The following is a 112639-nucleotide window of genomic DNA, read 5'->3' as shown; positions in this document are numbered from 1 at the left end:
TACGTCAAGCATCGCCTGGCCGCGCATTCTTATCCGCGCGAAATCGAATTTTTAACAGAACTGCCAAAAACTCCTAGCGGCAAACTGCAGCGCTTCATCTTGCGTAATCAAGAAGTCGCCAAAGCTAAGTAGTGTCGCATAATTATTTCGATAGGGCCGTCATCCCCGCGAACGCGGGCACCAAGGTGGAGAATCCATTTTGCGTTGAACATGGATTCCCGCGTTCGCGGGAATGACGGCGATTTTAAAATGACTTACGCGTTCTTATTTGAAAAAATCTAAAAGAAGAGAAAACCATGCAAATTGAAAATAATGTATTCCTGATCAGCGGCGGCGGTTCCGGCCTGGGTGCGGCAACCGCCGCCTTGCTGGTGCAGGGCGGCGCCAAGGTCGTGATCGCCGATATCAATCAGGAAGCCGGCGCCGCGTTGGCGACGCAGCTGGGCGCCAACGCCCGCTTTGTGGCGACCGATGTCTGCAGCGAAGCCAGCGCGACGGCAGCGGTTAATACCGCTCTCTCCGTGTTTGGCGGTTTGCATGGGTTGATCAGCTGCGCTGGCGTGGCGCCGGCCAAACGTATCGTCGGCAAGGAAGGGCCGCATGCGCTGGAAGACTTCAGCCGCGTGGTCCAGATCAATCTGATCGGCACTTTCAACATGATGCGCCTGGCCGCCGATGCGATGAGCAAGGGCGAGCCGAATGCCGATGGTGAGCGCGGTGTGATCATCAACACCGCTTCGGTTGCTGCATTTGATGGCCAGATCGGCCAGGCGGCCTACGCCTCGTCCAAGGGCGGGGTAGTGGCCTTGACCTTGCCGGCAGCGCGCGAACTGGCGCGCCACGGCATCCGTGTGATGACGATTGCGCCTGGCATCATGGAAACGCCGATGCTGCTGGGCATGCCGGAAGAGGTCCAGGACGCGCTCGGGAAAATGGTGCCGTTTCCGCCGCGCCTGGGTAAGCCAGCTGAATTCGCGGCATTGGTGAAAACCATCGTCGAGACGGTTTACCTGAACGGCGAAGTGATTCGCCTCGACGGCGGGATCCGGCTGGCGCCTAAGTAATTAATAATTAATGGCGGATAGCGCAGTAGTTGTTGAGTAGTTGCTGAGTAGTTGTTGAAATTGAAATTCGGGGCGGCTGAACGCAGGTTTAGCCGCCTTGTCGTTTCACGATCTGTTTATTGAAGAAGTCATAGATGCCGTTCTCGCCCATGCGGCGGGCATCCGCCAGCTCACCGGCTTTGGTCGAGTACAGGATCTGGTTGTCCGGGCTGAGCAGTACAGCGGCAGGAATACCCTTTTTGATCGGGTTGCCGTAAGACTGGGCGACATCGAGATTCTTGTCGAAATTGCCGACGTCGATCTTCACAAGGATGAACTTGCCGTCGATCAGCGCCGCGCTTTTGCCATGTATCGCCTTGTCCAGTTCGCGGCAATCGGTGCACCAGTTGGCGCCGAATACCAATATCACCTGCTTGTGGCTGCTTTGGGCCTGGCTTAATGCCTGGCTCAGGTCGGCTTTGGCGTCGGCCTTTTCATCATAGGGAAGCGGGGCAGCGGCTACCGCTTGCGCCAATAACAGTCCCAGGCATAGGGCGAGAAATTTCTTCATCATGCAATCCTGTTCGGGTTGGGTAGTCATCCGGCATCTTTCCGATGCCGGACGTATTACGAATTCAGTCGTGTGCCGAATAGTATATTTCGTTTTGGCAATCGGTGGGCATCCTGGCTGACAGCGCGATTACGCAGTTTTTGGACCGTTTTGATATTGAACGATAGTGCCGGGTTTCGATCAGAGTAAGCGCATTCAGTTGCAAAGCTCCGTAAGTTCGCCAAATTATGGCAAACTGCGGGCTGATTTCGGGAGCCTCGTGTTGAGCATCTTAAAAAATTTACCGTTTGAGTGGCTGGTCGGCATTCGCTATACCCGTGCGGGTAAGCGCAGTGGCCGTAACAGCTTTATTTCCTTCATTTCGCTGATATCGATGGCCGGCATCGCCCTGGGTGTGGCGGCGTTGATCGTGGTGCTGTCTGTGATGAACGGCTTCCAGAAAGACGTGCGTGACCGCATGTTGTCGGTGCTGGCGCATATCGAGGTGTTCGACGCCTCCGGCTCCATGCCTAACTGGGAAGACGTTGCCAAGCAAGCGTTCAGGAACAAGGAAGTGATCGGCGCCGCGCCCTATGTCGATGCGCAGGCCATGCTGGTGCGTGAAGGCGTGCTGCGCGGCGTGGCGATACGCGGTGTATTGCCGGCCGAAGAACCGAAGGTGTCGGATGTGGCCAGCAAGGTCAAGCAAGGCAGCTTCAATGACCTCAAGCCGGGCGAGTTTAATATCGTGCTGGGGATAGAGCTGGCGCATGCCTTGAGCGTCGGCATCGGCGACAAGGTGACGTTGATGGCGGCGCAAGGGCAGGTGACGCCGGCAGGCGTGATTCCTCGCCTGCGGCAATTCACCGTGGCCGGGATTTTCGAGGCCGGCCATTTTGAATACGATTCGACCCTGGCTTTCATCCATCTTGAGGATGCGGAAAAGATGTTCCGCCAGGATTCGCCGTCCGGCGTGCGCCTGAAGATCACCGACATGTTGCAGGCGCCGCAGATCGTGCAACAACTGGCGACCACGCTGCCGCCCAATTTGTATCTGCGTGACTGGACCCAGCAGAACAGCAACTGGTTCGCGGCAGTCAAGACCGAGAAACGCATGATGTTCATCATCCTCACGCTGATCATCGCGGTGGCGGCTTTCAACCTGGTCTCGACGCTGGTGATGACGGTGACCGACAAGCAGGCCGATATTGCGATCCTGCGCACGCTGGGCGCTTCGCCCGGTTCGATCATGAAGATTTTCATGATCCAGGGCGCGCTGGTGGGTCTGATCGGCACCGCCATCGGGGTCGGGGCCGGCGTGCTGGTGGCCTTGAACATCGACGTCATCGTGCCGTTTATCGAAAACCTGCTGCACGTGCAGTTCCTGCCCAAGAGCGTGTACGTGATTACCGAATTGCCGTCAGACTTGCGCTGGCCGGATGTCGGGACTATCGGCGGTGTCGCCGTGGTGCTGGCCTTCCTGGCGACTTTGTATCCGAGCTGGTGGGCTGCCCGGGTGAAACCTGCTGAGGCATTGCGTTATGAGTAAGCCAAATAATCAGAGCAACAATCAAATCGTTCTATCCTGCCGTGGTTTAGGAAAAACCTTCACCCAAGGTAGTTATTCGGTGAAAGTATTGAACGGCATCGATATCGATGTCGCCAAAGGCGAACAAGTGGCGATCGTCGGTGCGTCCGGCTCGGGCAAGTCGACCCTGTTGCATTTGCTGGGCGGCCTGGATGCGCCGACCGCCGGCAATGTCAGCCTGCTGGGCAAGGACTTTACGACGCTGGGAGAAAAGACGCGCGGCGACTTGCGCAATAACGCGCTCGGCTTCGTCTATCAGTTCCATCATCTGCTGCCGGAATTTTCGGCGCTGGATAACGTTGCCATGCCGTTGATGATTCGCCGCCTCAAGCGTAGCGATGCACAACAGCAGGCGCGCGAAATCCTGGCCCGGGTCGGCCTGGCGGAGCGCGTGATTCATGTCCCGGGTGAACTGTCCGGCGGCGAGCGCCAGCGGGTAGCGCTGGCACGGGCGCTGGTTACCCAGCCGGCTTGCGTGCTGGCTGACGAGCCAACCGGCAACCTGGACCGCGCCACCGCGCAGATGACTTTCGACCTGATGCTGGAGTTGTCGCAAACCTTGGGCACCGCGTTCGTGATCGTCACCCATGACATCGAGCTGGCGCGCCGCTGCGGCCGCATCCTGCGGCTTTCGGATCGCGGGCTGGAACCGTATCAGGACTGAGCCGAAGAGGTCGGGGCCGGCGTCGAATGATTGCCGGCTTCCTTGTCCTTGTCACTCTCTTGCAGGCTACCGAAAAACAGAGCGTACTGGCGCGTGAATTGCGCCCCGAAAAAGAAAATCTGCGCCGAGTAATAAATCCATAGCAATAACGCAATCACTGAGCCGGCAGCGCCGTAGCTGGAAGCGATACCGCTGTTGCCAAGGTAGATGCCAATCAGGTATTTGCCCAGTACGAACAGGGCGGCGGTACCTACCGAGCCTATCCAGACATCGCGCCAAGGTAATTTGACCTGTGGCAGCATCTTGTAGATCGAAGCGAACAGGCTGGCGATCACGGCAAACGCAAACAGATGCGACAGCGGTGAAACAATCACTGTCAGACTGAGCCACATGCCCCCCAGGTATTTTGCCAGCAGCGCCAGCGCAGCGCTCACCGCCAGCGAGGTGAGCAGCAGGAACGCCAGCACCAGGATCAGTCCGAACGACAGCAGCCGGGTACGGATCAGCGTCACGATGCCGGAGTGGCGGGTGAGCGGGACGTACCAGATCTCGTCCAGGCTATCCTTCAGCTCGGAGAATACGGTAGTGGCGCCGATCAGCAGCACCGCTACCGCAATCATCGCGGCGATGGGGCCGGAACGATTGTCATGGGCTGCCGCCAGCAGCAACTGGATGGCGTCGGCGCCGGTCGGGCCGATCAGGCCGGACAACTGGCCGAAAATTTCCCCGCGCGCAGCCTGCTCTCCAAATACCGCGCCGGCAATAGCAATTACCAGTATCAGCATGGGCGCCATCGAGAACAGCGTGTAGAAGGCCAGGGCCGCACCTTTGCTGCCAGAACGCTGCTTGAACCATTCCTGCAGGGTGCCGGCCAGCATCGCCTGGATGCGTTGACGTGCGGGGAGTTTTGTCATTTATGCCGCCATTCGCTTTGGATTAAGCCGCTTTAAGCCACTACATGCCAAACCTGCTATGTTCGTAGCGTGGATCAGGGCCGTTTTCGAGTTTGCGCACAATCCCGCTGTCGTCGAAATAAACCGTCATCATCGAGTTCCAGACGCCGCTTTCCTTGTAGCCGTAGTTCCAGCCGTTCAGTTTCACGCGGTCGTAGTAGATGGTTTCGATCGGCTTGCCGATGGTCCGCAAGACATCGTTCTGATTGAACTGATTCACTTTGATGGTGGCGAATTTTTCCAGAGTCAGTACTTGCTCATATGAAACCAGCTTGTGGTCCGGGCCGATTTTTGCCATGAAAGTCGCCTGGCCAAACGGGCCGCGTGAATATTCCAATAATACATCATTGCCGTCCTGATAAGATCCGGTCGGTTTCCCCAGGCGGGCCAGCACCTGCGCCTCCGGTTCGCCGGGATTGACCGGCGGCGCCAGGAGCGAGGCGCAACCGCCAAGGCTAAGCAACAAACCGGCTAGCAGGGTGGGAAAAAAGTGCTTCATGGCAATTCTCCAATATTGATTGTTGTCGGGTGCGCTAACTATTTGAATCAGCAGGATTTTTGCTATATACTGCGCGTCTGGTCATTCGACCGGATTTTTTAATTGTTTGTTCACGGTGCATAGGGTTACGTACTCTGTACACCGCTTGTGAAAGGTAAAGCATGACTATCGAAAAAACAGCCAAGGCCGCTATTATCACTGATAATGCGCGCGGTCAAAACGACACCGGCTCCCCAGAGGTGCAAGTTGCGCTGCTGACTGCCCGTATCAATGACTTGAACGGTCACTTCAAAGCCCACGCTAAGGATCATCATTCCCGCCGCGGCCTGATCATGATGGTTAACCGTCGTAAAAGCCTGCTGTCCTACCTCAAAGGTAAGGATCTGAACCGTTACCGCTCGCTGATCGAAAAACTCGGCTTGCGTAAGTAATAGTAAGTGCGCGACTCCTCGTCGGCCCGCGATATTTTTAACGACATCCAGTTTCGATATTTCGTGACGATGTCCGTGGTCCGTCGATAAGTTGAAAAAAATGCCTGTATCAGTCTCTGATGCGGGCATTTTTGCTTTTGGCGGCTTGCTTATCTGCACAAGTTTTACAAAGTTAGAAGTTGGTTCAGTGCAAGGAGACGGCACTCGCTGGTAATGCCTGCGATGTAGTCGTCTGTGGTGAGGTGAACGACAGCGCCTGAAAATCTGTCGGCAAAATGAAAGGATATATTGTGTTTAATAAAGTTACGAAGACATTCCAGTATGGTCAGCATCAAGTTACGCTGGAAACCGGCGAGATCGCTCGCCAAGCCTCCGGCGCAGTGCTGGTATCGATCGAAGATACCGTTGTGCTGGCTACCGTTGTGGCACGCAAAGATGCCAAGCCAGGTCAGGATTTTTTCCCGCTGACCGTTGATTATGTTGAAAAGACTTACGCTGCTGGCCGTATCCCGGGCGGTTTCTTCAAACGCGAAGGCCGTCCTTCCGAAAAAGAAACCCTGACATCGCGCCTGATCGATCGTCCGATCCGTCCGTTGTTCCCGGAAGGCTACCTGAATGAAGTGCAAGTCATCATTCACGTGTTGTCGGTCAATCCTGAAATCGATCCTGATATCGCTGCAATGATCGGCGCTTCGGCTGCCTTGTCGGTTGCCGGTATTCCTTTCGCCGGCCCGGTTGGCGCTGCGCGCGTTGGTTATATCGACGGCCAGTACGTCTTGAACCCGACCACTTCGCAACTGACCAAGTCAGCCATGGACCTGGTGGTTGCCGGTACTGAAACTGCAGTGCTGATGGTGGAATCCGAAGCCAGGCAATTGTCCGAAGAAATCATGCTGGGCGCGGTTGTTTTCGGCCACGAGCAATCGAAGGCGGTTATCAACGCGATCCACGAACTGGTACGCGACGGCGGCAAGCCTGAAGTCGAATGGAGCCCGGCGCCGAAGAACGACGCACTGATCGCTCGCGTTGCGCATTTCGGTGAAGCCAAGCTGCGTGAAGCTTATCAAACCAAAGACAAGCAAGCCCGTACGACCAAGCTGAAAGACGCTTTCGCTGAAGTCAACACGGCACTGGCTGCTGAAGCTGCATCGATTGGCGCTGCTGCACCTGACTCTTCGGAAGTCAGCGGCATCCTGTTTGACCTGGAAGCCAAGATCGTCCGTTCGCAGATCCTCGAAGGCGAGCCGCGTATCGACGGCCGCGACACACGTACCGTGCGTCCGATCACGATCCGCACTGGCGTCTTGCCGCGTACCCACGGTTCGGCACTGTTCACCCGCGGTGAAACCCAGGCGCTGGTAGTTGCCACGCTGGGTACCGCACGCGACGAACAAAAGATCGACGCGCTGATGGGCGAATATTCGGACCGTTTCATGCTGCATTACAACATGCCACCGTTCGCAACCGGCGAAACCGGCCGCGTAGGTACGCCTAAGCGCCGTGAAATCGGCCATGGCCGTCTGGCCAAGCGCGCACTGCAAGCAGCATTGCCGGCGCCGGAAGATTTCAGCTACTCGGTACGCCTGGTGTCGGAAATCACCGAATCCAACGGTTCGTCGTCGATGGCTTCGGTCTGCGGCGGCTGCCTGGCATTGATGGATGCCGGTGTGCCGATGCAAGCACACGTTGCCGGTATCGCCATGGGCCTGATCAAGGAAGGCAGCAAATTCGCCGTCCTGACCGACATCCTGGGCGACGAAGATCACCTCGGCGACATGGACTTCAAGGTAGCCGGTACCGCTAACGGTATCACTGCTTTGCAAATGGATATCAAGATCCAGGGCATCACCAAGGAAATCATGCAGGTCGCATTGGCGCAAGCTAAAGAAGGCCGCATCCATATCCTCGGCAAAATGCAAGAAGCGGTACCGCACGGTAAAACCGAGCTGTCCGATTTCGCACCACGCCTGATCACCGTCAAGATCAATCCGGAAAAAATCCGTGACGTGATCGGCAAGGGCGGCGCTGTGATCCGCGCGTTGACTGAAGAAACCGGTACCCAGATCGATATCAGCGACGAAGGCGTCGTGACTATCGCTTCGGTGGATGCTGCTGCAGGCCAGGAAGCCAAGCGTCGCATCGAAGAACTGACGGCTTCGGTTGAAGTCGGCAAGGTCTACGAAGGTACTGTCTTGAAGCTGCTGGATTTCGGCGCAATCGTGCAAGTATTGCCGGGCAAAGACGGTCTGCTGCACATCAGCCAGATCGCCAATGAACGCGTGAATGCGGTTGCAGATTACCTGAAAGAAGGCCAGCAAGTGCGTGTCAAGGTTCTCGAAACCGATGACCGCGGCCGTTTGAAACTGTCGATGAAGGCAGCCCAATCTGACGAAGGCGGCGAAGCTGCTCCGGCAGCGGCGCAGTAATCCAGCGGTTAAAAAATGCCCGGGATGCAGATGCATCCCGGGCATTTTTACGTTTACCCGATACAAAGGAGGTAGGGTGGGCACGTATGCCCACGCGTGAACTCACGCCATGTATATGCGTATTGACGCGCCGCAAAGGGGCGCTCTCCGGATATCACGGTAACGCGTGGGCATACATGCCCACCCTACGCGAAAAAAAAGCCGCCGGAGAGTGGCTCTCGGGCGGCTTTTTATCGTTGAAACCGGGCTTAATCGAATACTGGCGATTCCACACCCAAAATCTTGTGCAGCTTCGGCGATGTGGTGGTGTACTGCATGTGGATCTTCTTGTCCGGGAAGATGTACGGCGCAGCGCCGAATGCAGCCAATGCAGCTTCATGGAAGCCCGACAGGATCAGTTTCTTCTTGCCCGGGTAGGTGTTGATATCGCCGACCGCGAAGATGCCTGGCACATTGGTTTCGAACTTCTCGGTATCGACCACGCGCAGTTGCTTACGCTCGATATCCAGGCCCCATTCAGCGATCGGGCCGAGTTTTGGCGACAGGCCGAAGAACACCAGCAGGGTATCCAGCGGCAGGCGGCGGGTGACGCCATCCGGGCCGGTGACCTTGATTTCGCTGAGTTTGCCGTCTTTGGCTTCGTGGCCGGTGACCTGGCCAACCAGGAATTGCATTTCGTAGGCTTCGCACAAGGCTTTCATCTTGGCCACCGAAGCCGGCGCCGCGCGGAATTCTTCGCGACGGTGCAGCAGTACGACCGATTCCGCCTTGCCGACCAGATCCAGCGCCCAGTCCAGCGCCGAATCGCCGCCGCCGCAGATCACCAGGTTCTTGCCGTGGAACTGGGCCGGATCCTTGACCCGGTAGAACAGTTGGGTATTGTCGAACTGATCGATGCCGTCGACCTTGATGGTGCGCGGCTGGAACGAGCCGACGCCGGCTGCGATGAAGATGGTTTTGGTGATGAAACGGGTGCCGGCCGACGTTTCCAGGTCGAAGCGATTATCTTCGCGGCGCGCTACCAGCGTGACTTCCTGGTTCAGGTGGAAGGTCGGCTCGAACGGCTCGATCTGCTTGAGCAGATTATCGGTCAGTTCCTGGCCGGTGCAGACCGGGACTGCCGGAATGTCGTAAATCGGCTTGTCAGGATACAGTTCCACGCACTGGCCGCCGACCACCGGCAGGGAGTCGATGACATGGGCCTTGATTTCCAGCAGGCCGAGTTCGAAGACCTGGAACAGGCCCACCGGACCGGCGCCGACGATGACGGCATCGGTCTCGATCGGTGTGCTGTTGGCGGAGTTGAGTGCTGCAAGCTTGACGTTGGTATCCATAACGACGATCTGATTCCTGTTTCAGTTGGGTCCCCCAAAACGCCGTGGCGGTGTACTTGCGATGGCTGCGACGGCGATTGGATTAAAATTTCGCGAATTTCTGTCTGACGGCGAATAAATGCTGCACTGTGGCTGGGGGCAATGGCCTGGCTTAAATTGGTGGCTTGGCGCCATGCTGCACCGGGCCGCCATTCAAGCGGCGGCCAAGAGGCAGCTTAACGTTGCAAAAATTCCAGTTTTTCTTTTACATCTTTCCATTCCTCGGCTTCTGCCAAAGGTGCAATGGTCTTGGTGATCGATGGCCAATGGCGCGACAGATCTTCATTCAGCTTGATGAAATGCAGCTGATCCGCAGGCACGTCTTCTTCGGCGTAGATGGCGTTCACCGGGCACTCGGCGACGCAGACTGCGCAATCGATGCACTCGTCGGGGTCGATCGACAGGAAATTCGGGCCTTGCCGGAAGCAATCAACCGGGCATACATCCACGCAGTCGGTATAGCGGCAGCGAATGCAGGATTCGGTCACAACGTGGGTCATAACAACAGTCCTATCTGTAATAATGGTCTTGAGGCGGCGGCAGGGGTTTTCCAGCAAGCGGCGCTGTTCTACGCACCCTGTCGCAAAGCCTTGTATTTTAAGGTAATTCTAGGTTTCCCACAAACAGCTGTTATATAGAATCCATATAAGCAAATGTGAAATTCACATTAGCCGCAAATGCCGTTGTTATTCGCAGTTTTACCATATCCATCCAAGGTTTTTCGAGGCAGCAGCAGGATTGCTTGCGCGAACTTGGCAAAATGGCTATCGTAATTGCATTTGTTGCTATAGGATAATTATGTCATCTTCCACGGAAGGTTCCACCAAAGCCATATTTTATGCTTTGGGCGCCAACGGCGGGATTGCTCTGGCCAAGTTTGCCGCCTCGATCTATACCGGCTCCGGCGCCATGCTGGCGGAAGCCATTCATTCTCTGGCCGATTGCACCAACCAGGTATTTTTGCTGATCGGCTTGAAAGAAGCCAAGAAACCGGCCAACACCTCCCATCCGATGGGTTATGCGCGCGTGGTTTATTTTTGGGCGATGATGGTAGCGCTGCTGTTATTTTTTGTCGGCGGGGCGTTTTCGGTCATGGAAGGCATCGAGCATTTCAAACATCCGCAGCCGATCAGCGCTCCCTGGATAGCCTTGGGCGTGCTGGGGGTGTCGGTGGTGCTGGAAGCAATTTCCCTGCGCGGAGCGATGGTGGAAATCCGCAAGATTTCGCAGGGCAAGCCATTCATGCGATGGTTTCGCGAAACCCGGCAGTCGGAACTGATGGTGGTGGCAGGTGAGGATATCGCCGCGCTGGCGGGTCTGGCGTTGGCATTTGGCGCCGTCCTGATGACCGTGATCACCGGTAATCCGCTGTGGGACGCCTGCGGCACGATTGCGGTTGGCGTGTTGCTGATGGTGGTCGCGGTGATGGTGATACGCGAGGTGAAAGCCATGGTCACCGGCGAGTCCGCCGCACCTGAGGTGCATGCGGCCATCAAGGCGCATATCGAAGCGGACGCCGATGTGGCGAGCATCAGGAATCTGATTTCGATGCAATGGGGCGAGCAAGTCATGATTGCGGTGCAAGCCGTGATGCGGCCACAGTCTTCCGATGTGGCGCTGGTCGATGCGATCAACCGCATCGAGGCCGGGATCCAGCAACGCTGGCCGCAGGTGCACTGGTGTTTCTTCGAGCCCGACCATGCGCTGTTGAAAGACGCTGCTGCCGGAGTTGAATAAGCAAGCCACAATATTTTTTCGTCAGGGAGCATTGCCATGAGCCAGCATCTGCCGCAGTTTCTTCCGCAATCGCTTCGGCAATTTCGCCGTGTGTCGCTGATGCTGGTGTTCGCCATGCCAGCCTTGCCGGCGTATGCCGCGGGGCCGCTCACGACGCCTAATCCCGTGATCCAGTCGAATGCCACCAGCTCCGGGAGCATCCAAAATAGCCAGTCGGCGGAAGATAAAAAGAAATTGCTAGCTGCGCCTGAAGCGGACGCGCAGGCAAACCCAGCCGGCAGCGGCCTGATTTTCCAGGGTAGCAATTATTGCGACGATTTGCAGCAGCAAATCAAGCGTGCCCAACCAGCCCCTGACCGCTTGAAGCAAACCGCGAGTGGTAACGTCACGCAATACGACGACCGCAGCAAGCTGGAAGCGCGCTATCGCAGCGAATGCATCAAATAAACTGCTTGCCGCCGTTTTGCCTGGCTGCTGTTGTAAGATGCGAAATCGATTCCAGGCAATCCGGCAGCAGCCATTTTTCCAGCCATCACCGTCCCGCATTCACATACCATGATCATTACTTCGCTGCTCGACACAGACTTATATAAATTCACGATGATGCAGGTGGTATTGCATCATTTTCCCGCAGCAGAAGTGGAGTATCGCTACAAATGCCGTAACAAGGGCGTGGACCTGCGGCCTTACGTCGATGAAATCCGCGATGAAATCGCCGGCCTGTGCCGTCTGCGCTTCCAGGAGCAGGAACTGGCTTATCTCAGCAGCCTGCGTTTCATCAAGAGCGATTTCATCGATTTCCTGAGCCTGTTTCATCTGCAGCAAAAATATATCACCGTGCAGCCGTCGGCAGCGGATAACGGCGAAATCGATATCGTGATCAAAGGGCCGTGGCTGCATACGATCCTGTTTGAGGTGCCGGTGCTGGCGATCGTCAATGAAGTTTATTTCCGTGCCACGCAGACTGCGCCGGATTATCTGGAAGGGCGCAAACGCCTGCAAAGCAAGATGGCGTTGATCCGCGACGATGCCGCCATGGCCGGCTGCAATATAGCCGATTACGGCACGCGCCGCCGTTTTTCCCGTACCTGGCACGAGGAAGTGGTGCAGACCTTGCAGCGCGATTTCGCGCAACATCTGGTCGGGACCTCCAACGTCTATTTCGCCATGAAATTCGGCATGACGCCGCTGGGCACCATGGCGCATGAGTATTTGCAAGCCTGCCAGTCGCTCGGCCCGCGCTTGCGCGACTCGCAGATTTTCGGGTTTGAAATGTGGGCCAAGGAATATCGCGGCGATCTCGGCATTGCTTTATCCGATGTCTACGGCATGGCGGCATTCCTGCGCGACTTCGATCTGTACTTCTGCAAATTGTTCGACGGTGCGCGCCATGATTCCGGCGATCCGTTCGAATGGGGCGAGCGCCTGATCAAACACTATCAGGACAATCGTGTCGATCCGGCGACCAAGTCCCTGGTGTTTTCCGATAGCCTCGATTTCGGCAAGGTCAACGAGTTGTATCTGCGGTTCAAGGACCGGACCCGGGTGGCGTTTGGCGTGGGGACCAATCTGACCAACGACCTGGGCTACACGCCATTGCAAATCGTCATAAAGATGGTGCGCTGTAACGGCCAGCCGGTCGCCAAGCTGTCGGATACGCCGTCCAAGAATATATGCGACGACCAGGCTTATCTGAACTACCTGCGCCAGGTTTTCGAGATCGCCGATCCTGTTGTTGCAGCAACATAGTGCGCGTCTTTGTTATTTATTTGATATCTATTTTGTGCTAGAATAGCCCGCGCCTTGATCAGGCATCGATCGATCACCTTATCCGGAAGACTACATTGCATAAAAAAATCCTCGCTACCTTGATTGCCTTCCTGCCAGTAGTTGCGCAGGCAGCAGAACTGGACGGCGCCCAGCTGTCAGCCTGGTGGGGCGTCCCTTTCATGGGCTTGCTACTGTCGATTGCGCTCGGGCCCCTGTTGGCGCCGACCTTCTGGCACCATCATTTCGGCAAGATTACGGTAGTCTGGTCGCTGGCTTTCCTGATTCCGTGCGCACTGGCGTTTGGCGTGCCGACAGCGGCCGCCGGCGTGGTGCATGCCTTCATGGCAGAGTATTTTCCCTTCATTATTTTGTTGCTCGCCTTGTACGTGGTGGCCGGTGGCATATGTTTGCGCGGTAATCTGCATGGAACGCCGGCCTTGAATACAGGTTTGCTGGCAATCGGCACCCTGCTGGCCAGCCTGATGGGCACCACCGGCGCTTCCATGCTGCTGATCAGGCCTTTGATCCGCGCCAACGACAATCGCAAGCATGTGGTGCATATCGTCGTATTCTTCATTTTCCTGGTGGCCAATGCCGGCGGCGCCTTGACCCCGCTTGGCGATCCACCCTTGTTCCTGGGGTTCTTGAAGGGCGTGGATTTTTCCTGGACCCTGAAGAACATCTTTGGCGAAACCATGTTCATGTGGGGTTCGCTGCTGCTGATTTTCTATTGCCTCGACCGTTTTTATTTCCATAAGCGCGAAGAGGAATTCGCACCTTCGCTGGACCCAACGCCGGACGACGCCAGGCTGCGCTTCGAAGGAAAATTCAACTTTTTCCTGCTGGCGGTAGTCGTCCTGCTGGTGCTGATGAGCGGCTTCTGGAAGCCTGGAATCAGCTATGACATCTACGGCACGTCGGTGGAGTTGCAGAATTTGCTGCGGGATGGTTTGCTGGTCGTAGTGATCCTGGTTTCGCTCTGGCTGACGCCTAAGATCGCCCGCGAAGGCAATGATTTCAGCTGGGGACCGATTCTTGAGGTAGCCAAATTGTTTGCCGGGATCTTTGTCACCATCGCACCGGTGATCGCCATGCTGCGCGCCGGCGAGCACGGCGCTTTCGGTTTGGTGGTCAGCGCTGTCACCGGCGCCGATGGCCAGCCCAATAACATCATGTATTTCTGGGCCACCGGCATACTGTCCTCCTTCCTCGATAATGCGCCGACCTATCTGGTATTCTTTAACACAGCTTCCGGCGACGCCGCTGAATTGATGACCAGGCTGGCTGCGACACTGGCGGCGATTTCCTGCGGCGCGGTGTTCATGGGCGCCAACAGCTACATCGGTAACGCTCCGAACCTGATGGTGAAAGCCATCGCCGAAGAGCGCGGCATCCGCATGCCGTCTTTCTTCGGTTACATGGGTTGGGCTTGCGTGGTATTGTTGCCATTGTTTGTGATAATGACGTTGATTTTTTTCCGTTAATGGCAGAACGATGAAACCAAAGATATTGATGGCGCGCGCGGTGTTTCCTGATGTAATCGCAAGATTGCAGCAGCACTTCGAAGTGGAAAGCAATCAGGAAGACCGCATCTTCAGCGCTGCAGAGCTGGCTGAAAAATTGCACGACAAGGACGGTGTGATCGCCACCGCCAGTGAACGCATCTCAGCTGAATTGCTGCAGGCAAGTCCGCGCCTCAAAGCGGTGTGCAATCAAGCTGTCGGTTACAACAATATCGATGTCGTCGCGGCCACCAAGGCCGGGGTGATGGTGACCAATACACCGGATGTGCTGAACGAAACCACTGCCGATTTCGGCTGGGCTTTGCTGATGTCTACCGCGCGCCGGGTCACCGAGGCAGAGCACTGGCTGCGCGCAGGCCATTGGAAACAATGGCGCTACGACAGTTTCCTCGGTGCAGACGTGCATGGCGCCACGCTGGGCATCATCGGCATGGGACGTATCGGCCAGGCGATTGCGCGGCGTTCGATGGGTTTCGATATGCAAGTGCTGTATCACAATCGTTCACGCCTGGCGCCAGAGCAGGAGGCGCGCGCTAACAATGCGCGTTATGTCAGCAAGGAAGAGTTGTTGGCAACTGCCGACCATGTGATTCTGGTGCTGCCGTACTCGAAAGAATCGCATCACACCATCGGCGCTGCCGAGTTGGCGTTAATGAAGCCTGGAGCGACTCTGGTAAATCTGGCGCGCGGTGGCATTGTCGACGACCTGGCGCTGATTGCCGCATTGCGCGACAAGAAAATTGCGGCTGCCGGACTCGATGTATTCGAAAACGAACCGGCCTTGCATCCGGATTTCCTGGAATTGTCGAATGTGGTGTTGACGCCGCATATTGCCAGCGCCTCCGAGCCTACACGGCGGGCGATGGCCGACTGTGCGGCGGATAACTTGCTGGCGGCATTGTTGCCGACGGCAGAGCGGAAATGGCCGCCGAACCTGCTCAACCCCGAAGTGCTGGGCCGGATTACGTTGAGTTAGTACGGCGGCTCGGATTCTGATTTAGTCTTTCAGGCCTTCGACCAGATCGATATATTGCTGTTGGGCGTCGGCCTGGCTGGTGCCTTTCAGCTCATTCCATGCATCCCATTTGGCGCGGCCGACAAAATCCGTCATGCCAGGGCGCTCGCCCTGGACGTCGCCGCTGCTGCCTTGTTTAAACAGCGAATACATTTTCAACATGGTCATGTTGTCAGGGCGCTCGCTCAATGTCTTTGAGTCGGCCTGGGCTTGTTCGAACTGGGCTTGGAGGGTCATAAGAGTCTCGTAAGGATAGAGGGAGAATTTTGAATCGATCGAATCAATCGATTCAATCGGTAACGGCGCCAACTACCGCGGAACCCGCTTTCACGGTGCCTTCGACCACGGTCGAGGCAACGCCGACGGCGGCGCTGCCAACGCTGATGCCGGCGCCGACCACGCTAGTGGTGACGCTGACGACGGTACAGCCGGCCAACAGCGGCAACGCCACCAGTGATGAGGCTATGCAGCTGAGATTTAGAACGGCATCAGGCAAACTGAATTTTTTCATTGGACGGCCGTTGCGATTGTCGGGTGAGACGCGCTTACACGCCCAGTAGTTCAACTTCAAAAATCAGGGTAGCGTTTGGCGGAATCACGCCACCGGCGCCGCGTGGGCCATAACCCAGCGCTGACGGAATGATCAGCGTGCGCACGCCGCCGATTTTCATGCCTTGTACGCCTTCGTCCCAACCTTTGATGACATGGCCGGCGCCCAGCGGGAATTCGAACGGATCGCCGCGATCCTTGCTGGAGTCGAATTTCTTGCCTGCGCTGCCGTCGGAATTTTGCAACCAGCCGGTGTAATGCACGCTCACATGATCGCCTGCTTTGGCTTCAGCGCCTTGGCCGACGGTGAGATCTTCATACTGCAGGCCGGAAACGGTAGTGGTGGTCGACATGGGAATCCTTTTTAAGTAGTCAATAAGTGCCAGGCAGCGCAAGAGTTAACGCTCGAGCCAGCCGCCCTGCCAAGTAGTGCAGTGTAAACCAAAATTCAGCCAGCAATCCATGCGGCGAGGCAATCTAGTGGGTTGTCTCGGCACGCCGGCAAAAGTCATTTAAATCTATAGGTGGCATTCATGCGCGGTAAAATAGTTCCTTTTGCTTCTCAGAGTTTCCTTATGTTCGTTGTTACGTCTGTTTTTGTTCGTCGTTCCGTTGTAGCCGCTTGCGGCTTGTTGACCGCATTTTCCACTTTCGCGGCAGCGCCTGTCGCCGCAACGCCCGTTCTTCCTGCTACCGCCAACAACAATACAGTGGTCGTGCTGAATTCGCGCGATGCCACCATTACTTTGCTGGACCAGACAACTTACAAGGAAATCGGTACATTTCCAGTCGGCAAGGAGCCGCATCACCTGATGCCGACCCCGGACAACAAATCGCTGATCGTGGCCGCCGCCACCGGCAATTCGCTCTTGTTCCTGGACCCCAAGAGCGGGCAGATCCAGAATCAGGTGAAGGATATTGTCGACCCTTACCAAATCGGCTTTTCGCCCAATCAGAAATGGTTTATTGCCAACGGCCTGCGCCTTGACCGTATCGATATTTATGGCTACGACGGCAGGAATCTGAAACTGGCCAAGCGCCTGCCGTTGCCGGCCATGCCTAGCCATATGGCATTCACCACTGACAGTTCACTGGCTTTCATCAGCCTGCAAGGGAGTGACGAACTGGCCGCAGTCGATCTGGCAACGCAAAAAGTGAAATGGACCATGCCCGTCGGCAAGCAGCCTGCCGGCGTGTACATGACGCCGGATAACAAGTATCTGCTGGTAGGCGTGATGGGCAGCGACTACGTTGCCGTGATCGATTGGCGCACCCAGAAGATCATCAAGAAAATCAAGACCGGCGACGGCGCGCACAATTTTCGTCCGCAAGGCGATAATCGTCATCTGTTCGTCTCCAACCGGGTCGCCGGCACCATCAATGTACTCGATTTGAACACGCTGGAAAGCGTTGGCAGCATTGCCGTTCCCGGCGGACCGGACTGCATGGAAGTGACAGCAGACGGCAAGACCATGTGGGTCACCCAGCGCTGGCTCAAGCAGGTTTCGGTGGTTGATTTGACAACGCGCAAAGTAATCAAGTCGATTCCGGTGGGGCGCTCGCCGCACGGCATCTATTTTCATAATCGTGCTTCTGAAGTGTGAAGCATATGTTTCCCTGCGTGTTTCCCGCAACCCGGCATAGTTTATTGGCGGCAGCCGTGGCACTGGCAACATTGGCGCCGGCCACGCTGTCACTGGCACAATCGGCACAATCGCCCAAAGCATGCAGCAGCGGCACGCTTTACCTGAGTTTCGATACTGGCAGCCAGTCGCAAGCCGAGTACATCGCCCAGACCCTGAGGCGGCATCACATCAAGGCCACTTTTTTCATGGCCAATGAAAAAACCGTGAATGGCGATTACACGCTAGACCCTGCCTGGGCGCCGTTCTGGAAATCGCTGGTGGCTGACGGCCATGCGTTCGGTACCCATACTTTCGATCATGTCTACGCCAAGCGCGACCTGGCCGATGGCAAGATCGAAGTGAAGCCGCAGTTCGGCGCCAATGGAGGCAAGCTGCTGGCCTGGACACCGCAGCAATATTGCGACGAACTCAATCGCGTCGACCAGCGTTTCCAAACTCTCACCGGTACCCATATCGACCGTTTCTGGCGCACTCCCGGTGGCCATCTGACACCGCACACGCTGGCGGCAGGAGAGGCCTGCGGCTACAAGCATGTGGCATGGGCCGAAGCAGGTTTCTCCGGTGACGAACTGCCCAGCGATAAATGGCCGAATCAGATGCTGCTGGAACGCATGCTGAAAAATCTCAAGGATGGTGATATCGTCATGGCGCATCTGGGAATCTGGTCACGCAAGGATCCTTGGGCGCCGGCGGTGCTGGAACCCTTGATCAGCGGCTTGGAGAAAAAGGGTTTCTGTTTTGCGACGCTGCGCGACCATCCGGCCTACAAGGGCAACTTGAAAGGGCCGGTCGCCGAGACTAAAGCAGGAAAGGCGCGTAAGGCATCATGATAAATACCTTGGTGGACTGGTTTGCAAGCGCCCAGGCCTGGCTGTTCCAGGCCGTGGTGCAGCCGCTCATGTTTCATGCAGGTTTTAGCGAATATCTGGAAGACGCCTTCGATGGCACTGAATGGTTCCTGATCGGCGTCTGCGAGTTGATCGTCCTGTTTCTCATCCTGCGGCCGCTGGAAGCGGTGATTCCAGTACATGCCTTTACCGACCGCCGCGCACGCTGGACCGATTTCATTTATACCGTGTTATACCGTCTCGGTGCTTTTTCGTTGCTGGTGTTTTTCCTGGTCGATCCGCTGATGGCAAAAGTCACTGAGGTGTTGCACCTGCAGGGGCTCAACCCGTTCAACCTGGAAAACCTGTTGCCAGGTTTTACCGACCAGCCTTTGATTACCTTCCTGATGTATCTGCTGGTGCTCGACCTGTGCGAATACTGGTATCACCGCGCGCAGCACAATGTCGGCTGGTTATGGGGTTTGCACAGCTTGCATCACAGCCAGCAAAACATGAACCTGTGGAGCGACGATCGCAATCATCTGCTGGATGGGTTGATTCACGATGTCGTGCTGGCCCTGGTAGCGCTGGCGATCGGCGTCGAACCCGCACAATACGTGCTGCTGGTGTCAGTCACGCGCATGTTGCAAAGTCTGCAACATGCCAATGTGCGCATTCACTTTGGCCGTTTGGGCGACGCCATTGTCGTCTCGCCGCGCTTTCATCGCTGGCACCACGCAATCGGCATCGGCCATGAAAGCAAAGGGCGGGGCACATTGGGCGGCCATAATTTCGGCGTGCTGTTTGCGTTCTGGGATCTCTTGTTTCGCAGCGCCTGGTTCGGCAAGACCTTCGAACATACCGGGGTGCGCGACCAGTTGCCGACGGCAAGCAGGCCGGCCCGCGACTATGGCCGCGGTTTCTGGTCGCAGCAATGGCTGGGCCTGAAGCGCATGGTTGAATTTGCCAGAAAGCCGTCCCGCTGATGCGCCCGGTACTGGTAGCCTTCGGCCGGGCTTTATTGTCGCAACTGCATTACCGCATGCTGATGCTGACTTTCTTGCCATTTGTGTTGTCGGTGCTGATCTGGGGGCTGGCCCTGTGGTGGGGTTTGCAACCGATGATCGATTGGCTGCAAAAGAATTATTTTGCCAGCAACGATGGCTGGGGCATCGCCAACTACGTCCCCGCCTGGCTCGGCCTGGGCGCGCTCAAGACCGTTATCGTGCCGTGGCTGGCATTGTGGGCTCTGCTGCCGCTGATGATTCTGACCGCCTTGCTGTTCGTCGGTGCGTTTGCCTTGCCGGCAACTGCGCGCCACGTCGGCCGCCGTCACTTCCCTGAGCTAGAGCAGCGCAAGGGTGGCTCGGTGCTTGGCAGCGTGTGGACTTCGTTCACCGCCTTCCTGTTGTTTTGCGTATTGTGGCTGGTGACTTTGCCGCTGTGGCTGATACCGCCGTTCGCCTTCCTGATCCCGCTGGTATTGTGGGGCTGGCTGACGTATCGGGTGTTCGCCTATGAAGCCTTGGCAGCGCATGCCGACAAGGAAGAAATGCGGGCGCTGCTACGGATTCATCGCTGGCCTTTGTTGCTTATCGGCGTGATTGCCGGCGCCATGGGGGCGGCGCCAACCATATTGTGGCTGGGTGGCGCTTTGTGGCTGGTGATTTTCCCCTTGCTGGCAGCCGGTTCCATCTGGCTCTACGTTCTGGTTTTTGTATTCACCGGTTTGTGGTTTGAGTATTATTGCCTGGCGGCGCTGGCCAAATATCGGGCGGCGGGCGAGGCTGCTATCATTATCGCTGAGCGTCACGACAGCCGGGTGATTCACCAATTGTCCGATGCTACGGATACATCGTCGCCGGATTAGGTTTGATGTGCCGGTAAAGATTCGATTCGGAGTTAAGATTTGTATAGAATACCTTAGCGTTATTCCCAGATTTATTATCTTTCTGCTACATATTTCTACTCATCTTCAGCTCATCTTCAAATAAGCGGCGATCCCCATGGCAATCGGACTTATCATCATCGGCGACGAAATCCTGTCAGGCAGGCGAGTCGATAAACACTTTCCGAAAATACTGGAAATGCTTTCCGCCCGCGGTTTAAGCCTGGACTGGGCAGAATACATAGGCGACGATCCGGCCCGCATTACGGCGACGCTGAAACGTACATTCGCCAGCGACGATATCGTGTTTTGTACCGGCGGCATCGGCGCCACGCCAGACGATCACACGCGTCAATGTGCAGCGGCGGCGCTTGGCGTGCCGCTGGTATTGCATCCGGAAGCGCGCGAGAAAATCCGTGAACGGATTGCCGACACCGCGCGCGACGCCGGGTCGGAACCTGACTACGACACGCCCGATAACCTGCACCGGCTGAAGATGGGCGAGTTTCCGCAGGGCGCCGCCATCATTCCCAATCCGTTTAACAAGATTCCTGGTTTTTCGGTGCCGCACCAAGGCGCGGGCGCACATTATTTTGCGCCGGGTTTTCCGGTGATGGCCTGGCCCATGTTCGAGTGGGTACTGGATACGTATTACGCAGACCGATTCCATCAGAATCCGCAGCTGGAGCAATCGGTGCTGGTGTTCGAAGCCATGGAGTCGACTCTGACACCGCTGATGGAAGCCATCGAGATGGAATTTCCCTTGGTTAAGGTATTCAGCCTGCCGCACGTTGGCGATGCCAACACCCGGCGTCACATCGATCTCGGCGTAAAGGGTGAACCGGTGCAGAGCGCAGCAGCATTCAAGAAAATGCTGTCCGGCCTCGATCAGCTTAAGGCAGAGTACCGGCCGGCTTAGTGGCCGGACGGAGCCATTTTCTATTCCAATTTATTCTCGCTACTTCTCACTTAACCAAAGCGTTTGCCGCTAGCGATTAACGGCAATCTGCTTCCATCTGATTGATATCACATGTTCGGATTCCTCTTTAAACGCGCTGATCGTAATGCGCCACAACCGGTCGTAGCGCCCCAGGCCGCATTGCGTGCCGAAGCCAAGCAAGTGTCCGACCAGTCTCGGCAGCAAGCGTTGCAACAGGCACAGGCCTTGCCAGACGAAGCTGCGGCGGTCGCGTTCATTTTGCAATCGACGTTTGCCGATGCGCGCTTGTGTGCGGCACAGCAGGTGCAGTCACGCGCAGCTTTGGAACAAGTGCTGCAGGCATGCCGCAATACCGACAGACGGGTTGCCAAACTAATGCAGGGACGGCTGGACAGCGAGCGTCAGCAGCAATTGATCGCCGACAGGGCGGCCGCATCCGTGGCGCAGGCGCAGCGCTTGCAACAAGAGCAGCAGCTGATGCCGAATCAGGTTGCAGAACTGGACCGTGGCTGGGACGCCAAGGATGTGCCAGCCGAATTACTGCAACAGTTTACGCAACTGCGTGCCGCACTCGCCGATCGTTTGACAGCGCAGGCCGACTTGCAACGCAGCGCTATCGGCTCATTGAACAGTGTGCGCACGCTGCACTCACAGGCTAAAACGACGATGGCCATTACGCCCCAGCTCGAGCAGGAGCTGGATGCATTGGAATCGCAAATGGCAATCTGCGCCGGTCACGCGGAAGCGTTGAGCGTGCCGCGTCATCTGGCGGCAGAGTTCACGCAGGAAGCCCAGGGGTTACGCCAACTGCTGTCGACTTTGCAACAGCATCAATCCGCTCTGCAGGCGCGTAACGAAGCGCTGGCAAACTGGGAAACGGCCACCGAGGCGTTGAATCCGGATACGCTGAAAGCCAACTGGTCGGCATTGCCAAAATTGCCCGCGGCGCTACTTGACGACGGTTTGGAGCAACGCTATCAGGCGCTGTTGAAGCAACATACGATAGTGCCTGTCAAACCGCAAAAGATTCTTGCTCCCGCCGCATCGGCCGCAGCAACCGAGGCGGCGGAGACAACCGAGCGCCCGCAAATCGCCGAAGCTTTGGATGGCCTTGAAAAAGCCCTGGAAGATGGCGCATTGCAAGTGGCGATGGATTTCGACAAGATATTGCGCGCCATCGATTTCAAGTTGCACAAGCCGAGCGCAACCCAAAACAGTCGCCTGGTGCAAGCGCGTGGCGAGTTGACCCGATTGCAAGGCTGGGCGCGCTGGGGTGGTAATGTCTCGCGCGAAGAGTTGACCAAGGCCGCACAGGAATTGCCGCAGCAGGCACTGGCGCCAGCCGAACTCGCAAAAAAAATCGGCAGCCTGCGGGCACGCTGGAAGTCGCTGGATGGCAATTCCGGACCCGCACCGAAAATCTTGTGGGAGGGATTTGACGCGGCTTGCACTAACGCCTATGCGCCAGTCGCTGCACACTTCCAGCAACAGGCTGAACAACGGCAAGCCAATCAAACCAATGCACGCACTTTGATCGATGAGGTGCAACAGTATGCACAAGCGACGCTGTCGGCGGAGGTGGCGCCGGACTGGAAAGCCGTCGCCCAGTATTGTCAGCAAAAACAACAGGCATGGAAGAACCTGGGACCGATCAATCGTAGTGAGAAAAAGGCACTCGACAGCAGTTTTGCCAGCGCCATCGAAACCTTGCTGGCGCCGTTGGCGCAGCAACAAGATATCGAAATCGCCCGGCGAGAAAAGTTAATCACCGAAGCCGCGCAGCTGCCCGCCAACCAGCGCGATACGGCTGAGCGTGTGAAAGAATTGCAACAACGCTGGCAAGAGCAAGCCAAGGCGCTGCCTTTGCCGCGGCAGCATGAGCAGGAACTGTGGCTGCGTTTCCGCAGCGCATGCGACGCCATCTTCGCCCAACGCAAGGAGGCCGCATCAAGCGCCGACGCCGAACGCCGCGACAACCTGCATCAGCGCGAAGAGCAATGCGCGTTGCTGGAAGCAGCGCTAGACCGGCCGGAGGCGGAATTACCGATAATCCTGCAGCAAGCCCAGCAAGAATGGGCGCGCAGCGGACAGGTGCCGCGTGCGGTTCAGGCGCAGATTGATGCGCGCTTCCAGGCCGCGCTCGGGGCGCTGCAGGCGCGGCTCGACCAGAGTCGGCAGCAGGCGGCGCTGGCGCAAGCCGGCGCCTTGCGCGATAAATTGATTTTGTGTCAGCAAGTTGAAGCAAGCATCGCCGACACAGATACCGGTTCCGCAGGAACCCAGGCCGAATCTGGCTGGCGCAATAGCTGGCAAGCATTGCCGAAGCTGGCCCCGGCGTTTGAAAAAGTCATCGCGGCGCGTTTCGAACGGGCGTTGCAGAATAGCGACAACTACGCGGCTACTCTTGAAACCCAGCGCCCTGCGTTACAACAGGAGTTGTTGCGTGCTGAAATCCTGGCTGGAATAGAAAGCCCTGCAGCGCTCGCGCGCGAACGTTTGCAATTGCAGGTTGAGGTGTTGCAAGCGTCATTGAAGGCGGGCGGTTCAGCGAGAAATATCGAGCAGCAGTTGTTGTATATTTGCAACTTGCCGGCCTTGATGGACGAGCCGACGCTGCAACGGCTGTTGAAACTGGTGGCCCAGATCAAACCCTAAACCTCTCCGATGGATAGGGTGGGCAATTTTTTTGCCCACGCGGTCGCCGTGGTGCCACGGATAGACAAATCTTCCAGGCAAAAAAATACCCCGGTAATCCGGGGTAAATAACGATACCGGCGTTGCCGGATACCGAGGAGATTCAGTCAGGCGCGCCAGACACGCCTGTTTTACACATTACTTCTTGGTCGAACGAGTTGCAGTCTTGGTAGCAGCTTGGGACAATTGGTCGACAGCGTTGTTGACGTTGGTTTCCAGGGTTTCAACAGCTTGCTTGGTGTTTTTGGCAAACTGTTCGTAACCGGCGTTGGCGCTGCCGATTGCCGATTTGACGAAAGCAACTGCGCCTTCTGCGCCTGGCGGCACGTTTTTCGATGCCTGGTCAACGAACTCGATGACTTTACGCTTGGTTTCTGCAACTTGCGCTTCCGCTGCCTTGGTCAGTTCAGCTTGTGTGCTGGAAGCGATGCTGGCGAAATGACGACCGTAAGCGATGGCTTTTTCAGTGTTCGGCTGGGCCAGGGCTGCGCTCAGCGAGAAAAATTCTTGTGGGTCTTTAGCCGCAAACAATTTCTGGGTAGTGGCGTTCGACTCTTCCAGCGAAGCCTTGGCGGCGCTCAGGTTGAGGTCGATCAGCTTTTCCACGCCAGCAAATGCCTTGGTAGTGAAATCGGTGAACAGGGCCAGATTAGCTTCGAAATTGGCTTTGGTAGCGGCTGAAAATTGTTCTGCAACGGTAGACATGGCTTCTCCTAGGATTCGATACTGTAAAAAATACAAAAAATAGAGCGATAGGGTGACTTAGGGGTTGGCTAAGATCTAGCCGTTGATTACGTCTGCCAGTGGCCTTGAATGAACATTGTGCGACGCAACAATTTCATTCTAAATTATTCTGAAACGGTGTCAAGAGATTTTTTGTGCGCCGCAATATATTGTTTATGTCGTTTATACTAAAGCTTATAAAATCAAGGTATTAGCGTGGTGAAATGTTGTTTTTTTGAGTATTCTGTGGTTGCTATTCCCTGATGGTAGACTGATTGCTGTATTGCTTCTTTACTCGCTTCTTTTCCAGACCTCCGCGCTTACCTTGAAAGCTTTCTACAGCGACCATTTCGTGTTGCCTTTGCCGGCCGGCCATCGCTTCCCAATGCAAAAGTACCGGCTCATCCATGAAGCCGTGCTGGCAAGCATCAGCGATATCGATTTTCACGAAGCGCCGACCACCAGCGACGGCGTACTGGCTCTGGCCCATCATCCCCACTATATAAACGCAGTCAGCGACGGCACTTTGGCTGAAAATGTACAAAAAGCTATCGGTTTTCCGTGGACGCCGCAGATGGTGGAACGTTCGCGGCGTTCCGCCGGCGCCACTATCGCTGCCTGCCGTGCGGCGCTGACGGAGCCGGAGCGAATTGCGGTCAACTTGGCAGGCGGCACCCATCATGCGTTTGCCGATCAGGGCGTCGGCTTTTGCGTCTTTAACGACGCTGCGATTGCGGCCCGGCTGATGCAGGCGGAGCGCCGGGTACAGCGGGTCGCCATCGTCGACCTTGATGTCCACCAGGGCAACGGCACGGCATCGATCCTGGCTAACGACGATTCGATTTTTACCCTGTCGCTGCATGGCGCCCGCAATTATCCGTTCGACAAGGAAAGTAGCGATCTGGATGTGGCGCTGGCAGATGGCACCGGCGACGAGGCTTATCTGAGTGCACTGCAGGATGCACTGGCAACCATGATGGCGCGCTTTTCGCCGCAGCTGATTATTTTCCTGGCGGGCGCCGATCCGCACGAGGGTGACAGGCTAGGGCGCCTGAAACTGAGTTTCGACGGCCTGGCCCGGCGCGACGCCATGCTGATGGGAACCGCCAGCCAGCATGCCATACCGGTGGCAATCGCCATGGCCGGCGGCTATGGCAAGAATATACAAGACACGGTAGCGATCCACCTGCAAACTATCGCCCTTGCGGCGCAATTCGCGCGCCGGCACGGTGCAGCGCAACTGCTTACATAATACGGATCAAACGCGGATCAAACACGGACCCAACACGGATCCAACACGGATAACTCATGCAATCAGCCAGCCTTCCGACCGCATCGCGGCCAGCCCGTCGCCTGCTCGCGGCCATGCCGATGGTATTTGTGCTGCTCTGGAGCACAGGCTTTGTGGTGGCAAAATTCGGCTTGCCATATGCGCCTCCACTAACGTTTCTATTGCTACGTTTCGTCGGCGTGCTGCTGGTCCTGCTGCCTTTGGTCTTGTTGATGCGCGCTCCCTGGCCGCTGGGCCAGATCCGTCACATCGCGGTTGCCGGGATCTTGCTGCAAGGCGGTTACCTGGCCGGCGTCTGGTGCGCCATCAAGCTCGGCATGCCGGCCGGCGTGTCGGCGCTGATTGTCGGCATGCAGCCTATCCTGACCGCATTTGCCGCACCCTTGATCGGTGAGTCGGTACGGCCGCGGCAATGGCTGGGCCTGCTGCTTGGCATTTGCGGAGTAGGGCTGGTGGTGGCCGCTAAAATCAGCCTGGTCGGTTTGTCGTGGCAAAGTATTACGCTGTGCCTGCTGGCGCTGCTCTCGATTACGCTTGGCACGCTGTATCAGAAACGCAACTGCTCGCATTTCGATTTGCGCACCGGCACCATCATCCAGTTTGCCGCCTCGATCGTAGTATTGCTGCCGTTCGCGATTTTCTACGAGCACCTGACGCCAAGCCTGGACACGGTGCAATGGACGCCGCGCTTCATCGGCGCACTGCTGTGGTCGATACTGGCTTTGTCGATAGGCGCGATCTTCCTGTTGTTCGCACTGATACGCAAGAGCGCGGCAACCCGCGTTACCAGCTTGCTCTACCTGACGCCGCCGACTACCGCGCTGATGGCCTGGCTGATGTTCGGCGAAGTCTTCAATTTGCTCGGTATCATTGGCATGGCAGTGGCGATATTGGGCGTGGGTTTCGTCATGAAAAAATAACCGGACTTAACCGGCTTCAACTTAAATCGGCAGCAACATCACCAGCTTCAATTCAGGCCGGTTGGCGACCCGCAAATTGACTTGCCGATACGCCAGTTGGCCCAGTGCCGGATGACTGAAGCGGCGCTCGCCGCCTTCTTTCTCAACCACGTCGTGCAGATTCCAGGCCCGCTTGAAAGCAGCGCTGGAGGCACTCAAACGCATTACCAGCCGGGCAATCTCCGGTTCGTCCAGGTACATGCCGCAATCGGCGCGAAACTCTGCCGCCAGCCGGCTTGCGCGCTGCTCCCAGTCGCTGATCAAGGTGGCAGCTTCAGGCTGGCAATAGGTGTACTCAAGCAAATTTCGGCTGGTGCTTTTTTTATCCAGCCAGCCGACGAACAAGGTTTTGGCGGCACGGTTCCAGGCGACCGCGTTCCAATGACGATCCAGCAGATAAGCCGGGGTCTTGATGGCGCCGGTCACTGCCAGTATTTCATCGGGAATTTCCTGGGCCTGCGCATCAAGTGCCAGTGGATCTTTTTTACCGGACAACTCAAACAGATAAGCGCGCTTGGCGCGCGACAACTGTAAAGCCTCGGCGATTCTTGCCAATGCGGCGGCCGATACCGAGACGGTGCGGCCCTGTTCTATCCAGGTGTACCAAGTGACGCTGATATCGCACAGCTGGGCAACTTCCTCGCGTCGCAAACCCGGAGTCCGACGGCGCGTGCTGCCGCCCAGGCGCAATGCCGCGGTAGGGATCTGGGTGCGCTGGGTCTTGATGAATTCACCCAGTGCTTTGCGTTTTCCGGCCTGGTCCATGCTGTTCCATGCATATCCTGTTACTAGTAGTACTAGTATAAACAGTAGTCTTGTAACAGGATAAAAAATAATTAAACTGGATTCCGGCCTGAGCGCTATTACCCACGCTACTACCCATTCTTGAGGAGAAAACTGATGATCGTCGTCCGCAATCACGATAAAGTGGTTTCTGAACAATTCGGCAGCACCGCTGCCGCCTACCTCACCAGTACCGTCCACGCCCAAGGCGCGGATTTACAGCAACTGGCCGCCTATGCCAGCCGGTTTCCGCAAGGTAAAGCGCTCGATGTCGGTTGCGGTGCCGGACACGCCGCTTTCGCCATTGCGCCGCATATCGGCACGGTAGTCGCGTACGACCTTGCTACTGAAATGCTGGACGTAGTGCAGCATGCAGCTGCCGAGCGTGGTTTGAAAAATCTGCACGTGCAGCAGGGCAGTGCCGAGCGCATGCCCTTTGCCGATGCTTCCTTCGATCTGGTGTGTACGCGGTTTAGCGCGCATCACTGGACCAGGCTGCCAGAAGCGTTGGCTGAGATGGTGCGGGTACTGAAGCCGGGCGGTATGTGCATCGTGATCGATACCGCGTCGCCCGAGGATGTCTTGACCGACACCTACTTCCAGTCCATCGAATTGTTGCGCGACACTTCGCATGTACGTAATCGCAGCTTGTCCGGCTGGCGCCAGTTGCTGAATCAGGCAGGATTGCGCCCGACTGCCGACCAGAGCTGGAAGTTGCCGTTGCAGTTCGATACCTGGGTAGCCAGGATGCGCACACCTGCCGAGCGGGTAGTGGCGATCAAGTCTCTGTGGGATAGCGCGCCGTCAGAGGTGACGAAGTATTTCAATTTGCAAGGTGATTATTCATTTTCAATTGATGCAATATTGCTTGAATGTCACGTTTAGTTAGCCGATACTAAAGTAAGTGCCAGGCCGATGAGTTGCGGTAAAATCTATCTCGCAAATCGTCGTCCTGACATCGAAAGTCGTTTAATTTAGTGCGCTAACTATCTAATTCTCTTGCGATTTTTCCGATATTTGCCTACACTGCCACAAAGTTATACACCGCCGCATATTGGAGCCGCAAATGGGCAAATCCGCGTTAATTGTTTTTTTGTCACTCTTCCTCGTGCTCGCGAACGCGCCTGCTGCCCAGGCTTCTGCCCAAACAAAACAAAGTACCACTAAAAAAGCCGCTAAAAAGCCAGCGGCTACAGCTGCTTCTGCCAGCAAGAAAACCGTAGCCAAAGCCGGCTCCAGAAAACATGCGGTGATTGCTGCGCGTGGCCGCAGCAATACGGCGTCTTTCAATAAAAATGAAAAGCTGGTGAAGAAAGTGGTGATGGTTCGTGGTCACCGTAAAGTGACTTACCAACGCGTTGCATTCGCACCGGTGGTGCCAGCTTTGCCGCCAGTCCTGTCCGCAGGCGAGCAGGCCGGATTGAATTTGACGCGTGATCCGCTCGAGTTGAAATCCAGCGTAGCGCTGGTGCTGGATCAGAATAGTTCAGAAGTGCTGCTGGATAAGAATTCCCAGGTTGCATTGCCGATCGCATCGCTGACCAAGCTGATGACCAGCATGGTGGTGGTCGAATCGAAACAAGACATGAACGAAGTGCTGGCCGTGACCGATGACGATATCGATCGCGAAAAGCATAGCAGCTCGCGCCTGCGCATCGGTTCGCAATTGACCCGCGCCGACATGCTGCACATCGCCTTGATGAGTTCAGAGAATCGCGCCGCATCGGCGCTTGGCCGTAACTATCCAGGCGGCTTGCCGGCCTTTGTAGCTGCCATGAATGCCAAGGCCAAGGCTCTGGGCATGACGGAAACCCACTATGTCGATTCGACCGGGCTGTCGCATCTGAATGTCGCCAGTGCCCGCGATTTGTCGCGTCTGGTCATGGCAGCCTACCAGCATCCGGTGATTCGCCAATATTCAACCGATTCAAAATATGTGGTGGAGCCGGGCGGTCGTCCGTTGCGTTACTCGACATCGAATCATCTGGTAGAAAATCCTGAGTGGCAGATCGGTTTGCAAAAGACCGGCTACATTAACGAAGCAGGCCGTTGCATGGTCATGCAAACTACCATCGACGGTCGCCAGATCGTGATGGTGTTCCTAGATTCGCGCGGCAAGTATTCGCGCCAGGCGGACGCCGACCGGGTTCGCAGATGGCTGGCTGATTCACATCCTGCCACCTTGACGCGTGTGAAAATGGCTGATGGCCAAACCTGAAGATCGAACGTAAATTCGAACATAATCCGGTAGAAAAAACAGAGTTTATTCGTCAGAAAAAAGATGAATAAACTCTGTTTTTATTTGTGCCAGGTGCTGAAAAAGGTGGGCGTAGGGTGGTCACGAAGTGCCCACGCGGTATCTCAAATTCTCATTGTGCCTGGCAAGTCACGCGTGGGCAAAAAATCTTGCCCACCCTACGATGTATAACCCAGTACCGCGGAAATCTGATTCGCAGTGCTGATCAAATCATCGACCCATTCTTCTTGCAGGCGATCGGCCGGCGCGGAGATCGACAAGCCGGCGACCATCTTGCCGGAATCGTCGCGGATGCCGGCGGCCATGCAGCGTACGCCCAGTTCGAGCTCTTCGTTATCGCGGGCGTAACCCAATGCGCGCACCAGGCTCAATTCGCGCTCCAGCTTGCTCAGATCGGTGATGGAATTCTTGTTGTGTCCTGCCAGCCCGGTGCGGGTGGCGTAGGCACGGACCATTTTCGGATCGTCGATGGATAAAAATAATTTGCCGGTAGAGGTCAGGTGCAATGGCGCCCGGCCACCGATGGCGCGCACCACCTGCATGCCTGAGCGTTCTGAAAACGCGCGATCGATATAAACGATTTCATCGCTCTGGCGCACTGACAGGTTGACGGTCTGGTTGGTCTTGCGATGCAGCCCGCGCATGAAATCAAGCGCAGCTTCGCGCACATTCAAGCGGCTTTTTACGACGTTGCCCAATTCCAGCAGGCGCATGCCAAGCCGATAACTGCCAGGTTCGGAGCGGTCGACGAAGCGTTTCACCACCAGGTCGTTGAGAATCCTGTGTGCCGTGGAAGGATGCAAGCCGGTGACAGCTGATAACTCTTTCAGGCTGACCGGATCAGGGTAGAGCGCCAAAGTATCGAGCAGCGAAATCATGCGCTCTATGACCTGGATCGAAATTTTATCGGCGTCGTCGGTAGTGGCTGTTTTCATTGGAGTAATGGTGCATTGCAATGGAATCTTTATATCATAATGTGAAAAGTTGTGCTTCGCTATCGTTATCGATTAGAGTGCAGCCACGAGCCGGAATTGCTCTCGTAATCAAAATAAAAGCATTTAGCGTGCAGCGCAGCAAGGCTGTTAAAATTCGGAAACGCAAACCTGCGTTTCCATCAAGGCAAGCTTGGCAATCCAGCTTGCCATCAGAACCAGCACAGCATGAGCGAAAACAAGCAATCACCGCAATCGCAGCAGCCACAGCCGCCGCAGCCGCAGCCGATCAGCGAATTCAAGAGCACCAGCGGATTCAAGCGGATTTTTTCAGCATTCTTTTATTCGGCAGAAGGCTTTAAATCCGCCTGGAAAAACGAGCATGCATTCCGCCAGGAACTGGTGATCGTCATCCCGGGCATCATCGTCGCCTTGCTGTTGCCGGTCTCCGCGGTGCAAAAACTGATGCTGATCGCGGTGCTGGTCTGGATCATCATCATCGAGCTGATCAATTCGGCGATTGAAGCGGTGGTAGACCGTGTCTCGCTGGAGCGCAATCCACTCTCCAAGAACGCCAAGGATTTTGGCAGCGCCGCGGTGCTGCTGACTTGCGTGCTTGCCGTCGCCACCTGGGCCGTGATTCTCTATCCTGTCCTGACTCAAGCGTAAAAACTGGCGCAAAAGACCTTTTGCGGTTTTCTGTTGATCACGTCGGCTTTGTGGCGCACGCTACCAGCTTAAGCGTCGCCTTCGCCGGACCGGGTTGCGCATTGCTGCTGGTTGCTGCCAGCGCCCATCTTCGCGGCTTTATGCCAATTCAACAGGAATAAGCGTCATCCTTATTCATCGGGGCAATCCATGCATATCTGTTTTTAGCATAAGGAGAGAAGAAAGAATTCGTTCTGTTTTCCAGGCGCCCTCATTAATCTGTACTCCTCAAAACAAAAAAACATTTACGAGGGAAGCAGAACATGTTGAAGAAAATCGTTCGTTCGGTGATCGCGATTGCCTTGGTGGCGCAGAGTGCACAGATTGTGCAAGCAGCTGATTTTTCGCTGCTCAATGTCTCTTACGATCCTACGCGTGAGCTGTATCAAGAGTACAACAAGGCTTTTGCCAAGTACTGGAAAGAAAAGACCGGCGACAATCTCACCCTGAAAGCGTCGCATGGCGGTTCGGGCAAGCAGGGGCGCTCGGTGATCGATGGCCTGGAAGCCGACGTGGTGACGCTGGCGCTGGCTTACGATATCGATGAAATTTCCGAAAAGGCCAAGCTGTTGCCAGCTGACTGGCAAAAACGCCTGCCGCACAACAGCACGCCATACACCTCGACCATCGTGCTGCTGGTGCGCAAGGGTAATCCTAAAGGCATCAAGGACTGGGACGATCTGGTCAAGCCCGGCGTGTCGGTGGTGGTGGCTAATCCAAAGACTTCCGGCGGCGCGCGCTGGGCTTATCTGGCCGCTTACGGCTATGCGCTGAAGAAGAACAATAACGACGACGCCAAGGCGCGCGATTTCATTTCGCGCCTGTACAAGAATGTACCGGTGCTGGATTCCGGCGCGCGCGGCTCGACGGTCACCTTTGCCGAACGCGGTGTAGGCGATGTATTGCTGTCGTGGGAAAACGAGGCTTACCTGGTCGAGGCGGAGTTCGGCAAGGGCAAGTTCGATACCGTGTTTCCATCGCTGAGCATCCTGGCAGAGCCGCCGGTGGCGGTGGTCGACAAGGTGGTCGACAAGCGTGGCACCCGCAAGATTGCGCAAGCCTATCTGGAGTACTTGTACTCGCCCGAAGGGCAGGAAATCGCCGCCCACAATTACTATCGTCCTATCGATCCTAAAGTCGCCGCCAAGTATGCGAGCAAGTTTCCGAAGCTGAGCCTGTTCACCATAGATGACACTTTCGGCGGCTGGAAAAATGCGCAGAAAGTCCATTTCAGCGATGGCGGTGTGTTCGACAAGATTTATCAGCCGGGCGTGAAATAAGCCGGTTGGTGGAAGTGATCGGATTGATCGTAAAGACTCAGTTGCCCTGCCACGCAGGGCAGCTTCAAGATTGCAACAGATGACTATTTTGTTATTGGCTGGCAGCCCGTCGGCACCCTCGCGTTCTACCCGGTTGCTGCATTACACAGGTAAAAAACTGGCGTTGTCAGGACATCGATACAGCAAACTGGATGTGCGGGATCTGCCGGGCGATGCGCTGTTACGCGCCGATTTCAACAACACGCTGATTCAGGCCGCGCTGGCGCAAGTAGCGCAAGCGACGGCGGTGGTGGTGGCGACGCCGGTTTACAAGGCGGCCTATAGCGGTGTGTTAAAGGCGTTTCTCGATCTGCTGCCGCAATTTGGACTGACCGACAAACTGGTGCTGCCGCTGGCCACCGGCGGCAGCCAATCGCACATGCTGGCGCTGGACTACGCCTTGCGGCCGGTGTTGTCGTCATTGGCCGCCAAGCATGTACTGCCGAGCATCTTCGCAACGGAAGCGCAGGTGCAGTGGTCGGAACAAGACGGTTTGAGCCTGGACCAGAATATTTTCCAGCGGATTAACGAGGGCGTGCAGCAGTTATCGGATAGCTTGCTGGCGCTGCACAAGATCAGTGCGAACGATTTCGATCCGATTCCATTTTCGCAGGTGCGATGTAGCGTGTAGCAGGAAAATCCACGTAGATATCAAATCAACTAAGCAGTAATTTACACAGACGTAGGGTGGGCACGGTTGCCCACGCGTGACCGCTATAACCGGAGTGCCGGCCTGCGCATCGCCGGAACACGACCCAACGAGAACAGAAACAGGCATTTACGCCCAGTGAATTCACGCGTGGGCAAAGTGCCCACCCTACAAAATCAGGAAATCGGCAATGACAGCTTCGACCAGAAACAAACACACAAGACGCCATGTGCTGGCACTGCTCTCGGCAGTCGCCGCCGGCGCGTTTGCAGTCAGCGTGCCGCAGTTGGCGCAGGCGCAGGAAAAACAGGTGCTGCGTATCGGTTATCAGAAAGCAGCCAGCACATTGGTATTGCTGAAAGCGCATGGCACATTGGAAAAAATCCTCGCGCCCCAGGGCATTGAGGTTAAATGGGCCGAGTTCGCCGCCGGCCCGCAATTGCTGGAAGCCCTGAATGTCGGTTCGGTCGACTTCGGTTATGTCGGTGAAGCGCCACCGATCATTGCACAGGCGGCCGGCGCCGATTTTGTGTACACCGCTTACGAAATCCCGACGCCGGAGGCTGAAAGCATCCTGGTGCAGAAGAACTCGCCGATCACCTCCGTTACGCAACTGAAGGGTAAGAAAATAGCCTTCAACAAAGGTTCCGATGTGCATTGGCTGGTCATCAGCCTGCTCAAGAACGGCGGCATCGCCTACAGTGACTTCCAGCCCATCTACCTGGCGCCGGCCGACGCCCGTGCGGCTTTCGAACGCGGTGCGGTCGATGCCTGGGCGATCTGGGATCCATTTCAAACGGCAGCGATCAAGCAACTCGACGCCAAGATCCTGGCCAGCGGCAGCGGCGCCGTCAGTCATCACCAGTTCTTCCTGAGTACACGCAAATACGCCGCCAAAAATAGCGTGGTGGTGAACACGATCATGGAAGAAGTCGGCAAAGAAGGAGGCTGGATTCGCGCCAATTACAAGGAAGCGGCAGCCCAGCTGGCGCCGATCCAGGGATTGGAGCCGGACGTGATCGAAACCGGTCTCAGGCATTACGCCCATATTTACAAACCGATCGATAACAAGGTGCTGGACGAGCAGCAAAAGATCGCCGATTCCTTCTATGAATTGAAATTGATTCCAAAGAAGATTTCGACGCGCGACGCCGTGTTGTTTCCTCCTAAATCCTGATAAATCTTGAGAAGGCCGGACATCATGGTTATCGCTTCCTTCCGTCGCCGCTTGCTCCTGGCGTTTCCATTGACGTTTCCATTATTAGCAGCTTTGTTGTTGCCAGGCCCGTTGCAAGCGCAACCTCTGGCCGATAAAAAAGAACCTGAACAGATACGCATCGGCTTTCAAAAAAGCGCGGTCAACCTGGTGGTCCTGAAACAACGCAGCACGCTGGAACAACGCTTCAAGAACAGCAAGATAGTCTGGCTGGAATTTCCCGCCGGTCCGCAGTTGCTGGAGGCATTGTCCGCTGGCAGTCTTGATTTCGGCATGACCGGGGATAGCCCACCGGTGTTTGCACAGGCCGCCAACAAGGATTTGCTATACGTAGGCGCCGAGCCGCCGAAGCCTGAGAGTTCTGCGATATTGGTGCCGCCCGCTTCGGCCATCAAAACCCTGGCGGATTTGAAAGGCAAGCGGATCGCTTTGCAAAAGGGGTCCAGCGCGCACTTCCTGCTGGTGCAGGCGGTGAAGAAAGCTGGCCTGGCGTGGACCGACATCCAGCCGATTTATCTGGCGCCGGCCGATGCGCGCGCCGCGTTCGAACGTGGCAGCGTCGACGCCTGGGCGATCTGGGATCCGTATTACGGTGCCGCCGAGTTGAGTTTCAAACCGCGAGTCCTGAGCACCGGCCGCGGTTTGTCCAACAATAATTCCTTCTATCTGGCGGCGCGCGGTTTTGCTGAAAGCTATCCCGGCACGGTGCTGAGCTTGCTGGATGAACTGACCAAGGCCGATCGCTACGTGCAAAAAAATCGCAAGGAAGTGGCGCAATTGATTTCCGATGTCAGCGGCTTGAACCTGGCGACCGTGCATCTGTTCCTGAGCCGCCGCGCCAATCCATCGCCGACCGCGGTAATCAGTTCGGCCATGGTGATCGACCAGCAGCGTGTCGCCGACAGTTTCAAGGAAATCGGCTTGATCCCGCGCGCTGTCAAGGTGGCCGATATCGTCTGGCAGCCAAAGAATGTGCCGCTGGCGCGGCAGTGAAATTCGAAGAATAGATGACGAAGTACAGATTAATCAATCGATACGGAAGCAGTCATGAACGTTTTCTGGTTTATTCCTACCCACGGCGACAGTCGTTATCTCGGCACCTCCCAAGGGGCGCGCCCGGTCAATTTCGATTACATGAAGCAAATCGCAGTGGCTGCCGATACCCTCGGTTATGACGGTGTATTGCTGCCGACCGGGCGCTCTTGTGAAGATGCTTGGGTAGTCGCCTCCAGTTTGCTCGGCTTCACCCAGCGCCTGAAATTCCTGGTGGCGATCCGGCCCGGCTTGAGCACGCCAGGCCTGGCGATCCGCATGGCGTCGACTTTCGATCGCTTGTCGAACGGACGTTTGTTGATCAACGTGGTTACCGGTGGCGACCAGGCTGAACTGGAAGCCGACGGCTTGTTCGCCGAACATGCCGAGCGTTATGAAATTTCTTCGGAATTCCTGAAAGTATGGCGCGGCGCTTTGTCTGGCGAGGGCGGCGAGTCCGGTTACAACTTCATCGGCAAGCACATCAAGGTCAAGGGCGCGAAGACACTTTATCCGCCGGTGCAGAAGCCATATCCACCTTTATATTTCGGCGGCTCCTCGGAACCGGCGCATGAACTGGCTGCGGAGCAGGTTGATGTCTACCTGACCTGGGGCGAGCCGCCAGCCGCGGTGGCTGAAAAAATTGCCGATATTCGTGCACGCGCTGCCAAACATGGCCGCACCGTGCGCTTCGGGATTCGCCTGCATGTGATTGTGCGGGAAACCAATCAGGCGGCATGGGCAGCGGTAGAGGAATTGATCAGCCATGTCGATGATGATGTCATTGCCAGGGCGCAGGCGGCATTTTCCAAGATGGATTCGGAAGGACAACGGCGCATGGCGGCTTTGCATGGCGGCCGTCGCGACAAGCTGGAAGTTTCGCCAAACCTGTGGGCCGGCGTTGGCCTGGTGCGCGGCGGCGCCGGCACTGCGCTGGTCGGCGACGCGGAAACCGTGGCTGAACGGATGCAGGAATATGCGGCGCTGGGCATAGACACATTCATTCTTTCGGGCTATCCGCATCTGGAAGAGTCTTACCGTTTTGCCGAACTGGTTTTCCCGCTATTGGGCAAAGGGCGCGCGGCTACCGGCGAGCAAGCGCTGACGGGGCCATTTGGCGAGGTGATTGCCAACGGTTTGCTGCCGAAAGCATCGCAAAGTTGAAGGGACCGATTTGAAGGAGCAACTATGAGCGCAATCATTACAGCGGCAGCCCCGGCGCATGGCAGCCGCACTGCAGGACACGCAGCGAATCAGCGGGCGAAGGTTATACAGATCTGGAAAGAACGTCTGTTGCCGTGGCTGTTGCCGGTGGCTTTGATTTTGGCCTGGGAGTTTGCCGCCAAGGTCGGCTGGCTGTCGAGCCGGATCTTGCCAGAGCCTTGGGCCGTGGCGCGCGCCGCATGGTCATTGGCGCTGTCCGGCGAACTTTGGACGCATGTGCGGATCAGCGCCTGGCGTGCGATTTCCGGGTTTGCCGTGGGTGGCGGCCTGGGTTTGTTGCTGGGTTTGCTGACCGGGACGTTCAAGCAGGCGGAAACCCTGCTCGATACCAGCATCCAGATGATCCGCAATATTCCGGCGCTGGCTCTGATCCCGTTGGTGATCCTGTGGTTCGGCATCGATGAATCGTCAAAGCTGTTCCTGGTATCGATAGGCGTATTTTTCCCGGTGTATCTGAATACCTTCCATGGCATTCGCTCGGTAGACAAGGGTTTGATCGAGATGGCCAAGAGTTACGCCTTGTCCGGCTGGCCGTTGTATCGCGATGTGATCTTGCCAGGTGCTTTGCCGTCGATACTGGTCGGCGTGCGCTTCGCACTGGGCCTGGTGTGGGTCTTGCTGATCGTCGCCGAAACCATCTCGGCACAGGCGGGCATAGGCTACATGACCATGAATGCGCGTGAATTCTTGCAAACCGATGTGGTGCTGGTAGGTATCTTGCTCTATGCCTTGCTGGGCAAGCTGGCCGATATCCTGGCGCGCCTGCTGGAGCGTTACTGGCTGCGCTGGCATCCGGGTTACCAGTGAATACGTCGCAAATGAAATTTATCCAAGGTGGGTGGGAAGATGCAAATTGATCCTGTTGAAAATGCCGAAGTCAATGCTGCAGTTCAGCTTAATACTGGTCGTGGTGTCGGCATTCGAGTGCGCTCGCTGTCCAAGTCGTACGCCGGACGGGAGGTATTGAAGACGCTCAATGTCGGGATCGCTGCTGGTGAATTTGTTGCCATTGTCGGCCGTAGCGGTTGCGGTAAAAGTACATTACTGCGCTTGATCGCCGGGCTGGAACGGCCAAGCAACGGCAGCATCGGCTTCGGCGCGCGTGAAAATAAGCCTGAAATCCGCATCATGTTTCAGGATTCGCGCCTGTTGCCGTGGAAACGCGTATTGAACAATGTCGGCCTGGGTTTGCCGCGCGCTTCGCTGGCTTCGCTCAGAGCCTTGAACCAGGTCGGCCTTGAAGACCGCGCCAGCGAGTGGCCGGCAGTATTGTCCGGCGGCCAGCGGCAGCGGGTAGCGTTGGCGCGGGCGCTGGTGCATGACCCGGAACTGCTACTGCTGGATGAACCGCTCGGCGCGCTGGATGCCTTGACCCGTATCGAAATGCAGCAACTGATCGAGTCGTTGTGGAAGGAGCGCGGGTTTACCGCCGTGCTGGTAACGCATGATGTGCAAGAGGCGATTGCCCTGGCGGATCGCGTGTTGCTGATCGAAGACGGTGAAATCACACTGGATGAACGGATCAGCCTGCCGCGTCCGCGAGCCCGCGGCAACCTGGCTTTTGCGCAACTGGAAGAGCGGATCCTGGCGCGCGTGTTGAAGCATCCGGCGCCACGGCTTGATTCGGCGTTGGGTGATATCTCGCTGCAGCGGACGGTAAGCCAGGTTGGCTGGGCTATCTGATCCGTGCGTAATTTGGGCGTAATTCTGAAGCTGTTTCGACGTCATTTTGATGTAACCGTATCACCAAAGGAGAAATCATGAGCATCCAGGCAATTAACGTCCGCAACCAGTTCCGCGGCAGGATCCAGAGCATCACCGAGGATGAGGTGTTATCCGCGCTCGACATCGAAACCCCGTCCGGCATCGTTTCCTCAGTCATCACCACCCGCTCGGTACGCGATCTGGGACTGGTGGTCGGATCGGAAGTGGTGGCGCTGGTGAAGGCCACTGAAGTATCGATCGCCAAATTGTAATTTTTTGCAATCAGCAAATTACATTCATTCTTTGTTCGTCCGTATCTTTTCAGGAAAAAATCATGACTATCCAGGCTATCAATGTACGTAATCAGTTCAAAGGCAAGATCAAGGCAATCATCGAAGGCACCGTGGTGTCGGAAGTCGATGTCGAGACACCGGCCGGCATCGTCACTTCGGTGATCACTACCCGTTCGGTCAAGGACCTGGGGCTGGTGATCGGCACCGAAGTGGTGGCGCTGGTAAAAGCCACCGAAGTATCGATCGCCAAGATCTGAGCGTCATCGGTCTCAGCGTCATCGGTCTCAGCGTCACCCTCCCGACTATTCGTCATATCGAGATAAGCCATGTCCTTTCCCGCTCTGGAGCAGTATCTGGCCCGTTTGAACGGCGCCAGGGATGACCCGAACCACGACGAACCCCGTAGCGATTGCCGGGTCTGGCTGGATGGCGACGGCCGTGCGCAGGGACGTTATTTCAATACCACGCTGACCAGCGTATTCCAGCCTTTGCGCCGGATTGAAGCTGGTACGGGCAAGGGCGCCATCATCGGGCATGAGGGTTTTGCCCATAGCTATTCGGCCAGCGACAACGGCCTGTATCTGTGGAAATTACTGGACCATGCGGCCAGCGACGACGAATCGATTGAGCTGGATCGTCTGTGCCGCATGCTGCATTCGATCAATTTCTATCGGCAGGAAGAAGCTGTGGCGGGCGATTTATACCTGAGCGTGCACGCACGTTTGCTGGCTGCGGTCGACAGCAATCACGGCATGGCGTTTCGGCGTATCCTGAATTTGCTCGGTCTGCCGCATGACAGGATAGTGCTGCAGCTGCCGACCATTGCCGAGAACCAGGGCTGGCTGCTAAACTATGTGCTGGACAATTACCGGCGCAATCATTTCCGGCTCGCGGTAAATGCCGACGACGTGGCGCAAGCCGCGAGCTTGCTGGAAAGAGTGAAACCGGATGTGATCAAGATCGATGCGCGCGGTGTCACGCATGACGAGCAGACTACGCGCTTGCTGGAAAATTGCGCGACGCGTGGAATCCGCGTGATTTTCAAGCGCCTTGAAAAGGCGCGCGATCTGGAGGTGCTGCAGCAACTGGCAAGGATCAGCGCCCATCCCTTGCATGGGCAAGGTTTTTTGTGGGATCTGCCGCAGGCGGCGTTGCATGCATTTGCCGATTCCGCGCCGTTGCAGCAAGATGGCATATCGACAGAGACACTTGACAGAAATTGAACATGAATACGCTCTCATCGTTTCGTGTGTTGGTAGTGCCGGGGCTGTATAACAGCGGCCCGCTGCATTGGCAATCGCGATGGCAGCGGCTATATCCAGGCTTCGAACGGGTTGAACAGGCGCACTGGGATGCGCCGGTGCTGGAAGTCTGGTCGGAACGCTTGCAGCGCCAGTTGCGGCAGTCAGAGCAACCGGCTTTGGCGATCGCCCATAGTTTTGGCTGCCTGACTACGGTGCACAGCGCCTTGAACGAGATTCCGAATCTGGCCGGGGCCTTGCTGGTGGCGCCTGCCGATCCGGACAAATTCGACGTCAGCGCGGCGGTGAACGGACGCCTGCCGGTGCCGTCGATCGTGGTCGGCAGCCTCAACGATCCGTGGATGGAAAGCCGGCGCGCCCGTCACTGGGCGCAAGTCTGGGGATCGGCATACGTCGACGCCGGCGCGCTTGGACACATCAACGCCGAATCCAATCTCGGCGACTGGCTGTACGGCCAGTCTTTATTGCAGGCTCTGGTGGGGCAGGTGGCATTGGCGTAATGTAATTGCACGCAGCAATTACATTACGCCACCTCCCGCATCGTCAGTTGCGTTGACCGAAGCTCTTACCAGACATGGCTGTAACTTACTTTCAGCAGCGCTCCCGGGGCTGGCAGGCGGCTGGTATTGTTGCTATTGCGCATCAGCTGACTGTATAGCGGATAGTAGTAGCGGTTGAGCAGGTTCTCTACGCCGCCGCTGATCGTATCCTTTTTGCCAAGCTGGTAACGGCTGATGAGATCAAGCGTCGTATAGCTGCCGACTTCCCTGCGGCCAAAGCTGTTCTGGCCGTTCAATCGATAATCCCGTGCCGCAAAATAGGTGGCCTGCAAACGATTGCTCCAGCGGCTGTTCGGCTTGTATTGGATATAGCTGGTCAGTTTCAGCGGCGGGATGCGATAGCCGGTCATGACCTGATCGCTGACAGCGTTTTGCGGCAGCTCGCGACCGCGCATCCAGGTCATGGTGCCACCCGCACCCCACACGGAATCATCCGGTAAATAATCCAGGCTACCTTCGACACCCAGGATTTTTTCGCTGGTACGGGTCAGGATCAGACCATTGTTGAAGCTCTGTACGTCGCCCAGCCTGGAGGTTGTGTAAAACACCGCCATTGAGGTCAGCACATTGTCAAATGCGCCGCGCCAGCCCATTTCATAATTGTCGGTTGTCACAGGTTCGAGATTGGACGACGCGATGTCGAAGCGTGGCGTGGCATTCCTGATCTGCAGGCCGATATCCGGCAGCTGGAAGCCTTGGCTGAACGAGGCATAGAATTCTTGCCGTTTCACCGGCGCATACGTAGCGCCGACATTCAGCAGCCATGAGCCGTAACTGACTGAACCACCTTTGACCGCTTGCGGATTCGCTGCGCGGGATTGAGACAACGGGATGAAATCGTTGAACCTGGCATTGGCGCGTTCATATCGCACGCCGCCTTCCAGCGACCATTGCTGGTTGAACTTGTGCTGCAGTTGGCCGAAGGCGCCGATGCTGCGCGTGGTCAGCGACGGCATGTAGGTCAGGGTGCCGATCTTGTTGAATGCCAGGCCGCCGCTGGCGTCATAGGCAGCCGCATTGAAAATGTCGAGTGGCATATCGCTGCGTTCCTGGTTAAAGTCCATGCCCCAGGTCAGTTGGGTTTTCTTGTCAGCAGTCAAAGGCGTCTTGAGCGTCACGCGGCTGCCAAGCGCGCTGGTGTTCTGCATCACTTGATCCACGTTGTTGCCGCGGGTCGCGACTGCACGTGCATCGAATGGCGGGAAGCGTGTGAAAAAATCGCGATAGTAAAGTTGGGCAGAGAGCGTGCTGCCAAAAAAATCCTGATGCTGATAATCGGCGCTTAACAAGGTGTTCTTGATCTGGTTTTGATCCGCGAGTTGCAGGCCTTTGATGGCGTGCGCGGTCGCTGTTCCTGCAGCAAGTTTGGCAACCGCGGGATCGGACCCATAGTCAGTATCTTGCTTAGCATCGTAGTGGCTTGCTGCAAATTGCAGGCGCTGATCGCGATCGATGCGCATGCCGATTTTTCCGCCAATATTATAAGAGTTGCTATCGAACAGATCGCCCTGGCTTGGTTCCGGCGCGAGGCGATTTCCGCGGCCATCGTACGATGCGCCGATATGCTGCACGTCGATATTCAGTGCGTAATCGATGATGCCGTTGCTACCTGAAAGATAATGCTGAACCTGCCCACCCAGCCCGTCTTTGCCTAAACGGGATAGCGGCGATGTCGCTGAAAACGTGGTCTCGGCATAGGGTTCGCCACCGGCGGGACGCGATGTCACGTAGATAATGCCGCCGGTCGCACCGCTGCCGTAGATCGCGCTGCTGCCCCGCAGAACTTCTACTTTCTGAATGCTGGCGGGATTAATGCTGGCCAGGTTTCGAGCAGAGTCCCGATTTGTGTTGAGTGGAATACCGTCCACCAGCACCAGCATATTCCGGCCGCGCAGCGTTTGCCCGAAGTCACTGACGGTGTGACTGGAGTCTGCCATGCCAGGTATGATTTTGCTCAACAGCGTGGCGAAACTGCCGGAGCCCTGGCGTAGCTCCTCCAACTCCTCGTGCTCGATCACATTGACCTGGCGCGTCGGGCGCATTAAATTGCTTTTGGTCCGTTGGGCGGTTACTTCCATCGGCGCTAGTTCATGTTCAGTTGTCGGCGCAGGCTGAAGAGTCGCATTGGGATGGCTTTTTTTCTGGTCGGATTCGGGTGGCGTTTGAGCGCTTGCAGGAGGTGCTGAAAACGCCAGAGAAAGCGCGCTTGCCAACATGGAAGAACGAAATTGCGACATCGATGGATTCCCTCTGAAATGCGGCCGCTAAACCAAATTGCGGCGAATACGCCCAATCAGATTGCTGTATGACCAGTTTTAATTAATACGAATAATAATGATTACCATTTACAAAGTAAATTAAAACTTTCCAATAAAATGAAAACTGTGGCCGGATTGAGTTTGTAGCAGGGTGGGCATTCATGCCCACCCTACGAAAAAAATGAGCCACGATGACGTGGCTCATTTTTCATTTCAAGGTACTTGGATCAGACAAACTCACCGATCTGCTTGACCACCGCATTGCGCACCGAACCGCTGACTACGAACGATTGGGCCACAACGATATCGTTGTGGAACCAGCGATCGCCTTCCAGGCAAGCCGGAATCTGACGGCGGATTTCCTGATACGCCGCTTGCGTTCCCTTGCCCAGCACGAAGCCTGGCAACAGATCTTCCGTCATCGTCAACGCCTGCGCCGCCAGCAGCATCTCGACGCCGATGATGTATTGCGTATTGGCCACCACCGTCGCCGCCTTGCGCGCACACCAGGTCGAATTCGAAACGTGGTCTTCGCTGTTGCCTTTGGCTGGAATGCTGTCGACGCTGCCCGGCATGCACAGGGTGCGGTTTTCCATCACCAGCGAACTCAGCGAACATTGCACCACCGGATAACCGGTGTTGACGCCGCGCACACCGCTCATCAGATTGCGTGGCAAGCCCCACGACAAGGTCGGATCGATCAGGCGCGCGACACGGCGCTCGCAGATGCTGCCCAGGTCGGTAATCGCCATCGCCAGCAGATCCATCGCTTGCGCCAGGTATTGGCCGTGGAAGTTACCGCCGGAGATGATTTCAAAGCCGCCGCCTTCTTTATCGAAGATCAGCGGGTTATCGGTAGCCGAGTTGATTTCCTTGTCGACGATATTGTCGATATAGTCGAGCGCATCGAATACCGGGCCGTAGACTTGCGGCGCGCAACGCAGCGAATACACATCCTGGATGCGCGAGCTGTAAGGGATATCGGTGCGACGGGTTTCCTCCGGAAACTGCACGGCGCGTGCTTCATGCGTGGTGCGGGTCGAACCAGACAGCAGGTTGCGGATGATGGCGGCAGTCTTGATCTGGCCGGCATGCGGACGGGCTTGCTGGATGCGGTGGTCGAAAGCCGCCATTTCAGCGCGCATCGCCTCCAACGTCAAACCCAGCGACAAACAGGCATCGCTCAACAGATTGCGTGAATCATGCGCAACCAGCACGGCCACCGCCAGCGAAGCAGTGCAACCGTTGATCAGGGCCGAGGCATCCTTGGCTTTCAAGTCGAACTTGACCGGGCCAACACCGGCCTTGGTGATCGCTTGCGGGGCGCTCATGCGCTGACCTTGGTACATCACTTCCGCTTCGTCGAAACCGGCAATCGCCGCCGCCAGGTAAGACAACGGCGCCAGATCGCCGGATGCGCCGACCGATCCTTTTTGCGGCATGATCGGATGGATGCCGGCATTCAGGAAAGCCAGCAGGCGGTCTACCACTTCCACCCGAGGCGCCGAATAATTGCTGGCGAACGCATTCGCGCGCAACAGCATGGTGGCGCGGCTGACTTCTTCCGAGAACGGTTCGCCGATGCCGGCACAGTGGGCCTTGATCAGCTGGGTCTGGAACAACTCGATATTTTCAACCTTGATACGGGTGTCTTTCAACAAGCCGACGCCGGTGTTAAAGCTGTACATCATCGGCGCTTCATCGTGCATCCAGGTCGATTCGATGTAGTCGCGGCTTTCTTTCAGCGCGGCGCGCGAAGAATCGGCCAGGGTTACTGGCAGGTGCGGTGCGCGGGCGACGTCGACTACTTGCTGAGCAGCAAGGCTGAAGCCGTCAATGGTGATGGTGGTATTGGTCATGTTCACATCCAAAGTAGAAATCAAAGTAGGGATACAAAATAAATCCGTGTTCTTGCCGAGCAAAATGTCGACTACGGGTTTTCCTGGGTTTTCCTGTTTTTCTTGGGTTTTTTGAATAATACTCTTGAATTCAATTATTGCATACAATAAGTGAATGCATTATATTGAATCCGGGGCGCCGCTTTTCCAAGCTTGAATCGGGGCGATTCCAGACTTATAAATTGGTATAAACCAAACAAACAATTAGGAGACGAACGTGCGGCGCTTTTTTAAATCACTGTTTGGCCAGGTGCTGATAGCACTTGTCATGGGAATCGCAGTCGGGGTGCTGTTCCCGAAATTCGGAGAAAGCCTGAAGCCTTTGGGCGACGGTTTTATCAAGCTGGTCAAGATGATCATCCCGATGATCGTATTCTGTGTGGTGGTGCATGGCATTTACGGCGCCGGCGAGTTGAAGAAAGTCGGCCGGGTCGGCTTGAAGGCGCTGATCTACTTTGAAGTAGTGACTACGATTGCCCTGGTACTGGGGCTGCTGCTGGCTTTTGTATTCCATCCCGGCGTCGGCATGAACATCAATCCTGACACCCTGGACGCGAATGCCTTGTCCAGTTATGTGGAAACCGCCAATAAGGTCAGAGGCAGCAGCTTTTCCGACTTCGTGATGAAAATCATCCCCAATACCGTGGTCAGCGCGTTTACCTCTGGCGACGTGCTGCAGGTGCTGCTGTTTTCGATCATTTTCGGTTCGGCCCTTTCGCTGATCGGTGAAAAAGCGGCGCCTATCATCACCATCGTGCACAGCATGTCGGATGCTTTTTTCAAATGTATGTCTTTTATCATCAGGCTGGCGCCGCTCGGCGTGTTCGGCGCGATTGCGTTCACGGTCGGTAAATATGGCGTCGGCTCCTTGCAACAGCTGAGTTTCCTGGTGCTCTTGTATTTCTTTGCGGTGGTGATTTTCGTCTTTGCTATATTGGGTACCATCCTCAGGCTTACCGGTTTCAGCATCTTCAAGCTGATTAAATACCTGCGTGCGGAGCTGCTGGTGGTGCTGGCTACCGCCTCATCGGATAGCGTGCTGCCGCAGATCATGCGCAAGCTGGAATATATGGGCATCAAGGATTCCACTGTGGGCCTGGTGATCCCGACCGGTTATTCGTTCAACCTGGATGCCTTCTCGATCTACCTGACCCTGGCCGCCGTGTTCATTGCGCAAGCCACCAATACGCCACTGGCGCTGACCGATTTGCTGGCAATCCTGGCGGTGGCCTTGATTACTTCCAAGGGTGCGCATGGTGTGCCGGGTTCAGCGATTGTGATTCTGGCGGCGACCTTATCGGCCATTCCGGCAATTCCCGTGGTCGGACTGGTACTGGTGCTGTCGGTCGACTGGTTCATGGGCATCGCACGTGCACTGGGCAATCTGCTGGGTAACTGCGTGGCGACCGTGGTGGTGGCGGTGTGGGAAAAAGATATCGATAAGGTACGCGCGCATGCGGTCTTGAACGGCGAACGTCCGGCCGCCGTGGAAGAGGATCTTGACGCAGCCAACTTGCAAATAGCGGCTGACGGCAGGTCGCTGTAAGTAGAAAGCAGGTAGAGAGCAGGTAGAGAGCAGGTGCGCCCGACGCCGTTGGCGGTCGGGCGCAACCCGGCAAACCATTCTTATTTTTTGAAGGCGCCGCATTTGCAAGTACAATTTTGATCTTTAGAACCAAGCTCCAAGGAAATCGACAACATGAGCCTGTCTTCCAGCCCATCCGGCGCCGACAGTTCTGACGATATAGCGGCCGATATCACGACCGCGATTGCCGAGCAGCGCCTGCCACCCGGCACCAAATTGCGGGAAGAGGCCCTCGCGCGCCTGTATTCCGTGAGCCGCACCAAGATCCGAGCGGCGCTGGTGATGCTGGCGAAAGACAAATTGATCGATCTGGTGCCCGATAAAGGGGCGTTTGTGAGTCGGCCGACCGAGGAAGAGGCGCGCCAGATATTCTTCGTGCGGCGCGTGCTGGAAGCTGCGCTGGTGCGTGAGTTCGTGGCCAAGGCCAGCGCCGCCGATTATCAAATGCTTGAACAGCACTTGAAGGAGGAACGCGAGGCGCTATCCAAGGAGAATCCGCAAATCCGCTCTAAACTGCTGAGCGACTTTCACATTCTGCTGGCGCGCACGGTGGGCAATCAAGTCTTGACCGATGTGCTGACCAAGCTGGCCGGCCGCAGTTCGCTGATTACCATGTTGTACCAGTCCACCAGGGATGCGACATGTTCATCGGACGAGCATGTCGAATTCCTGCAGGCGGCGAAGGCCGGGGATACGGAAAAGGCAGTGCAGCTGATGGCGCATCATTTGCATCATGTGGAGTCTGCCTTGCAATTCGAGATACCGCCGCCTGGCGGCAAGAAGGATTTCGTCAAAGCGCTGCTGGCTTAGTGTCGTCGTGTAGCCATACAGCGTAGCGCCGAGCGGCGCCTACATTTGTTTGAACAAATGGATAAAGCTGCGGCTCACCTCCAGTTTTTCAGAATGTCCCTTTATCAGCACCTGATGGCGGCCGCGCATGTCGCGGGTGATGCCGTCGATGGCGTTGACGTTGACCAGGGTGGCGCGGTGGATTTGCCAGAACAGGTCGGGATCCAGTTCTTCAGCGAGGTCGCGCACCGGTTTGCGGATCAATGCTTCATAGGTCGCGGTCTGGACGCTGGTGTACTTTTCATCGGAACGGAAAAACAGGATTTCCTGCACCGGGATCAGCCGCAGCTGCTGGCCGATGCTGGCTTGTATCCATTGCAGATAGACTGGTTTGGTGGCGATCCCCATCTGCTTGGCGAGTTGGGTCAGCATCGAACTCATGTCGGCCGGTGTCGAACTGAGCCTGGCCTTGAGGCGGGTGACGGTCAGGCGCAAGCGTTCGGCCTCGGCCGGTTTCAGGATGTAGTCGACAGCGCCGCGCTCGAAAGCTTCGATGGCGTATTCGTCATAGGCGGTAATGAAAACGATGTGGCTTTTGCCACCGATTTCCTGTGCCGCCTGCAGCCCGGTTTTTCCTGGCATGCGGATGTCGAGGAAGGTGAAATCGGGTTGCAGCTGGTCGACCAGATCGATTGCTTCATCGCCGTTTTTCGCTTCTCCGAGGATTTCCAGTTCCGGCCACGCCTGGCTCAGGCGTAAGCGGATCTGGTCGCGCATCAGGCGCTCGTCATCGGCAATGATAGCAGTAGGCATAGGCAACTATTTTAACAGGAGATTCAGCGTTTTTTGACTGAGCCGGAGCCCATGATGCTGGAGCGCACTTGCGGGTCGCCGCTATAGGCGACGTCGCCCGAGCCGGCGGTCGAGACGTTTAAATTCTTGCTGGCATAGACATGGGCGTCGCCGCTGCCGACGATCGACACGCTGGTGTTTTCCGCCATCAGGTCGAAGCCGTCATAATCGCCGCTGCCTGCAATCGATACCTTCAGGTCGCGTGTCTTGCCTCTGACCTTGATGTCGCCGGCGCCGGCGATAGAGGCAGTGACGGTAGGAGTGTTCAGTTCACCGCTGACGCTGCCGGAACCGGAGATGGAAATCTTGATGCCGTCTTTTGAACTCAGCTTGTCGCGCAGTTTAAGGTCGCCTGAGCCGAACACGCTCAGTCCATTGACCTCAGGCGCGCTCAGGTAGACATTGATATCGTGGCGGCTGGTGAATGACGAATTGCGTTTCAAATGGACCCGCAATACTGAACCGCTGATTTCCAGCTCGACCAGCGGAACAAGGTTGGATTCCGCTTCGATCACAGCCGGTTTGGTCGGCCCCTGGGTCAGAAACACGTTCACCGCATCCATCACTTCCACTTGCTGAAAACTGCCTACCTGGCGCTCGACTCTGACTACTTCGGCGGCCATGCTGGAGCTGGGGATGAGGCTAAGCAGCGGAACCAACGCGGCAGTAGCCAGTGTAAAGACAAACGCAAAACGCGAGATCATTTTTAATTTCATATTCATGTGCATGTTTCCTCCTGCTTATAAAGCTAGCCTGGATGATGAATTTATACAGGCTTGGTCTTACCGGTGCCAACTACCTGATATGGCACCTCAATGGTTGAGCATACGCCACTCGGGCTGTTGGGGGTTATCTCCAGTTGTGCGGCGTTGCCGTGCAACAGTTTGAGGCGGTCGCGGATACTTTGCAATCCAAGTCCCGTGCCATTGCTTGGGAGGGCGCCAAAACCCAGGCCGTCGTCAGTGACGCTGACGCGCAGCTGATTGTCGGCTACTTCCGCCTTGATACGCAAGTAGCCGCCTTCCGGTTTGCGCTCCAGGCCATGCTTGATGGCATTTTCCACCAGCGATTGCAGCATCATCGGCGGGAAGGCTGCGCTGCGTAAGCCGTCGGATACTTGCAGATCGACGTTCAGGCGTTCTTCCATGCGCATCTTCAACAGATCCAGATAGGCCCGCACAATGTCGACTTCGCGTCCCAGCGTGGTGACGGTGGCGGTTTCCCGCATCTGCGGCAATACTGCCCGCAAGTACTGGATCAGGTGCTTTTGCATGGCTGAGGCGCGCGGCGGATCGGTTTCAATCAGGTAGTCGACCGAAGCCAGCGTATTGAACAGAAAATGCGGTTCGACCTGAGCCTGGATCATCTGCATCTTGGCTTCCGATACTTCGCGTTGCAGGTTGGCGTGCTCGGCGGCGGCATTGGCCGCCTGGGCACGCGCTTCAGCCCGTTTCTTGCCGCCCATCAGCGCCTTGGTGCCGAATAAGCCGATCAGCAACAGCAGCACAAAATTCACGAACCATTCAGAAGATTTTTTCTGGTAGCGGGCAACCTGCTGCTCAGCTTTCTCTGCGGCGGCTTCATGGATGGCGGCAACCGCATCGTTGATCGCCTGATTAACATCCTGGGCAGCATCCGGCGGCAAGTTCAGGCTCAGGCTGGCGGCATTGTCGGGAGGCGCTGCCGGCGCGGCTGGTGCTGCTGGTGCTGCCGGTGCTGCCGGTGCTGCCGGTGCTGCCGGTGCTGCAGGCGCCGCAGCAGGCGCGCCAGCGGCGGCTTCTGCCTTTGAAGGAGGCGGCGGCGCTGCAGGGACACTCGCCGCATCGTCGCCATTGTAGGTATAAGCGCCGGTATTGATATGGACGCCGGTGTCGTCAATCCGGATATCGGTTTTGCCTCTGGCGGACTTGGTGGACTTGGCAGGTTTTGAGGCTTTGCTCTCATGTTTGCTGACTTTCTCGATGATGATCTCTTCGGAAGAAAACAGCGTTTCCTGCAAAATCCCGGCAGCCGCCAGCATCAGCACTGCAAACAACAGGAACTTCCACCACGAAAGCTGCGTGACCCAGCTCGCTACTTTGTCGAACCCGCGTGACAGATAGGTCGAGGCGATCGCTGCATTTTTCTTGAATGTGGTGAACGAATCAGAATTCATAGAGTGGGAATCAGTTTGTGCGGCAACTCAAAAAGTTGTCGTCATTTTAAACGGAACGGGCGCAGCGGTCTGACCGTTTTGCTATAAAGCATCAAAGAGCGCTGAGCGCCGACGAGCCGATTTGCTCAGTTTTCTTGCGTGCCACTTTTTTCATGGCATGGGCGCGTTGCTGCTGTTGCTGCTTAAAAGCTATTTTTTCTTCCGGTGTCATGCGCTTGCCGATGATCACGATGGGCGGCATCAGCAATGGAATTTCCTCAGACGTCACTGCGGCTTTCTTGGCCGGGGCTGGTGCTGCTGCCATGACCGGGCTGGCGGTACTCAAGCTCAGGACCGCTAACAACATGGTGGCGACCGATAATCGGAATACGGTGTTCATTTGCAATCTCCTGGTTTGGAACTGCGACGTAACTGCAACGTACATGCAACTAAGGTGGCGGCTTAGATGACAGCCTTCTTGTGGCTTGCCTCTTGCTGAGCCAAGACCGATTTTTGTTCCCGGTTCAGACGCTTGCCGACAACGGTGATCGTAGCCAGGCAGTCGTCCTGTTGTGCCATGGCCAGCTTTTCTTGCGGGCTCAGGCGTTTGGCGACGATCGTCACGGTTTGCATGAACTCTGGATGGCTTGGACGTTTGCCGATAATCGTGATGGTTGGCAGCGTGGAGACTTCAGTTTGCTGTGGTGCTGCTTGTGCCGGAGCGATGCTGCCGGCCAGAGTTGCGATGGACAGGATGGCGATCAGTGCTGTGCGTGCTGTGTTCATTTTGTTCTCCGTTAAGTGATTCGCAGGTGGCTGACGTTGTTGCATGTCGTCACTTTAGGGAGGGGCAGGGCAAGTCGCCAGCTGCTTGCGACAATCTGCAGAAATCGCGGAACAGAATACAAAAAAGCGCCACTGGAATGCAGCGGATTCGGCTGGTTTTGAGTGGTTGACGAGGGAAACGACGCAGAAGTGGCGCTTTCCTGCACCGGTCTGATTGCGTAATTTGTTGCTAAAAATACAAATAAGTGAACGAGATGGCAGAAAAAATCTATTTCTCTTATGCAAAATCATTCTATGCACATGCTAAAAAGTTCGTTCTCTTTATAACAAACCAGTGAGATTATCTTCGTTCTTTAGCCGTATTTGTAATAAGAGGACGATGTATGACCGCCGCTGCCCTTACCAATCAAGGCCTTGCAAGCAAGTCCGCCACGCCGTTTCGCGTGATGCCCGGGTTTAGCCTGTCGCTGGGATTCACCCTGTTTTATCTGGCTCTGATCGTATTGATCCCCTTATCGGCCGTGTTTCTCAAGACCTTCACGCTGAGCTGGGACGGTTTCGTCGCCGCTGTCACTTCGCCACGGGTGATGGCGTCTTACCGCCTGACTTTCGGCACCTCCTTGCTGGCGGCGCTGCTGAATGCTTTTTTCGGCGGCATCGTGGCCTGGGTGCTGGTGCGTTATCAGTTTCCCGGCAAAAAATTGATCGACGCCCTGGTTGACTTGCCGTTTGCGCTGCCGACGGCGGTGGCCGGCATCGCCTTGACCGCGCTGTATTCAAGCAACGGCTGGATCGGCCAATATCTGGAACCGCTGGGCATCAAGGTCGCTTTTACGCCGCTAGGCATATTGGTAGCGCTGACTTTTATCGGCTTGCCGTTTGTGGTGCGTACCGTGCAACCGGTGCTGGAAGATGCCGAGAAAGAGTTGGAGGAAGCCGCCGCCAGTCTTGGCGCGAATCATTGGCAGACTTTTACCCGGGTGATTTTCCCGACGGTATTTCCCGCGTTATTAACCGGTTTCGCGTTGTCCTTTGCCCGCGCTACCGGTGAGTACGGTTCGGTCATCTTCATCGCCGGGAATATGCCGATGGTGTCGGAAATCACCCCCTTGTTCATTGTTACCAAGCTGGAGCAGTACGACTATGCCGGAGCGACCGCGATTGCGGTGGTGATGCTGACAGTATCGTTCCTGCTGCTGCTGGCGATCAACGTATTGCAAGCCTGGACCCGCAAACGCGGCCAGTCGGTCAAAGTATAGGAGCAGGAATTGAGCGCTACCGCCAGTAATTTCAATTCGGCTGCCGCAGCTACAACACCAGTTGCCAAACCGCAGATGAGAGGTGAGCCGATCCATGTACCGAACGCTACCCTGGAGCCGTTGTGGGTGCGCGCCTTGTTAATGACAGTGGCGTTGTTGTTCCTCGCCCTGTTCCTGGTGGTGCCGCTGCTATCGGTATTTGCCGAAGCATTCAAGAAGGGCTGGGAAGCCTATCTGGCGGCGATCATCGAGCCGGATGCGATCAGCGCCATCAAGCTGACCGTGCTGACCGCCGCGATTGCGGTGCCGCTCAACCTGGTGTTCGGGGTCGCTGCGGCGTGGACGATTGCCAAGTTTGAATTTCGCGGCAAGAACATCTTGCTGACGTTGATCGATCTGCCGTTCTCGGTATCGCCGGTGATATCCGGCCTGATTTATGTATTGTTGTTCGGCGCTCAAGGCTGGTTCGGCCCATGGCTGCGCGAGCACGATATCAAGATCCTGTTTGCGGTGCCGGGCATCGTGCTGGCGACTGTGTTCGTTACCTTCCCCTTTGTGGCGCGTGAACTGATCCCGTTGATGCAAGCGCAGGGCAGCGAAGAAGAAGAGGCCGCCCTGGTGCTGGGCGCTTCCGGCTGGAAGACATTCCGCCACGTGACTTTGCCGAATATTAAATGGGGCCTGCTGTATGGCGTGATCTTGTGTAACGCCCGCGCCATGGGTGAGTTCGGGGCGGTGTCGGTGGTGTCCGGCCATATTCGCGGCGAGACCAACACCATCCCCTTGCAGGTAGAGATTCTGTACAACGAATACAACTTCCAGGCAGCGTTTGCGGTGGCCTCGCTGCTGGCGTTTCTGGCGCTGCTGACCTTGGCGCTGAAATCGTTCATCGAGTGGCGTTTGCGCGAAACGGTACTACCGCATAACGTGGGGCATCAATCAGGACAGGAGCAGGCATGAGTATCCAGGTAAGCAACATCAACAAGCGTTTCGGCGAATTTGTCGCACTGAATAATGTGTCGCTGGAATTCCCGACCGGAGAATTGACCGCGCTGCTAGGGCCATCCGGTTGCGGCAAAACCACCTTGTTGCGCATCATCGCCGGCCTCGAAGCGCAGGATAGCGGCCAGGTCTTGCTGGAAGGCGAAGATGCCTCGTCGCGCCATGTACGCGAGCGCCAGGTCGGTTTCGTATTCCAGCACTATGCCTTGTTCAAGCATATGACCGTGTTTGAAAACATCGCCTTCGGCCTGCGCGTCAAGCCACGCGCCCAGCGTCCCAGCGAAAACGCGATTCGTGAAAAAGTAACCAGCTTGCTGGAACTGGTGCAGCTGGATTGGCTGGCCGATCGGTATCCGCCGCAATTGTCCGGCGGCCAGCGCCAGCGTATCGCACTGGCGCGGGCACTGGCGGTGGAGCCGCGCGTGCTGTTGCTGGACGAGCCGTTCGGCGCGCTTGACGCCAAGGTGCGTAAGGAATTGCGGCGTTGGCTGCGGCGTTTGCACGACGAGTTGCACGTCACCAGCATTTTCGTGACCCACGATCAGGAAGAAGCGCTGGAAGTGGCGGATCAGATTGTGTTGATGAACAAGGGCAATGTCGAGCAGGTAGGCGCACCGCAGCAAGTCTATGAAAACCCGGCATCGCCATTCGTCTACGGCTTCCTCGGCAACGTCAACCTGTTTCACGGCCGTGTGCACCAAGGCGTACTGGATACCGGCGGCGCCGTTTTCAACGCGCCTGAGCACGCTGCGGCGCACGATGCGCAAGGCGTCGGCTATGTACGGCCGCATGACCTCGACGTCGATCGCTATATAGCAGGTGCCAGCACCGAAGGAATCGTGGTGCAACTACGGCGCGCCCATGCGATCGGGCCGCTGGCGCAGCTGGAACTGGAGCGCAGCGATGGCGCCGACGCCGGTCTGATCGAAGCGGTGATCTCCAGCGAGCGCTTCCGGCAGCTCAATTTGAAAGACGGCGAAACCCTGGTGGTGCGTCCGCGCCGCCTGCAGGTGTTCGTCGAAGATCAAGCTACACAACAAGCTACACAGTAAGGTAAGGAGAACACTATGAATTTTCAACAATTACGTTCGATCCGCGAAGCGGCGCGTTGCGGCTTCAATCTGACTGAAGTAGCGAATGTCTTGTTTACTTCACAACCTGGGGTCAGCCGCCAGATCCGCGAGCTGGAAGAAGAGCTCGGCGTCGATATTTTCATCCGCAACGGCAAGCGCCTGATCGGCTTGACCGATCCCGGCAAAGGAATTTTGAAGATCGTCGAAAGACTGCTGCAGGAAGCGGAAAACCTGCGCCAGGCCAGCCAGGAATATTCGGGCGAGACCAGCGGCACCTTGACTGTCGCCGCCACCCATACCCAGGCTCGCTATGCGTTGCCGCGGGTGGTGCAAGGTTTCCGCGCCAGTTTTCCCGATGTCCGCATCGCCTTGCAACAAAGCTCGCCGGAACATATTGCCGACTGGGTGATATCGGGCAAGGCCGACGTCGGCATCGCCACCGAAGGCCTGACCCGGTTCAAGGAATTGATTTCCTTTCCATGCTACGAATGGAGTCACGTGCTGGTAGTGCCGGAGCATCATCCTTTGCTGGAAATCAGCGGGCCGATCAGCCTGGCCGATCTGGCGGCCTATCCGTTGATTACCTACGATGTCGGTTTTACCGGCCGCGGCCATATCGACGATGCCTTCAGCAAAGCCGGCATCACGCCCGATATCGTCCTGACGGCGATGGATTCCGACGTTATCCAGCAATACGTATCGCTTGGCCTTGGTGTCGGGCTGGTGGCCTCGATGGCTACCGAGCATAGCCGCCAGAACGGCTTGCGTTCGATTTCAGTATCGCATCTGCTGGCATCCAATGTGACCAGGCTGGCAGTGCGGCGCGGGGCTTATCTGCGGTCTTATACGTATGACTTCATCTTGCAGTTTGCACCGCAGTTGAAACGCGAGGATATCGTTGAAGCCTTGCAGGCAGAACCGCATGGCGCGGGCAGCAATGGCGTGCACAAGGCCGATTTTGAACCGCGCATCTTGAAAATAGCCTGAAGCGAGGACTTCCTCTAATCCGGGCGGCGCCCCGCCTCGGGTCACGGCCTTGTCATATTCGGGCGCTACGATTTCGTTTGTCTCCTCCGACTCTCCCCGGGTTCGGATTTAGCCCGCTACCGCAAGGTTAGCGGGTTTTTTCTTTGCGCGCTTCTGTAGCGCTGCCGGAAAAACTCATTAAATCAATAGCTTAGTGAGTTAGCAGAGTGGTTATCCACAGGGCTACGCACAATTTCTGTGGGTAACTCACGCTGCGTGCCAGCCGCTTGCGGCATGTCATCAGCCTACAACATTGTTGGCTATAATCGATAGCTTGAAAGTCCGCTGTCGCGCATGATTATCAAGCTCAACCGGTCAAGTCCAGCCACTCATTGGAAAGCAATAAATTTATGGCCTCATCCCCGGAAAACCTCAGCATGGCAGTGTTCTGCGACTTCGAAAACGTCGCGCTCGGCGTGCGTGATGCAAAATACGAGAAGTTCGACATCAAGCCGGTGCTGGAACGCCTTCTGCTAAAGGGAAGTATCGTCGTCAAGAAGGCTTACTGCGACTGGGAGCGCTACAAAGAGTTCAAGGCCACCATGCACGAGGCCAATTTCGAGCTGATCGAAATCCCGCATGTGCGCCAGTCCGGCAAGAATTCGGCTGACATTCGCCTTGTGGTGGACGCACTCGATCTTTGCTATATGAAATCGCACGTCAATACCTTCGTCATCATCAGCGGCGACTCCGATTTCTCGCCGCTGGTCTCCAAATTGCGCGAGAACGCCAAGCAAGTGATCGGCGTCGGCGTCAAGCAATCGACTTCCGACCTGCTGGTTGCCAACTGCGACGAATTTATTTTTTATGACGACCTGGTGCGTGAGAGCCGGCGCACGGCCGCAAAGCGTGGTACGCGGGAAACGCAGCCGGCAGCCAAGCGTTCGCCCGATGAAGAAAAGCGTCGCAAGGCAGAGTTGGAGGCGCGCAAGAATCAGGCGATCGACATGGCGGTTGAGACTTTCGATGCGTTGGTGTCCGAACGCGGCGACAGCGGCAAGATTTGGGCATCCGTGTTGAAAGAGGCGATCAAACGCCGCAAGCCTGATTTCAGCGAGTCATATTACGGTTTCCGTGCCTTCGGCAATTTGCTGGAAGAAGCCCAGGCACGCGGTCTGCTCGAATTCGGCCGTGACGAGAAATCGGGGGCTTACGTATATCGTAGTAGCGGCAATAATGGCAATAGCGGAGGCACGATTTCCAGTGAAGTCGCAGCGGAACAGCCGGCGCCACCATCGTTGCCGCTGCCGGAAGTAAGCGAAACCGCAGCAGTTTCGCCGACAGTAGCAGCGACGGCTGAAGACAACGGCGCCAAACCGGAAACCCGCCGCAAGGGACGCGGAGGCCGCAAGCCGGCCGAAAAGAAAATCGCAGCGGCTGCGCCGCAAGTTGCCGGACAAACTGTCGTGCGGGATGTCAATATAGCGCCGGAAACGCCAGCAGCGGTCGAAACGCCGGTTCAGCCACCGGAAGAAGCTCCGGTCAAAGGGGTAAAAACAGCCCGCAAGCCCGCCGCACGCAGCCGTCGTCCGCGTAAATCTGAAGTGAAGCCGGACGATGCTTGATGAAGGACGGCCGCGATTTTGTGTTTCTACGGTAGCGGTCACGCCGCTACCTGCGTGCTGCATATTCCGGTATCCACGATTTAGAGACCGCAAGCGGCCAAAATCGGACGTGTAATCGTTATCGAAAAAACGTTAGCGCACGCACCCTTGCAGAGAATCGAAGAAGCTAAGAAATGCTAATCAAAGAAGAGCACCTACCGATAGAAAGGTTCGACCGTGCCTTTTACTTTAGTCATTAAGGGGTTGCCCTTCCGATCTAGCGCCTTTCCAGCCGGGACTTTAATCCATCCCTCGCTGATGCAATATTCCTCAACATTGAAGTGCTCCTTATTGTTAAGTTTAATACCAACATCATGTTCAAATATGGCAGCATTATAGTGAGGGCTGCGAGGATCGACTGAGAGCCGATCAGGAAGTGGGGGGCGGTTTTCGGTATCGTTCATGGCTACAATTATCAACTATAAGATTAACCAAAACAATTTTTTTGCGTGGTTTCGCTAAATCACCTGGTTGACCGCTATCGGCCAACTCTGTTTTTCGCTAATGGCGTAGTTCGTTAAGGCTTATCCGACGCCCGCCCAGCAAGCGCCCCCACATCTTGCTCGACCCGCGGCTGTGGGCAGGCATCGTACAACCCTTAACGTTTTCCGCCTGCCGCAACACGCATCTTGCGGTCATTCATGAACCGTAAGGTCAACGTCAGCAGGATAGATCAGCATGGCCCGGCACGGTAGTTCAGCCAGAGCCGGCGCAGCGGTCAATTTGCATCAGCGCCGGCAGCTCGCCTTAGCTTTTCTGACGCAGCGCCGCCGCACATTCCCGCACCAGTGCCGGACCGCGATAAATCAAGCCGCTATACAGCTGCACCAGCGACGCTCCCGCAGCTATTTTTGATTGCGCATCGGCGCCGCTGAAAATCCCGCCGACCCCGATGATAGGCAGCGCGTCGCCTAATTTGCCGTGCAACTGCCGCACGACGCTGGTGGATAACGCCAATACCGGTGCACCGGACAGACCGCCGGCTTCGTTCTCATGTTGCAGGCCCCGGACGGCGTCGCGGCTGATGGTGGTGTTGGTGGCGATTACGCCATCTATCTTATGCCGCAGCAAGGCATCGGCGATGGTCTTGATTTGTTCCGCATCGATATCCGGTGCGATTTTCAAAGCGATAGGGACATAACGCTTGTGCTGGTCCGCCAGCTTTTGCTGCGCTTGCTTGAGTTGCGACAGCAGGGAGTCGAGTTCCGATGCGCCTTGCAACTGGCGCAGGTTCTTGGTGTTGGGCGAGGAAATATTGACGGTGACGTAGCTGGCGTACGGATAGACTTTTTGCAGGCAGTGCAGATAGTCTTCAGCTGCGCGTTCGATCGGCGTGTCGGCATTTTTGCCGATATTCAGCCCCAGCACGCCTTGCCGTTCCTGGTAAAACCTGGACGCCTGGACATTGGCGACAAAAGCATCGACGCCGCCATTATTGAAACCCATGCGATTGATGATGGCGTTGGCGGCCGGCAGGCGGAACATGCGCGGCTTGGGATTGCCGGCCTGCGCCCGCGGCGTCACCGTGCCGATTTCAATCGAACCGAAGCCGAGCGCCGCCAGGCCGTCGATGTAGGCGCCGTCCTTGTCCAGCCCGGCTGCCAGGCCGACCGGATTGGGGAACGTGATGCCCATCACCGTGCGCGGATCGGCCGGCGTCTTGCCTAATAGCGAAGTGAGCCCCAGGGCTGCGGCCCGGCGCAATGCCGGCAGGGTCAGATTGTGGGCGGATTCCGGATCGAGTGAGAACAGGGCGGGGCGGGCGAAGGCGTACAGAAGTTTGGCTGGCACGGTGGGCTGCTATATAAAATGGTGAAGATGAAGGTGGTGAAGATAAAGGTGGTGAAGATGACGCAATCAGGATGAAATAGTCAATGAAACAATCGAAAACAGGCGCAGCAAAAACTGCGGTGGCTATTTTAGCGCACTCCACTCCCCTTGCCGCAGTGCTTCCAGCGGCTGGAAGTTGATTTTGTAAGCCATTTTCGGGCTTTCTTTTATCCAGTAGCCAAGATAAACGTAAGGCATGCCGAGCTGCCTGGCCTGGCCGATTTGCCACAGCACGTTGTAGGTGCCGTAGGAGGCGCCCGGCACGTCGGGATCGTAAAAGGTGTACACCGACGACAAACCATCGTTCAGCACATCGATAATGCTTACCATGCGCAAGGTGCCGTCCGCTTCCCGAAACTCGACCAGGCGGGTATTCACCTTGCTCTGCAGCAGGAACTGGGCGTACTGGTCGCGGCTATCCTGGTCCATGCCGCCGCCGCTGTGGCGCGCGGTCTGGTAGCGCAGGTACAGATCGTAATGTTCATGCACATAAGCCAGGTTGGTGACCAGCGTGGTCAGATGGCTATGCCGCTCCCAGGCGCGGCGCTGGCTGCGATTCGGCTGGAACGATGCCACCAGCGTACGCACCGGCGTGCAAGCCTGGCAACCATCGCAATACGGCCGATAGGTAAAAATGCCGCTGCGCCGGAAACCGTTCTTCACCAGCTCCGAATAGACATCGGCGTTGATCAGATGCGACGGCGTCGCCACCTGCGAACGCGCCTGGCGATGATCCAGGTAACTGCATGGATAAGGCGCAGTGGCGTAAAACTGCAGGGTCGAAAAAGGCAGATCTTTTAAGTGCGTCATGTGCATTCCGGCTGATGACTTATAACTGATAATTTACACTGTAATTACGGTTTGCATAAGAGTCTTAATCAGCAAACAAAGGCAGCGGACGCCAGTTGTGGATCTGTGGGTGGGCGATGGCTTGCTTCAGGTGCAGCAGAAACTCGCGGCGGCTTATCGCCTGGGCGCCGAGCGAGGCCAGATGGTCGGTCTGCTGTTGGCAATCGATCATTGCCACGCCGTGCTGGCGCAGGAAATGCACCAGGTAGGCCAAGGCGATTTTGGAGGCATCGCTGACCCGGGTAAACATCGATTCGCCGTAAAACATATGGCCGATGCTGACGCCGTACGCGCCGCCAACCAGCTTGCCGTCCAGCCATACTTCAGCCGAGTGCGCGTAACCGAGCCGGTGCAGGGCGCGGTAGCCGGTAACAATGTCTTCCGAGATCCAGGTGCCGGCGCCATCGCGGCGTGGCGCCGCGCACTCGCGCATCACATGCTCGAAAGCGAAGTCGAAGCGGATCTGCCAGCGCCGGTCCGTAGCCATGCTGCGATGCACCTTGCGCAAGGTTTTGCGCAAGCTTGCCGAAACCGTAAATTGTTCCGTCTTCAGCACCATGCGCGGATCGGTGCTCCACCAGAGAATCGGCTGGTTCTCGGAGAACCACGGGAAGATGCCATGTCGATAAGCATCCAGCAGGCGTCGCGGCGACAAATCACCGCCAGCAGCCAGCAGGCCGGCGGCGCCGTCCTCCTCGGTCAGTGCAGTGCAGACATCGGGAAATGGGCTGTCCAGTTCAAGCCAGGGGATCATCGCGGCCTCGCTGGCGTCTTATTTAGGCGCTAAGCCAGCGCGCATGGGTTTGAAAATGGCTTGTGTATGTAAGCTGAAATGACCATCTTCCTGACGGATTTTCTTGATGTCGGCAAAGAACGCGCGCAGGGTGATTTCGACGGTAGGGAAGGCGATTTCATCCCACGGGATCTCGGCCTCGGTGAACAAGCCGACTTCCAGGCTTTCGATGCCGGCTGCGTAATCCAGGTCGAGCAAGGTGGCGCGATAGAACAGATGCACCTGATGTACATGCGGTACGTTCAGCAGCGAAAAAAGTTCATGCAGTTCGACCCGTGCGCCAGCTTCCTCCAGGGTTTCGCGGCGGGCGGCATCGTCGGTGGTCTCATCGTTTTCCATGAAGCCGGCCGGCAGCGTCCAGTAACCGTATTGCGGTTCGATGGCGCGTTTGCATAACAGCACGCGCAGTTCGCCGTCTCGTTCCCATACCGGGACAGAGCCGACCACCATTTTCGGATTTTGATAGTGAATGCTGCCGCAGTTGCTGCAGACATAACGCATGCGGTTGTCGTCCGGCGGAATCTGCAGGCTGACGGGATGCGCACATTCGGAACAAAATTTCATAGGCAGCAATAAATAGTATTAATAGGCAATTTAAACATAGGCAATTTAAACATGCCGTTTAAATAGATGGTTTAGACAGGCGAGAAACGCATTCCCGATCGTGTCGAATTGGAATGTCTCGGCATATCTCAGCATATCCCAGGATAACCGGGTAGTTTGGGAGTTTAGCATCGCCTAATCGTTACGACCGTTCTTAATCCGATTGTCTGTATTGGTTGCATTGCACTGCAATACACTATATACTTTCATTCTTCAGACGCGGGGTGGAGCAGTCTGGCAGCTCGTCGGGCTCATAACCCGAAGGTCGTAGGTTCAAATCCTGCCCCCGCAACCAGTTACAGTAAGAAGGCTAGCAATACAACGCTATTCTTACGCATCGGGCCTTAAGTGGAAAACGCTTAAGGCTTTTTATATTCAGACGCGGGGTGGAGCAGTCTGGCAGCTCGTCGGGCTCATAACCCGAAGGTCGTAGGTTCAAATCCTGCCCCCGCAACCAAAAAAGACGGATCGGCTACTAGCTTTAGTAGTCGATCCGTTGTCATTTTTGCTCATATTTCATCGCCTCGCAGTTGAATTTGCATTTTCCGGACGATGTTGCACAGGATCGCGAATGCTGCGGACATAATGTCCCATAGCACGGAAAATGGTTTCATCAGCAATTCGTGGAAAAGACCGATTACATGTGGCGCCGGCGCGTATTTGGCAACGTTTCATTGCGGAATTTACGTCAAAAGCCGCCGCCGTGTTCGCGGATTTTATTACGAACTCGACAGCGGTTTTTTTCAGGTTGCCAGACCTTACGGTTTTGCCACCACCACAGCATTTGCTTTTGCCTTTGCTTCATCACGCACAATCACCACGCTCAGTTGGGCGGGGTCGATGTGTTTGCGGAAGGCTTCGTTGACTTGTTCTACCGTCAGGGCGCTGATCTTGTCTTCGATCTGTTTGCTCCAGGCGAAGGTGCGGTTGAGGTCTAGCAGCCTGGCCCAGCCGGCGCTGAGGGCGCTGTCCTGGGCGCGGGCGCGCTGGTTTTCCTGGAGGATGCCGGATTTGGCGCGGGCTAGTTCGTCGGCGCTGAAACCGTCTTTGAGTGCGCGTGCCAGCTCTTCCTTGACAGCTGCATCGACCTTGCCCAGGTTTTGCGGTGCGGCGATGGCTTGTACCGAGAACCTGGCGGCGCGGCTGATGGCGCTGATGTCTACCGATGAACCGATGCCGTAGGAGAGGCCTTCTTTTTGACGTACTCTGTCCATCAATCGTGATTTCAAACTGCCGCCGCCAAACAGGTAGTTGGCTACCATCATCGCCGGATAATCGGCATCGTCGTCACGCATGTCCAGGTTCTGGCGCGCTACGTAGAAGCCATTTTCCTTGTCTGGCGAATTGATGGTTTTCTGCAGCGGCGTTACGTCGAAGTTCTGGCGGATTACGCGTTGGTACGGCGCTGCGCTTTTCCATGTGCTGAATTCGTCCTGGACTACCTTGGTGACCGCTGCGACGTCGAAATCGCCGACTATAGCCAGTTCGCCTTGCGAGGCGCCATAGAAATCGTGATGGAAGGCGCTGACATCGGCCAGGGTGGTGGCCTGGACAGCGGCGATTTGCTGATCCACGCTTTGCGCTGCCAGCCAGTGGCCTTGCGGATATTTGTTGAAGTGCTGGGCGATGGCTTCTGCGGCTAACGTGTTCGGCTCGTTGCGCGATGCTTCCAGGTTGACCAGGGATTCCTTGCGCAGACGATCGAATTCAGCCGGATCAAAGCGCGGTTGCTTGAGTACGCTGGCGACCAGTTTCAAGGCGGCGGGCAGATTGCTGCGCGTGGTCTGGAATTGCGTCAGGTTGCCGCTGATCTTGTGTTTGGAAAACTCGTCGGCCAGTTGCTCACGCGTCAGCGTACTGCTGCCGCGCATCAGCATGGCATCGGCCAATTCGGATGCGGTCTTTTTACCGAACAAGGATTTTTCATCACCCCATTGCAAGTTCAGCTTGACCGAGACGGTTTCACCGCGCGTCTTTTTCGGCAACAAGGCGAGTTTCAAACCACCGACCTGCGAGCGCTGGGTACGGGCGTCGATATTGGCTTGCGACGGATCGAACGCTTCACCGTCAGCGATTGCTTGCTGCGGCTTGTAGTCTTTGAGCTGTTCGGCCACGCTTGGCGCTGCCGGAACATCGGCGCGTTGTAGCTGATCTTCCGGCAAGAATATACCGACGGTGCGGTTGTCGCGGGTGAAGTAATGTGCTGCGGCTGTCGCTACCTGTGCCGAGGTAACTTTGTTGGAACGGTCGCGGCCCGCGAACAGCAAACGCCAGTCACCGAGCGCGATCGTGCTGGACATGGCAACGCCGACTTTCTGATGGTCGTTCAGCAGTTTTTCAAAGCTGTTGGCATTCGCCAGGCGGACTCGTTCCATCTCTTCCGGCGTGGGCGGGTTTTTTGCAAATTGTTCGACACCGTCGATCAAGGCTTGCCGTACCGGTTCGATCGGCTCGCCTTTCTTGACTATCGCGGCAATGATTTCCAGGCCTGGCGCATAACCGCTCATCTCGTAATTGAACACGGCAGTTGCTTTGCCGGTTTCCACCAGCGATTTGTGCAGGCGGCCGTTGGGAGTGTCTGCCAGAATCGTTCCGGCGTAGGACAGGGCATCGCTATCGGGATGCAACTCGCTTGGGATTTTGTAGGCTACGGCGACGATCTGTACGTCGCCCTGGCGCCGCACTGTCACGCTGCGTTCGCCGTCCTGGGTTGGTTCCACGGTCCAGAGGTCGCGCATCTTGCGGGTCGGCTTCGGCAGTTTTCCGAAGGCCTGGCTGACCCAGGTCAGGGTCTTGGCCGGGTCAAATTTGCCGGCGATCAGCAGCACCGCATTATCCGGCTGGTAGTAGGTTTTATAGAAGGCTTGCAGGTTTTCTATCTTGACGTTTTCGATATCGCTGCGGTTGCCGATAGTCGGCTTGCCGTAATTGTGCCAATCGTAAGCCACTCCTTCCAACCGCTTGATGAGGACGCCGAACGGCGAGTTCTCGCCCTGTTCGTATTCGTTACGCACCACGGTCATTTCGCTATCGAGGTCTTTCCTGGCGATAAACGAATGCAGCATGCGATCGGCTTCCATGTCGATCGCCCATTTCAGGTTGTCGTCGCCGGCCTGGAAGATTTCATAATAATTGGTGCGGTCGACATTGGTGGTGCCGTTGAACGACATGCCGCGCTGGCTGAAATCCTTGGGAATCGAAGGATGGGTCGGGGTGCCTTTGAACATCAGATGTTCCAGCAAATGCGCCATGCCGGTTTCGCCGTAATTCTCGAAGCGCGATCCGACCAGATAAGTCATGTTGACGGTTACGGTAGGCTTGGAGGCATCAGGAAACAGCAAGACTTTGAAGCCGTTGGCAAACTGATATTCGGTGATGCCTTCAGCGGACGGACCCTGGGTCACGCCGGCCGGGAGTACGATTGCCGCTTCTGTGACGCCGGTGAAGCTGAGGCCGCAGGCGGCGGCCAGCAAGCAAGACAACAGGCGATTGGACCAAGGGCGGTTACGGAATAGATGCATGGAATTTCCGATCTGTGGAGAAATGGACAGACAAATATACGCGCGTAGCGTGGGCAAAAAAGCTTGCCCACCCTACTTAAAAGACAAAATGAATCTTGCTTATTTTGCCACAGAGGCAGATCGGAAGAGAGGTATTTCGGAGCGATTGCTTATTCGGTCGGCGGCACGTAGCCGGTAGCGGCATCGGCGCCATCGCCGAAGAAATGTTTTTCCATTTGCGCCGCCAGATATTTGCGGGCCCGCACATCAGCCAGGTTCAGGCGGTTTTCATTGACCAGCATAGTCTGGTGCTTGAGCCAACCGGCCCAGGCTTCTTTCGAAACGCTTTCATAGATGCGCTTGCCCAGCTCGCCCGGATAGGGCGGAAAGTCCAGACCTTCTGCTTCTTTGTCCAGTTTGATGCAATGAATGGTACGTGCCATGGTTTTTCCTTGTAGATGTCGCGAGCCGTGTAGCCAAGGCTCGCTTGTAAGATCAATTGAAAAGGGGATAGTTCGACTGGAGCCAGGTTTTGACTTAAGGTTTTGACTTTATAGCGTCTTGATCAATACCAGCGATTTCCGTTGCCAGTTATACATGTGCTGGCGATCCTTCGGCAGGTCGTCGACGGTGGCGTGGACGAAGCCGCGCCGCAGGAACCAGTGCGAGGTGCGGGTAGTCAGGACGAACAGCTTGCTGAAGCCTGCCGCGCGCGCCCGGCTTTCCATATGTTTCAGGATACGCTCGCCGTCGCCCTGCGCCTGGACTTCCGGATTTACTGTGAGGCAAGCCATTTCCGCCATTTTTTCGGTCGGGAAAGGATACAACGCAGCGCAGCCGAAGATCACGCCGTCATGCTCGATCACCGAGAAGTAATGAATCTCGCGTTCGATCAGTTCACGGCCGCGTTTGACCAGGGTGCCATCGTTTTCCAGCGGTTCGATCAGTTTCAGGATGCCGCCCACGTCTTCAATCGTGGCTTCGCGCAGGCTTTCCAGGTTTTCGTAGGAAATCATGGTACCCACGCCATCGTGGGTAAACAATTCCAGCAAGACCGAACCGTCGGTGGCGAAAGGCACGACGTGCGCGCGCGGCACGCCGGCGTTACAGGCCTTGATCGCGTGCTGCAGATAGAAGGCCGAGTCAGCCGGCAGGCAGCCGCTGTCCAGCACTGCTTGCGCCTGGTGAGAGGACAATTCGCGGATTTCAGTCTCGCCGGCGTCTTTCATCAACGGTGTTTCACTGATGAAAATCAGCTTTTCGGCACGCAGCGAGATTGCCGCCGAGACCGCCACGTCTTCCATGGTCAGGTTGAACGCTTCGCCAGTCGGCGAAAAGCCCAGTGGTGACAGCAATACCAGGCCGCCGGCGTTGAGAATCGGATGGATGGTGTCGTAGTCGATCTTCCGGACTACGCCGGTCAACTGCAGGTCGGCGCCGTCGATTACGCCCAGCGGGCGAGCGGTGACAAAGTTGCCAGAAATGATACGAATCGCAGCATGCGCCATCGGCGTGTTGGGTAACCCCTGGCTGAAGGCGGCTTCGATATCCAGGCGCAGTTCGCCGGCGGCTTCCTTGGCGCATTCCAGCGCAGCCGTATCGGTAATCCGCAAACCGTTGTGAAAGCGCGCTTCTACATTACGCAGCGCCAGCTGTTCTTCAACCTGTGGTCGGGAGCCGTGCACAATAACCACCTTGATGCCAAGCGCATGCAGCAGCGACAAGTCTTGCGCCAGCACCGGCAACGCGCCGGCGGTGACCAGTTCGCCCGGAAAGGCGACGACAAAGGTCTTGCCGCGAAAGGCATGGATATAGGGCGCGACGGAGCGCAGCCATTGTACGAATTCATTGGGATTTTCCATGCCGCACATTATAAGGGGAAATGACGGGGGGCAGCGGGTAGGGTGGGCGGTGTATCGCTAAGTGGCCGCGGCGGCGTCCGCAATGCGATAATCCGGGCATGACAAATATGCTTACACCGACAATCACAGTGGAGTTCGAACCCGGCGACGTGCAAAAGCTGTTGCAACATGCAGAAGCGGCGACCGGACATCTGCCCTGCATGGGCGATCAATTTGTCGCCAAGTATTATGCCGGCGGCAAAGTGATCACCAAGAACGACTGGCCCGATGTCAGCCAGATCGACATCGCCAGGATTCCGCCGGCCTTGTTTCTGGTCAACGACTCATTCCTGATGAGCAACGGCATCGACCCGGCGCAAGCCATCGTCTGCGTTTATAAAAACGGCCACATCGCTTCGGAGCAGCAAAACGAGAGCGATGCTTTCGCGCTTGGTTCGGAAGAGTTGCCCAACGTGACGCGGATACTGGTCCGCGATTTTGCAGGGATAGAGAACGCGCAGAAAATCCGCATCACGTTCCAGCATGATCCACGCAAAGGGCCGGTAGTCTTATTGGAAATGGTGCCGCAAAGCGGCGAGCAGGCGGAGATCAGGATCGTCAACCGCCGTCAGTGACGACGGCAACCTTGTCGACGGTTTCGTCGGCAGTTTTGTCGGCAGTTTTGTCACCTATCGGGCGGCCAATTCCAGGCTGACGATAGTCAACGCACCGTCAACCTTGTCGACGGCAAACTCGATCTTGTCGCCGGCCTTGAACTGTTCCAGCATGACCGGATCGCCAGCTTTGTACAACATGGTCATGGCCGGCATGCCGAAGTTGGGGATTTCCGCATGCTTGATGGTGATCTTGCCGGTGCCTGTATCTACCTTGCGTATTTCACCGGCCACCATCGGCAGCGCGGTCTGGTCTGCCGGCGTGGTTTGCATCTCGGTGTTGTCGCTATTGGCCGCCATGCTGCTCAGGGGCAGGCCAATCATTAATGTGGTGAGGATGACGATTATCTGCAGGTATTGCATGGTCAGAGTCCTTTCAAACTGGGTGAATCAATATCCGTTACTTGGATGGCATGGGGCTTTCCAGGATGATTTGATGAATATGGGGGCATTTGGGGCGCATATCAAGCGTAGCAGTGCAGATGCTTCGCCTGGAAATGTTGATATTCCATTACTGCAGGCAAAAAGTACCGGCTTTTTACAGCTCGTTACGAAATGCCGAATTGATATTACTTTGGAATATTCTGGAATATTCGGCCTGTTCTTTGCATCCAACCAAATGCCGCCGACCGATGAGTATTCTCCTTCCGTGTTCTCACGCACGATCATCATGTCGATGTCGCCCGCGGCACGCCCCGCCAGCGGGCTGCGCACGCCTTCAAAGCGATCTTGTAAGTGGTGTTCATGATTTCCTGTTCTGTGGCGTTGTCGGCACGGGGCATACAGCCTTACTTGCGATGTGATGCAGAACATTATATTCACTCTGACTGGATCGGGATGCACTTGCCGATAAATCTCAGCTGCCAGCCTGCATCCGGGTGATAGTCAAAGCGCCGTTAGCTTTTTCGACGACAAATTTGATCATGTCGCCAGGCTTTGCCTGATCCAGCATTGCCGGATCTTTTACACGAAAAACCATCGTCATTGCTGGCATATCCAGGTTCACCAATGGCCCATGTTTGATAGTGATCTTGCCCGCCTCTTTATCGATTTTTTTAACTTCCCCGGTTGACATGGCGGCGGCATCTGCAGGCTTCGTTTCCGCTACTACATCGGACTTTTCGATTTCCTCGGCAGCCATCGCCGAAGACGGAAAGTTGAACGACCCGGCTAACGTCAAAGCGAACGCTGCAAATAGAATGGAACTGGTTTTCATGAGAATTCCTGTGTTGTGTTTTCGGTTGAAAAATATTATTTGACGATGATGTTTCCGCGCATGCCGGCTTCAAAATGTCCCGGCTCCAGGCAGGCGAAATCAAACGTGCCGGCTTTGCCGAACTGCCAGATCAGCTCCCCAGTTTTGCCGGGTTCAACCGATACCTGATTTGGGTCGGAATGTTCCATTTCCGGAAATTTCGCCATCAAGGCCGCGTGCTCCTTCAGTTCATTGATAGAGCCCAGAACCATTTCGTGCTTTAGCTTGCCGGAATTTTTGACGATGAATTTGACGGTTTCACCGCGTTTGACCGAGATGGTCGCCGGTGTGAAACGCATCGTGTCGTTCATGTCGATGGTCATGGTTTTCGATACCTTGCTGGCAAGCCCGGGCTTACCCAATGCCGCAGCATGTCCGTCAGCGGCCGCACTGTGTTCTGGTTCGTCGTGGGCGAAAGCATTGACGGATAACAGCGACAACGCCAGAGTTGATGCAATTAATATGGATTTCATGGAAATATCCTTTTGATTAAAAACAAAATGTTGTGATTTGATTAGTGGTCGGCATGTGAGCCTCCCTTGACTGCGTTCATGATCTTTTCGCCCGGTTTGCCAGCCATGCGCCTGGCGTCAGGCGCCTGCGCGGCGGCTGGCATGGCGGCATCGCCGCCTTTCCACTCATACGCGACGGTGCCGGCAGGATGTTTGTACCAGCCGGGATCTTTGTAATCGTTGCTGGCGATGCCTTTGCGTACCTTCATCGTAGTAAACATGCCACCCATTTCAATCCCGCCAAACGGGCCGGCGCCACTCATCATCGGCAGAGTGTTGTCCGGCAAGGGCATTTCCATATCGCCCATCGAGCCGCCTTTGTCGCCCATCACCATGTAGTCGGGAATCAGCTGGTTGATTTTTTTCAATACCGATTTCTGGTCGACGCCGATCATGGTCGGCACGCCGTGGCCCATGGCATTCATGGTGTGATGTGATTTATGGCAGTGCAGCGCCCAGTCGCCAGGTTCGCTGGCGTCGAATTCAATCGCGCGCATCTGACCGACGGCGATGTCGGTGCTGACCTCCGGCCAGCGCCCGGCCGGCGGCGTCCAGCCACCGTCGGTACCGGTCACCACGAATTCGTGACCGTGCAGATGGATCGGGTGGTTGGTCATGGTCAGGTTACCGACCCTGATCCGGACCCGGTCATGCTGCCGCACCACCAACGGATCGATGCCGGGAAAGGCGCGGCTGTTCCAGGTCCACAGGTTGAAGTCGGTCATTTCGTTGACTCTCGGCGTAGCGGCGCCCGGTTCGATGTCATAGGCGTTCAGCAAGAACACGAAATCGCGGTCGACCCGCATCAGCGACGGATCTTTCGGATGGGTAATCCAGAAGCCCATCATGCCCATCGCCATCTGCACCATTTCATCGGCATGCGGGTGGTACATGAATGTGCCGGCGCGACGCGCCACGAATTCATAAACGAAAGTCTTGCCAGGCGGGATGCCAGGCTGGGTCAGGCCGGTAACGCCATCCATGCCGTTCGGCAAACGCTGGCCGTGCCAGTGCACGGAGGTATGTTCCGGCAGTTTATTCGTCACGAAAATCCGTACCCGATCACCTTCCACCACCTCGATCGTCGGCCCCGGACTCTGGCCGTTGTAACCCCACAGGTTGGCTTTCATGCCAGGCGCGATTTCGCGCACTACCGGCTCCGCCACCAGATGGAATTCCTTGACGCCATTGTTCATGCGCCACGGCAGCGTCCATCCATTCAAGGTGACGACCGGTTGATAGGGACGGCCGTTGGCAGGGTTGAGAGGAGGCTGAGTGCTGGCCTGGGTTTGCAATACGGCTTCAGGCAGGCTGGCGGCGCCGATCCGGCTGACGGCGGTAGCGCCGACCGCCAGCGCCGAGCCTTGCAAAAAGGCGCGTCGTGACAAGTGTTTCATGGTTGTGTTCCTTGTAATTTTGCAGGCGCAGGCGACGATGAAGATGCCGGTGCGGGAGGTGGTAAGGAGCCGCCCAGCGCCAGTTGCATCTCGCTGTCTGCCAGCCAGAAATCGCGGTTGGCATCGATGGCCGCATTGACCGCACTGGCTTGTTCGCGTGCATCGGCCAATAGTTCGAATACGCTCGACAACATGCCGTTGTAGCGCAGCAGATATTCGTCCGAAACCCGCTTGCGCAAAGGCACCACCTGATCACGGTAATGCCGTGCCAGATCATAGGCACTCTGGTAACCGTGATACGCCACGCGCACCTGCGATTGGGCATCCACAGCAGTCGCCGCGAGACGATGCGCAGCTTGCATGTAGATCGCTTCCGATTTGGCGACGCGCGCGCCACCCCAGTCGAACAAGGGGATTTCAAGGCTGATTTGATAGCCGGTTTCGTGTGGGATGCCTGGTTCGGAGTTATGCAGGTACGTCAGGTCCAGCACATTAATGAAACGGGTAGCCTGATTCAATCCCAGCGTTGCCTGCAAGCCTTCGACTTCCAGTTTGGCGGCGGCGATGTCCAGCCGCTGCGCCATGGCCAGGCTCTCCGCATCTTGCAAAGACGGACGCTGGGCCGGCAGCTCCGGCAAACGCGGCGGCAGTTGCATTGCAGTTTGCGCAGAACTGAGGCCCAGCAGCCGCACCAATTGTTCACGTGCGACCATTACTTGCTGGCGCGAGCGCGTCAATTGCGTTACAGCGTCGGCGTGAAACGCTTGTTCGCGCGCCAGCTCCAATTGATTGAAATTGCCAGCTTTAGCCATCTTTCCGGCTAGTTCGCTGCCGGCTGCTGCGGCGCTTTCCACTTGCTCCTGGTAGACAATGCTCTGGTTCGCCGCGACACTCTGGAAATAAGCGCTGCGGGTTTCGGCGGCTACCTGCAGGATACGATTTACGATCTTCAGTTTGCTGATCTCGAACTGGCGCTGTTCGATTTTCGAGCTCAGCGGCAGTGTCAGCAAGCCCATGAGCGCCATCGAAAAACTGCGGACTATCTTGAGGTCGTCGCCGCTGCGGGTACGGCCGAAGCTGAAGCCTGGATTCGGCAAACGGCTGGCTTGCACCCAATTTGCTTCGGCAATCCCCAGTTCTTGATACTCGGCTTGCAGGCTGCGGTTGTTGAGCAGGGCAATTTGTACCGCAGCATCGACAGTGAGCGGTTTTTGCAGCAATTTCTGAACGATCTCCCGGGCTTCGCCTTGTTCCTGTTCGGAACGCTGCTGAACCGGGGTTTGTCCCAGCCGCTGTTTGGTAATCTCGCTGACTTCGCTAAAACCGTGATCGGCGCTCAAGCTGGCGCAACCGGTCAAGGCGAGCAGCAATGCGGCAGGCAGCATGCGCCTGCGTAAAAAAATGAACATGATGTCCTCGTTAGCTGAACCATGGAGCGCTGCCCGGTTGCTGTACGGCCACGGTCAAAGACACGCGGCGCACGTAGCCAGGGCATAGCCCATCAATCAAACTTGCCGATCCCGATAGGGCGGCAAGACGTTTGAGTTAGGAGTGTTAAACGAGGATTGAGGGAGGTCGTTCGGGGTTTTCCGGGGTGTAGCCGACAAAACCTGAAATTGGAAATTGCGTGAAATGCATGGCCGGTAGCGGCTGCGTTGCCGACAGCGCCAATTCCACCGGAATCGCACCCACACAGCAAGCCGCGCAGGAGCTGCAGGAGCTTGAGTTCTTGTCGTGCGACGAGTGCTCATGATTGCCGTGCTGAACCTTGGCCGGCAGGTCCGCATTTTGCGCATGCATATGATGCACGGTGGCGTCGCCAGCGCCGACGGCGCTTGCCACAGTCACTTTTTCAGAGCCGCAAAAAACCATCGCCGCCGCTGCATATCCCTGTATTGGGAGTGTTAGCGCCAGCAATAAAATCAGCAGGTTCTTGAGTCGGTTCATGGCAGACATGGACGGGATTCTAGCATTGATTCCTGTTAATTAATGCCGCCTTGTTGTTTGGCAAGACCTTCCAGAATCGGGCAATCCGGCCGCGCATCGCCGTGGCAATGGCAGGCCAATTGTTCCAGCGTAGCTTTCATGGCTTGCAACTCCTTGATCTTCTCGTCTAATTCAGCGATATGGTCCAGCGCCAGTTGCTTGACTTTACTGCTGGGGCGCGACTGATCCAGCCAGAGGCCGATCAGCTCGGCAATCTGCTTCATCGAAAATCCCAGCACGCGGCCTTGGCGGATAAACCGCAGCAGGTGGATATCGCGTTCGGCATAGGTGCGGTAGCCGCCGTCGCTGCGGCTGGCTTTCGGGATCAGGCCGGTTTCCTCATAGTGCCGTATCATTTTGGCCGAGACGCCTGAAGCCATTGCGGCGTCGCCGATATTCATTGCATTAGTCGTCATGTGGAGTTTCCTTGAAAGATAACGGCCGCCAGCGGCGCAGCAGCAAGGCGTTGCTGACCACGCTGACGCTGCTGAACGCCATCGCCGCACCGGCCAGCACCGGATTCAGATACCCCAGCGCTGCCAGCGGGATGCCGATCAGGTTATAGATAAAAGCCCAGAACAGGTTTTGGCGAATCTTGTTATAAGTGCGGCGCGAGATATCGATAGCATCTGCGACCAGGCCCGGATCGCCGCGCATCAGCGTGATGCCGGCGGCTTGCATGGCGACATCGGTGCCGGTCGACATGGCGATACCGACGTCGGCGGCAGCCAGTGCCGGCGCATCGTTGATGCCGTCGCCGACCATGGCGACTACGGCGGCGCCGGATTTGAGATCGGTGATTGCCCTGGCTTTTTCACCCGGCAGGATTTCTGCATGGACCTCGGTGATTTCCAACTGCCGGCCGACGGCGTTGGCGCTGCCGCGGTTATCGCCGCTCAGCATGGCAACCCGGATCGAACGCTGTTGGAGTTGCTGGATCGCGGCCCTGGCCGTCGGCTTGATTTCGTCGCCGAAAGCCAGCAGACCGGCAAGCGATAATTTGCCATTTTCTTCGGTGGCGAGCCATGAAACGGTGCGGCCTTCAGCTTCCAGCATCTTGGCTTCGTTCGCCAGTGCATCGAGGCTGACTCCCAGTTCCTGCATCCAGCGCGAGCTGCCCAGATAACATCGTCGATCACCGACAGTGGCTTGCACGCCGCGTCCGGCGACGCTTTGCACGTTGCTGGCGTTGAGCGAGGGCAGCGATACTTTCTTCTCTGCGGCGGCTATAACGGCGCGCGCCAGCGGATGTTCGCTGCCGCGTTGTACCGCAGCGGCAAGTGTCAGCAAGTCATCGCTGGCGGTGGCGCTTTGTGCGCTAGGGAGCAAGGCCAGCAACGCCGGATGTCCGACCGTCAAGGTACCGGTTTTATCGAAGGCCACGACATTGATGCGATGGGCGATTTCGAGCGCCTCCGCGTCCTTGATCAATATTCCGAAGCGGGCAGCGATCCCGGTGCCGGCCATGATTGCAGTCGGCGTCGCCAGTCCCAGTGCGCATGGGCAGGCGATCACCAGCACCGCCACTGCGTTGAGCAAGGCTTGCTGCCAGTCGCCGCTGCTCAAGCCCCAACCCAGCAAGGTGACGGCGGCGATCAGCAACACTACCGGCACGAAGACCGCGCTGACCTGGTCTACCAGGCGCTGGATCGGCGCTTTGGCGGCTTGTGCATGTTCCACCATGCGGATGATGCGGGCCAGCGTGGTTTCGGCGCCGATTGCGGTGGTGGTCACCAGCAGCAAACCTGCACCGTTGATCGCGCCGGCGGTCACCCGGTCGTGTAGCTGTTTTTCTACCGGCAGGCTCTCGCCGGTCAACAAGGATTCGTCGACCTGGCTGTGGCCTTCCAACACCAGGCCATCAACTGCGATGCGCTCGCCGGCACGCACCACCACCACATCGTTGATCTGCAGGTCGCCGATGGCGATCTCGCTGTCAACGCCGTCGCGCCGCACGGTGGCGCGTTCCGGACGCAATGCATTCAAGGCCCGGATGGCATCGGCGGTTTGGCGCTTGGCGCGGGTTTCCAGCCATTTCCCGAGTAACACCAGCGTGATCACCGCCGCCGATGCTTCGAAATACAGATGCGCCATCGCGCCATGTGCGGCCGTCAGCAGCAAATACAGCGACAGTCCATAAGCGGCGCTGGTGCCCAGTGCTACCAGCAAATCCATATTGCCGGTGCCAGCCTTCAGCGCGCGCCAGCCGGCGCGATAGAAACGGGCGCCGAGCCAGAACTGCACTGGCGTCGCCAGCGCCAGTTGCCACCAGCCGGGCAGGGCCCAGCTGCCGCCGAAGGGCATCAGCAGCATCGGCAGGACCAGAGGCAGGGTAAATAATGCGGCAGCGGCGACTGGCCACCAGCTCGGCAACGGGCGCTTGCTTGCCGATGCTTCTAGCGTGGTTTTTGGTAATGAGGCTTCATAGCCTGCAGTCTTGATCGCCGCTATTAATTTGGCGACAGGTACCGCGCCGACGGTGGTCAACGTGGCTTTCTCGCTGGCCAGATTGACGGCAACGGTTTGCACGCCAGCCACTTTATGCAGCGCTTTTTCCACCCGGCTGACGCAGGAAGCGCAACTCATGCCCTCGATATCCAGCGTTAATTCTTGCTGTCTGACCTGGTAGCCGGCTTTTTCCACCGCGGCAACCAGCGGCCCGATGGTGCTTGCGCCATCGGTTTGCACGGTCGCCAGTTCGGTCGCCAGGTTGACGCTGACCTCGCGCACGCCGGCAACTTTGCGCAATGCTTTTTCGACATGGGAGACGCACGATGCGCAGGTCATGCCGTCTATCGCTAATTGGAATTCTGCCGCTTGGAGTGATTGGGTGGCGCCAGTGCTGCTCATGATGGACTCAATTTGACGAGTGGGGATAGTGCATGATCATCCTTCCCATGATGGGAAGGTCAAGCACAATTTTAACAGAGCTGTTTCTTGCTGTTCTGTGCTGAGCAACTCTAGAGAATTCATTTTGCTTTGCTAAAAATATTAACTCATTGACACTGTTTTTAAATCAACGTAGATTGTTGTATTAAAGATAATTGTTTGGAGCGCGGAGTGAATGATTATGGCAGCAGTAATATGTCTGTTTTGCTGAGAAGTAGCATCCAGCAACCCTATTATCTGGAAGTCAGGCGTGCCGGCGTTCTTGCCAAAGAGCTTAGCGTTGTCAGTTTTGAAGGCATTGAAGAGTTGGGCCAGCCCAATCGCTTTGTCATTCGCTTAACCCATCCACTTCCTGATTTGCCGCGTGCCAGTTTCCTCGGCATGCCAGGCGTATTTTCGATTAGCCCGCCGGCACTGCCCGGGCTGCCGAGTTTAGGCGCGGGCCGCAAGATTCAAGGCGTCATCACCGGTTTCAACCAGATCGACAGCAGCAAAGACGTCACTACCTATGAAGTGATACTGGAATCGCGCCTGGCCCTGTTGGGCAACGTCAAGCGTTGCCGCCTGTTCCTGGAGCAGACTTTTCCGGAAATCGTCGAAAGCATTCTGCGCGAACATGGTTTTGCCGGCGACAACAGCCATTTCAGCTTTACCTTATTACGGCAATACGAAAAACGCCCGATCATTACTCAGTGGCGCGAATCCGATCTGGCGTTCATTCAGCGGCTGTGTCGTCGTAGCGGCATATGGTTCAGGATCGATGCCGGCGAGTGGGGCGAGGTCGTGCATTTTGGCGATGATTTCAGCCATTACCGGCGTCAGCCGGCCTTGACCGCGCCGATGAGCGCACACGCCGGGCTGGAAAGCGTCGGCGCAGAGGCAGTGCAGGCGCTTGAAACGCATACCACCAGCATCCCGGAATCGATTATCGTCAGAGACTACAACCGACTGGCCGCACCGGCAACGGTTGAAACCGAAATCAATCTGGCGCGTAACGACAAGGGCACCTACGGCCAATCGTATTCCTGGGGCACGCAGCATTTGAATAAGGAGCAGGCAGAGTGGGAAGGCCGCTTGCGCCATGAAGCGGCGTTGTCGGCGCAAATCGTTTATCTGGGTAAAAGCAATGTCCTTGGCCTAGCGCCGGGCGCGGTCTTCCGGATGACCAACAAGATCCTGCCGGATGCCAAATACGGCCAGCTGATCACCAAAGTCACGCACTACGGCGCGCGGGATACCGCTTACCACAACAGCTACACAGCGATTCCTTCCGACCGGATATATCGGCTGCCGCTTAATGAAGCGGACTGGCCGAAAATCTCCGGCACCGTCAGCGCCCGTATCGCCACCCCGAACCGCTATCCGTACGCCTACATGAACCAGGATGGCGATTACATGGTGCAGTTCGATTTTGACCGTGATCCGAGGACGGCTGGCCTGAACAGTTGCTGGATGCGGCTGGCGAAACCTTTTGCTGGGAGCAAACAGACTGGCTTCCATTTTCCGTTGCTGGACGGAACCGAGGTTGCAGTGAGCTTCCACGACGGAAATCCAGATTCGCCATTTATTTCCCATGCAATGCATAACAGTCATTACAGCGATCTGATCACCAATCAGAGACGCTGGATGAGCCGCAACGAAATTAAAACCCAGAGTAACAACAAGTTGCGGCTGGAAGACTGGGAAGGCGAAGAGCACGTCAAGCTGGCCACCGAATACGGTAAGAGCCAATTGAATCTTGGGCATCTGGTCGATTCCAAGAGGAAAATGCGTGGCGAAGGTTTGGAAATTCGCACCGATTTGCATGCGAGTGTCCGTGGCGGCAAGGGATTATTTTTGTCCGCCGATGCGCAGCCAAAGGCCAACGGCCAGCAACTGGATATGTCGGAAGCCAAAGCGCAGCTCGATGCCGCACTGATTTTGATGCAGTCTTTATCGGAGGCAGCGCGGGTCGCACAAGCTCATATCGCTGAAGTAGACAAACAGAAGCAATTGCTGGAGAGTCGCCTGGATCAGTTACAGCAGGCGGTCCTGCTGGCAAGCGCGCCAGCTGGCATGGCTTTCACCAGCGGTCATCATTTGCAGCTTGCTGCGCAAGGCAATTTGATTGCCAGTGCGAAGGGAAGTGCCGATATCGGCGTGTTGAAGAAATTCACCGTATCGGCTGGAGAGGCCGTGTCTCTTTTTGCCCAGAAGCTCGGGATGAAGTTATTCGCTGGCAAAGGAAAAGTTGAAATCCAAGCGCAAAGCGACGACATGCATCTCCTGTCGGACAAGAATATGACCATGACCAGCGTCAATGGCCGGGTCACGATTGAGGCAAAGGAAGAACTGCTGCTCAAGTGCGGGGGATCGTATTTCAGGATGTCGGCGACCGGCATTGAAGATGGCACGCGTGGTGATCGGGTGGTTAAATCTGCTTCGTTCCGGCGCCAGGGACCGAGTTCGCTGGCGGAAACCATGAATAGTTGGAAGCACGCGCCATTCGACGAAGAGTTCTCGCTGAAATGGCCCTACAACGACGAACCGGTCCGCGGCAAAGAATTCACGCTGGGGCGGGAGGGCCAGACTTTTCTGCGGGGCGCGACGGAAGCCGCGGGTAATACGCCTCTGCAAAAGAGCGTGGCGGTTGAGGCTGTCAAGTTATTCATCGGTAAAGAGTCATGACAGGCATGCCGGCGCTCGCTCGTGGACGATACCGGTCCACACTGGCATGCAGATAAGAAACCGCAAAAAAATATAAAAAGAAACAGTTAAGGAACCGTATATGGTGACTATTGAACGAATTATTCCTCCGACTTATGACGAGGACGGACATGTGTCCTTTCACTCTGTTACGTCACCACCGGATGACAGCACCGCCGTGTGCTACATGATACCGACGCGTGTGATTCCGGTGATTTTTGTGCCGGGGGTGATGGGGTCTAATTTAACGACTTTGGACAATAAGGCGGTGTGGCTGCTAGACAGCGCTGGGAAAATGGCCAGAGACTGGGTCGGAAAGGATGCGTCAGTTCGCAAGATGATTCTCGATCCGAACAACACAAAAGTCCACGACGGCGGCATCATTCCAACCGGCACCCGGCATAGCGAGATCGAATTACGTCGCAGGGGATGGGGAACCGTTAGCTATATGAGCTACGGTGAATCATTGGTGTGGCTGGAAAATGCGCTCAACGATTTTGATACGTGCAAAACAGGGGTGCGTTCTGAACTGGTCAGTCAACTGGTTGCGCAGGCGCCGGGCGTGGAAACCTTGACGCACGATGAGGTCGGTTTGTCATACAAATACCGTTTCCCAGTTCATGCGGTAGGCTATAACTGGCTGCAAGGAAATGAAGATTCAGCCAAACATTTGCATGCCAAGATCCAGGAATTTGTTAACCACTACATCAAACTTCAGTTTCGTTGCGAGAAGGTGATACTTGTCACCCATTCGATGGGCGGGCTGGTGGCACGCTACTACTCGGAAGTGTTAAGTCAAGACCCGGACTTCCAGGCATTTGGCTTGCGAGAAAAAGTGCTCGGTATCGTGCACGGTGTGATGCCGACTATCGGCGCCGCCGCCATATACAAACGAATGAAATTGGGAATAGAGGGAACCACCGGCCTTGTTGCTGGCAGCAATGCCGAAAAGGTGACTGCCGTATTGAGCAGCGCTCCCGGTCCATTGCAATTGCTGCCGAGCTCCGAATACGGCATGGGCTGGCTCAAGATCAAGGATGGTAACAAGACGATGAGTTTGCCTGCAAAAGATCCATATAGCGAAATCTATACCGAGCGCCAGGAATGGTGGGGTCTGATTGATGACCAACTGATTAATCCGCTCGATCCTGAAAAGAAAACGCTAGAAAATGACTGGCGGGAATTTGAGGACATAATTTGGGATCAGGTTGCGAAATTTCACACGGTTATGCGTGGAAAATATCATCCGCAGACCTACGCCTTTTATGGCGCGAGCGATATGTACAAAGCGTATGGCAACATTGGATGGACACATTCTTCGTCATCGTTATTCAGCGACTACCGCACAGGCGAGAGTGCGCAAGCGTCAAATTTGCAGAAAGGGAGCCATATACTGCGCCCGGCCGCTCCACCAGATAGAGCATCGAGAACAGCGCAGTTCCACCTCGCCAAACCTGAAGAGGCGGGCGATGGCACCGTCTCCGTGCGTTCAGGAAAAGCGCCTGCGTCCAGTAAGAATGTGAAAGCATGCGTGCCATATCTCGGTGTTGAGCATGAGCCTGCCTATACCCCAAATACCACGCGACGCTTTACCTTGTGGGCGATCACCAAGATTGCACAGAACGTCAAGGGCACATCGTTGGAGTATCTGGGTTGATGCGACCTTCAAAAATAACCGGTGTGGTGTGCCTGCTGCTGAGCCTGAGCGCTTGCGGGTACCGCGCCGCGCCGCTAACCTTCCAGGAGAAACAAACCGTGAGTGACATGACCGCCAATCTCAAGACCCGCTGTATCGGCCGTTACCTGATTGATGTACCTGCAGATGTATTTGTCGACGAATGGCGAACAAAAGTACAAGGCATTGTGGTAGAAGCGCACCCTATGTCGCAGGAAGAGTATGTGGAGACCATCGCAGCCCGTGAAAAGGAATTGAAGGCCAGAAAGACGCAGGCCGGCTGGACCTTCCTGTCGGCAAATGGTAAGGCGTGGGATGAAGGATCGCGTTACTTTATTCGTCTACGAGATAATGCACTCACCGATGTCCGGAAAGTGATCGAGGCATATAAATGGCACAACGGCTATCTGATCAAGGTAGAGGCGCCGGCGACAGATGAGGAGACATCGGTATATGTCCGCGAAAATCCGAGACCTAAAGTTTTGAGAAACAACGTCCGTGAGAATACCTATGCGGTTTTCGCATTGTTGCAAAGAATTCGTGGGCGTGGCGAAGATGAAATTCCAAGCGAGCCGGGATTTTGCTTTAATGGCGGGTTTGTACCGGGGAAGACAGGAGACGGGGAAGAAATAAAACGCGTCTTTAGATTACGCAAGACGCCTGATGTGACGATTGAATTTAGAACAGATACCGATATTGCTGATGCAAAATCACTGTTGCAGCGCGGTGGTGAAATCAACGCGGTTATTTCCCAAAATGACGATATGAAAACGCTGCGCAAAGGTGTGGTCGATCTGCCGGGCCTGAAGGCCGAAGAATGGTTGCTTGCCATGCCTCTGCTGCCAAAAGACATACCGGGGCATCGTTTTATGTTGGAGGCGAACGCCACGATTGGCAGCACAAAAACTCCTGCGGTGACTCTGGAGATGGAAAATGGGGCGTCAAGCAAGTATACGGAGGATAAGGAAACGGGCGTCACCAATGTCGTGAAGGCCTCTCTGAGTGTGGGTGAAGCGATGGCGTTCTGGGATGTGATATCACGCACGTTGCGTCCTCGTCCAAATGGGTTTTGAGAAGGTGGAGCGAGAAGAATATGTCTATGCCAATCGCAGCTTCTGTGTGTAGTGATTAATATATCCTTGTGGGCTATAAGGTAAGCGCAACTTCAACAGTTCGCCTTTTGCGCTGCCAAAAGCTCTACTGCATATACGTAATGCGCTATACGGCGAGGGGTACAGGCAAGTTAGGATTCCTGTCCATCAGATTTCTTCAAATCTATCAACTTGCCAGGAAAACATCATGACCAAACCAGCCAATTTCGAAAATTATCATATCCGCAAGTGGTACACCCAGATCGACGACACCCTGGCCAATGAAAATGGCGTGCTGGCGGATGGCAGCTTGCTGCGCAAGATTGTGATCGCCGCGGCCATCCACAATCCCTACGCCGGGCGTTTCAGCGAAAGCCTGGATCTGATCCTGGCCAATTCACCTGCACTCGGCCATGAATTCGGCCGTCGCATTGTCGCCGCATTGGGCCAGGATCAGGTGGAAAGCTACGGCAAGGCTTGCATCGTCGGCATTGGCGGTGAATACGAACACGGTAATGCCTTCCTGACGCCAGCCATGGTGATGCCGATCCGCGAAGCCATAGGTGGTGGCAAGGCCTGGATCCCATCGTCCGGCAAGCGTGGTGTACCGGGTACTGAACTCGATATTCCACTGGCGCACAAAAATGCTTTGTATGTGCCATCGCACTACGACACCGTGACTACCCAGTTCTTCGATGCACCTAATGCCGACGAAATCGTGGTGGCATTCGCAGTGGCGACACGTGGCCGCCTGCATGCGCGCCTGGGTGGTTTGAAAGCCAATGAAATCGAAGGCAAGAACGGCTTGAACTAAGTCGTTCGCGATTCTCTGTGGCAGGTTTGGATCGTTTGGTTTTTGTATTGCGTCAATTAGGGCTTGACCTTGCCATGATGGGAAGGTCTATAGTTGGTGTCAGTACCTAACCAATCAATTCAAGACGGAGCATGAAAATGATCGAATTCAATGTGCAGGACATGACTTGCGGCCATTGCGCCGGCCGCATTTCCAAAGCCATCAATGGCGTTGACGCAAACGCCAGGGTGGATATCAAGATAGAAGGGCGGACCGTGTCGATTGAGAGCAGGGCAACTGCGGATGAGCTTGCTGAAGCGATCAAGGATGCTGGTTATACGCCGCAGGTGAAATAAATGTTGCCGACAGAAAAAAGCCCGCATGCGATGCGGGCTTTTTTTATGGGGGTGATGCAGCAGCGTGTTTTATGCCAACACGCGACGCAACCAGTTACCTATATCGGCAACTTCTTCCGCACAAACCGAATGCGGCATCATGTATTCATGCCATTCAACCTGATAGCCGAGTTGCGTGAGCAAGTCGCGCGATTTTTCTGCGCGGTCGATCAGCACCACCGGATCGCCACGGCCATGCGCCTGGAAAATCGGCGTGTTCTGGTTGGCTGCATTGCGCTCTGCGGCCGTCTTGTCGCTTAGCGGCAGGTAACCAGACAGGCACATCAGCCCGGCCAGCTTTTGCGGATAACGCAAACCGGTTTGCAACGCCATCGCACAACCTTGCGAAAAACCGGCAATGACGATTTTGTCGGCGGCAATCCCGAGCGCGATCTGCTGCGCGATCAAGGCTTCGATTTCAGCTTGCGATTTGCGCAGGCCGGCTTCGTCTTCGCGGCGGATCAGGTCGGTCGTCAGGATGTCGTACCAGGCTGGCATCACGTAGCCGTTGTTGATGGTCACCGGTATCGCTGGTGCGCTCGGGAACACGAAGCGGATGCCGGGGCAGCCGGTCAGATCCAGTTCTTTCACGATCGGGACGAAATCGGAGCCGTCGGCGCCCAGGCCGTGCATCCAGATGACGGCGGCGGTCGGTGTTTCGGAGGTGGCGATTTCCAGGGTTTCGAGAGTGCTTGACATTAGGTGTTCCGGATAGGAAGTGGATGATTAATCGATGCCGGTTGCCGGCTTATTTTGATGCTTGTGATGTTTGCTGCGCCCCCGTAAGGCAGAGTCCGACGATATCGGTGGCGTTGGCCTTTTGCTGCCAGGCCGAAACCTGGCTTCTTGCGGCGCTGCGCAGACTGTCTCGTATCTCTTGCGCAGGCGCCAGATTCAACGTCATTTTATGCTCGCGCATGCGTGCGTAATTGCTGGCATTGCGATCCTTGACGTTGCTCCAGGAGCTGGCTGCGGTACGTTTGGCGGCTTCAGTCAGTATCGCCTGCAGTTCCGGTTTTAGCCGCTGCCAGACATCCTGGTTGATGACGGTGTAACTCAGCGGAATTGAGTAGCTGACAGCGCTGAAATTACCCAGTTGCTCCCACAGGCGGTTGCCGGCGCCGCCATCGCCTGATGACAGTACGGCGTTCAACTCGCCGGCAGCCAGTTTGGGTGGAACCGCCGAAAACGGCAAATTCACGCTTTGCGCACCGGCCTGTTCAAATACAGCGCGGCTATTTTCGTCGTAGGTGCGAATCCGCAGCGCTTTCAACGCCGCCAGATCGGTTAGTGGCGTCGCCGACCAGATGCCGGACGGCGGCCATGGCGTAACGTACAGCAGATGCGCGTTGAGTTTGCTGAGATGCTGCTCAACCGCAGGCTGTGAGCAACTGGCGAGCGCCTTGGCATCGTCAAAATTATTTACCGTGAACGGCAATGAAGATAACAGGAAGAAAGGATCGCTGGCGCCGATGATGCCGGCAAACAGCGTGGCAATTTCAACCTTGCCGTCGCTCACCGCACTGACCTGGGCGTTACCCTTGAACGGGTTCAGCGCTTCCTGCTCGGTACTGATGACGAGTGTCTCGCCCGCCAGCAATTTGACGTTGGCGGCAAACTGCAAGTCGGCGGCGGCAGTGATCGAGGTCGCCGGATACTCGTTGATCAGGCGCAGGGTTTGGGTTTGCGCCAGCAAGGGGAGGGGCGAACTCAACGCCAGCGTCGCCAGCGGCAGGAGCAAGGCTCGGGCAATGCAGAGTTTGGAGGCGACCGCTGGCAACATGGATGCTGTTCGCAAAAAAGTTGGGTAAGGAGGGTTTGCCTGCGCCGGCTACGCTGGTTTGACCGCCGATTTCGGCCGAAACGCCTTGCAGATAGCGTCGTTGGTCTCAATATACGGACCACCGATCAAATCGATACAGTAAGGCACCGCAGCAAAAATACCGGACACCTTCTGCTTGCCGTCGGCATCTTTCAAACCTTCCAGGGTTTCTTTGATGGCTTTCGGCTGACCTGGCAAATTCAGGATCAGCGCCGCGTGATCAGCACTTTCGCGTATCACCGCGACTTGCCGCGACAGGATCGCCGTAGGAACGAATTGCAGGCTGATTTGCCGCATCTGTTCGCCAAAACCCGGCATTTCCTTGGTGGCGACCGCCAGCGTGGCTTCCGGCGTCACGTCGCGCCGGGCAGGGCCGGTGCCGCCGGTGGTCAGCACCAGATCGCATTGATGTTGGTCTGCCAACTCAATCAAGGTTTGCTCGATCAGCGCGCGTTCGTCGGCAATCAGGCGGGTCTCGACTTCCCACGGACTGGTGAGCGCCGTCGCCAGCCAGTCTTGCAGGGCAGGGATACCTTGATCCTGATAAACGCCGGTGCTGGCGCGGTCCGAAATCGAGACCAGGCCGATCTTCAAGCTTTGCTTCGATGCAGGATTAGTCGCGCCCATCGTATTAATTGTGCTGGTCTTCGTCGCCATCGCCGTCGTCATTGTGCTCGCTATCGTCCTCGCCATCCTGACCAGCAGACGGCTTTTGCAATTGTTTCAGCAACTGGAAAATTTCGCGATAAGCCTTAGGCGGCTTGTTCTCGGCTTGTTCCTTGCGGCCGTTGCGGATCAGGGTGCGGATGTGCTGCACGTCCAGTTCCGGATGCTGCGCCAGCAGTTCTGTCAGCGCGTTATCGTCCTTCAGCAAGCGGTCGCGGTGGCGTTCCAGCGCGTGCATGGCGGCGGTATCGGCTTTCGACAAGCCTCTCCAGCTATCCAGGGTTTTCTGGATTTCGGCGATTTCGTGCGGCTCCAGCGTACGCATCTTCTTGCCTACGTATTGGGTCTGGCGTCGGCGTCCTTCGTGATCCTTGATTTGCTGGCATTCGAGGATGGCGTCGCGCACATCCTCCGGCATCGGCACCCGCTTGACGCGGTCGCGCGATTCGGCAATCAGCTCTTCGCCGAGCTTCTGCAATGCAGTCATCTCGCGCTTGAGCTGGGACTTGGAGGGACGATCGTATTCTTGTTCGAACTCACTGGACTGAAAGCCGCAGGAGCCACGATTGGGATTTGGCATGATGTTAAGGGTACTTCCATACTGTAAACGACTGCTATGATAACCGTTTTATACCCTTTTCGAAGAAAACCGACCCATGAGCGACTCCGTATTCATACATAGCCAAGAGCAATTGCAACAACTTGCGCAGGACGTTTTGCGCTATGCACGGGAAAAAGGCGCTTCCGGCGCCGCCGTTGAAATCAGCGAAGGCAGCGGTTTGTCGGTGGGCGTGCGCAAGGGCAGCGTCGAAACCATCGAGCAAAACAAGGACAAGGGCATGGGCGTCACCGTCTATATCGGCGAGGAAGGCCATACCCGGCGCGGCAATGCCAGCACCTCCGATTTTTCGGCAAAAGCGCTGCAAGACACGGTCGAAGCCGCCTACAACATCGCCCGCTTTACCGCCGAGGACGATTGCGCCGGCTTGCCGGATGTTGATACTTTGGAAATGAATCCGCTGGACTTGAAGCTTTGCTCGCCGTGGCTGATCTCGGCCGAAGAGGCGGTAGAACTGGCAAAACGTTGCGAAGCGGCAGCATTTGCCGTCGATAAACGTATTACCAATAGCGAAGGCGCCGGCGTCTACGCCCAGCAATCGCACTTTGTCAGCGCCAATTCGCGTGGTTTCATGGGTGGCTATCCATTTTCGCGGCACACCATCTCGGTGGCGCCTATCGCCGGCAAGGGCAGCAAGATGCAGCGCGACGACTGGTATTCGTCGATGCGCGATCCGAAGCAGCTGGCCAGGCCGGAAGCGATCGGTCGTTACGCTGCGGAGCGCGCATTGGCGCGGCTGAACGCACGCCAGCTGGATACCCGCAAGTGTCCGGTGTTGTTCGAGGCGCCGCTGGCGGCAGGTTTGCTGGGGGCTTTCGTGCAAGCGGTGTCGGGCGGCGCGCTGTATCGCAAGTCGACCTTCTTGCTGGATTCGCTGGGCAAGTCGGTATTTGCGCCGCATATCCAGATTGTGGAAGATCCGCACGTGATCGGCGCGGTGGGTTCGGCGCCGTTCGATGAAGAGGGCGTCAAGACGCAGCGCCGCGATGTGGTCAAGGATGGCGTAGTGCAGGGTTATTTCCTGTCGACCTATTCGGCGCGCAAGCTGGGCATGAAAACTACCGGCAATTCCGGCGGCTCGCATAATCTGAGCATCACTTCTTCGCTCACCAAATCCTCGGATGATTTCAAGGCGATGCTGAAAAAGCTCGATACCGGCTTGCTGGTGACCGAGCTGATGGGGCAGGGCGTCAATTACGTCACCGGCGATTATTCGCGCGGCGCCTCCGGTTACTGGGTTGAAAAGGGGGTGATCCAATATCCGGTCGAGGAAATCACGATTGCCGGCAACATGCAAGACATGTTGGCGCAAATCGTTGCGATCGGCGCCGATACGCTGATTCGCGGCACCAAGCAAACCGGTTCGGTGCTGATTGAAAGCATGACCGTGGCCGGGAACTGACCGGGAGCGTCCCGATACTCTGCGCCAAGCGGTTTTAGCTGTATCCGGAGCAGTATCCGACACCTCCTTCGTGGAGGTGTTTTTTTGTCTTCATCATTTGTATTGTGTAAATATCAAAAAAAGCAAGCGCTTGCGCAAGCGCTTGCTTTCATCTAATATTGATCGCAAATCAGGTCGTTGAAGCTAGTTCGGCAGTTGTCGGCAGTTGCGCTACCTAGGTAAAAACAAATAAGCAAGGAGACAAATGAACATCCCGCATTCCACAGAGGCGCTACGGCCTCCTCCCGCACCCCGCTCAATGTTTGTATTGAATGCTCACCCTCAATCGCATGTTGATTGGTCGCAGCGACTCCCTGTGGGCTCTCCATGTCGTCCCCGCGAACGCGGGGATCTATTTTATGTGCAACATGGATTCTCCACCTTGGTGCCCGCGTTCGCGGGAATGACGACGATGTTAAAGCGATTTACGGATTCCTACTTACAAACTGTTTTACCGATGCGATCGTTTTATAAAAAACGAATGATCAGTCAAATTTAGGGGTTATTCATGAAACCTGAATCAGGCGCAACACCGATTCTCGAGATGCGTGGCATTTCCAAAACCTTCAGCGGCTTGAAGGTGTTGAAAGAGGTCGGCCTGACCGTATTTGCCGGCGAAGTCCATGCCTTGATGGGCGAGAACGGCGCCGGCAAGTCGACGTTGATGAAAGTCTTGTCAGGTGCCCACCAGGCCGATGCCGGCGGCGAGATCCGCATCGATGGCCAGCGCGTGGCCAGCTACGGTCCGCGTGCCGCCAAGGAACACGGCGTCGCGGTCATTTATCAGGAACTGAGCCTGTGCCCCAACCTGAGCGTGGCGGAGAACATCTACCTCGGCCGGGAACTGCGCGGGCGCAGCTGGACCGTCGACCGCAAGGCGATGGAGGCGGGTTGTGTCGATGTATTACACCGCCTAGGCGCCGATTTCAAGCCGCAGACCAAAGTCAGCACCTTATCGATCGCCGAGCGCCAACTGGTGGAAATTGCGCGCGCGATCCATGCCCACGCCAGGATCCTGGTGATGGACGAGCCGACTACGCCATTGTCTTCGCGTGAGACTGATCGTTTGTTCGCATTGATCAGGCAGCTGCGCCAGGAGGGTTTGGCCATTGTCTACATCAGCCATCGGATGGCTGAAATCTATGAGCTGTCGGACCGGGTTTCGGTACTGCGTGACGGCAAGCACGTCGGCATGCTGGCGCGCGAGGATTTGTCGGCGGATGCGCTGGTGAAAATGATGGTGGGGCGCGATCTGTCCGGCTTCTACAAGAAGGAACATGCGCCTTACGATCCTGGCAATGTCGTCATGCGGGTGCGCGAGATGGCCGATGGCGGTCGGGTTAGGGGCTGCAGTTTCGATCTGCATGCGGGCGAAGTGCTGGGCATTGCCGGGTTGGTTGGCGCCGGCCGTACCGAACTGGCGCGCCTGATTTTTGGCGCCGATCCACGGATTTCCGGCACGCTTGAAGTGGCCGGCAAGGCGGTAACCTCACTGCGTGGCCCGGTCGATGCAATCCGCGCCGGCGTGGTGTACCTGACCGAGGATCGCAAATCGCAGGGGCTGTTCCTGGACATGAGCGTACGCGACAACATCAATGTCTGCGCCTGCGTGCCTGACGCCAGTTATGGCGGTGTGCTGGATCGCCGGCGCGGCGCGCAACGTGCCAGCGAGGCCATCAAGTCGCTGGCGATCCGGGTTGCCTCACCGAATATCAACGTCGGTGCGCTGTCGGGCGGCAATCAACAGAAAGTATTGCTGGCGCGCCTGCTGGAAATCAAGCCGCATGTGCTGATCCTGGATGAGCCGACGCGCGGCGTCGACATCGGTGCCAAGTCGGAGATCTACCGGATCATCAATGAACTCGCGCAAGCCGGTATCGGCGTGGTGGTGATTTCCAGCGAGTTGCCGGAAATCGTCGGTACCTCGGATCGCGTACTGGTGATGCGTGAAGGCGAGTTGGTGGCGGAGCTGGGCGGCCATTCGGGGCGTGAAATCAGCCAGGAAAACATCATTGAACTGGCGACCGGGGCCCAACAGGTTGAGCCGCAGGCAGCCAGAATACCTGCAGCACATTGACATCATGAATCAGAATGGCAAGGAGACAAAAATCATGGAATTAGCGAGTAATAGCGGCGCCGCCATTGCAGTCGGCAAGCGCGAACAATTGCGCAATCTGTTACGTACGGTCGGCATGCTGCCGGTGCTGTTGTTGCTGGTCCTGGGTTTTGCCCTGATGAGCGAGAATTTCTTCACGGTGCAGAATCTGTCGATCATCACCCAGCAAGCCTCGGTGAATATCGTTCTCGCCGCCGGCATGACCTTTGTGATCCTGACTGCCGGTATCGATCTGTCGGTCGGCGCGATCCTGGCGGCGTCGGCAGTGGTGGCCATGCTGGCTTCGCTCTCGCCGCAATTCGGCATGCTGGGGATTGTCGCCGGTATCGGTTTCGGCTTGCTGCTCGGACTGACCAACGGCGTGCTGATTGCCTTCATGCGTTTGCCGCCGTTCATCGTCACGCTCGGCGCCTTGACTGCAATGCGCGGCCTTGCGCGTTTGCTGGCAGATGACAAAACCGTCTTCAATCCTGAGTTGCCGTTTGCATTTATCGGGAACGACTCGGTACTCGGTGTGCCGTGGCTGGTCATCATCGCTTTGCTGGTGGTGGCGGTTTCCTGGTTCATCCTGCGCCGTACCGTGATCGGCGTGCAGATCTATGCGGTCGGCGGCAACCACGAGGCGGCGCGCCTGTCCGGCATCAAGGTGTGGAAGGTGTTGCTGTTCGTGTATGCGGTGTCCGGCTTGCTGGCCGGCCTGGGCGCGGTGATGACGGCGTCACGCCTGTCTGCCGCCAATGGCCTGCAACTGGGGCAATCCTATGAACTGGATGCGATCGCGGCGGTGATTTTGGGCGGCACCAGTTTTACCGGCGGTGTCGGCTCCATCGGCGGCACTTTGATCGGTGCGCTGATTATCGCCGTGCTGACCAACGGCCTGGTGCTGTTGGGCGTGTCCGATATCTGGCAATACATCATCAAGGGCATCGTGATTATCGGGGCGGTGGCGCTTGACCGCTATCGGCAATCGGGTGCGCGTACTTAAGGCATCCACGAAAGTTTTGAAATTAACAGACCACCGGGTGCGACAAGCTGGTCGTTGTGCCGGGATTTTCATATGACCAGTAACAGGAGATAAGTGCATCATGAAAAAAATCGCTCTCGCGGCATTACTGCCACTCACTTTGGCTCTGACCCTGCCGGCTCCGGCGCAGGCACGTGAACTGAAATCGGTTGGCATCACCGTCGGTTCGCTCGGTAATCCTTATTTTGTGACGCTGGCCAACGGCGCCAAGGCAAAAGCTTTGCAAATCAATCCCAATGCCAAGGTTACCGCGGTCTCGGCCGACTATGATCTGAGCAAGCAGTTTACGCAGATCGATAATTTCATTTCAGCCGGGGTTGACCTGATTCTGCTGAACGCCACCGATCCGGTCGCCATCGAACCGGCCATCAAGAAAGCCCAGAAGGCTGGGATTGTGGTGGTGGCGGTGGATGTCGGCGCCAAAGGCGTTGACGCCACGATCCAGACCGACAACGAAATGGCTGGCCGACTGGCCTGCAAATACCTGGTCGACAAACTGGGCGGCAAGGGCAACGTGATCATCCAGAACGGGCCGCAAGTCACTGCCGTGATCGATAGAGTAAAAGGGTGCAAGACCGTGTTCGCAGCAGCGCCAGGCATCAAGGTGTTGTCGGATGATCAAGATGGCAAGGGTTCGCGTGAAGGCGGGCTGAATGCCATGCAAGGCTATCTGACACGCTTCCCGAAAATCGACGGCCTGTTCACTATCAACGATCCGCAAGCGATCGGCAGCGATCTCGCCGCCAGGCAGCTGAAGCGCAAGGGCATCGTCATCACTTCGGTCGATGGCGCACCGGATATCGAAGCGGCGCTGAAGTCGGAAACCTCGATCCAGGCTTCCTCCAGCCAGGATCCTTGGGCCCAGGCGCAGGATGCGGTTGCTATCGGCTATGACATCCTGAACGGCAAACGCCCGGTCAAGCCTGTCGTGCTGCTGACACCGATGCTGATTACCCATGATAATGTCGCTAGTTATAAAGGATGGTCCAGTCAGCGGTAATGTTGACGAGGCGGCTGTCGAAGCGGGGTGATAACCTGGATATTCGCAGCCGCCGGTTTAAAGCATAAAAAAGGGGACGAAAATTGGCTACGATGGATGATGTCGCAAGAATCGCGAAGGTATCGACTTCGACGGTCTCGCATGTCTTGAACGGTACACGTAAAGTGCGGCCGGCTACTGTACGCGCGGTGGAGGCGGCAATCCAGGAGCTCGGCTACATACCCAATACATTGGCGCGCTCGCTGGCGCGCTCGACATCGAACACCATCGGCGTGGCGATTTCCGCGCTCTCCAATCACTATTTCAGCGAAACCGTGCACGCCATCGAAACCGAATGCGCCAGGCACGGCATCATGATGCTGTATGTCGATACCCGCGACGATCCCGAGCAAGAGCTGCGCGCGGTCAAGGCGCTGCATCATCGGCGGGTTGACGGCATCCTGCTGGCGCCGTCCGCCGATCCGCAGCATCTGGCGCTGGAGTACCTGCGTGCTAACGAAATCCCGGCGGTGCTGGTCGACCGGCTGGTGACGCAGGGATTCGATCAGGTCGGCGTGGAAAACAAGAAGTCGTCGCAGGAACTGGTCAGCCACTTGATCCAGCATGGACACAAGCGCATCGCACTGATTTCCGGCAGCGTCGGCCTGCCTACTACCGATGAGCGGATTGAAGGGTATCGGGCCGCACTGGATGCTGCCGGCCTGCCGTTCGATCCGGCGCTGCAGGTCAGCGGCGAATCCAGTAGCGAACCGGCGCGGCAGGCAACCCGCCAGCTGCTGGCGCTGGCAGAGCCGCCGACCGCTATCATGACCGCCAATAACCTGATGACCATCGGCGCCATGCATGCTTTGCGCGACGCCAAGATTGATGTGCCGGAGCAGATCGCGCTGGTCGGTTTCGACGATTTCGACTGGGCCGATTTCTTTATTCCGCGCCTGACAGTGATGGCGCAGCCGGTCAAGGAATTGGGAACGCGGGCGGTCAAGCTGTTGATGAAGCGGATTGAAACGCCTGAAGGGAAAAAGCAAACGGTGCGGTTAGCGCCGACGCTGCGCGTCCGTAACTCCTGCGGCTGTCTTTGATGCCTTCCTGATTTGAATCAGCGTTATAAATTTAGATATGGATATTTATGAGTAGTCCCATCTCACTCGGGATAGATCTTGGCACCTCGGAACTGAAAGCGATATTGCTGGATGAGAGCGGCGCGGTGCTAACGCATGCCGGAGTCCGATTGAGCATTTCGCGGCCGCAAGCCGGCTGGTCCGAGCAAAACCCGGAAGACTGGTGGCAGGCCTGCCTGACGGCCTTGCATCAGTTAAGGCAGCAGCAACCGGATGCGTATGCCAGAGTCCGTTGCATCGGCTTGTCGGGGCAGATGCATGGGGCCGTATTGCTGGATCAAAGCGACCAGGTGTTGCGTCCGGCGATTCTCTGGGACGATTCGCGTGCCATGGCACAGGCGCAATTGCTGGGCCATGAACATCCCGGGTTTGCCGATATCACCGGCAGCCTGCCGATGGCGGGCCTGACTGCGCCCAAGCTGCTATGGCTGCGTGAGCATGAACCGCAAATATTCAAGCAGATTTCCTGCGTGTTGTCGCCCAAAGATTATTTGCGCCTGCGCTTGACCGGCGAGCGCATCAGCGATGTCTCGGATGCCGCCGGTACGCTCTGGCTGGATGTGCGCAAGCGCGAATGGTTTGAACCGATGCTGCAAGCCACCGGGCTTGAGTTGAAGCAGATGCCGCGATTGGTGGAGGGCTCGGCGGCGTCGGCTGACTTGAGCGCCGCTGCAGCATCGTTATTGGCATTGCAGCAGCCGGTGGTGGTGGCGGGCGGTGGCGGTGACAATCCGGTATCGGCAGTCGGCATCGGTGCGATTGACGCAGGCCAGGCGTTTGTCACGCTTGGCACCAGCGCCGCGATTGTCGCCATTACCGATCGGGTCGCCGGCAATCCGTCCAGCGCGGTGCATAGTTTCTGCCACGCGCTGCCGCAGCGCTGGTACACCATGGGCGCGATGCTGGCCGGCGCCAGCTGCCTGCGCTGGGTTACCCGGTTGCTGGGGTTGGCTAATGAACATGCCTTGCTGCAGATGGTGCAGGAACACTTGCCGGTTGAGCAACCGGTTCCGGCCGCGACACCCTTGTTCTTACCTTACCTTGCCGGCGAACGCACACCGCACAACGATCCGTTGCTGCGCGGCGGATTCATGAATCTGGCGCATGACACGACACCGGCGATGCTCGGCTACGCGGTGCTGGAAGGGGTTGGTTTCGGCTTGCTCGATGCGATGCATGCGGTGCAGTCGGCGGGCGCAGTGGTAGGCCAGTGTTCATTGGTCGGCGGTGGAGCGCGCAGCAACTATTGGGCGCAACTGCTGTCGAACGTCCTCGACCGTGAGATTTGCACCTTGTCGGGCAGCGAACTCAGCGCCTGCATCGGCGCCGCCAAGCTCGGTTTCCTGGCGTATGGAAGCGGCCGCGATTTGCCGGGCCAGGGCATGCCGGTAAAGGAGCGCTTCGTTCCCGCAGTCGCGCAGCAGGAGATGTTGCAAGCGCGTTACCAGAAGTTCCGCGGATTGTTCGCGGCGGCGCAAGCCTTGCATGACTAAATTCTGGCAAGTTATTTAATCTGTTTTCTACAAGGACATGAACCATGAATCAGCTGGACCAGCTCAAGCAATACACGACAGTAGTGGCCGATACCGGAAATTTCAAACAGCTGGCGCAATTCAAACCGCGCGACGCTACCACTAATCCGTCGCTGATCCTGAAAGCAGTCCAGCAAGCCGATTACGCGCCGTTGCTGGCGGAGACAGTCGCGGCCCATGCCGGCAGCGCGCCGGACCAGATCGTCGATCAGGTGCTGGTGCGGTTTGGCCTGGAAATTCTGCAAGTGGTGCCGGGCCGGGTGTCTACCGAAGTCGATGCGCGACTCAGTTTCGACACGGCTGCCACGGTCGCCCGGGCGCGCCGCATCATGGCTTTATATGAAGCTGCCGGTATCGGCCGCGAGCGGGTGCTGATCAAGATCGCCTCGACCTGGGAAGGGATTCAGGCCGCAGCCATCCTGGAGCGCGAAGGCATCCGTTGCAACCTGACTTTGCTGTTTGCATTCTGCCAGGCGGTTGCTTGCGGTGCTGCCAAGGTACGCTTGATCTCACCCTTCGTCGGCCGCATCTACGACTGGTACAAGAAATCCGCCGGCAGCGCCTGGGATGAGTCCGCCAACACGCTCTCGAACGATCCTGGCGTCAAGTCGGTGGCGCAGATCTACAGTTATTACAAACGCTTCGGAATTGAAACGGAAGTAATGGGCGCCAGTTTCCGTAACGTCGGTCAGATTGCTGCGCTTGCAGGTTGCGATCTGCTTACCATCAGTCCGGATTTGCTGGCGCAGTTGCAAGCCAGCGATGCTGCATTGCCGCGTGCATTGGATAAGAACGCTGCCGCCGGCGCCGACTTGCAAGCCGTTAGTTACGACGAAGCGAGTTTCCGCTATGCGCTCAATGAAGACGCAATGGCTACTGAAAAACTGGCCGAAGGGATACGTGGTTTTGCCGCCGATGCGATCAAGCTCGATAAGATCATCGAGGGGTTGCTGGCATCGGCGCGTGTTTTAGCTTAAGCCGCCTGCGGCAGCGAGTCATCTTTCAAGGCTTGCTGGCGCCAACGCCAGCCTAGCAGCGCTAAAGCCAGCAGAGCGTGCAGCGCTGCTATGCCAAGCATGACCCAGCCATTGCCGATATGCAGCGGCATGAAGAATATGGACAGGGATTTCAATCCCATCATCTTGCTCAGGAACGGCAGCAAACCATTGATGAGCGCCAGATACAAGATGGTGGTGGCGCCGACTCGCTTGCTCTTGCCGGAAAAGGCGAAGAACAGGTAGACGCAGCAGTCGCGTAACAGCATAAGAGCCAGCGTCAAGGCCAGGAACGACAGACTGGCGATGGTTGCCGGTAGCTTGAATGGCAGGTCTTCGCCATTACTGAACTGCAGCAGCAGCGCAAAACAAAAACTCAAAACTAGTGTTGTGGGCCAGATTGGTAAATTGCGGAACAGGCCATGCCAATTGCCAGCCTTTGCCCTGGCTGTGACACGCTGCCAGAGTGCGATGTCGTTTTCTTCCGAGAATAGCGCAGCATAGGTCATGGCCATTGCGAACAGCAGGGCTATCCACAACAGTCCGGCGCCGTCGGTAAAACCGGCAACATAGGCTGCCAGCAGGCAGCAAGCCAGTGGCCAGGCCCAGGGGATGGTGGTGATTTGCAATGCGCTGCTCATGCTGCGCCATGCCGCAAATACAGCGAAGGCGGCAAAGAACACCGTGCTGGCCAGCAGAAATACACTATACGCAAACGGCTGCCCCCACCAGAGAACGGAAGCGTCGATCCCGGAACGCAAGCGTGGTGCAAACAGGAAAACCATCAGCACCACAGCCCAGGCAATACCGCCGCGCTGCACGGCGCGGATGTCGCTGCGCATCAAATGCAGGTTCAGGGCAATCGTCGCCGCATGCATCAGTATGCCTAGGGCTACCAGCGTCAAGCCGCTGGTAAATGTCATGGCATCCTCTCGCGTCAGTGCGGCGATCACGAATGCCAGCAGACAAAGAAGGCCGCCATACCAGTTGAAAGCAGTGGCGCCGAACAGCTTGCCCCAGGTCATGGTCCAGGGATTGAGCGCGCTCATGCGTTGCTGGTCCCAGGTTTTGTCGCGGATTTCATCGATCACGGCGCTGCTGGCGCTGCGGGTTCCCCATAGGCAGACGATCCCGCCGAACAAGATCAACGCTATGCTGTCCAGCGGCAGGCCGTCAGGAAAATTATTACTGGCGATGCTGAGCGTGAAAAAAATCAATCCCAGGATGGCCGGCATGGCGATCAGGCGATGTAAGGAGAATTGCAGCCACAGGTTACGTTTGAATTCAGGATTGATCATGATGCGCTCCTGGCGATTTGACCGTTATTTTCATAGCTGGCGACTGAGCGCAGATACGATTGTTGCAGGTTTTCCTTTTGATCTGCAAAGCTGGCAACCGCCAGTCCGCCAGCAATCAGGCGCGCAAGCAATGCCGCCTGGGCGTGCTCGTCACCGCTGAAGACGAAATCGGCGCTACGTTCGTCACTGGCGGTTATCTGCACGGACGGCTCGGTAGCCAGTTGCGCGCGCAAGCCGGGATTGGCTTGAGCCAGAGTGATCCGCAGCGATTTGTGTCGAGCGAGTTCGGTGCTGTCGTGCGCCAGCGCGCGATATTCCAGCACTTTGCCATCGCGTAAAGCTAGCATATGGGTCGAATATTCATCCAGTTCTGCCAGGATATGCGACGACACCAGCAGCGTCATGCCCTGCGCTTGCAACTGTCGAAACAGTCCGGCCAGGCTGGCGCGCGCTTCCGGATCGAGGCCGGACGCCGGTTCGTCCAGCAGCAGGATTTTCGGACTGTGGATGATGGCCTGGCCGATGGCGACGCGCTGGCGCAAGCCGCGCGACAGCTTGTCGCAGGTCTGTTGCAGGCGTTCTGTAAGTCCCAGTTGCTGCGCGGTAGTCTGGATCGCCTGCGGGACCGCCGATGCCGGCAAACCTTGGGCGGCGGCCGCATATTCAAAGCATTGCGCCACTGTCAGCGCTTGATACAAGCCATAGAAATCGGACAGGTAACCCATGATTCGATGTACTTCACGCGGCTGTTCCAGCACATCCATGCCAGCCACGTCGATCGAACCTGAGAGCGGTGTTTCCAGGCCCGCAATGCAGCGCATCAGCGTGGTTTTGCCGGCGCCGTTAGAGCCGACCAGCGCAGTCACGCTACCAGCTTCGACCTGCAGGCTGACCTGATGCAAAGCGCGGTGACCGGGGTAGTCGAAGGTAAGGCCGGAGATTTTTATCATGTGATTGAATCGATCCATTATTCAGTCATTAAACAGTCAATAAGCAGTCAATAAGCAGTCAATAAGGTGACGTAGGGAGCATGACAGCAATGCAAGCTGCTAATAATAAAGCAATGTGCGGAAAGAATACGCGACAAATTGCGCCCCGCAACATCGTGTATCAAACCGTGGCCAGCTGTTACCAAATGATTCACCTGTCTCGCTGGCGCGGCAACTCCGGTTAAATAGCTGATTTATCTACTGGAGATTGTCATGCACACCAAGCAGCTGTTGTCCGCTTTGAAGCTGGGTTCGCCCGCAGCCCTTTTCAGCGTGGGGCTGGCATCCTCGGCGCTGGCAGCACCAGTGATGGATTTTCATGCTGAGGATGTATTGTCGGTGGCCGGCGGGGTGAAGGACGAGTTGCATCTGAACGCGAATCAACAGACTTTATGGCGCCAGCTGGAAACCAAGACGCGCACCATCCTCAGCGACAGGGAAAAGCGGCAACACGATCTGCAAGCCAATATGAGTAATGGTCTCAAGGATCCGGCAATCGATTTGCGGCAGTTGTCGGCGGCGATTGATAACGAATCCGGATTGGCTGCGCAGGAAGGGCGCCAGTTGCGCGAACTGTGGCTGACCATGAATGACGCGCTTGACGATCAGCAACGGCAGGCGGTTCGTTTGTTTCTGGCAGATCGCCTGGTGCGCGTAGATAAGGTATCTTGCGAGCCCAGCTCAACGGTTGGCAAGGACAAACCATCCGGCAAGGGACATGGTAAAGGCATGGGCGGCATGGGTGGGGCAAACGGCAGCGGCATGTAATTGCACGCCACGTTTTTTTATTGGAAATTTTCTTGTCAGGAATGATTTAACAAGAATTTGCAAATTCATCACTTTTCTATCGAACTGAACCGAAGTTTTCTCTTCTAAATGTCTGCAGCTGTTTTGGCTGATGTCTACCGATGCCTCCCTGGCCGGTGCTTACATATTGGATTCGGTAATGCAGTTAAAGCAGATAAGTGGTTGGCTGGTGTTGGGTAGTGTAGTGATATTGAGTGGTTGTAGTTCCGTCGTGACCGAAGGCAGTTCGGCTGCGGCCGGTGTGGCCGGTACTGCGTTGGCGAGCAAGCTCACCAATAATGCGGCGGTGGCGACCGGTATCGGTCTCGGCGTGCAAGCGGCGACACGCGCGGGTGTGCAGTATCAGCAGCGCAAGGTGCATGGCGAGGCGCAGGATGCCATCGCCATCGCGGCCGGTAGCCTGGCGGTCGGCGCGGTCGCCAGCTGGCAGGTCATCCACTCGCTGCCAATCCAGGACAACGAACGCGGCCGGGTTACGGTCAGCCGGGTTATTGCCAGCCAGGGCATGAGCTGCAAGGAAATTGTATTTTCCGTCGACGGGTTGGTGGATAAGGCCAGCAAGCCGACCAGTGAATTCTACATGGCGACCATATGCCAGGCGGGGCCAGCCTGGAAGTGGGCGTCCGCGGAACCCGCGACTGAGCGCTGGGGAGCATTGCAGTGATGCCGCGCGGTGGTTTTTCGCGCAGCGTTATTGGCGGCGCTTGCTTGCTGACGGCGGCAGTAGTATTGAGCGGCTGTAACAGCATCGGCGGTTTTGCCGGAGCGGCGGCGGGTGTCGCCAGCGGCGCTGTCAGCTCCAATCCGGCAGTCGGCTATGCCGTTGGCATAGGCGTGCAGGCAGCGACCGACGCCACCACCAAATATATATACCGTAGCTGGCAGAAAGCCGAACAGGATGAAATCGCGGCCATCGTCGGCCAGCTGAATGTGGGCCAGTCGCGGCGCTGGGCATACGTCAATCCGATCGGCTACGGTAACGAGCAGGGAGAAGTGCGTGTGACGCGCCTGATAGACACCCCGCTTGCTCTGTGCAAGGAAATGATGCTGTCGGTCGACACGGGTGAGGGCGCGCAGTTGAAGCGTGCCTGGTATACCGGTAGCGCTTGCCGCAGCGATGATATCTGGAAGTGGGCGGTGGCGGAACCAGCGGTAGAACGCTGGGGCAGCCTGCAGTAACTGTGTCTTTACCAGCGGCCGGTCAGCATTAAAAAGCCCGGGATCCAGCATGAGAAAATCCCGATAATCGCGGTGATGGGGCCTAGGGATCGAATGCTTTTCTGAAGCGCCATTGCCAGGAAAAACAAGAACCACAGTGCGCCCCATGCCAGCCACATTACGGTAGAGCGGATATCCTGGTTCACTGCCAGCCACGCCATCGGCAAGGTATTGATGGCGACGAACAGGCAATACCAGCCTAAACCTTTGCCGTTCATGCCTTTCCATTGCACCACTGCCAGATACAGGTACGTGAACGCAAACAACAAGCCCGCTGCAGTACTAAGGTAACCCGCATTATCAACGCTACGGACCAGGCCCAGCAAACTGATGAACAGCGCCAGGATGCCGACCAGAAAGTTGAAAACGGCGTTTTCACGCGCCTCGATGCGGCCGGTCAAGCCGACGCCATTAACGACCAGCACTGCGCCGATGAACAGTAGAGCAATGCCCAACATGGTTTATTTCCTTCTGCAAGACGATCGAGTGTTTTGTCGGATTTTCCGAGCTTGCAGGGAAGATACCGGTTTGACCTGTATGCAGGTATGCCGGAAATGAATAAGGCCAATATGAATATTGGCCTTGAATTTGATCGCTACATGGGTTTAATGCGCGCCGCTGGCACTGCCGAGCAGGTCAGCCTCCGAGATACGCTTCCAGCACTTTGGGATTGTTCAGCAAGTTACTGCCGCTGTCAGCCAGCACGATCTTGCCGGTTTCCAGTACATAGCCGCGCTGGGCGATGCGTAGCGCTTGCCGGACGTTTTGCTCAACCAGCAAGATCGTCAGGCCGGTGCGGTTGATTTCCTTGACGATGCGGAAAATCTCTTGCACCAGCAACGGCGCCAACCCCATCGACGGTTCATCCAGCAACAGCACACGCGGCTTGGCCATCAGCGCGCGGCCGATGGCCAGCATTTGCTGTTCGCCACCGGACAGGTTGCCGGCCAGGCCATCCTTGCGTCGTTGCAGCACCGGGAACAGAGAATACACCCAGTCCAGATCCGTGGAGATCTGCGCCTTGTCCTTGCGGGTATATGCACCCAGCGCCAGGTTTTCGGCAATGCTCAGGGTGGTAAGCGTGGCGCGGCCTTCGGCGACCTGTACCACGCCGCTCTGGACAATCTTGTGCGGCGACAGCCTGGTCAAGTCCTGCTGATTGAACAGCACCTCTCCGCGGGTTGGCTTCAGCAGGCCGGAGATGGCGAGCAGGGCGGTGCTTTTGCCGGCGCCGTTAGCACCTACCAGTGCGGTGATTTCGCCTTCGTTGAGCGTCAGGTCGATGCCTTTGACCGCTTCGATATGGCCGTATGAAACCGCCAGGTCCTGCACTTGCAGAATCGGTGTCTTGTTCATGGTTGCTGCGGCCTTCATTCTGCGTCTTCCTTGCCCAGGTAGGCTTCAATCACTTCCTGGTTGTTCTTGATCTGATCGGGGCTGCCTTCGGCAATAATGCGGCCAAAGTTGAGGACCGCGATGCGGTCGCACAAACCCATCACGAAACGCATATCGTGCTCGATCATGAAGATGCTGAAGCCACGCTGCTTGATGTTCAGGATTTCCGTCATCAGTTCGGTTTTCTCGGCGGGATTCATGCCAGCGACCGGTTCGTCGAGCAGCAACAGTTTCGGCTTGGTTGCCAATGCCCGGGCGAATTCCAGTTTGCGCTGCTCGCCGTAGGAGAGGCTGTCGGCCAGCATCTGCGCCTTATGATCCAAACGTACCCAGGACAATAATTCCAATGCCCGCTCGCGTGCCTGGGCTTCGATCTTTCTGAAGCCGCCAAGATTGAGCAATAGGCTGCCGAAGCCGTAATGCATATGATCGTGCATGCCGACCACGACGTTTTCCAGCAAGGTCATTTCCTTGAACACGCGGATGTTCTGGAAGGTGCGGGCGATGCCGCGTTCGGTGATCTTGTGCGGTGCGACCTTGCCGATGTCCTGGCCGTCGAATTCAATCGCGCCACCGGAAGCGCGCAGCAAACCGGTGATCAGGTTGAATACGGTGGTTTTGCCGGCGCCGTTAGGGCCGATCAGGCCAAAGATGCCGCCTTGCGGGACGTTGAAGTTGACGTCTTGCAAAACCTGCAGGCCGCCAAAATTCTTGCTGATGTTTTTGAGTTGCAGCATTATTTACTTCCTCCAGCCTGCGCCTTGCGCTGGAAAAATGCACGAATCCGGCGTGGGTCCCAGATGCCTTTGGGCAGATACAGGATCACCAGCACCAGGATCAGGCCGTTGACGACCGACCGATAGCTGTTGAAATCGCGCAGCACTTCCGGCAGCATCGTCAGCACCATGCCGCCGATGGTCGGGCCGATCAGGCTGCTGGTGCCGCCGAACACGGCCATGGTCAGGATTTCGACGGCGTTTTCGAAAGCGTAGTTGCCCGGGCCGATGGTGAAAGTGTAGTGGGCGTTGAGGCCGCCGGCCACGCCGGCAATGGCGGCGCCGATGACAAACGCCAGCAGCTTGTAGCCGGCGACATTGACGCCCATCAGGCGCGCCGCAACTTCATCTTCCTTGATAGCTTCGAAGGCGCGGCCGATTTTGGAGCGGCGGATGCGCGCCAGGATGTACAGCGTAAGCGCCAGCAGCAGCACTATGTGCCACCATTCGGTTTTCAACGGGATGCCGTTCAAGCCGAGCGGGCCGCCGGTGATATCCATATTGAGCACCACGACGCGAACCACCTCGCCGAAGCCGAGGGTCGCCATCGCCAGATAGACGCCGGACAGGCGCAAGGTCGGAATGCCGATGATCAGCGCCACCAGCGCCGGCAATGCGCCGCCGATTGCCAGCGCTGCCGGAAACGGCAGGCCGGTCTGCATGCTGATCAGCGAGGCGGCATAAGCGCCGATGCCCATGAACGCAGCGTTGGCCAGCGACAGCAGACCGCATGACAACGTAACGTAAATCGAAAGCGCCAGCATGGCGTTGACGCCGAGGCTGAAAATGACGGTGTTGTAGGTCGACCAGAAACCATCCCACCAGTCCAGGAAGCCGGCAGCGCCGACAGTTGTAAGCAGTTCGGTCATGTCAGGCCTTCCTTTCCAGTACTTTGCCAAACATTCCGGAAGGCTTGACCAATAAAATCAGAAACAGTAATCCGAATCCCACGGCGTCGCGGAAATCGCTGGAAATATAGGCAACCGTCAGCACCTCGGCGAAACCGAGGAACAGGCCGGCAATCATGGCGCCGCGAATGTCGCCCATGCCGCCCAGGATGATGACGGCGATGCCTTTGTGCAGCATCGGCTGGCCCATGAATGGCGTAATCGCGTTGAACGACAGGCCGACCAGCACGCCAGCGGCGCCACCGAGGGCGGCAGCGGCGAACGAAGTCAGATAGAACAGGCCCTCGACATTGATGCCGAGCAGGTATGCTGCTTTCGGTGATTCGGCAATCGCGCGCAAGGCACGGCCAAGCTGGGTGCGGCGCATCACAGCCAGCAGCACCAGCATCAGGATGAAGGAAATCAAGACGATGCCGATTTGCACCGCGGTGACATGCAGATGGCCCCAGTTATAGCTGTCTTCTGGAATGGTGCCGACCGGGAAGCGCTTGTTTTCAGCGCCAAACATACCTTGCGCCAGGCTGGTAAGGATGGTGGCGACGCCAATAGTGGCGATCATGGGCGCCAGATGCGGCGCGTTGCGTGCCCGCAGTGGTTTCAGCACCAGATAGTCGACCAGCAAGCCGAGCAGGCCCGACACCAGCATTGCCGCCAGCATCGCCAGCCACAGCGGCAGCGCCAGATGTTCCACCAGCAGCAACGCCGCGTAACTGCCAAGCATGAAAATGGCGCCGTGCGATAAATTGATCACGCCCAGCACGCCGAAGACCAGCGTGAAGCCCAATGCAAACAGCGCATAGACGCTGCCCAGCGAAAGGGCGTTGATAAGTTGTTGTTCAAGCATGGAGGTTTTTTCTAAAATTCAGCCGCAAATATAGTTAAGTGGGGTCAGAGTTTTTTTACGATAGTTTTATCATCGTAAATTACTCTGACCCCAGTTAACGGGCTACGGAGTACAGGTCTTTGCGGTCTGTGTAGTACTTTGTTAATGCGACGAAGGCGTTCTTTCTCCGGACGCCGTTAATAGGGGACAGAGCAATTTGTCGCGCTACGGCGACTCGTAAACTCTGTCCCCAATTAACTCTGTTACTTCAGCAATACGAACTTGCCACCCTTGGCAATATTCACAATCGCGTCCTGTTGCGCGTCATAGCCGACTTCCTTGCCAGCCACTGCCGGCGCTTTACGGAACGCAAATTTACCTGTCGCGCCATCAATCGTCACTGCCGGCAAAGCCTGTTGCAAAGCAATCCGATCCTTGTCAATCGCACCACTCAGCTTGACGTTCTTCAAAGCGGCGGCAACCACATGCAAAGCATCATAGGCTTGCGCAGCGAACTGATCCGGATCGCTGCCGAACTTGGCTTTGTAGGCGGCCATGAATGCCTTGTTGGCCGGCGTCATGTTTTCCGACGACCATGGGCTGCCCATGATGGTGTCGTCGCCAGCGCCCTTGGCGATATCAAACAGTTTCGGCGAATTCAACCCGTTACCGCCGATGAACGGCTGCTTCATGCCCAGCGCGCGGGTTTGCAGGATGATGTTGGCCGCTTCTTCCGTCAGGCAGGAGCAAACGATGGCATCCGGATTCGACGCTTTGATCTTGGTCAGCTGCGCCTTGAAATCGACGTCGCCCTTGGCATAGGCTTCAGTGGTGGTGACTGGAATCTTCTGATCCGCCAGGGTTCCCTTGAAAACGTCGTAGCCGCTCTTGGTGAAGGCGTCGTCGTTACCGTAGATGATGGCAACTTTCTTGATGCCGAAATGCTTGACCGCAGCGCGCGTGGTGACCGGCAGAACGTCGGCTTCCATGACGGAGTTGCGGAAGGTGAACGGGCCCATGGCAGTGATGCCGTCAGCAGTATTGCTGGTGCCGAATGCCACTACTTTGGCGGCATTGGCGATCGGGTCGGCAGCGAATGCCGAGTTGGACAGGGTAGGGCCGAATACCAGCAAGACCTTGTCCTTGAAGATCAGTTTCTTGAAGACGTTGATTGCTTCTTCTTTTTTGCCTTGCTCATCTTCGATGATCAGTTGCAGCTTGTTACCGCTAACGCCGCCGGCAGCGTTGACTTCGTCGGCGGCCAGCGAAAAGCCGTTCTTGATGGCGACGCCGTATTTGGCGGCTGGTCCGGTCAGTGCCGCGGCCAGGCCGAGCTTGACGTCAGCTGCATGCGCGGAGCTTGCCAAGCCGAGGCCGGCGGCAAGCATCAGCAAAGGAAGTGTTTTCAAGAGTGTTTTGACTCGCATTTATAAATCCTCCAGGTACCGTTTTTTTTGAGCGACGACTTACAACATGTCTCCAGGCGGCAGCGGATAAAGATCAGCTACAGCCGAAAAGCATTATGAAGTAAGAGATCAGCTAGCAGCTAGCGTTTTTATTTCGGCGCGTGCTGGGTGGACGCACCAAAAGTGAACAAAGTATAAGGGATATTCGGTCAGAAATTCCTGGCACACATATTACTCACGAGCCAGGTAAAGCGGATGTTTTACGCGGAGGGGTGACGACTTTTGGTCGGTTATGGAGAGATATTGCGTGTTTTTGGGCAATTATACTCGGCGTTGAGAATTTCTGCCGGGTACCTTATGCCAAATTGGCATGATGGAAAGCATTGTGCTTTCCATCATCTTGAAGATTAAATCAGCGTTTGAGTCGGAGATTGACTCAGCCCAGCTGCTCACGCAGATGCTGGATCGCCAGGCGCACCTGGCGCGGCGCGGTGCCGCCGATATGGTCGCGTGCCGCCACCGAGCCTTCCAGTGTGAGCACCTCGAAAATATCATCCTCGATCAACGGCGAGAATGCGCGCAATTGATCCAGCGACAAATCGCTCAGGTCGCAAGCCTGGTCGACGCAGCTGCGCACGGCGCGTGCCACGGCTTCGTGGGCATCGCGGAACGGCAGGCCTTTCTTGACCAGGTAGTCGGCCAGGTCGGTGGCAGTGGCGTAGCCTTGCAGGGCTGCGGCGCGCATTGCTTCCGGCTTGACGCTGATACCGCGCGCCATGTCGGCGAAGATGCGCAGCGTGTCGGTCAGTGTATCGACGGTGTCGAACAACGGTTCCTTGTCTTCCTGGTTATCCTTGTTGTAGGCCAGCGGCTGGCCTTTCATCAGGGTCAGCAAGGCGATCAGATGGCCGTTGACGCGGCCGGTCTTGCCGCGCGCCAGTTCCGGCACGTCGGGATTTTTCTTTTGCGGCATGATCGAGGAACCGGTGCAGAAGCGGTCGGCGATGTCGATGAAGCCGATGCGCGGGCTCATCCAGATCACCAGTTCTTCCGACATGCGCGAGATGTGGGTCATCACCAGCGCGGCGGCGGCGCAGAATTCAATCGCAAAATCGCGATCCGAGACTGCATCCAGAGAATTGCGGCAGACGTCGTCGAAGCCGAGGGTGGTTGCCACGCGCTGGCGATCGATAGGGAACGTAGTGCCGGCCAGTGCGGCGGCGCCCAGCGGCAGGCGGTTGACGCGCTTGCGGCAATCCTGCATGCGTTCGGCGTCGCGTCCGAACATTTCCACATAGGCCAACACGTGATGGCCGAAAGTGATCGGTTGCGCTACCTGCATATGCGTGAAGCCGGGCAGGATGGTATCGGCGTGCTGTTCCGCCAGATCCAGCAGGGCCAGGCGCAGTTCGCGCAACAAGCCGCTGATGTCGTCGATGGCGCCGCGCAGGTAGAGGCGGATGTCGGTGGCGACCTGGTCGTTGCGCGAACGGCCGGTATGCAGGCGTTTGCCGGCGTCGCCGACCAGTTCGGTCAGGCGTTTTTCGATGTTCAGGTGGACGTCTTCCAGATCCAGCAGCCATTCGAATTTGCCGGCGGCGATTTCACCCTGGATCTGGCTCATGCCTTTCTGGATGGCCGCATAGTCGTCGGCACTGATGATTTTTTGATATGCAAGCATCTCGGCGTGGGCCAGCGAACCCTGGATATCGACTGCGGCCAGGCGCTTGTCGAAAAATACCGAGGCAGTGTAGCGTTTGACCAGATCAGAGACCGGTTCGGAGAAACGAGCCGACCAGGCTTCGCCTTTTTTGGAGAGTTGTGCTGTCATAATTATGTATTGAACCAAGTATTGAATCGGGTATTGAATCGTGCGTTGGGATAGCAATGAATTATGCGATTATAAATCACCGTTCCTGAAAACCTGCTTTTATGGTTGAATCTCGGCGCGCAGAAGCATGTCGCAAGCATTTTCCAGTCCCAGGGAAAACCTTAAATAATTGTTAATTGCTGTTCCAATAACTAATTTTCCTTCATGCCCAACGACCAGATCGCAGACAACGCGCAAACGCAACGGCCGAATACCGTTGTGATTCCCGATGGCTGCAACCTGGGCGTGGTATTTCGCGTGCTGATTGCGGTCAACTTGGCCGTCATGGCGGCGTTGCTGCTGCACAGCGATAGCGTGATGGCCGCGCTCAACAGCTTTGTCGAGTCGGCCATGTTGATCGAGCCCGCCTGTTTTCTGTCATTGTCGATATTGTGCGGTTTGCATCGGTTTGCCGATCGCTTTCCTTTGCGCTTTTCTTTATTTCTTCAGCGTTTGTCATGCTGGCTCGTGCCGGCGCTGGTGACGATTGCGGTAATCAAACTGTTGTCTGGCTTCGACTGGTTTTTCAGCGGCTTTTCTCATCTGAGCGCAACCGGCGGCGCGCCGCTTGCGGCATTTGTGGCGGCGCTGTTCGGCGGCGCGCTGCAACACTATTTCGAGTTGCGCGCCAAAGCATTTTCCCCGGTGCTGGTGGAAGCCAGGTTGCAAGCGTTGCAGGCACGGATCCGGCCGCACTTTCTGTTCAACAGCCTGAATGCGGTGCTGTCGCTGATCCGGACCGAGCCGCGCCGGGCGGAGGCCGCGCTGGAAGATTTGGCGGATCTGATCCGGGTCCTGATGCGCGATGGCCGTGCCATGACCACGTTGGAAAAGGAAATCCGCCTGTGCCGGCAATACCTGTCGATAGAAAAAATACGTCTTGGCGAGCGCCTGAAAGTGCAGTGGGAGCGTGCAGGCATCAGCGATGAAGTGATTTTCCGGGCGCAGATTCCGACCTTGCTGTTGCAGCCTTTGATAGAAAACGCCGTTCACTATGGCGTTGAACCGAGCACCGAGCCGGCCTTGATCCGGATTCAGTTAAGTCATTCGCTGGAACGGATTGAAATCATCATCACCAATCCTTACAATCCATACAGCGGCAAAGGTGTCGCCGCACTGCCTGAAGGGAATCAGATGGCGCTGGAGAATATTCGCGAGCGGTTGTCGTTGCTGTACGATGTCGAAGCGCAATTGACTACCACCACCAAGCTCGGGCAGTTTGAGGTGCGCGCCAGTTTTCCGTATGTCAAAGCGGCCCTGGCCAAGCCGCAAGGCAGCAGATAAAAAAATCAACAAAAGACCAACATAAATCAATAACGCCGATACCTTTCTATTTCCATGATCCCTCGCATATTTATCGTCGATGATGAAGCGCCTGCACGTGCCAGGTTGAGCACGCTGCTATCCGACATCGTGGCTGACTGTCCGCATTACCTGGTGGGCGAAGCCGGCCATGCGGAGACCGCGCTGGAAGGCATACGGGCTACCGCGCCGGACTTGATTTTGCTGGATGTGCAAATGCCCGGCATGAGCGGATTGCAACTGGCCGAGCAACTGATCCGCAATGCCGGCAGCACCGAGCCGCCGCTGATTATTTTCGTGACTGCCTATGACGATTACGCCTTGAGCGCATTCGATGTGCAGGCTTTCGACTACCTGGTCAAGCCGGTGCGCGCAACGCGATTGGCGCAAACCATCACGCGCGCGAGCCGCGTGCGGCAACAGGCGCAAGCGGCGGCGATGGCTGCACCGGCGGCCGTCGCAGGTTTGCCGCGCCAGCATTTTTCCGTGCAGGAGCGCGGCCGCATGTCGCTAGTGCCGATGGCGGAAGTGCTGTATCTGAAAGCCGAATTGAAATACGTCACGCTACGTACCAAGAACAAGGAATACCTGATCGAAGATTCGCTGGTGTCGATCGAAGAAGAGCTGGCTGTGCACTTTGTGCGCGTGCATCGCAATGCGCTGGTGGCGCGTAACGCCATCAGTGGCGTCGAACGCGTCATGCACATCACGGATAGCGACAGCGAGGGCGAGAGGCCACAGGAAATCTGGCAAGTCATCTTGCGCGACATCGATCATCGCCTGCCGATTTCACGGCGCCAGCTAGCGGAGATCAAGGCGCTGGTGCGCTAATCCCCCTGCTTTTTACACCAGAAAATTCAATGCATGGGCATTGCCCGCGGCATATTGCGGAAACAGTTTTTGCATGGCCGGGTCGCCGATGCGCATATGTTTTTCCGCCAGCGTCGCCAGCACTGCGCGGAAATCGGTGGTGACAGCCAGGTCGCGGCCTTCGTTGAGGGATTTGTCGTCGATGCCTGGCCATTGACCGTAGATGCTACGGCCGCGAACATTGCCGCCTAACAGCCACATGGCGTTGCCGTGGCCGTGATCGGTGCCGCCGTTGCCGTTTTCGCGGAAGGTGCGGCCGAATTCCGACATGACCACAATCACCGTATCGTTAAAAGCCGGCCCGAGTTCGCGTGCCAGTGTAGTCAGGCCGTCGGCCAGCGGTCGCAGCCGGTTGGCTAGCTGGCCGTTGCCGTTACCCTGGTTGGCATGGGTATCCCAGCCGCCGACGGCGATAAAGCCGAGCCGGATGTCCGGATTGCTGCGCATTAAACGGCCCAGGCGGGAAGTGTCGATCGACAAGCCATTTGGCAGTGGCGCACCGTTGTTGGCCGCCTTTTGTTCCGTGCTGCTGGCGTCTGCCATCAATTCCTTGCGCGCCGAAACGCCGTCGCGATAGGTTTTGCCAAGGACTGCATCTTGCGCATAGAGCGCGGCATAAGCCTGGTTGACTTCGGGGCGGTCGATCAGGATCGGCCGGGTTGCATCGCGGCCGGTCGGCATGTTGGCGACCACTGCTTTGCCGGTCAGGATGCGCGGCACCGATTCGCCCAACGTCAGGGCTTGCATCGGCGAAGATGACGGTGGCATGACGCCGAGCATCCGATTCATCCAGCCATCACGTGTATTGTGCCGGCCCGGAGTGCCGGTTTCCATGTAATCCTGCGCTTCGAAATGCGAACGCGACATATCGGGTGATCCCGAGGCGTGAATGAAGGCCAGCTGGCCGCCATCCCAATATGGCTGCAGCGCTTGCAGGGCCGGATGCAGGCCGAAATAGCCGGTCAGGTCGATCGCGCCGTTTTGCGTTCCCGGACGAGATACTGCAATTCCCGGCCGCGCCTTGTAGTAATTGTGATCGCCATGTGGCACCACTACGTTCAAACCATCCACCGCGCCACGCAGGAACACCACGATCATGCGCGGCGTGCCGTCGCCGGCGGCATGGGCGCGCTGCAACGGACTGCCATACGACAGCGGACTATCGCTGACGACGGCAGCGGCGACCGGAGGAGCTTTGGCCTTTGCCTGCGGTTTGGCGGCAGGCGCCACCACGCAACCGGACAAGCCGACTGGAATCAGGATCGCGCCACTGGTGCTCAAGCCGAGATGGCGGATGAAATCACGACGGTTCATAACAGGGCTCCAATGGGCTATCTTTTCATGAAATCCGGGCTGCCGAGTATCAGGCCGACCTGCAGGTTGGCCGGTGCGGCGCCGATGGTGCTGAGGCTGTACGGCGCCAGCGTCGGGGTCAGGGTTTGTATCAGTTGCTGTGGGTCGGCAGGGCCGACGGCGTTCGGCATGGTGCCAGCCGGAGCCGGCATTTCGCCGCGGGCTATCGGCGATTTGCCGTTGCTCAGGCTGTTGACGAAATTGATGCGGCGTAGCAGGGCATCCGGATTGAGCCAGGCTTCTTCTGAGAATTTATAACCTTCCGGGGTCAGCCAGCCATATAGCGGCTGGCCGAGTTGATTCAGCACGCCGTCAATCGGTTTGACATTGAGTACCGGCGTCGCGGTTGCACGTAGCGACGACACCACGTATTGATACGGCGTCTTGAACTGGGTCTGGTAATTGCTGCGGGCCCAGAATTCCGGGCTGTCGAACAAGGTATGGAGTACCGCCTTGATGTCGCCGTTGCTGCTCAGGAAGCGGCGCGCCAGTTTCTCGGTCAACACCGGTTCAGGTTGGTCGGAAACGAAATACCGGACCAGTTTGGCGGCAACGAAGTGCGCGGTGGCGGGATGACGCGCGAGGATATCGAGCGCCTGCTCGCCTTCCTGATAGCCGCTGCCTTTGATGGTCTGGCCGAGGAATACCTTATCGCCGAAATCATGGCGGCGCGGGTTGAAGACGAATCCCGGATGGCCGTCTTTCATGCCCTTTTCATCGATGGTCCAGCCGGTCAGGATGCGCGCCAGGGAAATCACATCGGCCTGAGTGTAGCCGCTGTCGACACCCATGGTGTGCAGCTCTAGCAATTCACGGCCGTAATTTTCGTTGAGTCCTTTAAAGCGGCCTTTGGCTTCCGGCGTATTGACGCCACTGCTCAGCCAATTATCAAGGTAGTACAACATCGCCGGATGATGGGCAACCGCGCCCAGCAACTGGCGGAAATTGCCGAGCGCGTTGGGGCGCAATACGTCTTTTTCATATTCGCCATCCCAGTAGCGCACCCACTCCTTACCCTCGAAGACATTGAAATGATTGAACCAGAACTCGGTCATCACTTCCTGTAATTGACGCGGGCTTTCGGTGGCTTGCCATAACCGGGCGAAATGCACCTGAGGCGTGATTTCCTTGTTGGCGCGCTGGCGCGCCATGTTCTTTTCTTCGGGAGTGGCGGTATTGGGAGGGAAGGAGGGCGGGCCGTACTGCTGGTAAAGCTGAGGCGGTGTCAGTTGATAAGTCGATAAGGCTGATAGTTTATCCGTCAGGTCGGCTGGCATCGGCACGCTGTCGGGATTCAATTGCTGCTCGATATAGCGCTTGATGCCGATGCGCCTGACTGCATCGACATCGCCGGGACGTGGGCCGTAGGCTAGCCGGTTCAGGACATGCAGCGCTTTTTCCGAGTCGTTCAGAGGTGGCTGGGCACTTTGCGCATTGGCATTGGTCATTGCCAGGCAGCCCAGCAGCGAGGCGATCGATAGCAAACCGGGTTTTCTTATAGTCGACATGTTCCACCTTATGCAATTTTCGGCTTACACCGCTGCGTTTATACCGGTAATTAACGCTTGGTTAGCGGTCTGCGCATACAAGGGTGGTGTAACAGATTGTAAAGTGGCAATGTCGACAGACCTGGTGCTGTTCGGCGCGTCAGATTACCTTGCCTGGATTCATCAGGTTCAACGGATCGAGTGCCTGTTTGATGGTTTTCATCAACGCAATCTCCACCGGAGATTTATAGCGCAGGATTTCATCGCGCTTGAGGGCGCCTAGCCCATGTTCGGCCGAGATCGAGCCGTTCATGCGGTCGACGCTGTCATGCACCAGGCGGTTGATGTCGGCTTGCCGTTCTATGAATTGGTCGGCGGAAGTGGCGACGGGTGGCGATACGTTGTAGTGCAGATTGCCGTCTCCCAGATGGCCGAAGGTGACGTTGCGGCAACCGGGGAAATGCTCTTGCAGCAGGGCGTCGGTGACGGTGATGAACTCGGCGATGCGGGAAATCGGCAGTGAGATGTCGTGCTTGATATTTTTGCCTTCCTTGGCTTGTGCCTCGGATATGCTTTCGCGCAGTTGCCATAGGGCGCGTGACTGGGCGGTTGAGCTGGCGAGCACGGCATCCTGGCAAATGTCCTGTTCCAGCGCGGCGCCGATTACGGCTTCCAGCAAGGTGTTGGCGTGGGCTGCGGATTCGCTGTCGGATAGTTCCATCAATACGTAGTGGGGGTGGTGCTCGGCGAATGGGAATTGCAATTGCGGGAAATGTTTGGCGACCAGTTGCAGGCACAGGTCGGACATCAGTTCAAAGCCGGTCAGGGTGGCGCCGCAGCGCTCTTGTACGAGGCTTAGCAGGCGCAGGGCATCGGCCGGGGTCTGGATTGCCGCCAGCGCGGTCAATTGACCTTTTGGTTGCGGGAATATCTTTAGCACGGCTGCAGTGATGATGCCTAGCGTGCCTTCGGCGCCGATGAACAGGTCGCGCAGGTCGTAACCGGTGTTGTCTTTGCGGAGTCCGCGCAGGCCGTGCAGGATTTCGCCTTGGGCGGTGACTACTTCCAGGCCGAGGCAGAGTTCACGGGTGTTGCCGTAGCGGAGTACGGCGGTGCCGCCGGCGTTGGTTGAGAGGTTGCCGCCGATGGTGCAGCTGCCTTCAGCTGCGAGCGATAGGGGGAGGAGGCATTGTGCGGCGGCGGCGGCTTCCTGGATGTGTTGCAGGATGCAGCCGGCTTCGACGGTGATGGTGTGGTTGAGCGGGTCGACGGCGCGAATCTTGTTTAGGCGTTTGAGCGATAGTACGATTGCTTGTCCGCTTTGGTCTGGGACGCTGCCAAGCACCAGGCCAGTGTTGCCGCCTTGGGGGACGATGGGAATTTGGAATTGTGTGCAGAGCTTAACGATGGCGGCTACTTCGGTGGTGTCGGCGGGTTTAACCACGGCCAGCGCAGTGCCGGTGTAGCGTTGACGCTGATCGGTCAGATACGCAGCCTTGTCGGCTTCATCAGTAAGAACATGTGCAGCGCCAATAGCACCACTGCAAGCATCCAGAAATTCAGTCTTTTTCATATCCAATTTCAACGAAAATAGTTAAATGGGGTCAGAGTTGAATGGCACTTACTTAACCTTTTTCGGATGACCGTATTTTTGCACCGTCGCTCTTGCTACAGGCCGAGTTTCGGTCAGTAGAGGGTAAGATTTTGGTCTTCGCTTGATGGCGCGTGGTTCGATTCTC

Annotated in this window: 109 protein-coding genes and 2 tRNA genes (1 of these 111 cut by a window edge); 61 read left to right on the top strand and 50 right to left on the bottom strand. The window is 56.7% G+C overall.

Annotated elements, in window-relative coordinates; all coding sequences use genetic code 11:
* Both KHU29_RS10655 and KHU29_RS10650 read left to right on the top strand, forming a co-directional pair.
* Positions 1 to 132, top strand: partial view of an AMP-binding protein gene (locus KHU29_RS10655; protein WP_246541820.1) — the end only. 1563 nt of this gene lie to the left of the window's left edge; 132 of the gene's 1695 nt are visible here — the last part of the coding sequence; its start codon lies off the left edge, out of view; its stop codon occupies positions 130 to 132.
* 164 nt (positions 133 to 296) lie between these two features.
* Positions 297 to 1064: an SDR family NAD(P)-dependent oxidoreductase gene (locus KHU29_RS10650; RefSeq protein WP_211452779.1), complete on the top strand. Its 768-nt coding sequence runs from the start codon at positions 297 to 299 to the stop codon at positions 1062 to 1064.
* Positions 1065 to 1152: 88 nt separating this feature from the next.
* Here KHU29_RS10650 and KHU29_RS10645 read toward each other — a convergent pair whose 3' ends face one another.
* Positions 1153 to 1644, bottom strand: a complete 492-nt coding sequence (locus KHU29_RS10645) for a thioredoxin family protein (protein WP_246541819.1) — start codon at positions 1642 to 1644, stop codon at positions 1153 to 1155.
* Positions 1645 to 1876: 232 nt separating this feature from the next.
* Here KHU29_RS10645 and KHU29_RS10640 point away from each other — a divergent pair, with 232 nt between their 5' ends.
* Positions 1877 to 3142: a lipoprotein-releasing ABC transporter permease subunit gene (locus KHU29_RS10640; RefSeq protein WP_211452778.1), complete on the top strand. Its 1266-nt coding sequence runs from the start codon at positions 1877 to 1879 to the stop codon at positions 3140 to 3142.
* Positions 3135 to 3845: a lipoprotein-releasing ABC transporter ATP-binding protein LolD gene (gene lolD / locus KHU29_RS10635; protein ID WP_211452777.1), complete on the top strand. Its 711-nt coding sequence runs from the start codon at positions 3135 to 3137 to the stop codon at positions 3843 to 3845. The genes KHU29_RS10640 and lolD overlap by 8 nt, the downstream gene beginning before the upstream one ends.
* Here lolD and KHU29_RS10630 read toward each other — a convergent pair.
* Positions 3836 to 4759 (bottom strand): YihY/virulence factor BrkB family protein, encoded by a 924-nt coding sequence (locus tag KHU29_RS10630; RefSeq protein WP_211452776.1) that lies wholly within the window; start codon positions 4757 to 4759, stop codon positions 3836 to 3838. The genes lolD and KHU29_RS10630 overlap by 10 nt on opposite strands.
* 40 nt (positions 4760 to 4799) lie before the next feature.
* Entirely contained in the window at positions 4800 to 5297 is a 498-nt protein-coding gene (locus tag KHU29_RS10625; RefSeq protein WP_211452775.1) for a hypothetical protein, read from the bottom strand.
* A 161-nt stretch (positions 5298 to 5458) separates the two neighbouring features.
* Here KHU29_RS10625 and rpsO point away from each other — a divergent pair, with 161 nt between their 5' ends.
* Positions 5459 to 5728 carry a 30S ribosomal protein S15 gene (gene rpsO / locus KHU29_RS10620; RefSeq protein ID WP_014007042.1) on the top strand — a complete coding sequence of 90 codons (270 nt, stop codon included), beginning with the start codon at positions 5459 to 5461 and terminating at the stop codon, positions 5726 to 5728.
* A gap of 290 nt (positions 5729 to 6018) precedes the next feature.
* The gene (pnp, locus tag KHU29_RS10615; protein ID WP_211452774.1) at positions 6019 to 8154 is read left to right on the top strand and encodes a polyribonucleotide nucleotidyltransferase; all 2136 of its coding nucleotides are present in this window, start codon (positions 6019 to 6021) and stop codon (positions 8152 to 8154) included.
* Between the two features lie 248 nt (positions 8155 to 8402).
* Here pnp and KHU29_RS10610 read toward each other — a convergent pair whose 3' ends face one another.
* Positions 8403 to 9488 (bottom strand): NAD(P)/FAD-dependent oxidoreductase, encoded by a 1086-nt coding sequence (locus tag KHU29_RS10610; RefSeq protein ID WP_211452773.1) that lies wholly within the window; start codon positions 9486 to 9488, stop codon positions 8403 to 8405.
* Between the two features lie 215 nt (positions 9489 to 9703).
* The gene (gene fdxA, locus KHU29_RS10605; protein ID WP_092357129.1) at positions 9704 to 10027 is read right to left on the bottom strand and encodes a ferredoxin FdxA; all 324 of its coding nucleotides are present in this window, start codon (positions 10025 to 10027) and stop codon (positions 9704 to 9706) included.
* A gap of 298 nt (positions 10028 to 10325) precedes the next feature.
* Here fdxA and KHU29_RS10600 point away from each other — a divergent pair, with 298 nt between their 5' ends.
* The 5 genes from KHU29_RS10600 to KHU29_RS10580 all read left to right on the top strand — a co-directional run bounded on the left by KHU29_RS10600 (position 10326) and on the right by KHU29_RS10580 (position 15533).
* Positions 10326 to 11264, top strand: coding sequence for a cation diffusion facilitator family transporter (locus KHU29_RS10600; RefSeq protein WP_211452772.1), 939 nt, complete (start codon positions 10326 to 10328; stop codon positions 11262 to 11264).
* 36 nt (positions 11265 to 11300) lie between these two features.
* Complete coding sequence (locus KHU29_RS10595) at positions 11301 to 11711, top strand: hypothetical protein (protein WP_211452771.1); 411 nt, start codon at positions 11301 to 11303, stop codon at positions 11709 to 11711.
* A gap of 108 nt (positions 11712 to 11819) precedes the next feature.
* Entirely contained in the window at positions 11820 to 13013 is a 1194-nt protein-coding gene (pncB, locus tag KHU29_RS10590; protein ID WP_211452770.1) for a nicotinate phosphoribosyltransferase, read from the top strand.
* A 95-nt stretch (positions 13014 to 13108) separates the two neighbouring features.
* Positions 13109 to 14518, top strand: a complete 1410-nt coding sequence (locus KHU29_RS10585; protein WP_211452769.1) for a sodium:proton antiporter — start codon at positions 13109 to 13111, stop codon at positions 14516 to 14518.
* A gap of 10 nt (positions 14519 to 14528) precedes the next feature.
* Entirely contained in the window at positions 14529 to 15533 is a 1005-nt protein-coding gene (locus KHU29_RS10580) for a 2-hydroxyacid dehydrogenase (RefSeq protein ID WP_211452768.1), read from the top strand.
* Positions 15534 to 15554: 21 nt separating this feature from the next.
* On the opposite strand, the gene KHU29_RS10575 is transcribed toward KHU29_RS10580, so the two are convergent.
* From KHU29_RS10575 to KHU29_RS10565, 3 genes are read right to left on the bottom strand one after another with little or no spacing between them, the layout of a single operon-like run.
* A complete protein-coding gene (locus KHU29_RS10575; protein ID WP_211452767.1) occupies positions 15555 to 15809 on the bottom strand; it encodes an acyl-CoA-binding protein in 255 nt (84 codons plus the stop codon).
* Positions 15810 to 15861: 52 nt separating this feature from the next.
* Positions 15862 to 16083 carry a hypothetical protein gene (locus KHU29_RS10570; RefSeq protein WP_211452766.1) on the bottom strand — a complete coding sequence of 74 codons (222 nt, stop codon included), beginning with the start codon at positions 16081 to 16083 and terminating at the stop codon, positions 15862 to 15864.
* Positions 16084 to 16117: 34 nt separating this feature from the next.
* On the bottom strand, positions 16118 to 16474 hold the full coding sequence (locus KHU29_RS10565; protein ID WP_211452765.1) for an FKBP-type peptidyl-prolyl cis-trans isomerase: 357 nt from the start codon (positions 16472 to 16474) through the stop codon (positions 16118 to 16120).
* A gap of 180 nt (positions 16475 to 16654) precedes the next feature.
* Here KHU29_RS10565 and KHU29_RS10560 point away from each other — a divergent pair, with 180 nt between their 5' ends.
* The 6 genes from KHU29_RS10560 to KHU29_RS10535 all read left to right on the top strand — a co-directional run bounded on the left by KHU29_RS10560 (position 16655) and on the right by KHU29_RS10535 (position 24077).
* Positions 16655 to 17725, top strand: a complete 1071-nt coding sequence (locus tag KHU29_RS10560) for a YVTN family beta-propeller repeat protein (protein ID WP_246541816.1) — start codon at positions 16655 to 16657, stop codon at positions 17723 to 17725.
* Positions 17726 to 17730: 5 nt separating this feature from the next.
* A complete protein-coding gene (locus KHU29_RS10555) occupies positions 17731 to 18597 on the top strand; it encodes a polysaccharide deacetylase family protein (RefSeq protein ID WP_211452763.1) in 867 nt (288 codons plus the stop codon).
* Positions 18594 to 19580 carry a sterol desaturase family protein gene (locus tag KHU29_RS10550; RefSeq protein ID WP_211452762.1) on the top strand — a complete coding sequence of 329 codons (987 nt, stop codon included), beginning with the start codon at positions 18594 to 18596 and terminating at the stop codon, positions 19578 to 19580. The genes KHU29_RS10555 and KHU29_RS10550 overlap by 4 nt, the downstream gene beginning before the upstream one ends.
* Positions 19580 to 20464 carry an EI24 domain-containing protein gene (locus KHU29_RS10545; protein WP_211452761.1) on the top strand — a complete coding sequence of 295 codons (885 nt, stop codon included), beginning with the start codon at positions 19580 to 19582 and terminating at the stop codon, positions 20462 to 20464. Before KHU29_RS10550 ends, KHU29_RS10545 begins: the two co-directional genes overlap by 1 nt.
* Positions 20465 to 20600: 136 nt before the next feature.
* Positions 20601 to 21401 carry a competence/damage-inducible protein A gene (locus KHU29_RS10540; RefSeq protein WP_211452760.1) on the top strand — a complete coding sequence of 267 codons (801 nt, stop codon included), beginning with the start codon at positions 20601 to 20603 and terminating at the stop codon, positions 21399 to 21401.
* 111 nt (positions 21402 to 21512) lie between these two features.
* Positions 21513 to 24077 (top strand): DUF349 domain-containing protein, encoded by a 2565-nt coding sequence (locus tag KHU29_RS10535; protein WP_211452759.1) that lies wholly within the window; start codon positions 21513 to 21515, stop codon positions 24075 to 24077.
* 177 nt (positions 24078 to 24254) lie between these two features.
* Here the strand turns inward: KHU29_RS10535 and KHU29_RS10530 are convergent, their stop codons facing one another.
* Positions 24255 to 24821 carry a phasin family protein gene (locus KHU29_RS10530; RefSeq protein WP_211452758.1) on the bottom strand — a complete coding sequence of 189 codons (567 nt, stop codon included), beginning with the start codon at positions 24819 to 24821 and terminating at the stop codon, positions 24255 to 24257.
* A gap of 343 nt (positions 24822 to 25164) precedes the next feature.
* On the opposite strand from KHU29_RS10530, the gene KHU29_RS10525 reads away from it, so the two are divergent.
* Both KHU29_RS10525 and KHU29_RS10520 read left to right on the top strand, forming a co-directional pair.
* Positions 25165 to 26091 carry a histone deacetylase family protein gene (locus KHU29_RS10525; protein ID WP_211452757.1) on the top strand — a complete coding sequence of 309 codons (927 nt, stop codon included), beginning with the start codon at positions 25165 to 25167 and terminating at the stop codon, positions 26089 to 26091.
* 56 nt (positions 26092 to 26147) lie between these two features.
* Complete coding sequence (locus KHU29_RS10520; protein WP_211452756.1) at positions 26148 to 27050, top strand: DMT family transporter; 903 nt, start codon at positions 26148 to 26150, stop codon at positions 27048 to 27050.
* 21 nt (positions 27051 to 27071) lie between these two features.
* Here the strand turns inward: KHU29_RS10520 and KHU29_RS10515 are convergent, their stop codons facing one another.
* Positions 27072 to 27854, bottom strand: coding sequence for a helix-turn-helix transcriptional regulator (locus KHU29_RS10515; protein ID WP_211452755.1), 783 nt, complete (start codon positions 27852 to 27854; stop codon positions 27072 to 27074).
* A 135-nt stretch (positions 27855 to 27989) separates the two neighbouring features.
* Between KHU29_RS10515 and KHU29_RS10510 the strand changes: the two genes are divergently transcribed.
* Together KHU29_RS10510 and pbpG are read left to right on the top strand one after the other, a co-directional pair.
* Positions 27990 to 28757, top strand: coding sequence for a class I SAM-dependent methyltransferase (locus tag KHU29_RS10510; RefSeq protein WP_211452754.1), 768 nt, complete (start codon positions 27990 to 27992; stop codon positions 28755 to 28757).
* 181 nt (positions 28758 to 28938) lie between these two features.
* Positions 28939 to 30090: a D-alanyl-D-alanine endopeptidase gene (gene pbpG / locus KHU29_RS10505; protein ID WP_211452753.1), complete on the top strand. Its 1152-nt coding sequence runs from the start codon at positions 28939 to 28941 to the stop codon at positions 30088 to 30090.
* 197 nt (positions 30091 to 30287) lie between these two features.
* Here the strand turns inward: pbpG and KHU29_RS10500 are convergent, their stop codons facing one another.
* The gene (locus KHU29_RS10500; RefSeq protein WP_211452752.1) at positions 30288 to 31064 is read right to left on the bottom strand and encodes an IclR family transcriptional regulator; all 777 of its coding nucleotides are present in this window, start codon (positions 31062 to 31064) and stop codon (positions 30288 to 30290) included.
* A gap of 225 nt (positions 31065 to 31289) precedes the next feature.
* On the opposite strand from KHU29_RS10500, the gene KHU29_RS10495 reads away from it, so the two are divergent.
* The 12 genes from KHU29_RS10495 (at position 31290) to KHU29_RS10440 (ending at position 40968) form a co-directional block, all read left to right on the top strand.
* Positions 31290 to 31730 (top strand): diacylglycerol kinase, encoded by a 441-nt coding sequence (locus tag KHU29_RS10495; protein ID WP_211452751.1) that lies wholly within the window; start codon positions 31290 to 31292, stop codon positions 31728 to 31730.
* Between the two features lie 302 nt (positions 31731 to 32032).
* Positions 32033 to 33049, top strand: a complete 1017-nt coding sequence (locus KHU29_RS10490) for a sulfate ABC transporter substrate-binding protein (RefSeq protein ID WP_211452750.1) — start codon at positions 32033 to 32035, stop codon at positions 33047 to 33049.
* 79 nt (positions 33050 to 33128) lie between these two features.
* A complete protein-coding gene (gene ssuE, locus KHU29_RS10485) occupies positions 33129 to 33719 on the top strand; it encodes an NADPH-dependent FMN reductase (protein WP_211452749.1) in 591 nt (196 codons plus the stop codon).
* 208 nt (positions 33720 to 33927) lie between these two features.
* Positions 33928 to 34914, top strand: coding sequence for a sulfonate ABC transporter substrate-binding protein (locus tag KHU29_RS10480; RefSeq protein ID WP_211452748.1), 987 nt, complete (start codon positions 33928 to 33930; stop codon positions 34912 to 34914).
* A gap of 24 nt (positions 34915 to 34938) precedes the next feature.
* Positions 34939 to 35946, top strand: a complete 1008-nt coding sequence (locus KHU29_RS10475) for a sulfonate ABC transporter substrate-binding protein (RefSeq protein WP_211452747.1) — start codon at positions 34939 to 34941, stop codon at positions 35944 to 35946.
* Between the two features lie 54 nt (positions 35947 to 36000).
* On the top strand, positions 36001 to 37149 hold the full coding sequence (ssuD, locus tag KHU29_RS10470; RefSeq protein ID WP_211452746.1) for an FMNH2-dependent alkanesulfonate monooxygenase: 1149 nt from the start codon (positions 36001 to 36003) through the stop codon (positions 37147 to 37149).
* Between the two features lie 24 nt (positions 37150 to 37173).
* Entirely contained in the window at positions 37174 to 38016 is an 843-nt protein-coding gene (gene ssuC, locus KHU29_RS10465) for an aliphatic sulfonate ABC transporter permease SsuC (protein ID WP_246541814.1), read from the top strand.
* Positions 38017 to 38055: 39 nt separating this feature from the next.
* Positions 38056 to 38892 (top strand): ATP-binding cassette domain-containing protein, encoded by an 837-nt coding sequence (locus KHU29_RS10460; RefSeq protein ID WP_211452745.1) that lies wholly within the window; start codon positions 38056 to 38058, stop codon positions 38890 to 38892.
* 77 nt (positions 38893 to 38969) lie between these two features.
* Positions 38970 to 39185: a TOBE domain-containing protein gene (locus KHU29_RS10455; protein ID WP_092415807.1), complete on the top strand. Its 216-nt coding sequence runs from the start codon at positions 38970 to 38972 to the stop codon at positions 39183 to 39185.
* Positions 39186 to 39247: 62 nt separating this feature from the next.
* Entirely contained in the window at positions 39248 to 39463 is a 216-nt protein-coding gene (locus tag KHU29_RS10450) for a TOBE domain-containing protein (protein WP_014007003.1), read from the top strand.
* 69 nt (positions 39464 to 39532) lie between these two features.
* Positions 39533 to 40429 carry an EAL domain-containing protein gene (locus KHU29_RS10445; protein WP_211452744.1) on the top strand — a complete coding sequence of 299 codons (897 nt, stop codon included), beginning with the start codon at positions 39533 to 39535 and terminating at the stop codon, positions 40427 to 40429.
* 2 nt (positions 40430 to 40431) lie between these two features.
* Entirely contained in the window at positions 40432 to 40968 is a 537-nt protein-coding gene (locus KHU29_RS10440) for an RBBP9/YdeN family alpha/beta hydrolase (RefSeq protein ID WP_211452743.1), read from the top strand.
* A gap of 65 nt (positions 40969 to 41033) precedes the next feature.
* Here KHU29_RS10440 and KHU29_RS10435 read toward each other — a convergent pair whose 3' ends face one another.
* Positions 41034 to 43244 (bottom strand): TonB-dependent receptor, encoded by a 2211-nt coding sequence (locus KHU29_RS10435; protein WP_425514468.1) that lies wholly within the window; start codon positions 43242 to 43244, stop codon positions 41034 to 41036.
* A gap of 269 nt (positions 43245 to 43513) precedes the next feature.
* Positions 43514 to 45145, bottom strand: coding sequence for an HAL/PAL/TAL family ammonia-lyase (locus tag KHU29_RS10430; protein WP_211452741.1), 1632 nt, complete (start codon positions 45143 to 45145; stop codon positions 43514 to 43516).
* 256 nt (positions 45146 to 45401) lie between these two features.
* Here KHU29_RS10430 and KHU29_RS10425 point away from each other — a divergent pair, with 256 nt between their 5' ends.
* The gene (locus KHU29_RS10425) at positions 45402 to 46730 is read left to right on the top strand and encodes a C4-dicarboxylate transporter DctA (protein WP_211452740.1); all 1329 of its coding nucleotides are present in this window, start codon (positions 45402 to 45404) and stop codon (positions 46728 to 46730) included.
* 153 nt (positions 46731 to 46883) lie between these two features.
* Positions 46884 to 47579, top strand: a complete 696-nt coding sequence (locus tag KHU29_RS10420; RefSeq protein ID WP_211452739.1) for a GntR family transcriptional regulator — start codon at positions 46884 to 46886, stop codon at positions 47577 to 47579.
* A gap of 39 nt (positions 47580 to 47618) precedes the next feature.
* On the opposite strand, the gene KHU29_RS10415 is transcribed toward KHU29_RS10420, so the two are convergent.
* From KHU29_RS10415 to KHU29_RS10395, 5 genes are all read right to left on the bottom strand, one after another.
* Positions 47619 to 48371: a LytR/AlgR family response regulator transcription factor gene (locus KHU29_RS10415; protein ID WP_211452738.1), complete on the bottom strand. Its 753-nt coding sequence runs from the start codon at positions 48369 to 48371 to the stop codon at positions 47619 to 47621.
* Positions 48372 to 48394: 23 nt separating this feature from the next.
* Positions 48395 to 49132 (bottom strand): head GIN domain-containing protein, encoded by a 738-nt coding sequence (locus KHU29_RS10410; RefSeq protein WP_211452737.1) that lies wholly within the window; start codon positions 49130 to 49132, stop codon positions 48395 to 48397.
* A 44-nt stretch (positions 49133 to 49176) separates the two neighbouring features.
* The gene (locus KHU29_RS10405; protein WP_211452736.1) at positions 49177 to 50565 is read right to left on the bottom strand and encodes a sensor histidine kinase; all 1389 of its coding nucleotides are present in this window, start codon (positions 50563 to 50565) and stop codon (positions 49177 to 49179) included.
* 91 nt (positions 50566 to 50656) lie between these two features.
* Positions 50657 to 50944, bottom strand: a complete 288-nt coding sequence (locus KHU29_RS10400) for a hypothetical protein (RefSeq protein ID WP_211452735.1) — start codon at positions 50942 to 50944, stop codon at positions 50657 to 50659.
* Between the two features lie 62 nt (positions 50945 to 51006).
* The gene (locus tag KHU29_RS10395; protein ID WP_211452734.1) at positions 51007 to 51330 is read right to left on the bottom strand and encodes a hypothetical protein; all 324 of its coding nucleotides are present in this window, start codon (positions 51328 to 51330) and stop codon (positions 51007 to 51009) included.
* 383 nt (positions 51331 to 51713) lie between these two features.
* Here KHU29_RS10395 and cysT point away from each other — a divergent pair, with 383 nt between their 5' ends.
* The 5 genes from cysT (at position 51714) to KHU29_RS10370 (ending at position 57255) form a co-directional block, all read left to right on the top strand.
* Entirely contained in the window at positions 51714 to 52589 is an 876-nt protein-coding gene (gene cysT, locus KHU29_RS10390; protein WP_211452733.1) for a sulfate ABC transporter permease subunit CysT, read from the top strand.
* Between the two features lie 75 nt (positions 52590 to 52664).
* The gene (gene cysW / locus KHU29_RS10385; protein WP_211452807.1) at positions 52665 to 53549 is read left to right on the top strand and encodes a sulfate ABC transporter permease subunit CysW; all 885 of its coding nucleotides are present in this window, start codon (positions 52665 to 52667) and stop codon (positions 53547 to 53549) included.
* Complete coding sequence (locus KHU29_RS10380; RefSeq protein WP_211452732.1) at positions 53546 to 54643, top strand: sulfate/molybdate ABC transporter ATP-binding protein; 1098 nt, start codon at positions 53546 to 53548, stop codon at positions 54641 to 54643. Before cysW ends, KHU29_RS10380 begins: the two co-directional genes overlap by 4 nt.
* Positions 54644 to 54658: 15 nt before the next feature.
* Entirely contained in the window at positions 54659 to 55651 is a 993-nt protein-coding gene (locus tag KHU29_RS10375) for a CysB family HTH-type transcriptional regulator (RefSeq protein ID WP_211452731.1), read from the top strand.
* Positions 55652 to 56040: 389 nt separating this feature from the next.
* On the top strand, positions 56041 to 57255 hold the full coding sequence (locus KHU29_RS10370) for an NYN domain-containing protein (protein ID WP_211452730.1): 1215 nt from the start codon (positions 56041 to 56043) through the stop codon (positions 57253 to 57255).
* Positions 57256 to 57449: 194 nt separating this feature from the next.
* Here KHU29_RS10370 and KHU29_RS10365 read toward each other — a convergent pair whose 3' ends face one another.
* The 5 genes from KHU29_RS10365 to KHU29_RS10345 all read right to left on the bottom strand — a co-directional run bounded on the left by KHU29_RS10365 (position 57450) and on the right by KHU29_RS10345 (position 61330).
* Positions 57450 to 57698: a DUF3297 family protein gene (locus tag KHU29_RS10365; RefSeq protein ID WP_211452729.1), complete on the bottom strand. Its 249-nt coding sequence runs from the start codon at positions 57696 to 57698 to the stop codon at positions 57450 to 57452.
* A gap of 343 nt (positions 57699 to 58041) precedes the next feature.
* On the bottom strand, positions 58042 to 59085 hold the full coding sequence (locus KHU29_RS10360) for a quinone-dependent dihydroorotate dehydrogenase (RefSeq protein WP_211452728.1): 1044 nt from the start codon (positions 59083 to 59085) through the stop codon (positions 58042 to 58044).
* 123 nt (positions 59086 to 59208) lie between these two features.
* A complete protein-coding gene (locus tag KHU29_RS10355; RefSeq protein WP_211452727.1) occupies positions 59209 to 59934 on the bottom strand; it encodes an arginyltransferase in 726 nt (241 codons plus the stop codon).
* A 64-nt stretch (positions 59935 to 59998) separates the two neighbouring features.
* A complete protein-coding gene (gene aat, locus KHU29_RS10350; protein WP_211452726.1) occupies positions 59999 to 60727 on the bottom strand; it encodes a leucyl/phenylalanyl-tRNA--protein transferase in 729 nt (242 codons plus the stop codon).
* Between the two features lie 18 nt (positions 60728 to 60745).
* The gene (locus KHU29_RS10345; RefSeq protein WP_211452725.1) at positions 60746 to 61330 is read right to left on the bottom strand and encodes an NUDIX hydrolase; all 585 of its coding nucleotides are present in this window, start codon (positions 61328 to 61330) and stop codon (positions 60746 to 60748) included.
* Positions 61331 to 61587: 257 nt separating this feature from the next.
* Here KHU29_RS10345 and KHU29_RS10340 point away from each other — a divergent pair.
* Both KHU29_RS10340 and KHU29_RS10335 read left to right on the top strand, forming a co-directional pair.
* Positions 61588 to 61664: transfer RNA gene (locus KHU29_RS10340), tRNA-Met, on the top strand.
* A gap of 85 nt (positions 61665 to 61749) precedes the next feature.
* Positions 61750 to 61826: transfer RNA gene (locus KHU29_RS10335), tRNA-Met, on the top strand.
* 301 nt (positions 61827 to 62127) lie between these two features.
* Here the strand turns inward: KHU29_RS10335 and KHU29_RS10330 are convergent.
* The 3 genes from KHU29_RS10330 to argA form a co-directional block, all read right to left on the bottom strand.
* Positions 62128 to 64890, bottom strand: coding sequence for a M16 family metallopeptidase (locus KHU29_RS10330; RefSeq protein WP_211452724.1), 2763 nt, complete (start codon positions 64888 to 64890; stop codon positions 62128 to 62130).
* Positions 64891 to 65039: 149 nt separating this feature from the next.
* Positions 65040 to 65312 (bottom strand): oxidative damage protection protein, encoded by a 273-nt coding sequence (locus tag KHU29_RS10325; protein ID WP_038487255.1) that lies wholly within the window; start codon positions 65310 to 65312, stop codon positions 65040 to 65042.
* A gap of 108 nt (positions 65313 to 65420) precedes the next feature.
* Positions 65421 to 66731, bottom strand: a complete 1311-nt coding sequence (gene argA / locus KHU29_RS10320; protein ID WP_211452723.1) for an amino-acid N-acetyltransferase — start codon at positions 66729 to 66731, stop codon at positions 65421 to 65423.
* Positions 66732 to 66838: 107 nt separating this feature from the next.
* On the opposite strand from argA, the gene KHU29_RS10315 reads away from it, so the two are divergent.
* On the top strand, positions 66839 to 67345 hold the full coding sequence (locus KHU29_RS10315) for a hypothetical protein (protein WP_211452722.1): 507 nt from the start codon (positions 66839 to 66841) through the stop codon (positions 67343 to 67345).
* A 54-nt stretch (positions 67346 to 67399) separates the two neighbouring features.
* Here KHU29_RS10315 and KHU29_RS10310 read toward each other — a convergent pair whose 3' ends face one another.
* Complete coding sequence (locus tag KHU29_RS10310) at positions 67400 to 67747, bottom strand: copper-binding protein (protein ID WP_211452721.1); 348 nt, start codon at positions 67745 to 67747, stop codon at positions 67400 to 67402.
* On the opposite strand from KHU29_RS10310, the gene KHU29_RS22430 reads away from it, so the two are divergent.
* On the top strand, positions 67746 to 68132 hold the full coding sequence (locus KHU29_RS22430) for a hypothetical protein (RefSeq protein ID WP_211452813.1): 387 nt from the start codon (positions 67746 to 67748) through the stop codon (positions 68130 to 68132). The genes KHU29_RS10310 and KHU29_RS22430 overlap by 2 nt on opposite strands.
* Positions 68133 to 68240: 108 nt before the next feature.
* Here KHU29_RS22430 and KHU29_RS10300 read toward each other — a convergent pair whose 3' ends face one another.
* From KHU29_RS10300 to KHU29_RS10270, 7 genes are all read right to left on the bottom strand, one after another.
* Positions 68241 to 68600 (bottom strand): copper-binding protein, encoded by a 360-nt coding sequence (locus KHU29_RS10300; RefSeq protein WP_425514466.1) that lies wholly within the window; start codon positions 68598 to 68600, stop codon positions 68241 to 68243.
* A 35-nt stretch (positions 68601 to 68635) separates the two neighbouring features.
* Entirely contained in the window at positions 68636 to 69112 is a 477-nt protein-coding gene (locus tag KHU29_RS10295) for a cupredoxin domain-containing protein (protein WP_211452720.1), read from the bottom strand.
* A gap of 41 nt (positions 69113 to 69153) precedes the next feature.
* Positions 69154 to 70548 (bottom strand): multicopper oxidase family protein, encoded by a 1395-nt coding sequence (locus KHU29_RS10290; RefSeq protein ID WP_211452719.1) that lies wholly within the window; start codon positions 70546 to 70548, stop codon positions 69154 to 69156.
* Complete coding sequence (locus tag KHU29_RS10285; RefSeq protein WP_211452718.1) at positions 70545 to 71957, bottom strand: TolC family protein; 1413 nt, start codon at positions 71955 to 71957, stop codon at positions 70545 to 70547. The genes KHU29_RS10290 and KHU29_RS10285 overlap by 4 nt, the downstream gene beginning before the upstream one ends.
* Before the next feature lie 145 nt (positions 71958 to 72102).
* Positions 72103 to 72504, bottom strand: a complete 402-nt coding sequence (locus KHU29_RS10280; protein WP_211452717.1) for a hypothetical protein — start codon at positions 72502 to 72504, stop codon at positions 72103 to 72105.
* A 26-nt stretch (positions 72505 to 72530) separates the two neighbouring features.
* Positions 72531 to 72935 carry a Cu(I)-responsive transcriptional regulator gene (gene cueR / locus KHU29_RS10275; protein ID WP_211452805.1) on the bottom strand — a complete coding sequence of 135 codons (405 nt, stop codon included), beginning with the start codon at positions 72933 to 72935 and terminating at the stop codon, positions 72531 to 72533.
* A gap of 4 nt (positions 72936 to 72939) precedes the next feature.
* Positions 72940 to 75384 carry a heavy metal translocating P-type ATPase gene (locus KHU29_RS10270; protein ID WP_211452716.1) on the bottom strand — a complete coding sequence of 815 codons (2445 nt, stop codon included), beginning with the start codon at positions 75382 to 75384 and terminating at the stop codon, positions 72940 to 72942.
* A 234-nt stretch (positions 75385 to 75618) separates the two neighbouring features.
* Between KHU29_RS10270 and KHU29_RS10265 the strand changes: the two genes are divergently transcribed.
* From KHU29_RS10265 to KHU29_RS10245, 5 genes are all read left to right on the top strand, one after another.
* Positions 75619 to 78090: a type VI secretion system Vgr family protein gene (locus KHU29_RS10265; RefSeq protein ID WP_211452715.1), complete on the top strand. Its 2472-nt coding sequence runs from the start codon at positions 75619 to 75621 to the stop codon at positions 78088 to 78090.
* A 100-nt stretch (positions 78091 to 78190) separates the two neighbouring features.
* Positions 78191 to 79765, top strand: a complete 1575-nt coding sequence (locus KHU29_RS10260) for a lipase family alpha/beta hydrolase (RefSeq protein WP_211452714.1) — start codon at positions 78191 to 78193, stop codon at positions 79763 to 79765.
* Positions 79765 to 80856 (top strand): T6SS immunity protein Tli4 family protein, encoded by a 1092-nt coding sequence (locus KHU29_RS10255; RefSeq protein ID WP_211452713.1) that lies wholly within the window; start codon positions 79765 to 79767, stop codon positions 80854 to 80856. Before KHU29_RS10260 ends, KHU29_RS10255 begins: the two co-directional genes overlap by 1 nt.
* Positions 80857 to 81082: 226 nt before the next feature.
* A complete protein-coding gene (locus tag KHU29_RS10250; RefSeq protein ID WP_211452712.1) occupies positions 81083 to 81688 on the top strand; it encodes an amino acid synthesis family protein in 606 nt (201 codons plus the stop codon).
* A 131-nt stretch (positions 81689 to 81819) separates the two neighbouring features.
* On the top strand, positions 81820 to 82023 hold the full coding sequence (locus KHU29_RS10245) for a heavy-metal-associated domain-containing protein (protein ID WP_425514465.1): 204 nt from the start codon (positions 81820 to 81822) through the stop codon (positions 82021 to 82023).
* A 69-nt stretch (positions 82024 to 82092) separates the two neighbouring features.
* Here the strand turns inward: KHU29_RS10245 and KHU29_RS10240 are convergent, their stop codons facing one another.
* From KHU29_RS10240 to yjgA, 4 genes are read right to left on the bottom strand one after another with little or no spacing between them, the layout of a single operon-like run.
* Complete coding sequence (locus KHU29_RS10240; protein WP_211452711.1) at positions 82093 to 82761, bottom strand: alpha/beta hydrolase; 669 nt, start codon at positions 82759 to 82761, stop codon at positions 82093 to 82095.
* Positions 82762 to 82810: 49 nt separating this feature from the next.
* On the bottom strand, positions 82811 to 83845 hold the full coding sequence (locus KHU29_RS10235) for a TRAP transporter substrate-binding protein (protein ID WP_211452710.1): 1035 nt from the start codon (positions 83843 to 83845) through the stop codon (positions 82811 to 82813).
* Positions 83846 to 83893: 48 nt separating this feature from the next.
* Entirely contained in the window at positions 83894 to 84511 is a 618-nt protein-coding gene (gene mog / locus KHU29_RS10230) for a molybdopterin adenylyltransferase (RefSeq protein WP_211452803.1), read from the bottom strand.
* Positions 84512 to 84515: 4 nt separating this feature from the next.
* Positions 84516 to 85130 carry a ribosome biogenesis factor YjgA gene (yjgA, locus tag KHU29_RS10225; protein ID WP_211452709.1) on the bottom strand — a complete coding sequence of 205 codons (615 nt, stop codon included), beginning with the start codon at positions 85128 to 85130 and terminating at the stop codon, positions 84516 to 84518.
* Positions 85131 to 85206: 76 nt separating this feature from the next.
* Here yjgA and pmbA point away from each other — a divergent pair, with 76 nt between their 5' ends.
* From pmbA to tal, 7 genes are all read left to right on the top strand, one after another.
* On the top strand, positions 85207 to 86571 hold the full coding sequence (gene pmbA / locus KHU29_RS10220) for a metalloprotease PmbA (RefSeq protein ID WP_211452708.1): 1365 nt from the start codon (positions 85207 to 85209) through the stop codon (positions 86569 to 86571).
* 547 nt (positions 86572 to 87118) lie between these two features.
* Positions 87119 to 88687, top strand: coding sequence for a sugar ABC transporter ATP-binding protein (locus KHU29_RS10215; protein WP_211452707.1), 1569 nt, complete (start codon positions 87119 to 87121; stop codon positions 88685 to 88687).
* A gap of 34 nt (positions 88688 to 88721) precedes the next feature.
* The gene (locus KHU29_RS10210; RefSeq protein ID WP_246541812.1) at positions 88722 to 89711 is read left to right on the top strand and encodes an ABC transporter permease subunit; all 990 of its coding nucleotides are present in this window, start codon (positions 88722 to 88724) and stop codon (positions 89709 to 89711) included.
* A 100-nt stretch (positions 89712 to 89811) separates the two neighbouring features.
* A complete protein-coding gene (locus tag KHU29_RS10205; RefSeq protein WP_211452705.1) occupies positions 89812 to 90750 on the top strand; it encodes an ABC transporter substrate-binding protein in 939 nt (312 codons plus the stop codon).
* Between the two features lie 92 nt (positions 90751 to 90842).
* Positions 90843 to 91832 carry a LacI family DNA-binding transcriptional regulator gene (locus KHU29_RS10200; protein WP_246541832.1) on the top strand — a complete coding sequence of 330 codons (990 nt, stop codon included), beginning with the start codon at positions 90843 to 90845 and terminating at the stop codon, positions 91830 to 91832.
* A gap of 59 nt (positions 91833 to 91891) precedes the next feature.
* Complete coding sequence (xylB, locus tag KHU29_RS10195; protein WP_425514467.1) at positions 91892 to 93364, top strand: xylulokinase; 1473 nt, start codon at positions 91892 to 91894, stop codon at positions 93362 to 93364.
* 44 nt (positions 93365 to 93408) lie between these two features.
* Entirely contained in the window at positions 93409 to 94380 is a 972-nt protein-coding gene (tal, locus tag KHU29_RS10190) for a transaldolase (RefSeq protein WP_211452702.1), read from the top strand.
* Here tal and KHU29_RS10185 read toward each other — a convergent pair.
* On the bottom strand, positions 94377 to 95696 hold the full coding sequence (locus KHU29_RS10185; RefSeq protein WP_211452701.1) for a hypothetical protein: 1320 nt from the start codon (positions 95694 to 95696) through the stop codon (positions 94377 to 94379). The two genes, tal and KHU29_RS10185, sit on opposite strands and share 4 nt — an antisense overlap.
* Entirely contained in the window at positions 95693 to 96646 is a 954-nt protein-coding gene (locus KHU29_RS10180; RefSeq protein WP_211452700.1) for an ABC transporter ATP-binding protein, read from the bottom strand. The genes KHU29_RS10185 and KHU29_RS10180 overlap by 4 nt, the downstream gene beginning before the upstream one ends.
* A 252-nt stretch (positions 96647 to 96898) precedes the next feature.
* Here KHU29_RS10180 and KHU29_RS10175 point away from each other — a divergent pair, with 252 nt between their 5' ends.
* The 3 genes from KHU29_RS10175 to KHU29_RS10165 all read left to right on the top strand — a co-directional run bounded on the left by KHU29_RS10175 (position 96899) and on the right by KHU29_RS10165 (position 98671).
* A complete protein-coding gene (locus KHU29_RS10175; protein WP_211452699.1) occupies positions 96899 to 97453 on the top strand; it encodes a hypothetical protein in 555 nt (184 codons plus the stop codon).
* Positions 97454 to 97631: 178 nt separating this feature from the next.
* Positions 97632 to 98156 (top strand): hypothetical protein, encoded by a 525-nt coding sequence (locus KHU29_RS10170; RefSeq protein WP_211452801.1) that lies wholly within the window; start codon positions 97632 to 97634, stop codon positions 98154 to 98156.
* Positions 98156 to 98671, top strand: coding sequence for a hypothetical protein (locus KHU29_RS10165; RefSeq protein ID WP_211452802.1), 516 nt, complete (start codon positions 98156 to 98158; stop codon positions 98669 to 98671). Before KHU29_RS10170 ends, KHU29_RS10165 begins: the two co-directional genes overlap by 1 nt.
* Positions 98672 to 98679: 8 nt before the next feature.
* Here KHU29_RS10165 and KHU29_RS10160 read toward each other — a convergent pair whose 3' ends face one another.
* The 7 genes from KHU29_RS10160 to argH all read right to left on the bottom strand — a co-directional run bounded on the left by KHU29_RS10160 (position 98680) and on the right by argH (position 105849).
* Positions 98680 to 99168, bottom strand: a complete 489-nt coding sequence (locus KHU29_RS10160; protein WP_092439163.1) for an AmiS/UreI family transporter — start codon at positions 99166 to 99168, stop codon at positions 98680 to 98682.
* A 178-nt stretch (positions 99169 to 99346) separates the two neighbouring features.
* Positions 99347 to 100084: an ABC transporter ATP-binding protein gene (locus KHU29_RS10155; protein WP_246541810.1), complete on the bottom strand. Its 738-nt coding sequence runs from the start codon at positions 100082 to 100084 to the stop codon at positions 99347 to 99349.
* Entirely contained in the window at positions 100081 to 100842 is a 762-nt protein-coding gene (locus tag KHU29_RS10150; protein ID WP_211452698.1) for an ABC transporter ATP-binding protein, read from the bottom strand. The genes KHU29_RS10155 and KHU29_RS10150 overlap by 4 nt, the downstream gene beginning before the upstream one ends.
* A complete protein-coding gene (locus KHU29_RS10145; RefSeq protein ID WP_211452697.1) occupies positions 100842 to 101750 on the bottom strand; it encodes a branched-chain amino acid ABC transporter permease in 909 nt (302 codons plus the stop codon). The genes KHU29_RS10150 and KHU29_RS10145 overlap by 1 nt, the downstream gene beginning before the upstream one ends.
* A gap of 1 nt (position 101751) precedes the next feature.
* Positions 101752 to 102633, bottom strand: coding sequence for a branched-chain amino acid ABC transporter permease (locus KHU29_RS10140; RefSeq protein ID WP_211452696.1), 882 nt, complete (start codon positions 102631 to 102633; stop codon positions 101752 to 101754).
* A 242-nt stretch (positions 102634 to 102875) separates the two neighbouring features.
* Complete coding sequence (locus KHU29_RS10135; RefSeq protein ID WP_211452695.1) at positions 102876 to 104039, bottom strand: ABC transporter substrate-binding protein; 1164 nt, start codon at positions 104037 to 104039, stop codon at positions 102876 to 102878.
* Positions 104040 to 104454: 415 nt separating this feature from the next.
* Positions 104455 to 105849 carry an argininosuccinate lyase gene (argH, locus tag KHU29_RS10130; protein WP_211452694.1) on the bottom strand — a complete coding sequence of 465 codons (1395 nt, stop codon included), beginning with the start codon at positions 105847 to 105849 and terminating at the stop codon, positions 104455 to 104457.
* A gap of 204 nt (positions 105850 to 106053) precedes the next feature.
* Here argH and KHU29_RS10125 point away from each other — a divergent pair, with 204 nt between their 5' ends.
* Positions 106054 to 107172, top strand: coding sequence for a sensor histidine kinase (locus tag KHU29_RS10125; RefSeq protein ID WP_211452693.1), 1119 nt, complete (start codon positions 106054 to 106056; stop codon positions 107170 to 107172).
* 54 nt (positions 107173 to 107226) lie between these two features.
* Positions 107227 to 108021 carry a LytR/AlgR family response regulator transcription factor gene (locus KHU29_RS10120; RefSeq protein ID WP_211452692.1) on the top strand — a complete coding sequence of 265 codons (795 nt, stop codon included), beginning with the start codon at positions 107227 to 107229 and terminating at the stop codon, positions 108019 to 108021.
* Between the two features lie 12 nt (positions 108022 to 108033).
* Here the strand turns inward: KHU29_RS10120 and KHU29_RS10115 are convergent, their stop codons facing one another.
* The 3 genes from KHU29_RS10115 to KHU29_RS10105 all read right to left on the bottom strand — a co-directional run bounded on the left by KHU29_RS10115 (position 108034) and on the right by KHU29_RS10105 (position 112473).
* The gene (locus tag KHU29_RS10115; protein WP_211452691.1) at positions 108034 to 109374 is read right to left on the bottom strand and encodes a DUF1501 domain-containing protein; all 1341 of its coding nucleotides are present in this window, start codon (positions 109372 to 109374) and stop codon (positions 108034 to 108036) included.
* A gap of 17 nt (positions 109375 to 109391) precedes the next feature.
* Positions 109392 to 110921 carry a DUF1800 domain-containing protein gene (locus KHU29_RS10110; protein ID WP_211452690.1) on the bottom strand — a complete coding sequence of 510 codons (1530 nt, stop codon included), beginning with the start codon at positions 110919 to 110921 and terminating at the stop codon, positions 109392 to 109394.
* A 139-nt stretch (positions 110922 to 111060) separates the two neighbouring features.
* Complete coding sequence (locus KHU29_RS10105) at positions 111061 to 112473, bottom strand: FAD-binding oxidoreductase (protein WP_211452689.1); 1413 nt, start codon at positions 112471 to 112473, stop codon at positions 111061 to 111063.
* Positions 112474 to 112639 lie beyond the last annotated feature (166 nt).

Source organism: Collimonas antrihumi (assembly GCF_018304965.1).
GTDB lineage: Bacteria > Pseudomonadota > Gammaproteobacteria > Burkholderiales > Burkholderiaceae_D > Collimonas > Collimonas antrihumi.
This window is presented reverse-complemented; position numbering and strand designations above follow the sequence as displayed.

What these genes read in the sequence shown, in the direction of transcription:
- KHU29_RS10650 (WP_211452779.1), top strand. Translation starts at nt 297, where the DNA reads ATGCAAATTGAAAATAATGTATTCCTGATCAGCGGCGGCGGTTCCGGC.
- KHU29_RS10645 (WP_246541819.1), bottom strand. Translation starts at nt 1,644, where the DNA reads ATGACTACCCAACCCGAACAGGATTGCATGATGAAGAAATTTCTCGCC.
- lolD (WP_211452777.1), top strand. Translation starts at nt 3,135, where the DNA reads ATGAGTAAGCCAAATAATCAGAGCAACAATCAAATCGTTCTATCCTGC.
- KHU29_RS10630 (WP_211452776.1), bottom strand. Translation starts at nt 4,759, where the DNA reads ATGACAAAACTCCCCGCACGTCAACGCATCCAGGCGATGCTGGCCGGC.
- KHU29_RS10625 (WP_211452775.1), bottom strand. Translation starts at nt 5,297, where the DNA reads ATGAAGCACTTTTTTCCCACCCTGCTAGCCGGTTTGTTGCTTAGCCTT.
- rpsO (WP_014007042.1), top strand. Translation starts at nt 5,459, where the DNA reads ATGACTATCGAAAAAACAGCCAAGGCCGCTATTATCACTGATAATGCG.
- KHU29_RS10610 (WP_211452773.1), bottom strand. Translation starts at nt 9,488, where the DNA reads ATGGATACCAACGTCAAGCTTGCAGCACTCAACTCCGCCAACAGCACA.
- fdxA (WP_092357129.1), bottom strand. Translation starts at nt 10,027, where the DNA reads ATGACCCACGTTGTGACCGAATCCTGCATTCGCTGCCGCTATACCGAC.
- KHU29_RS10600 (WP_211452772.1), top strand. Translation starts at nt 10,326, where the DNA reads ATGTCATCTTCCACGGAAGGTTCCACCAAAGCCATATTTTATGCTTTG.
- KHU29_RS10595 (WP_211452771.1), top strand. Translation starts at nt 11,301, where the DNA reads ATGAGCCAGCATCTGCCGCAGTTTCTTCCGCAATCGCTTCGGCAATTT.
- pncB (WP_211452770.1), top strand. Translation starts at nt 11,820, where the DNA reads ATGATCATTACTTCGCTGCTCGACACAGACTTATATAAATTCACGATG.
- KHU29_RS10580 (WP_211452768.1), top strand. Translation starts at nt 14,529, where the DNA reads ATGAAACCAAAGATATTGATGGCGCGCGCGGTGTTTCCTGATGTAATC.
- KHU29_RS10575 (WP_211452767.1), bottom strand. Translation starts at nt 15,809, where the DNA reads ATGACCCTCCAAGCCCAGTTCGAACAAGCCCAGGCCGACTCAAAGACA.
- KHU29_RS10570 (WP_211452766.1), bottom strand. Translation starts at nt 16,083, where the DNA reads ATGAAAAAATTCAGTTTGCCTGATGCCGTTCTAAATCTCAGCTGCATA.
- KHU29_RS10565 (WP_211452765.1), bottom strand. Translation starts at nt 16,474, where the DNA reads ATGTCGACCACCACTACCGTTTCCGGCCTGCAGTATGAAGATCTCACC.
- KHU29_RS10560 (WP_246541816.1), top strand. Translation starts at nt 16,655, where the DNA reads ATGCGCGGTAAAATAGTTCCTTTTGCTTCTCAGAGTTTCCTTATGTTC.
- KHU29_RS10555 (WP_211452763.1), top strand. Translation starts at nt 17,731, where the DNA reads ATGTTTCCCTGCGTGTTTCCCGCAACCCGGCATAGTTTATTGGCGGCA.
- KHU29_RS10550 (WP_211452762.1), top strand. Translation starts at nt 18,594, where the DNA reads ATGATAAATACCTTGGTGGACTGGTTTGCAAGCGCCCAGGCCTGGCTG.
- KHU29_RS10545 (WP_211452761.1), top strand. Translation starts at nt 19,580, where the DNA reads ATGCGCCCGGTACTGGTAGCCTTCGGCCGGGCTTTATTGTCGCAACTG.
- KHU29_RS10540 (WP_211452760.1), top strand. Translation starts at nt 20,601, where the DNA reads ATGGCAATCGGACTTATCATCATCGGCGACGAAATCCTGTCAGGCAGG.
- KHU29_RS10535 (WP_211452759.1), top strand. Translation starts at nt 21,513, where the DNA reads ATGTTCGGATTCCTCTTTAAACGCGCTGATCGTAATGCGCCACAACCG.
- KHU29_RS10530 (WP_211452758.1), bottom strand. Translation starts at nt 24,821, where the DNA reads ATGTCTACCGTTGCAGAACAATTTTCAGCCGCTACCAAAGCCAATTTC.
- KHU29_RS10520 (WP_211452756.1), top strand. Translation starts at nt 26,148, where the DNA reads ATGCAATCAGCCAGCCTTCCGACCGCATCGCGGCCAGCCCGTCGCCTG.
- KHU29_RS10515 (WP_211452755.1), bottom strand. Translation starts at nt 27,854, where the DNA reads ATGGACCAGGCCGGAAAACGCAAAGCACTGGGTGAATTCATCAAGACC.
- KHU29_RS10510 (WP_211452754.1), top strand. Translation starts at nt 27,990, where the DNA reads ATGATCGTCGTCCGCAATCACGATAAAGTGGTTTCTGAACAATTCGGC.
- pbpG (WP_211452753.1), top strand. Translation starts at nt 28,939, where the DNA reads ATGGGCAAATCCGCGTTAATTGTTTTTTTGTCACTCTTCCTCGTGCTC.
- KHU29_RS10500 (WP_211452752.1), bottom strand. Translation starts at nt 31,064, where the DNA reads ATGAAAACAGCCACTACCGACGACGCCGATAAAATTTCGATCCAGGTC.
- KHU29_RS10495 (WP_211452751.1), top strand. Translation starts at nt 31,290, where the DNA reads ATGAGCGAAAACAAGCAATCACCGCAATCGCAGCAGCCACAGCCGCCG.
- KHU29_RS10490 (WP_211452750.1), top strand. Translation starts at nt 32,033, where the DNA reads ATGTTGAAGAAAATCGTTCGTTCGGTGATCGCGATTGCCTTGGTGGCG.
- ssuE (WP_211452749.1), top strand. Translation starts at nt 33,129, where the DNA reads ATGACTATTTTGTTATTGGCTGGCAGCCCGTCGGCACCCTCGCGTTCT.
- KHU29_RS10480 (WP_211452748.1), top strand. Translation starts at nt 33,928, where the DNA reads ATGACAGCTTCGACCAGAAACAAACACACAAGACGCCATGTGCTGGCA.
- KHU29_RS10475 (WP_211452747.1), top strand. Translation starts at nt 34,939, where the DNA reads ATGGTTATCGCTTCCTTCCGTCGCCGCTTGCTCCTGGCGTTTCCATTG.
- ssuD (WP_211452746.1), top strand. Translation starts at nt 36,001, where the DNA reads ATGAACGTTTTCTGGTTTATTCCTACCCACGGCGACAGTCGTTATCTC.
- ssuC (WP_246541814.1), top strand. Translation starts at nt 37,174, where the DNA reads ATGAGCGCAATCATTACAGCGGCAGCCCCGGCGCATGGCAGCCGCACT.
- KHU29_RS10460 (WP_211452745.1), top strand. Translation starts at nt 38,056, where the DNA reads ATGCAAATTGATCCTGTTGAAAATGCCGAAGTCAATGCTGCAGTTCAG.
- KHU29_RS10455 (WP_092415807.1), top strand. Translation starts at nt 38,970, where the DNA reads ATGAGCATCCAGGCAATTAACGTCCGCAACCAGTTCCGCGGCAGGATC.
- KHU29_RS10450 (WP_014007003.1), top strand. Translation starts at nt 39,248, where the DNA reads ATGACTATCCAGGCTATCAATGTACGTAATCAGTTCAAAGGCAAGATC.
- KHU29_RS10445 (WP_211452744.1), top strand. Translation starts at nt 39,533, where the DNA reads ATGTCCTTTCCCGCTCTGGAGCAGTATCTGGCCCGTTTGAACGGCGCC.
- KHU29_RS10440 (WP_211452743.1), top strand. Translation starts at nt 40,432, where the DNA reads ATGAATACGCTCTCATCGTTTCGTGTGTTGGTAGTGCCGGGGCTGTAT.
- KHU29_RS10435 (WP_425514468.1), bottom strand. Translation starts at nt 43,244, where the DNA reads ATGTTGGCAAGCGCGCTTTCTCTGGCGTTTTCAGCACCTCCTGCAAGC.
- KHU29_RS10430 (WP_211452741.1), bottom strand. Translation starts at nt 45,145, where the DNA reads ATGACCAATACCACCATCACCATTGACGGCTTCAGCCTTGCTGCTCAG.
- KHU29_RS10420 (WP_211452739.1), top strand. Translation starts at nt 46,884, where the DNA reads ATGAGCCTGTCTTCCAGCCCATCCGGCGCCGACAGTTCTGACGATATA.
- KHU29_RS10415 (WP_211452738.1), bottom strand. Translation starts at nt 48,371, where the DNA reads ATGCCTACTGCTATCATTGCCGATGACGAGCGCCTGATGCGCGACCAG.
- KHU29_RS10410 (WP_211452737.1), bottom strand. Translation starts at nt 49,132, where the DNA reads ATGAATATGAAATTAAAAATGATCTCGCGTTTTGCGTTTGTCTTTACA.
- KHU29_RS10405 (WP_211452736.1), bottom strand. Translation starts at nt 50,565, where the DNA reads ATGAATTCTGATTCGTTCACCACATTCAAGAAAAATGCAGCGATCGCC.
- KHU29_RS10400 (WP_211452735.1), bottom strand. Translation starts at nt 50,944, where the DNA reads ATGAACACCGTATTCCGATTATCGGTCGCCACCATGTTGTTAGCGGTC.
- KHU29_RS10395 (WP_211452734.1), bottom strand. Translation starts at nt 51,330, where the DNA reads ATGAACACAGCACGCACAGCACTGATCGCCATCCTGTCCATCGCAACT.
- cysT (WP_211452733.1), top strand. Translation starts at nt 51,714, where the DNA reads ATGACCGCCGCTGCCCTTACCAATCAAGGCCTTGCAAGCAAGTCCGCC.
- cysW (WP_211452807.1), top strand. Translation starts at nt 52,665, where the DNA reads ATGAGAGGTGAGCCGATCCATGTACCGAACGCTACCCTGGAGCCGTTG.
- KHU29_RS10380 (WP_211452732.1), top strand. Translation starts at nt 53,546, where the DNA reads ATGAGTATCCAGGTAAGCAACATCAACAAGCGTTTCGGCGAATTTGTC.
- KHU29_RS10375 (WP_211452731.1), top strand. Translation starts at nt 54,659, where the DNA reads ATGAATTTTCAACAATTACGTTCGATCCGCGAAGCGGCGCGTTGCGGC.
- KHU29_RS10370 (WP_211452730.1), top strand. Translation starts at nt 56,041, where the DNA reads ATGGCCTCATCCCCGGAAAACCTCAGCATGGCAGTGTTCTGCGACTTC.
- KHU29_RS10365 (WP_211452729.1), bottom strand. Translation starts at nt 57,698, where the DNA reads ATGAACGATACCGAAAACCGCCCCCCACTTCCTGATCGGCTCTCAGTC.
- KHU29_RS10355 (WP_211452727.1), bottom strand. Translation starts at nt 59,934, where the DNA reads ATGACGCACTTAAAAGATCTGCCTTTTTCGACCCTGCAGTTTTACGCC.
- aat (WP_211452726.1), bottom strand. Translation starts at nt 60,727, where the DNA reads ATGATCCCCTGGCTTGAACTGGACAGCCCATTTCCCGATGTCTGCACT.
- KHU29_RS10345 (WP_211452725.1), bottom strand. Translation starts at nt 61,330, where the DNA reads ATGAAATTTTGTTCCGAATGTGCGCATCCCGTCAGCCTGCAGATTCCG.
- KHU29_RS10330 (WP_211452724.1), bottom strand. Translation starts at nt 64,890, where the DNA reads ATGCATCTATTCCGTAACCGCCCTTGGTCCAATCGCCTGTTGTCTTGC.
- KHU29_RS10325 (WP_038487255.1), bottom strand. Translation starts at nt 65,312, where the DNA reads ATGGCACGTACCATTCATTGCATCAAACTGGACAAAGAAGCAGAAGGT.
- argA (WP_211452723.1), bottom strand. Translation starts at nt 66,731, where the DNA reads ATGGAAAATCCCAATGAATTCGTACAATGGCTGCGCTCCGTCGCGCCC.
- KHU29_RS10315 (WP_211452722.1), top strand. Translation starts at nt 66,839, where the DNA reads ATGCTTACACCGACAATCACAGTGGAGTTCGAACCCGGCGACGTGCAA.
- KHU29_RS22430 (WP_211452813.1), top strand. Translation starts at nt 67,746, where the DNA reads ATGGTCAGAGTCCTTTCAAACTGGGTGAATCAATATCCGTTACTTGGA.
- KHU29_RS10310 (WP_211452721.1), bottom strand. Translation starts at nt 67,747, where the DNA reads ATGCAATACCTGCAGATAATCGTCATCCTCACCACATTAATGATTGGC.
- KHU29_RS10300 (WP_425514466.1), bottom strand. Translation starts at nt 68,600, where the DNA reads ATGAAAACCAGTTCCATTCTATTTGCAGCGTTCGCTTTGACGTTAGCC.
- KHU29_RS10295 (WP_211452720.1), bottom strand. Translation starts at nt 69,112, where the DNA reads ATGAAATCCATATTAATTGCATCAACTCTGGCGTTGTCGCTGTTATCC.
- KHU29_RS10290 (WP_211452719.1), bottom strand. Translation starts at nt 70,548, where the DNA reads ATGAAACACTTGTCACGACGCGCCTTTTTGCAAGGCTCGGCGCTGGCG.
- KHU29_RS10285 (WP_211452718.1), bottom strand. Translation starts at nt 71,957, where the DNA reads ATGTTCATTTTTTTACGCAGGCGCATGCTGCCTGCCGCATTGCTGCTC.
- KHU29_RS10280 (WP_211452717.1), bottom strand. Translation starts at nt 72,504, where the DNA reads ATGTCTGCCATGAACCGACTCAAGAACCTGCTGATTTTATTGCTGGCG.
- cueR (WP_211452805.1), bottom strand. Translation starts at nt 72,935, where the DNA reads ATGAATATCGGCGACGCCGCAATGGCTTCAGGCGTCTCGGCCAAAATG.
- KHU29_RS10270 (WP_211452716.1), bottom strand. Translation starts at nt 75,384, where the DNA reads ATGAGCAGCACTGGCGCCACCCAATCACTCCAAGCGGCAGAATTCCAA.
- KHU29_RS10265 (WP_211452715.1), top strand. Translation starts at nt 75,619, where the DNA reads ATGTCTGTTTTGCTGAGAAGTAGCATCCAGCAACCCTATTATCTGGAA.
- KHU29_RS10260 (WP_211452714.1), top strand. Translation starts at nt 78,191, where the DNA reads ATGGTGACTATTGAACGAATTATTCCTCCGACTTATGACGAGGACGGA.
- KHU29_RS10255 (WP_211452713.1), top strand. Translation starts at nt 79,765, where the DNA reads ATGCGACCTTCAAAAATAACCGGTGTGGTGTGCCTGCTGCTGAGCCTG.
- KHU29_RS10250 (WP_211452712.1), top strand. Translation starts at nt 81,083, where the DNA reads ATGACCAAACCAGCCAATTTCGAAAATTATCATATCCGCAAGTGGTAC.
- KHU29_RS10245 (WP_425514465.1), top strand. Translation starts at nt 81,820, where the DNA reads ATGAAAATGATCGAATTCAATGTGCAGGACATGACTTGCGGCCATTGC.
- KHU29_RS10240 (WP_211452711.1), bottom strand. Translation starts at nt 82,761, where the DNA reads ATGTCAAGCACTCTCGAAACCCTGGAAATCGCCACCTCCGAAACACCG.
- KHU29_RS10235 (WP_211452710.1), bottom strand. Translation starts at nt 83,845, where the DNA reads ATGTTGCCAGCGGTCGCCTCCAAACTCTGCATTGCCCGAGCCTTGCTC.
- mog (WP_211452803.1), bottom strand. Translation starts at nt 84,511, where the DNA reads ATGGGCGCGACTAATCCTGCATCGAAGCAAAGCTTGAAGATCGGCCTG.
- yjgA (WP_211452709.1), bottom strand. Translation starts at nt 85,130, where the DNA reads ATGCCAAATCCCAATCGTGGCTCCTGCGGCTTTCAGTCCAGTGAGTTC.
- pmbA (WP_211452708.1), top strand. Translation starts at nt 85,207, where the DNA reads ATGAGCGACTCCGTATTCATACATAGCCAAGAGCAATTGCAACAACTT.
- KHU29_RS10215 (WP_211452707.1), top strand. Translation starts at nt 87,119, where the DNA reads ATGAAACCTGAATCAGGCGCAACACCGATTCTCGAGATGCGTGGCATT.
- KHU29_RS10210 (WP_246541812.1), top strand. Translation starts at nt 88,722, where the DNA reads ATGGAATTAGCGAGTAATAGCGGCGCCGCCATTGCAGTCGGCAAGCGC.
- KHU29_RS10205 (WP_211452705.1), top strand. Translation starts at nt 89,812, where the DNA reads ATGAAAAAAATCGCTCTCGCGGCATTACTGCCACTCACTTTGGCTCTG.
- KHU29_RS10200 (WP_246541832.1), top strand. Translation starts at nt 90,843, where the DNA reads ATGGATGATGTCGCAAGAATCGCGAAGGTATCGACTTCGACGGTCTCG.
- tal (WP_211452702.1), top strand. Translation starts at nt 93,409, where the DNA reads ATGAATCAGCTGGACCAGCTCAAGCAATACACGACAGTAGTGGCCGAT.
- KHU29_RS10185 (WP_211452701.1), bottom strand. Translation starts at nt 95,696, where the DNA reads ATGATCAATCCTGAATTCAAACGTAACCTGTGGCTGCAATTCTCCTTA.
- KHU29_RS10180 (WP_211452700.1), bottom strand. Translation starts at nt 96,646, where the DNA reads ATGATAAAAATCTCCGGCCTTACCTTCGACTACCCCGGTCACCGCGCT.
- KHU29_RS10175 (WP_211452699.1), top strand. Translation starts at nt 96,899, where the DNA reads ATGCACACCAAGCAGCTGTTGTCCGCTTTGAAGCTGGGTTCGCCCGCA.
- KHU29_RS10170 (WP_211452801.1), top strand. Translation starts at nt 97,632, where the DNA reads ATGCAGTTAAAGCAGATAAGTGGTTGGCTGGTGTTGGGTAGTGTAGTG.
- KHU29_RS10165 (WP_211452802.1), top strand. Translation starts at nt 98,156, where the DNA reads ATGCCGCGCGGTGGTTTTTCGCGCAGCGTTATTGGCGGCGCTTGCTTG.
- KHU29_RS10160 (WP_092439163.1), bottom strand. Translation starts at nt 99,168, where the DNA reads ATGTTGGGCATTGCTCTACTGTTCATCGGCGCAGTGCTGGTCGTTAAT.
- KHU29_RS10155 (WP_246541810.1), bottom strand. Translation starts at nt 100,084, where the DNA reads ATGAAGGCCGCAGCAACCATGAACAAGACACCGATTCTGCAAGTGCAG.
- KHU29_RS10150 (WP_211452698.1), bottom strand. Translation starts at nt 100,842, where the DNA reads ATGCTGCAACTCAAAAACATCAGCAAGAATTTTGGCGGCCTGCAGGTT.
- KHU29_RS10145 (WP_211452697.1), bottom strand. Translation starts at nt 101,750, where the DNA reads ATGACCGAACTGCTTACAACTGTCGGCGCTGCCGGCTTCCTGGACTGG.
- KHU29_RS10140 (WP_211452696.1), bottom strand. Translation starts at nt 102,633, where the DNA reads ATGCTTGAACAACAACTTATCAACGCCCTTTCGCTGGGCAGCGTCTAT.
- KHU29_RS10135 (WP_211452695.1), bottom strand. Translation starts at nt 104,039, where the DNA reads ATGCGAGTCAAAACACTCTTGAAAACACTTCCTTTGCTGATGCTTGCC.
- argH (WP_211452694.1), bottom strand. Translation starts at nt 105,849, where the DNA reads ATGACAGCACAACTCTCCAAAAAAGGCGAAGCCTGGTCGGCTCGTTTC.
- KHU29_RS10125 (WP_211452693.1), top strand. Translation starts at nt 106,054, where the DNA reads ATGCCCAACGACCAGATCGCAGACAACGCGCAAACGCAACGGCCGAAT.
- KHU29_RS10120 (WP_211452692.1), top strand. Translation starts at nt 107,227, where the DNA reads ATGATCCCTCGCATATTTATCGTCGATGATGAAGCGCCTGCACGTGCC.
- KHU29_RS10115 (WP_211452691.1), bottom strand. Translation starts at nt 109,374, where the DNA reads ATGAACCGTCGTGATTTCATCCGCCATCTCGGCTTGAGCACCAGTGGC.
- KHU29_RS10110 (WP_211452690.1), bottom strand. Translation starts at nt 110,921, where the DNA reads ATGTCGACTATAAGAAAACCCGGTTTGCTATCGATCGCCTCGCTGCTG.
- KHU29_RS10105 (WP_211452689.1), bottom strand. Translation starts at nt 112,473, where the DNA reads ATGAAAAAGACTGAATTTCTGGATGCTTGCAGTGGTGCTATTGGCGCT.